Source organism: Pseudarthrobacter arbutini (assembly GCF_054510915.1).
The window spans coordinates 113,745-216,898 of sequence record NZ_JBTNDQ010000008.1 but is presented as its reverse complement, the minus strand read 5'-3'; the positions used below and the strand labels follow the sequence as shown (position 1 = coordinate 216,898).

89 protein-coding genes, 3 tRNA genes and 1 riboswitch (1 of these 93 only partly in view) are annotated in these 103,154 nt (G+C 66.2%); of the genes, 67 read left to right on the top strand and 25 right to left on the bottom strand.

The annotated features are described in order from the left end of the window. The 15 genes from ACX80V_RS11430 to ACX80V_RS11360 all read left to right on the top strand — a co-directional run. Nucleotides 1-5,219: Ig-like domain-containing protein (locus ACX80V_RS11430; protein WP_485843203.1), on the top strand; the 5,219-nt coding region annotated here is incomplete at its 5' end. A 64-nt stretch (nt 5,220-5,283) separates the two neighbouring features. Continuing rightward, nucleotides 5,284-6,255 (top strand): AAA family ATPase, encoded by a 972-nt coding sequence (locus tag ACX80V_RS11425; RefSeq protein WP_056348155.1) that lies wholly within the window; start codon nt 5,284-5,286, stop codon nt 6,253-6,255. Between the two features lie 53 nt (nt 6,256-6,308). After that, nucleotides 6,309-7,640: a DUF58 domain-containing protein gene (locus ACX80V_RS11420; RefSeq protein ID WP_485843202.1), complete on the top strand. Its 1,332-nt coding sequence runs from the start codon at nt 6,309-6,311 to the stop codon at nt 7,638-7,640. After that, nucleotides 7,637-10,243: a transglutaminase-like domain-containing protein gene (locus tag ACX80V_RS11415; RefSeq protein WP_485843201.1), complete on the top strand. Its 2,607-nt coding sequence runs from the start codon at nt 7,637-7,639 to the stop codon at nt 10,241-10,243. Before ACX80V_RS11420 ends, ACX80V_RS11415 begins: the two co-directional genes overlap by 4 nt. Beyond that, nucleotides 10,240-11,706: an RDD family protein gene (locus ACX80V_RS11410; protein ID WP_485843200.1), complete on the top strand. Its 1,467-nt coding sequence runs from the start codon at nt 10,240-10,242 to the stop codon at nt 11,704-11,706. The genes ACX80V_RS11415 and ACX80V_RS11410 overlap by 4 nt, the downstream gene beginning before the upstream one ends. After that, nucleotides 11,703-12,605, top strand: a complete 903-nt coding sequence (locus ACX80V_RS11405; RefSeq protein WP_485843199.1) for a PP2C family protein-serine/threonine phosphatase — start codon at nt 11,703-11,705, stop codon at nt 12,603-12,605. The genes ACX80V_RS11410 and ACX80V_RS11405 overlap by 4 nt, the downstream gene beginning before the upstream one ends. A gap of 1 nt (nt 12,606) precedes the next feature. After that, nucleotides 12,607-14,397, top strand: a complete 1,791-nt coding sequence (locus tag ACX80V_RS11400) for an FHA domain-containing protein (protein ID WP_485843198.1) — start codon at nt 12,607-12,609, stop codon at nt 14,395-14,397. Next, nucleotides 14,394-16,199, top strand: coding sequence for a serine/threonine-protein kinase (locus ACX80V_RS11395; RefSeq protein ID WP_485843197.1), 1,806 nt, complete (start codon nt 14,394-14,396; stop codon nt 16,197-16,199). The genes ACX80V_RS11400 and ACX80V_RS11395 overlap by 4 nt, the downstream gene beginning before the upstream one ends. 61 nt (nt 16,200-16,260) lie before the next feature. Continuing rightward, nucleotides 16,261-16,965, top strand: a complete 705-nt coding sequence (locus tag ACX80V_RS11390; protein ID WP_058929573.1) for a hypothetical protein — start codon at nt 16,261-16,263, stop codon at nt 16,963-16,965. Further along, nucleotides 16,962-21,407, top strand: a complete 4,446-nt coding sequence (locus tag ACX80V_RS11385) for a type VII secretion EssC family protein (protein ID WP_485843196.1) — start codon at nt 16,962-16,964, stop codon at nt 21,405-21,407. Before ACX80V_RS11390 ends, ACX80V_RS11385 begins: the two co-directional genes overlap by 4 nt. Before the next feature lie 123 nt (nt 21,408-21,530). Next, nucleotides 21,531-22,091, top strand: coding sequence for a hypothetical protein (locus ACX80V_RS11380; RefSeq protein ID WP_485843195.1), 561 nt, complete (start codon nt 21,531-21,533; stop codon nt 22,089-22,091). 134 nt (nt 22,092-22,225) lie between these two features. After that, nucleotides 22,226-24,556: an NAD-dependent DNA ligase LigA gene (gene ligA / locus ACX80V_RS11375; RefSeq protein WP_485843194.1), complete on the top strand. Its 2,331-nt coding sequence runs from the start codon at nt 22,226-22,228 to the stop codon at nt 24,554-24,556. Continuing rightward, nucleotides 24,553-25,371 (top strand): inositol monophosphatase family protein, encoded by an 819-nt coding sequence (locus tag ACX80V_RS11370; RefSeq protein WP_485843193.1) that lies wholly within the window; start codon nt 24,553-24,555, stop codon nt 25,369-25,371. The genes ligA and ACX80V_RS11370 overlap by 4 nt, the downstream gene beginning before the upstream one ends. Nucleotides 25,372-25,397: 26 nt before the next feature. Then, the gene (locus ACX80V_RS11365; protein WP_056348181.1) at nt 25,398-25,910 is read left to right on the top strand and encodes a GNAT family N-acetyltransferase; all 513 of its coding nucleotides are present in this window, start codon (nt 25,398-25,400) and stop codon (nt 25,908-25,910) included. 38 nt (nt 25,911-25,948) lie between these two features. Then, the gene (locus ACX80V_RS11360; RefSeq protein WP_485843192.1) at nt 25,949-26,332 is read left to right on the top strand and encodes a RidA family protein; all 384 of its coding nucleotides are present in this window, start codon (nt 25,949-25,951) and stop codon (nt 26,330-26,332) included. Between the two features lie 177 nt (nt 26,333-26,509). On the opposite strand, the gene ACX80V_RS11355 is transcribed toward ACX80V_RS11360, so the two are convergent. Beyond that, nucleotides 26,510-27,172, bottom strand: a complete 663-nt coding sequence (locus ACX80V_RS11355) for a response regulator (protein WP_058932726.1) — start codon at nt 27,170-27,172, stop codon at nt 26,510-26,512. Further along, nucleotides 27,172-28,920 carry a sensor histidine kinase gene (locus tag ACX80V_RS11350; protein WP_485843191.1) on the bottom strand — a complete coding sequence of 583 codons (1,749 nt, stop codon included), beginning with the start codon at nt 28,918-28,920 and terminating at the stop codon, nt 27,172-27,174. The genes ACX80V_RS11355 and ACX80V_RS11350 overlap by 1 nt, the downstream gene beginning before the upstream one ends. A gap of 164 nt (nt 28,921-29,084) precedes the next feature. Between ACX80V_RS11350 and ACX80V_RS11345 the strand changes: the two genes are divergently transcribed. From ACX80V_RS11345 to ACX80V_RS11325, 5 genes are all read left to right on the top strand, one after another. Continuing rightward, complete coding sequence (locus ACX80V_RS11345; protein WP_485843190.1) at nt 29,085-30,587, top strand: CitMHS family transporter; 1,503 nt, start codon at nt 29,085-29,087, stop codon at nt 30,585-30,587. A 145-nt stretch (nt 30,588-30,732) separates the two neighbouring features. Next, the gene (gene gatC / locus ACX80V_RS11340) at nt 30,733-31,029 is read left to right on the top strand and encodes an Asp-tRNA(Asn)/Glu-tRNA(Gln) amidotransferase subunit GatC (protein WP_056348187.1); all 297 of its coding nucleotides are present in this window, start codon (nt 30,733-30,735) and stop codon (nt 31,027-31,029) included. A gap of 3 nt (nt 31,030-31,032) precedes the next feature. After that, nucleotides 31,033-32,592: an Asp-tRNA(Asn)/Glu-tRNA(Gln) amidotransferase subunit GatA gene (gene gatA / locus ACX80V_RS11335; protein ID WP_485843189.1), complete on the top strand. Its 1,560-nt coding sequence runs from the start codon at nt 31,033-31,035 to the stop codon at nt 32,590-32,592. Continuing rightward, nucleotides 32,592-34,100 carry an Asp-tRNA(Asn)/Glu-tRNA(Gln) amidotransferase subunit GatB gene (gatB, locus tag ACX80V_RS11330; RefSeq protein WP_058929563.1) on the top strand — a complete coding sequence of 503 codons (1,509 nt, stop codon included), beginning with the start codon at nt 32,592-32,594 and terminating at the stop codon, nt 34,098-34,100. The genes gatA and gatB overlap by 1 nt, the downstream gene beginning before the upstream one ends. 172 nt (nt 34,101-34,272) lie before the next feature. Next, nucleotides 34,273-34,899: a hypothetical protein gene (locus tag ACX80V_RS11325; protein ID WP_485843188.1), complete on the top strand. Its 627-nt coding sequence runs from the start codon at nt 34,273-34,275 to the stop codon at nt 34,897-34,899. Nucleotides 34,900-34,956: 57 nt separating this feature from the next. On the opposite strand, the gene ACX80V_RS11320 is transcribed toward ACX80V_RS11325, so the two are convergent. Next, on the bottom strand, nt 34,957-35,868 hold the full coding sequence (locus tag ACX80V_RS11320; RefSeq protein WP_485843187.1) for a LysR family transcriptional regulator: 912 nt from the start codon (nt 35,866-35,868) through the stop codon (nt 34,957-34,959). A 135-nt stretch (nt 35,869-36,003) separates the two neighbouring features. On the opposite strand from ACX80V_RS11320, the gene tdh reads away from it, so the two are divergent. The 5 genes from tdh (at nt 36,004) to ACX80V_RS11295 (ending at nt 41,556) form a co-directional block, all read left to right on the top strand. Further along, nucleotides 36,004-37,050 carry an L-threonine 3-dehydrogenase gene (gene tdh, locus ACX80V_RS11315; protein ID WP_485843186.1) on the top strand — a complete coding sequence of 349 codons (1,047 nt, stop codon included), beginning with the start codon at nt 36,004-36,006 and terminating at the stop codon, nt 37,048-37,050. 8 nt (nt 37,051-37,058) lie between these two features. Beyond that, nucleotides 37,059-38,255 carry a glycine C-acetyltransferase gene (locus ACX80V_RS11310; RefSeq protein ID WP_485843185.1) on the top strand — a complete coding sequence of 399 codons (1,197 nt, stop codon included), beginning with the start codon at nt 37,059-37,061 and terminating at the stop codon, nt 38,253-38,255. Between the two features lie 68 nt (nt 38,256-38,323). Beyond that, a complete protein-coding gene (locus ACX80V_RS11305; RefSeq protein WP_485843184.1) occupies nt 38,324-39,445 on the top strand; it encodes an NAD(P)/FAD-dependent oxidoreductase in 1,122 nt (373 codons plus the stop codon). Nucleotides 39,446-39,457: 12 nt separating this feature from the next. Then, entirely contained in the window at nt 39,458-40,669 is a 1,212-nt protein-coding gene (hutI, locus tag ACX80V_RS11300) for an imidazolonepropionase (RefSeq protein WP_485843183.1), read from the top strand. Nucleotides 40,670-40,767: 98 nt separating this feature from the next. Next, a complete protein-coding gene (locus ACX80V_RS11295) occupies nt 40,768-41,556 on the top strand; it encodes a DeoR/GlpR family DNA-binding transcription regulator (protein ID WP_058929556.1) in 789 nt (262 codons plus the stop codon). A 14-nt stretch (nt 41,557-41,570) separates the two neighbouring features. On the opposite strand, the gene ACX80V_RS11290 is transcribed toward ACX80V_RS11295, so the two are convergent. Further along, a complete protein-coding gene (locus ACX80V_RS11290; protein ID WP_485843182.1) occupies nt 41,571-42,251 on the bottom strand; it encodes a histidine phosphatase family protein in 681 nt (226 codons plus the stop codon). Nucleotides 42,252-42,395: 144 nt separating this feature from the next. On the opposite strand from ACX80V_RS11290, the gene ACX80V_RS11285 reads away from it, so the two are divergent. Beyond that, nucleotides 42,396-43,175 carry a CPBP family intramembrane glutamic endopeptidase gene (locus ACX80V_RS11285; RefSeq protein WP_485843181.1) on the top strand — a complete coding sequence of 260 codons (780 nt, stop codon included), beginning with the start codon at nt 42,396-42,398 and terminating at the stop codon, nt 43,173-43,175. Nucleotides 43,176-43,301: 126 nt separating this feature from the next. On the opposite strand, the gene ACX80V_RS11280 is transcribed toward ACX80V_RS11285, so the two are convergent. Then, nucleotides 43,302-43,940, bottom strand: coding sequence for a VOC family protein (locus ACX80V_RS11280; protein WP_056348211.1), 639 nt, complete (start codon nt 43,938-43,940; stop codon nt 43,302-43,304). A 208-nt stretch (nt 43,941-44,148) separates the two neighbouring features. Next, nucleotides 44,149-44,263, top strand: a riboswitch (SAM riboswitch). Between the two features lie 12 nt (nt 44,264-44,275). On the opposite strand from ACX80V_RS11280, the gene metX reads away from it, so the two are divergent. After that, complete coding sequence (gene metX / locus ACX80V_RS11275) at nt 44,276-45,391, top strand: homoserine O-acetyltransferase MetX (RefSeq protein ID WP_485843180.1); 1,116 nt, start codon at nt 44,276-44,278, stop codon at nt 45,389-45,391. A gap of 98 nt (nt 45,392-45,489) precedes the next feature. Here the strand turns inward: metX and ACX80V_RS11270 are convergent, their stop codons facing one another. From ACX80V_RS11270 to ACX80V_RS11260, 3 genes are read right to left on the bottom strand one after another with little or no spacing between them, the layout of a single operon-like run. Then, on the bottom strand, nt 45,490-46,020 hold the full coding sequence (locus ACX80V_RS11270; protein ID WP_485843179.1) for a hypothetical protein: 531 nt from the start codon (nt 46,018-46,020) through the stop codon (nt 45,490-45,492). 13 nt (nt 46,021-46,033) lie between these two features. Further along, the gene (locus tag ACX80V_RS11265) at nt 46,034-47,278 is read right to left on the bottom strand and encodes a winged helix DNA-binding domain-containing protein (RefSeq protein ID WP_485843178.1); all 1,245 of its coding nucleotides are present in this window, start codon (nt 47,276-47,278) and stop codon (nt 46,034-46,036) included. Between the two features lie 30 nt (nt 47,279-47,308). Next, entirely contained in the window at nt 47,309-48,157 is an 849-nt protein-coding gene (locus ACX80V_RS11260) for an SGNH/GDSL hydrolase family protein (RefSeq protein WP_099093423.1), read from the bottom strand. Nucleotides 48,158-48,252: 95 nt separating this feature from the next. Here ACX80V_RS11260 and ACX80V_RS11255 point away from each other — a divergent pair, with 95 nt between their 5' ends. Next, nucleotides 48,253-48,903, top strand: coding sequence for an alpha/beta hydrolase (locus tag ACX80V_RS11255; RefSeq protein ID WP_485843177.1), 651 nt, complete (start codon nt 48,253-48,255; stop codon nt 48,901-48,903). Nucleotides 48,904-48,985: 82 nt separating this feature from the next. On the opposite strand, the gene ACX80V_RS11250 is transcribed toward ACX80V_RS11255, so the two are convergent. Then, on the bottom strand, nt 48,986-49,219 hold the full coding sequence (locus tag ACX80V_RS11250; RefSeq protein WP_056348226.1) for an RNA-binding S4 domain-containing protein: 234 nt from the start codon (nt 49,217-49,219) through the stop codon (nt 48,986-48,988). A 33-nt stretch (nt 49,220-49,252) separates the two neighbouring features. Between ACX80V_RS11250 and ACX80V_RS11245 the strand changes: the two genes are divergently transcribed. The 4 genes from ACX80V_RS11245 (at nt 49,253) to ACX80V_RS11230 (ending at nt 54,450) form a co-directional block, all read left to right on the top strand. Further along, nucleotides 49,253-50,278: a DMT family transporter gene (locus ACX80V_RS11245; RefSeq protein ID WP_485843176.1), complete on the top strand. Its 1,026-nt coding sequence runs from the start codon at nt 49,253-49,255 to the stop codon at nt 50,276-50,278. A 133-nt stretch (nt 50,279-50,411) separates the two neighbouring features. Further along, on the top strand, nt 50,412-51,797 hold the full coding sequence (locus ACX80V_RS11240) for a glycine--tRNA ligase (protein ID WP_058929547.1): 1,386 nt from the start codon (nt 50,412-50,414) through the stop codon (nt 51,795-51,797). A 2-nt stretch (nt 51,798-51,799) separates the two neighbouring features. After that, a complete protein-coding gene (locus ACX80V_RS11235) occupies nt 51,800-52,828 on the top strand; it encodes a GNAT family protein (protein WP_485843175.1) in 1,029 nt (342 codons plus the stop codon). Between the two features lie 248 nt (nt 52,829-53,076). Next, nucleotides 53,077-54,450, top strand: a complete 1,374-nt coding sequence (locus ACX80V_RS11230; protein ID WP_485843174.1) for an FAD-binding oxidoreductase — start codon at nt 53,077-53,079, stop codon at nt 54,448-54,450. A gap of 31 nt (nt 54,451-54,481) precedes the next feature. On the opposite strand, the gene ACX80V_RS11225 is transcribed toward ACX80V_RS11230, so the two are convergent. Together ACX80V_RS11225 and ACX80V_RS11220 are read right to left on the bottom strand one after the other, a co-directional pair. Continuing rightward, complete coding sequence (locus ACX80V_RS11225; RefSeq protein ID WP_485843173.1) at nt 54,482-55,282, bottom strand: DUF1295 domain-containing protein; 801 nt, start codon at nt 55,280-55,282, stop codon at nt 54,482-54,484. Further along, nucleotides 55,279-56,019, bottom strand: coding sequence for an alpha/beta hydrolase (locus ACX80V_RS11220; RefSeq protein WP_485843172.1), 741 nt, complete (start codon nt 56,017-56,019; stop codon nt 55,279-55,281). Before ACX80V_RS11220 ends, ACX80V_RS11225 begins: the two co-directional genes overlap by 4 nt. An 80-nt stretch (nt 56,020-56,099) precedes the next feature. Between ACX80V_RS11220 and ACX80V_RS11215 the strand changes: the two genes are divergently transcribed. From ACX80V_RS11215 to ACX80V_RS11190, 6 genes are all read left to right on the top strand, one after another. After that, complete coding sequence (locus ACX80V_RS11215) at nt 56,100-57,563, top strand: YibE/F family protein (protein ID WP_485843171.1); 1,464 nt, start codon at nt 56,100-56,102, stop codon at nt 57,561-57,563. Nucleotides 57,564-57,640: 77 nt separating this feature from the next. Further along, on the top strand, nt 57,641-58,822 hold the full coding sequence (gene dusB, locus ACX80V_RS11210) for a tRNA dihydrouridine synthase DusB (protein WP_485843170.1): 1,182 nt from the start codon (nt 57,641-57,643) through the stop codon (nt 58,820-58,822). Continuing rightward, entirely contained in the window at nt 58,806-60,104 is a 1,299-nt protein-coding gene (locus tag ACX80V_RS11205; RefSeq protein ID WP_485843169.1) for a deoxyguanosinetriphosphate triphosphohydrolase, read from the top strand. The genes dusB and ACX80V_RS11205 overlap by 17 nt, the downstream gene beginning before the upstream one ends. A gap of 52 nt (nt 60,105-60,156) precedes the next feature. Beyond that, nucleotides 60,157-62,112 carry a DNA primase gene (gene dnaG, locus ACX80V_RS11200; RefSeq protein WP_485843168.1) on the top strand — a complete coding sequence of 652 codons (1,956 nt, stop codon included), beginning with the start codon at nt 60,157-60,159 and terminating at the stop codon, nt 62,110-62,112. Nucleotides 62,113-62,179: 67 nt separating this feature from the next. Continuing rightward, nucleotides 62,180-62,252: transfer RNA gene (locus ACX80V_RS11195), tRNA-Asn, on the top strand. 125 nt (nt 62,253-62,377) lie between these two features. Continuing rightward, nucleotides 62,378-62,450 (top strand) — tRNA-Asn (locus ACX80V_RS11190). A gap of 52 nt (nt 62,451-62,502) precedes the next feature. Here the strand turns inward: ACX80V_RS11190 and ACX80V_RS11185 are convergent. The 3 genes from ACX80V_RS11185 to ACX80V_RS11175 form a co-directional block, all read right to left on the bottom strand. Continuing rightward, the gene (locus ACX80V_RS11185; protein WP_485843167.1) at nt 62,503-62,910 is read right to left on the bottom strand and encodes a hypothetical protein; all 408 of its coding nucleotides are present in this window, start codon (nt 62,908-62,910) and stop codon (nt 62,503-62,505) included. An 87-nt stretch (nt 62,911-62,997) separates the two neighbouring features. After that, nucleotides 62,998-63,177 carry a hypothetical protein gene (locus ACX80V_RS11180; RefSeq protein WP_485843212.1) on the bottom strand — a complete coding sequence of 60 codons (180 nt, stop codon included), beginning with the start codon at nt 63,175-63,177 and terminating at the stop codon, nt 62,998-63,000. A gap of 27 nt (nt 63,178-63,204) precedes the next feature. Beyond that, the gene (locus ACX80V_RS11175; protein WP_485843211.1) at nt 63,205-64,458 is read right to left on the bottom strand and encodes a multidrug effflux MFS transporter; all 1,254 of its coding nucleotides are present in this window, start codon (nt 64,456-64,458) and stop codon (nt 63,205-63,207) included. A 159-nt stretch (nt 64,459-64,617) separates the two neighbouring features. On the opposite strand from ACX80V_RS11175, the gene ACX80V_RS11170 reads away from it, so the two are divergent. The 6 genes from ACX80V_RS11170 (at nt 64,618) to ACX80V_RS11145 (ending at nt 69,981) form a co-directional block, all read left to right on the top strand. Then, a complete protein-coding gene (locus ACX80V_RS11170) occupies nt 64,618-65,472 on the top strand; it encodes a phage holin family protein (RefSeq protein ID WP_485843166.1) in 855 nt (284 codons plus the stop codon). Between the two features lie 60 nt (nt 65,473-65,532). Then, the gene (locus tag ACX80V_RS11165) at nt 65,533-66,156 is read left to right on the top strand and encodes a CDP-alcohol phosphatidyltransferase family protein (protein ID WP_058929539.1); all 624 of its coding nucleotides are present in this window, start codon (nt 65,533-65,535) and stop codon (nt 66,154-66,156) included. Then, a complete protein-coding gene (locus ACX80V_RS11160) occupies nt 66,156-67,064 on the top strand; it encodes a DMT family transporter (protein WP_058929538.1) in 909 nt (302 codons plus the stop codon). Before ACX80V_RS11165 ends, ACX80V_RS11160 begins: the two co-directional genes overlap by 1 nt. Before the next feature lie 125 nt (nt 67,065-67,189). Then, nucleotides 67,190-68,386 carry a glycosyltransferase gene (locus tag ACX80V_RS11155; protein ID WP_485843165.1) on the top strand — a complete coding sequence of 399 codons (1,197 nt, stop codon included), beginning with the start codon at nt 67,190-67,192 and terminating at the stop codon, nt 68,384-68,386. A 141-nt stretch (nt 68,387-68,527) separates the two neighbouring features. Continuing rightward, nucleotides 68,528-68,604 (top strand) — tRNA-Ile (locus ACX80V_RS11150). Nucleotides 68,605-68,790: 186 nt separating this feature from the next. Beyond that, entirely contained in the window at nt 68,791-69,981 is a 1,191-nt protein-coding gene (locus ACX80V_RS11145; protein ID WP_252607870.1) for an acyl-CoA dehydrogenase family protein, read from the top strand. Between the two features lie 40 nt (nt 69,982-70,021). Here the strand turns inward: ACX80V_RS11145 and ACX80V_RS11140 are convergent, their stop codons facing one another. Beyond that, a complete protein-coding gene (locus ACX80V_RS11140; protein ID WP_485843164.1) occupies nt 70,022-70,519 on the bottom strand; it encodes a murein hydrolase activator EnvC family protein in 498 nt (165 codons plus the stop codon). Nucleotides 70,520-70,922: 403 nt separating this feature from the next. Between ACX80V_RS11140 and rpsB the strand changes: the two genes are divergently transcribed. The 6 genes from rpsB (at nt 70,923) to ACX80V_RS11110 (ending at nt 75,947) form a co-directional block, all read left to right on the top strand. Further along, nucleotides 70,923-71,825: a 30S ribosomal protein S2 gene (gene rpsB, locus ACX80V_RS11135; RefSeq protein WP_485843163.1), complete on the top strand. Its 903-nt coding sequence runs from the start codon at nt 70,923-70,925 to the stop codon at nt 71,823-71,825. Between the two features lie 129 nt (nt 71,826-71,954). Beyond that, nucleotides 71,955-72,791: a translation elongation factor Ts gene (gene tsf / locus ACX80V_RS11130; protein ID WP_058929534.1), complete on the top strand. Its 837-nt coding sequence runs from the start codon at nt 71,955-71,957 to the stop codon at nt 72,789-72,791. Between the two features lie 127 nt (nt 72,792-72,918). Continuing rightward, complete coding sequence (gene pyrH / locus ACX80V_RS11125) at nt 72,919-73,656, top strand: UMP kinase (RefSeq protein ID WP_056348271.1); 738 nt, start codon at nt 72,919-72,921, stop codon at nt 73,654-73,656. Between the two features lie 125 nt (nt 73,657-73,781). After that, nucleotides 73,782-74,339 (top strand): ribosome recycling factor, encoded by a 558-nt coding sequence (gene frr / locus ACX80V_RS11120; protein WP_056348274.1) that lies wholly within the window; start codon nt 73,782-73,784, stop codon nt 74,337-74,339. Further along, nucleotides 74,339-75,262 (top strand): phosphatidate cytidylyltransferase, encoded by a 924-nt coding sequence (locus ACX80V_RS11115; RefSeq protein WP_248761834.1) that lies wholly within the window; start codon nt 74,339-74,341, stop codon nt 75,260-75,262. The genes frr and ACX80V_RS11115 overlap by 1 nt, the downstream gene beginning before the upstream one ends. A 100-nt stretch (nt 75,263-75,362) precedes the next feature. After that, nucleotides 75,363-75,947 (top strand): DivIVA domain-containing protein, encoded by a 585-nt coding sequence (locus tag ACX80V_RS11110; RefSeq protein ID WP_485843162.1) that lies wholly within the window; start codon nt 75,363-75,365, stop codon nt 75,945-75,947. 24 nt (nt 75,948-75,971) lie between these two features. Here the strand turns inward: ACX80V_RS11110 and ACX80V_RS11105 are convergent, their stop codons facing one another. Genes ACX80V_RS11105 through ACX80V_RS11090 form a run of 4 tightly spaced genes read right to left on the bottom strand, consistent with a single transcriptional unit; the run spans nt 75,972 to nt 79,752 of the window. Continuing rightward, the gene (locus ACX80V_RS11105) at nt 75,972-77,438 is read right to left on the bottom strand and encodes a sodium/solute symporter (RefSeq protein ID WP_485843161.1); all 1,467 of its coding nucleotides are present in this window, start codon (nt 77,436-77,438) and stop codon (nt 75,972-75,974) included. Nucleotides 77,439-77,445: 7 nt separating this feature from the next. Further along, nucleotides 77,446-77,796 carry a hypothetical protein gene (locus ACX80V_RS11100; RefSeq protein ID WP_058929531.1) on the bottom strand — a complete coding sequence of 117 codons (351 nt, stop codon included), beginning with the start codon at nt 77,794-77,796 and terminating at the stop codon, nt 77,446-77,448. After that, entirely contained in the window at nt 77,793-78,515 is a 723-nt protein-coding gene (locus ACX80V_RS11095) for a LytR/AlgR family response regulator transcription factor (RefSeq protein WP_058929530.1), read from the bottom strand. Before ACX80V_RS11095 ends, ACX80V_RS11100 begins: the two co-directional genes overlap by 4 nt. A gap of 46 nt (nt 78,516-78,561) precedes the next feature. Then, nucleotides 78,562-79,752: a sensor histidine kinase gene (locus ACX80V_RS11090; protein ID WP_485843160.1), complete on the bottom strand. Its 1,191-nt coding sequence runs from the start codon at nt 79,750-79,752 to the stop codon at nt 78,562-78,564. A 178-nt stretch (nt 79,753-79,930) separates the two neighbouring features. On the opposite strand from ACX80V_RS11090, the gene ACX80V_RS11085 reads away from it, so the two are divergent. Then, a complete protein-coding gene (locus ACX80V_RS11085; protein ID WP_104063077.1) occupies nt 79,931-80,311 on the top strand; it encodes a DUF485 domain-containing protein in 381 nt (126 codons plus the stop codon). Further along, nucleotides 80,308-81,924, top strand: coding sequence for a monocarboxylic acid transporter (locus ACX80V_RS11080; protein ID WP_485843159.1), 1,617 nt, complete (start codon nt 80,308-80,310; stop codon nt 81,922-81,924). Before ACX80V_RS11085 ends, ACX80V_RS11080 begins: the two co-directional genes overlap by 4 nt. Nucleotides 81,925-82,083: 159 nt before the next feature. On the opposite strand, the gene ACX80V_RS11075 is transcribed toward ACX80V_RS11080, so the two are convergent. From ACX80V_RS11075 to ACX80V_RS11060, 4 genes are all read right to left on the bottom strand, one after another. Beyond that, nucleotides 82,084-82,671, bottom strand: a complete 588-nt coding sequence (locus ACX80V_RS11075; RefSeq protein WP_485843158.1) for a hypothetical protein — start codon at nt 82,669-82,671, stop codon at nt 82,084-82,086. Nucleotides 82,672-82,677: 6 nt separating this feature from the next. Next, the gene (locus ACX80V_RS11070; protein WP_252613678.1) at nt 82,678-83,082 is read right to left on the bottom strand and encodes a DUF4383 domain-containing protein; all 405 of its coding nucleotides are present in this window, start codon (nt 83,080-83,082) and stop codon (nt 82,678-82,680) included. A 131-nt stretch (nt 83,083-83,213) separates the two neighbouring features. Continuing rightward, the gene (locus ACX80V_RS11065; RefSeq protein WP_485843157.1) at nt 83,214-83,873 is read right to left on the bottom strand and encodes a hypothetical protein; all 660 of its coding nucleotides are present in this window, start codon (nt 83,871-83,873) and stop codon (nt 83,214-83,216) included. Nucleotides 83,874-84,012: 139 nt separating this feature from the next. Further along, complete coding sequence (locus ACX80V_RS11060) at nt 84,013-84,486, bottom strand: Lrp/AsnC family transcriptional regulator (protein WP_058929526.1); 474 nt, start codon at nt 84,484-84,486, stop codon at nt 84,013-84,015. A gap of 195 nt (nt 84,487-84,681) precedes the next feature. On the opposite strand from ACX80V_RS11060, the gene pdhA reads away from it, so the two are divergent. The 3 genes from pdhA to ACX80V_RS11045 are packed head-to-tail and all read left to right on the top strand — an operon-like array spanning nt 84,682 to nt 88,141. Next, on the top strand, nt 84,682-85,791 hold the full coding sequence (gene pdhA / locus ACX80V_RS11055; protein WP_485843156.1) for a pyruvate dehydrogenase (acetyl-transferring) E1 component subunit alpha: 1,110 nt from the start codon (nt 84,682-84,684) through the stop codon (nt 85,789-85,791). Further along, nucleotides 85,791-86,801 (top strand): alpha-ketoacid dehydrogenase subunit beta, encoded by a 1,011-nt coding sequence (locus tag ACX80V_RS11050; protein ID WP_058929524.1) that lies wholly within the window; start codon nt 85,791-85,793, stop codon nt 86,799-86,801. The genes pdhA and ACX80V_RS11050 overlap by 1 nt, the downstream gene beginning before the upstream one ends. Next, complete coding sequence (locus ACX80V_RS11045) at nt 86,798-88,141, top strand: dihydrolipoamide acetyltransferase family protein (protein WP_485843155.1); 1,344 nt, start codon at nt 86,798-86,800, stop codon at nt 88,139-88,141. The genes ACX80V_RS11050 and ACX80V_RS11045 overlap by 4 nt, the downstream gene beginning before the upstream one ends. A 125-nt stretch (nt 88,142-88,266) precedes the next feature. On the opposite strand, the gene ACX80V_RS11040 is transcribed toward ACX80V_RS11045, so the two are convergent. After that, entirely contained in the window at nt 88,267-88,887 is a 621-nt protein-coding gene (locus tag ACX80V_RS11040) for an SACE_7040 family transcriptional regulator (protein ID WP_485843210.1), read from the bottom strand. A 299-nt stretch (nt 88,888-89,186) separates the two neighbouring features. Here ACX80V_RS11040 and ACX80V_RS11035 point away from each other — a divergent pair, with 299 nt between their 5' ends. The 7 genes from ACX80V_RS11035 to ACX80V_RS11005 all read left to right on the top strand — a co-directional run bounded on the left by ACX80V_RS11035 (nt 89,187) and on the right by ACX80V_RS11005 (nt 97,269). After that, entirely contained in the window at nt 89,187-90,794 is a 1,608-nt protein-coding gene (locus tag ACX80V_RS11035) for a carboxyl transferase domain-containing protein (protein ID WP_485843154.1), read from the top strand. Nucleotides 90,795-90,801: 7 nt separating this feature from the next. Further along, on the top strand, nt 90,802-93,024 hold the full coding sequence (locus ACX80V_RS11030; protein WP_485843153.1) for an acetyl/propionyl/methylcrotonyl-CoA carboxylase subunit alpha: 2,223 nt from the start codon (nt 90,802-90,804) through the stop codon (nt 93,022-93,024). 2 nt (nt 93,025-93,026) lie between these two features. Beyond that, entirely contained in the window at nt 93,027-94,190 is a 1,164-nt protein-coding gene (locus ACX80V_RS11025) for an acyl-CoA dehydrogenase family protein (protein WP_058929520.1), read from the top strand. Between the two features lie 64 nt (nt 94,191-94,254). Further along, on the top strand, nt 94,255-95,049 hold the full coding sequence (locus ACX80V_RS11020; RefSeq protein ID WP_485843152.1) for a CoA transferase subunit A: 795 nt from the start codon (nt 94,255-94,257) through the stop codon (nt 95,047-95,049). 2 nt (nt 95,050-95,051) lie between these two features. Further along, nucleotides 95,052-95,819, top strand: a complete 768-nt coding sequence (locus ACX80V_RS11015; RefSeq protein ID WP_485843151.1) for a CoA transferase subunit B — start codon at nt 95,052-95,054, stop codon at nt 95,817-95,819. After that, entirely contained in the window at nt 95,816-96,433 is a 618-nt protein-coding gene (locus ACX80V_RS11010; protein WP_485843150.1) for a MaoC family dehydratase, read from the top strand. Before ACX80V_RS11015 ends, ACX80V_RS11010 begins: the two co-directional genes overlap by 4 nt. Beyond that, nucleotides 96,430-97,269 (top strand): HpcH/HpaI aldolase/citrate lyase family protein, encoded by an 840-nt coding sequence (locus tag ACX80V_RS11005; protein ID WP_485843149.1) that lies wholly within the window; start codon nt 96,430-96,432, stop codon nt 97,267-97,269. The genes ACX80V_RS11010 and ACX80V_RS11005 overlap by 4 nt, the downstream gene beginning before the upstream one ends. Before the next feature lie 16 nt (nt 97,270-97,285). On the opposite strand, the gene ACX80V_RS11000 is transcribed toward ACX80V_RS11005, so the two are convergent. Next, nucleotides 97,286-98,752, bottom strand: coding sequence for a lipase maturation factor family protein (locus tag ACX80V_RS11000; RefSeq protein WP_485843148.1), 1,467 nt, complete (start codon nt 98,750-98,752; stop codon nt 97,286-97,288). Between the two features lie 46 nt (nt 98,753-98,798). Between ACX80V_RS11000 and ACX80V_RS10995 the strand changes: the two genes are divergently transcribed. The 5 genes from ACX80V_RS10995 to ACX80V_RS10975 form a co-directional block, all read left to right on the top strand. Further along, nucleotides 98,799-99,545: a TSUP family transporter gene (locus tag ACX80V_RS10995; protein ID WP_485843147.1), complete on the top strand. Its 747-nt coding sequence runs from the start codon at nt 98,799-98,801 to the stop codon at nt 99,543-99,545. Between the two features lie 46 nt (nt 99,546-99,591). Continuing rightward, nucleotides 99,592-100,776: a 1-deoxy-D-xylulose-5-phosphate reductoisomerase gene (gene dxr / locus ACX80V_RS10990; RefSeq protein WP_485843146.1), complete on the top strand. Its 1,185-nt coding sequence runs from the start codon at nt 99,592-99,594 to the stop codon at nt 100,774-100,776. Nucleotides 100,777-100,794: 18 nt separating this feature from the next. Continuing rightward, entirely contained in the window at nt 100,795-102,126 is a 1,332-nt protein-coding gene (locus tag ACX80V_RS10985; protein WP_485843145.1) for a M50 family metallopeptidase, read from the top strand. A gap of 72 nt (nt 102,127-102,198) precedes the next feature. Then, a complete protein-coding gene (locus ACX80V_RS10980; protein WP_485843144.1) occupies nt 102,199-102,870 on the top strand; it encodes a hypothetical protein in 672 nt (223 codons plus the stop codon). Between the two features lie 87 nt (nt 102,871-102,957). Continuing rightward, nucleotides 102,958-103,154: the beginning of a MarR family transcriptional regulator gene (locus ACX80V_RS10975; RefSeq protein ID WP_485843143.1), read on the top strand. It continues 469 nt past the right edge of the window; only the first 197 of its 666 coding nucleotides appear in the window; the start codon lies at nt 102,958-102,960; the stop codon falls past the right edge of the window.

Here is a 103,154-nt window from a genome sequence, read left to right as displayed (position 1 = left end):
CTGCGTGGTCCGGGGCGAACAAGTACGTCCGTGACTGCACCAATGATGCTGATGATAAGAACGTTGACGTGCCCAAGGCGAGTGCGTCGCCGTCGTACGTTTTCCGGGTAAACCGGGACCTGGTGGTCCTGAACGATGTGAGCTCCGGGAACGTGTGGCTGGTGAACCAGAACATGCAGCTGGTGAACAACTGGGACGACGTCATCCCGCCGAAGAACGAATCCGATGAGCAGGACCAGGAATCGGCGGACAACAACACCATCAACGTCCTGCCGGACCGCACCAAACCAAACCGGCCGCCGGAAACCAAACCGGACACCCTGGGCGTTCGCCCGGGACGGACCACCATCCTCAGCGTCCTGGACAACGATTCAGATCCCGACGGCGATGTCCTGACCGCCGCCGTCGGCGATTCCGGGCCCAAAGCCGGAACGCTGGAAAGCATCTACGGCGGCACCGCCTTCCAGATCTCTGTTCCCGCGGACGCCAGGCCCGGCGCCGAGACGTTCAGCTACAACGCCGCCGACGGCCGCGGACTTTCAGCCGGCGGACAGGTCACGCTCAACGTGGTGGCACCCGATGAAAACAAGCCGCCCGTGTTCAAGCGCGGGGGAGACTCCACCACCATGCTGGTGGAACAGGGCAAGACGGTCAGCCAGAATATCCTCACGGACTGGGTTGATCCCGACGGCGACGACCTCGTCCTGCTGGACGCCAAGGCAGACAACGACCAGGACCAGGTCAAGGTCCGCCGAGACGGCCTGCTGACATTCCAGGACTCCGGAGCCACCTCCGGCAAGAAAAACGTCGAAGTCACCATCTGGGACGGCCGGGCCACGGTCACCGGCAAAGTTGTGGTGAACGTCCAGCCGCCCGGTGCCCTGGCGCCGGTAGTCAACGCCGATCACGTCACTGCCGTGGTGGGCCAGGACCTGGTGATCGCGCCACTGAAAAACGACGTCGATCCCAACGGAGGCGCCCTCCGCCTCGCGCAGGTGGAGGCCAATGGTCCTGCCGAACTGGGCCCTGTCACCGACGGGGGTACCTTCACGTTCCGCAGCACCACTCCCGGTCCCGTCTACCTGACCTACATCGCCAGCAACGGCCCGCAGAGCAGCCAGGGCCTGATCCGTGTTGACGTGGAGTCCGGCAAGGACGCCGGTGACCCGGTGGCCGTGCATGACGTTGCGCTGATGCCCACCGGAGGCAGCGTGCTGCTGGACCCGCTGGCCAATGACTCGGATCCTTCCGGCGGCGTGCTGGTGCTGCAGTCCGTGAAACTCCCGGAGAACACCACGGCCTCGGTCAGCGTGATCGACCACAGCGTCCTGCGCATCACCGATGTCCTGGGCACCAAGGACCCGTTCCTTTTTGAATACACCATGTCCAACGGCAAGAAGTCAGCCACCGGCAGCGTCTCTGTGGTCCCCGTCCCGGCTCCCGCCGTCGTCGAAGCACCCCAGCCGAAGCCCGACGAAGTGAACGTCCGGGTCAACGACGTCGTCACCATCCCGGTGCTGGACAACGACACCCACCCGCAGGGCCTGGAGCTGAGCGTGGACCCCGTCCTGCCGCAAGCCGTGGATGAACTGGACGGCAAGAGCTTCGTCTCGGAAAACACCCTGCGTTTCATCGCCGGGCCGCAGCCTAAAACGGTGCGCGCCATCTACAATGCCGTGGACCCGCAGGGGCAGAAGAGCGCCGCCGCCGTCACCATCCACATCCTTCCGCTGGATGGGGCCGAGAATTCGAGGCCGCAGCCTCAGAATCTCACCGCCCGTGTGGTTGCCGCCGGAACAGTGCGCATTCCCGTTCCCCTGGACGGCATCGATCCCGACGGCGACTCCGTTCAGCTGACCGGTATCGACAGCACCCCGGCCATGGGAACCGCCACCGTGGGCAGCAACTTCATTGACTTCACCGCTGCCGGCGACGGCGCCGGTACGGATACGTTCCGCTACAAGGTGGTGGACCGCCAGGGCGCCGTCAACACCGGAACCGTGACGGTGGGCATCGCCCCCCGTGGCGAAACGAACCAGAACCCCACCCCCGTGGATGACGAAGTGAAGGTCCGGCCGGGACGGCAGATCGCCGTCGACGCCACCGGCAACGACACCGATCCCGACGGCGACATCATCCGCATCCTCACGGACGGTATCGAGGCCGACGACGCCCTCCAGGCCACCGTCAGCAAGACCAGCGGCCGCATCATCCTGACCGCTCCGGGCGCTGCCGGGACGGTCAACGTCCGGTACGCCATCGCCGACGACCGCGACGCCACCGCCCAAGCCACTATCCGCGTGGTGGTGGACAACGAGGTTCCGCTGAAGGCGCCCATTGCCCGCGACGACCGGGTCACCTCGGCCCAGGCGATGGGCAAGACTGCCGTGGACGTGCCGGTCCTCAAGAACGATGAAGACCCCGACGGCGTCGGCGAGAACCTTAAGCTGAGCACCGAGTCCCTCACCGCACGCCCGGGGCCTGACGGCACCATGCTCGTAGACCTGACTGAACAGCCGCAGCTGATCCCGTACACCGTCGAAGACGTGGACGGCCAGAAGTCCACAGCCATCATCTGGGCGCCGGGGCTGGGGCAGCAGGTTCCCACCCTCGCCAAAGACGAGGTCATTGAGGTCATCGCCGGACAATCCGTGAACGTTGACCTCAAGGAATGGGTCAAGGTCCGGGAGGGACGCTCACCGCGCCTGACGCAAACTGACCGGATCAAGCTCATCGGTTCGGACGGCGGCAACCCGGTTTCCGGTGACGGAACGGCGCTGAAGTACACCGCCGGCGTCGATTACGTTGGCCCGGGCTCGCTGAGCTTTGAGGTTACCGACGGCACCGGGCCGGATGATCCTGCAGGGCTGAAATCCACCTTGAGCATCCGCACCAAGGTGCTGCCGGACCCCAACCGCAACAACGCGCCGGAACTCCTGGGCGCGAACGTTGACGTGCCGAAGGGCGAGTCTGCGGACCTGGACCTGAGCCGGTTGACCTCCGACCCGGACAGGGATGGTCTGGACAACATGAAGTACGAACTGGTGGGTGGCAGCCCGGCCAGCTTTAATGCCCGGATAGACGGCAAGATCCTCAAAACATCCGTGGACGGCGCCACCGCCACCGGCACCACCGGTGCGGTCCAGATCAAGGCCAAGGACTCCCGCGGGCTGGAGGCAACGGCCACCTACCAGCTGGCTGTCACTGCCTCCAACCGGCCCAAACCGGTGGCGAACGACGACCTGGAGCCGAACGCGGCCGCCGGGAAGCCGGTCACCGTGAAGGTCCTGGCCAACGACTCGAATCCGTTCCCCGAGACCGCGTTGAAGATTATTTCGGCATCAACCGAGACGGGCCAGGGAGGAGCAGCCGTGTCCGGCGACTCGGTAACGGTGACGCCGTCGTCCGTTTTCGCCGGGACCATGGTGGTCGCCTATACGGTGGCAGACAAGACAGGAGACGATTCCCGCAACGCCACGGCGCGAATCCGGCTTACCGTCAAGGACAAGCCCCTGGCACCGACTACCCCGCAGGCGCAGAGCGTTGGCGACAAGACTGCCCTGCTCAACTGGTCTGCCCCGGCAGACCGCGGTGCGCCCATTACCAAGTACACGGTCTACGGCGAATCGGGCTTCAGGCAGGACTGTCCGGCGAACACCTGCACGTTGACCGGGCTGGTCAACAACACGAAGTACCACTTCGAGGTCACCGCTACTAACGAGTTCGGCGAATCTGAACGTTCCCCGGCATCCGCCGAGGTCCGCCCGGACGTCAAGCCGCACACGCCGCTGGCGCCCACCCTGAAGTTCGGTGATAAGCAGCTTTCCGTGAACTGGGTGGCACCCGCAAGCAAGGGATCACCCGTCAAGACCTACGATCTGGAAATCTCGCCGGCCCCGCCAGGGCAGAACGCCCAGATCCAGAACCTGGCAGCGGTGGGCTATGTCTGGAAGGGACTCCAGAACGGCGTCTCCTACAAGGTCCGCGTCCTGGCCCGCAATGATGCCAAGGATCCGTCCGAGTGGAGCCCATATTCCGCAGCCGAAGTCCCCGCGGGCGTCCCTGCCACCCCGGCCGTCCCGACGGCGGCCCAAGCGGGCCAGGTGGGATCCACAAGCCAACTGAAGGTCAGCTGGACGGCGCCAAACAACAACGGCGACGCCGTCTCCTCCTACACCCTGACCACCCTGCAGGGCGGTCAGGTGGTCGCCACGCAGCCGGTAGCTTCAGGCACCACGCAGAACGTCACCGTGGACAACTCCGAGAGCAACTACACCTTCACCGTTTCGGCCACCAACAAGGCCGGCACCAGCGCCACCAGCAACCCGTCCGCCCAGATCCGGGCAGCCGGCAAGCCAGGCCAGGTAAGCAGCGGAACCGTGGCTGACACCGGTAACAGCGGCCAGCTCCGCGTGACATTTACACCGCTGACCCAGGCCCAGCGGAATGGCTCGACGGACACCGAAATCCAGTACACGTACAACGCAGACGGCAAGTCCGGCAGCATCCAGGCCGGTGGCGGAACCATCGGTGGCCTCACTAACGGCCGGGACATTACGGTCACCATCATCGCGACGTCCACCAAGAACAACGTGTCCGGGGACGCCAAAGCGATCGGTACGGGCAACCCGTACGGTCCGCCGAACGCACCCAGTGTGAACGGCATGACTTCGCCCAAGGGCGATGGCCAGGTGCATTGGTCCTGGAACAACCCCAACACCAACGGCCGACCACTCAACCACTACGAGGTCAGCGTCGACGGTGGCGGCTGGCAGAACGTGGGGCAGGCCAGGAGCTTCGACGCCCCCGGCGGTGGTTGGGGCAACAACCGCACGCTGCGTGTCAAGGCAGTGACTGTTGTGGACGGTGCCATCGGCGGACCCGTCACCTCCACGTCCGGGGCCGATCCCACCCCGCCGGTTACCACCGTGAGGGTCAAGCCCGGCGACAACAACAGCTGCCCGGGCAAGCCCGGAGTCCCGGACCGCTACAGCAATGTGGGCGGGGACGCGCGCTGCGGTTCATCCGACGCCAACTGGGTGTCCACCTCGGACGGCTGGATTCCCAGCGCCTGCTGGATGAACATTTACGGCTCCAGCGAATCGTCCAACCCGGCGTCCTACTACAAGTGGTACCGCATGGACGGGGGCCCCCACTCGGGCTGGTACGTCAAGCTCGCCACTATCGATATCAGCGGTCCGGACGTCGGCAGATGCTGACAGTCCACACAGCCCGTCCACTCCAGCTTCATCAGACCCGCACCACAAGAAAAGGACTCATTTCATGACCATGACCACCGAGCAGGCCGAATGGTTTGCAGGCACTTTCGACAAGCTCGTTGCAAACGTGGGACAGGCGGTGCTCGGCAAGGACCACGTCATCCGGCTCACCTTCACCGCAATGCTGGCTGAGGGCCATGTGCTGTTCGAGGACGCCCCCGGTACCGGCAAGACCATGCTGGCCCGGGCGATGGCCGCCACCGTCCAGGGGTCCAACAACCGCATCCAGTTCACCCCCGACCTCCTGCCCTCGGACGTCACGGGTGTGACCATCTACGACCAGAAGACGCAGAAGTTCGAGTTCCACAAGGGACCGATCTTCAACAACATCGTGCTGGCCGATGAGATCAACCGCGCTTCGCCGAAGACCCAGTCGGCACTGCTGGAGGTCATGGAGGAATCCCGGGTCACCGTGGACGGCGTCACCTACGAGGCCGGCCGGCCGTTTATGGTGATGGCCACGCAGAACCCGATCGAGCAGGCCGGTACGTACCGCCTGCCGGAGGCGCAGCTGGACCGCTTCCTGATCAAGACCTCCATCGGCTATCCGGACCACGCCTCCACGGTCCAGCTGCTCGGCGGCTCGAACCTGAAAGACCGCTCCAAGGAGATCTCCGCCGTTATCACCACGCAGGCCGTGGCGGACATGGCTGACCTCGCTGCCACCGTGCACGTGGACACGGCGGTCCTCGAATACATTTCCCGGCTCTGCGAAGAGACCCGCAACGCACCCGAGACCCGTCTCGGCGTTTCCGTGCGAGGCGCCATCGCCATGGTCCGCGCCGCAAAGGTCTGGGCCGCGGGGCAGGGACGGAACTTCGTCCTGCCTGACGACATCAAGGAACTGGCCGCCGTTGTGTGGACGCACCGGTTTGTGATGGACCCGGAAGCTGAGTTCTCCGGCGCCACCCCCGAGGCCGTCCTGGCCCGGGTCTTGTCCGACATCGCGGCACCGCAGCAGCGCGCCGCCGTCTGACGCTCCTGCGGAGCTCCAGACCACCACTGACCAGCGCGAACAAAGGCACATTTATGTCCAGCAGCACTCCGTTGACCCGGCTTGCTGAACGCCTCCGGCAACCCTTCCACCGGGATGGCCGGCCCACGAGGCTGCATCCGTCGTCCGTCTGGGCGGAAGCCACCAGCACCGCCGCCCTCGCCCTCACCCCGGCGTGGGAGAGGGTCCGTGGCCTTTGGCTGCGCGACGTGTGGCCTGTCCTCTCGGTGGTCAGTGTCCTGGGCTGGTCCGTCCTGGCCGCCTCCATCCTGCTGTGGACGGCCGGCCAGTCCTTCGGCTGGCAGGAGGCCAAGGCGGCGGCCATCGCGGCGTTTGTCCTTTTCGTGATCGCCATCGGGTTCATCCTGGGCCGGTCATCCTACGGCGTGATCCTGGACCTCGCCCGGACCCGTGTGGCCGTCGGGGACAGCGCGGTAGGAAGCATCGCCGTCTCCAACACCTCGGCCAGGCCCCTGTTGCCCGCCGCCCTGGAACTGCCGGTGGGCAACGCCACCGCTGTCTTCCACCTGCCCAGGATGAAGCCCGCGCAGGTGCACGAGGACCTGTTCACCATCCCAACCGCCCGCCGCGCCGTCATCGTGGTGGGACCTGTCCGCTCCGTCCGGGCCGACCCCCTGCACCTCCTTCGCCGGCAGGTGCTGTGGACGGAACCGGAGGACCTGTTCGTGCACCCGAAGACAGTGGCCCTGGCCGGTTCCGCGGCGGGATTCATCCGCGACCTCGAGGGAATGCCCACCACCGACCTGTCCAGTGCGGACGTGTCCTTCCATGCCCTGCGGGACTACGTCCCGGGTGATGACCGGCGGCACATCCACTGGAAGACTACCGCGCGGACCAACAAGCTGATGGTGCGCCAGTTCGAGGAGACCCGGCGCGCCCACCTGGCCATCTCACTGTCGATCAACACGGACGAGTACGCCTCAGAGCAGGAATTCGAAATGGCCATCTCAGCGGCCGCCTCGATCGGCCGGCAGGCCATCCGCGAGCAGCGCGAGCTGAACGTCCTGACGCAAAAGGGGCCGCTGCGCTGTGAAACCGGGCGGAACATGCTGGATGACATGACACGGATCGCCGGGGCACCCATGCGCCGGACCGCCGTCGACCTCGCCCGGACACTGGCCGACACCGTCCCCAACGCGTCGGTGGTCTTTTTTGTGGTGGGCAGCAACGTGACACCCTCCCAGCTCCGATCGGCCGCGGCCTCCGTGCCGCTCGGCGTCAGGAGCCTGGCCGTGCGCCTCCAAATCGGGGCTGCACCGGGCCGCGCCAACATCGCAGACCTGACAGTGCTGACCCTCGGCGACCTCGCTGACCTCGCCATCGTCCTCAGAAAGGCGGCCGCATGAGCTCCGCCCCGGGCCTCCGGCCACGCCCGCAGCAGCGGCAGTACGAATCATCGTTCGCCGACGGCCAGCCGGTCTGGCATTTTGTGCTCGACGCCGCCGCCCTCACCGTCCTGCTGGGGTTGGGCCTGCTGGGCTTCAGCCTCAGCTTCGGCGGAGACCCCTACTATCTGGTCTCGGGCTTCGGCGGCATCCTCCTGGGCCTCGGCATCGCCGCCGCCAACGCGCACCTGCGCCTGGGTCTGCTGATCACTACAGCCCTCGCGCTTGGGGCCTACCTGGTTTTCGGCACGCTCCTCGCAGTCCCGGACGCTGCGATTGCCGGTTTTGTTCCCAGCCTTGACTCCTTGCGGACGCTGCTCCTTGGAGTTGTGTTCGCCTGGAAGGACATGCTCACGGTGGGCGTTCCGGTAGGGTCTGCCGGCGGCGTTCTGATCGTCCCGTTCCTGAGTTCGCTGCTCACCGCCTTGGTTGCCGGCATCCTCACCTGGCGGCTGAAAACCCCGTACTGGCCACTGCTTCCCGTGCTGGGGCTTTTCGTCACGGGCATAGCTTTCAGCACCAACGCTGCCTTCCTCACCGTGGAGCGCGGCATCGGACTCACCGTCATTGCGATTGCCTGGGCCACCTTCCGCCGTGACGCGCTGCGGCGCAGCGACACGCGAAAAGTCTCAGTCAACCGTCCGCAGACCGATGCGGCCACAGCCCAGCGGGCCAAGCTCCGCCGGCTGGGCACGGCCGCTGCCGTGATCGCCGCAAGCGTCGCCATTACCGCGGTGGCGGCGCCCCTGGTCACCGCCAGCGGTGACCGCAAGGTCCTGCGCAATATGGTGGTTCCGCCGTTCGATCCCAAGGACTACATCACGCCCCTGGCAAGCTTCCGGACGTTCGTCAAGGACAAAAAGGACGACACCCTGTTCGTGGTCAAAGGACTGCCCCGGGACGGCCGTGTCCGGCTGGGGGCTTTGGATGCCTTCAACGGCACCAACTACAACATGGATCCCAACGGCTCCGGCAGCTTCAGCAAGGTGGGCGACACCGAGTCCATCAACACCCTGGCCGACACCTCGGGCATCGTCCCCTCGAATGACTACTCCATCGACATCACCATCGAGGATTACCAGGGCTACTTTGTCCCGGGAGGCCGGAAGACCACCGGCCTGAGCTTTGACCAGGGCGCCTCCGCCGCGGCGTCGGGCCTGTACTTCAACGCGGGCACAGACACGGCCGTGACCACGCAGGGCCTGTCCAAGGGCGATTCCTACAGCGTCCAGGTGTCCGATCCCGTGAAGCTCGAACACGGTCAGTTGACACAGTACGACTTCGCGAAGATTACGCTGCCGGACGCCGTCGAGGTCCCGCCGGTGGTGGGGTCACAGGCCAACGACCTCTCGGCCGATGCGCCCACCGCGATTGACCGGGTCCGCCAGATCGAGGCGCATTTCCAAAAGACGGGCGCCTTCAGCAACGGCCTGGTGGCTGACGGCCAGCTGCCCAGCGTTTCCGGCCACAGCTCGTCGCGGATCAGGAACCTGCTGACCGCCAAGCAGATGCTCGGCGACGACGAGCAGTATGCCGTGTCCATGTCGCTGATGCTCCGCCACCTGGGCATCCCGTCACGCGTGGTCATGGGCTTCTACCCCGAGCCGACCAGCCCCGAGAACGGCGCCGGCGAGGTAAAGGTCACGGGCAAGGACGTCCACGCCTGGGTAGAGGTGGCCTTCGACCGGGTGGGCTGGGTCAGCTTCGACCCCACACCGCCCAAGGACAACGTCCCCATCCCGCCGGACCCCGAAAACAAGTCCAAACCCAAGCCCCAGGTGCTGCAGCCGCCGCCCCCGCCGCAGGAACCGGCCGATCTGCCGCCGGATTCCTCGCCGGACGCCCTGGACGCCGACGAGAAGAAAAACAATCCGTGGCTCTTCTGGGGTGCCCTGCTCGGGGCCCTGGGCATTGCCCTGATCCCGCTGTCCATCCTTGCCCTGCCGCTGCTGCTGATCGCGCTCCTTAAATCACGACGCCGGAAGGCCCGCCTCACGGAGGGGCACCCGGCCCAGCGTGTGGGCGGCGGTTGGAACGAGGTGGTGAGCCTCGCCACGGATTTGGGCGCCGGCATCGACACCCGTGCAACCCGGCGCGAAAGCGCAGTGGTGCTTGCTGACTCGTTCCCGGCCACCGGGCAGACCACCACCATGCTGGCGCACCGTGCGGATGCCTCCATCTTCGGCGCCGGCCAGCCCAGCGAGGAGGAGGTCCGGGAATACTGGACCATCGTGGACGGCTCGCTGAAGGAGATGACCGGGACGTTGGGGTTCTGGCGCCGCCAGCAGGCCCGCTTCTCGCCCCGGTCGCTGCTGGCTGATGGCCGCAACGCCCTTAAGCTGCGCGGTACCAGGCTCGGGCTGGGCCCGCTGGTGCGTCCGTCCGGCCAGGGTTCCCCCGGATGGCGGTCCGGCACCGGTAGGGTGGGGACCGGCCCGGACGGTGCCGGAACCCCGAATCCGGCAGTTCAGGACAGCGGATCCGGGACGGCGGCGGCGGCTTCCGAGCCTGATGAGTCCACCGTTATGCGGAACCCTGGCAGGAAGAACCCCACTGACTCATGATGAACGAGGCCGAGCGCTGCCAGCAGTGCCAGCAACTGATCCGGGGCGGCGCCACGTTCTGTCCGGCGTGCGGTGCTCCGCTGCCCAACAGGGCGGCACGCAGCGGACGCAACGTGGACCATGCACAGCGGGCCATGATGGAGCGTGCGGCGGCGCACGCCAGCCAGAATCCCGGTACTATCCCGGTAGTACAAACGGCTCCAGGGGGAGGAACGGGAATGGCAGCCAATCTTGAGCTTGTTCCGGCCACGGCGGGGAAACGGCTCGGCGCAGCAGTGCTCGACTGGCTGGCCCCCGTCGCGGTCCTGGTGGTGACTTTCGCCATCGGATTCGCGGGAATCACCCGCACCCAAAGCGGCGGCTTCATCATCTATGACACCGGTTCGCTGGTCCTGTTCGGCAGCATCGGCCTGGGACTGACGCTGGTCTATCTGGCGGTCCTGGTGGGCATGGAAGGCCGGTCCGGGAAGACCCTCGGCAACCACGTCATGGGCATCCGCAGCGCTGACAAGGACGGTTACGCCCCCGGCGCCGGGGGAGTGTTCCTGCGCGGCCTCATCACCGGCGCGGGCATCATCCTGGCGCTCCTGGCCGCCGTGGCCATCGTCATTTTCAAATGGTTCGATGTGGCTGTCTTTATCCTCGGACCGCTGCTCTTGGTCGGCGCGGTGTGGGCCGTGCTGGTGGTGGTTTCCAACACCTGGGACCGCAACGGCGGGCTCCGCGGCTGGCATGACACCGTGGCCAAAACGCTGGTGTTCGACGTCAAGGACGGCCGGAACCCCATCACCTCCGGCGGCATCCAGGGACCGTACAGTTTCGCGCCTCTGGACCTGCCGCCCGTCCAGCAGGTCGCCTCACCCGTGGCCGGTGCCGCGAAGGCGCCGCAGGTTGTGAACGCCCAGCCGCCGGCCCAACAACCCGTGCAGCCGTACGCCCCGCAGCCGTACACGTCTCAACCGCCATCCGCACGGCCGTCGTTCGCACCCCAGCCGTACGCGCCGCCGTCGTCCGCTCCCTTCCAGCCGCCGCATGTGGCCCTTGCCGTTCCCGCGCCGGGCGGCCAGTTCCATCCCGATGACGACCTCGACCGCACGCAGATGCGCGGCAGCGCAACGAATGCGGCGCCCGTCGCCGTGCTGCGGATAAAGCTCGACGACGGCCGGGACTTCCAGCTCGACCGCAACGTCCTGTTGGGCCGGAACCCCTTGGGCCAGGCGGGGGAGCAGCAGGCCCAGTTGCTGGCCGTCAGCGATCCCGGCCGCTCGATCTCCAAGACGCACCTCCACCTGCTGACCGACGGTGCCGGGGTTTGGGTGACGGACCGGAACTCCACGAACGGCAGCGCCGTTACTACGCCGGACGGCCGGCGCACGCCGCTGCAGCCGGGCGTGCCCGCTTTTGTCAGCCCGGGATCCACTGTCCACTTTGGTGACCGTTCCTTCCACCTAGGACAAGCATGAACTCACAGCCCGCCAGTGACCCAGCTGACGCAGACCACGGAACCGGCCTCAGCCTGAGTTACGGCTACGGAACGGACCGCGGGCTGCGCCGGGAATTGAACGAGGATTCCTTCATCGCCTCCGACCCCGTCTTCGCCGTGGCGGACGGCATGGGCGGACACGAAGCCGGCGAGATTGCCAGCGGCATGTGTGTCCGTGCCCTCGCTGCCATGCCACAGCTCGCCACCGGGGAGCGCAGCGTCACGGCGGCAGTTCTCCAGCAATACCTGCTCCGCGCCGACAGTTCCATCCGGGAAGTGACCGGTGCCCGCGCCGGGACCACGCTCACCGGTGCCGTGGTGGTGGAACAGATGGGCATGCCGTACTGGCTGGTCATGAACATCGGCGATTCCCGCACGTACCGGCTGAGCCAAGGACACTTTGAACAGGTCAGCGTGGACCACTCGGAGGTCCAGGAACTCGTGGATGCCGGTGAAATCACGCCCGAGCAGGCCACCGCCCATCCCCGCCGCCACGTGGTCACCAGGGCGCTGGGCACTGGGGACGAGATCGAAGCTGACTACTGGCTCCTGCCCGTTGAGGAGGGCGACCGGATCATGGTCTGCTCCGACGGACTTAATGGCGAACTCACGGACGAGCACATCTCCCGGATCCTGAGCACCGTGGGCCACCCGCAGGACGCGGTGGATGCCCTGATCCAGGCTGCGCTCCGCAATGGTGGCAGGGACAACGTCACCGTCATTGTGGTGGACGCCAGGAACGTCATGAACGACGGCGGCATCGCCACTACTGCGCCGCGCCCCGCCGCTGATGCTGCGGAGGAGGTCACACTGCCCCGGGGACAGATTGTTGACGCCAGCCGGCCGGCCGGCCAGGACGACGAAAGCGGGGAACGCTGAGATGGCAACCGCAACATACACCGCGGGCACGTGGCTGGGCGTTGTCCGGGCCAACGCGGTGGTCCTCCTGGGACCCGGCACCCCGCCCGCCCTGGTCCAGTCCCTGTGGGAACTGCTGGAGGATGCTCCGGAAGTCCACGAGTTGCTCCACGCCGTCACCAGCAGTTTCGGCGTTTCCCTGGCGCAGATACCGTCGTTCGGGATAGTCGATTCCGGTGACGCGCTCCGGATCTTCCTCCGCGGCGACCTGAACCTGACCGTCCAGCTGCCCGGCGGCCCCGTGGACCTGAATGGGCGGGACGTCACCACCTGGACCGAGCGCCGCCTGGACACCCCCGAGTGGTACCGCCTCACTGTGGCCGGAAACGGCCAGCCCGGGAACGTGTTGCCGCTCAGCGAAGGCGTGGTCCTGCTGGAGTCGCTGACAATGTCGCTCACCGGAATTCCCGTGGACGAGGTGGCGGCTCCGGCTGCCACGCCCGCTGAGGTCGAGGCACCCACCGCTGTCGGCGGCGTCGTCCTCGTAGCGGACGCTGAACCGGTCACTGAAACGGTAGCGGAGCCTGACTCCGAACCGGCGCCGGAAACTGCACCTGAGGCGGCGGCTGAACCAGGGCGGGATGCGGTGAGGGAACATGACCGGGAGGTCTCCGCCGAAACCGTAATGGGGCTCATGGATGATGACGCCAACTTTGCAGCAGAAGCGCCGGAGCCCCAGATGGATCTGGAGCCCGCCCCGGAGCGCACCGCCCATCCTGACCAGGTCCCGGCCCACGAAATGACCGGCAGCTACGACCACCTCTGGGAACGGACTGTTGTCCGCAGCATCGAGGACGCAGCCGTCCGGGACGAACCAGAGGAAGATCACGCCGTCCCCGCGGGACATGTTGGCGCGTCTCCGGCACCGGTCGATGCGGCACAGGCGAACGCTCCAGGACAGCCGGAGGCAGCGGCCAGCCTGGCTCCTGCACACCCCGCCCACGAACCCGCAGGTCCACCTGCCACACCGCCTGCGGCCGCAGCGGCCGCCCGGACGATCGGCGGGCTCATCGACTCGGTCCCGTGGCGGACCGGCGGGAGCACACCTGCTGCCCAGGCCGCGCCGTCGTCCAATCTGCCGGCGTTGATTCTGCCGCCGTCGAACCTGTCCCCGTTGAATCAGCCCCTGTTGAATCAGCCCCCGGCGGACGTCCGGGCAGAAGTGCACGCAGGGCAGCCGGCAGCAGACCCGGACGCCTTCGACGGTGACCACGACGGCCACACGATCATGAAGAGCGACCTCGCCGGAATGGCCGCGCATCCCGCCCCGGTTCCGGAGCCGGGTTCGGCCGCAGGCCCCCTGGTGCTGGCCCGGGTCTGCGGTCGGGGACACGCCAATCCGCCCACCCAGGCGCAGTGCGCTGCCTGCGGCTCGCCGCTGCCCGCCGATGCCGTTCAGGTGGCCCGGCCACGGCTGGGCCGGATGCGGGTCTCGACGGGTGCACTGGTTGACCTTGACCAGTCGCTGGTCATCGGGCGTCAGCCGTCCGTTTCCCGGGTCCAGGGCGGTGTGATGCCGCGGCTGGTCCAGGTGGCCAGCCCCAGCGGCGACATCTCGCGCTCCCACGTGGAAGTGCGGCTCGAAGGCTGGCACGTGATGCTCTGCGACCTGAAGGCCACCAACGGCACGGTCCTGGTCCGCGAGGGCCAGCCGCCCCGCCGCCTGGCCCAGAACGAGATGGCCATCCTGCTCGACGGCGACATCGCCGAATTGGGTGACGACGTCTCACTGCGTTTTGAGGAGATTCTTTGAGTTCCAAACGGCCGGTTGCGCCGCCGCCCCACATTCCGGGGTTTACCTACATCAGCCTGCTCGGCTCCGGCGGGTTCTCGGACGTCTATCTCTACGAACAGGACCGGCCGCGCCGGAAAGTGGCGGTCAAGGTCCTTTTGTCGGATCTGAAGACCGAGGGTGCCCGGCGCAGGTTCGAGTCCGAGGCCAACCTGATGGCCCAGCTCTCCTCCCACCCGTACATTGTGACCATCTTCGAGGCCGAGGTGACCGAGGCCGGTCACTCCTACCTGGCCATGGAGTACTGCTCCAGGCCCAGCCTGGACGTCCGGTACCGCCGTCAGCGCTTCAGCGTTGATGAGGTGCTGGCCGTCGGCATCCAAGTGGCCTCCGCCGTCGAGACCGCCCACCGGGCCGGCATCGCCCACCGGGACATCAAGCCCGCCAACATCCTGGTGACGGACTACAACCGGCCGGCCCTGACGGACTTCGGAATCTCGGGCACCCTGGGCGGCGACGCCGACGAGGACGCCGGGATGTCCATTCCGTGGTCGCCGCCGGAACAGTTCGCGGACGGCCCCGTGGACGGCGTGATGGTGGATGTCTGGGCGCTGGGCGCCACGCTGTACACACTGCTGGCCGGCAGGTCGCCGTTCGTGATGCCCGGGACCGATAATTCCCAGCGCGAACTGATCTCGCGGATCACCAGCGCGGCACTGCCGCGCCTGGGCCGGGCCGACGTTCCGGAGTCACTGGAGCGGGCGCTGTCCACGGCCATGGCCAAATCCGCGGCGTCCCGGTACTCCTCAGCCCACGCGTTTGCCCTCGCCCTGCAGCGGATCCAGGCCGAACTGAACCTTTCGGTCACGCCCTTCGAGGTACTCGAAGAGCAGCAGCTGGAAGAGCACCACCCGGACGACGGCTTCGAGGAAACCCGCGTCCGCAATATCGCGTCCATCGACCCGGAGCGGACCGGCAGCGCCCCTACTTTCCCGGCACGCACCCGGCCGCAACGCCCCGGAACCGGTGCGACGCCGTCGGGCTTTCCGGCTGGCGGCTTCCCCCTTGCGGCAGCGGCCCCGGCAGGACCCCGGCCCCAGGTTCCGGGCAACCTGTTTGCCGGCCAGGAGGACGGTAAGCAGGACGGCGGCACGCAGGCTGGCAGCAACTCCGCAGGCGAGTGGGCCCATGCCACGATGCTCCGAGGCAGTGCAGTCGCCGAGTACGGCTCCGCGCCGGACGCAACCGTCCAGCGTCCCGGGCCCCTTCCCGCCCAGGCCGGCCAGCAGACCGGCCAGCCCGGCCACCGAGCCGGGCGGGCCGATCCGGAGATCGACGCGACGATCAGCCGGCCGGCCCCGGTCGCCGAAACCGCCCCCGAAGCGGCGCCCGACCACGGCAAGCGCAACGTGTGGCTCGCCGCCGCGGGCGGAACGCTGCTGGTCCTCGCCATCATTGTCGGAATCGTGCTGGCGTCATCAGCCCCGGCGCCGAAGGTCGAAGAGACCGGCCAAGTCAGCAAACCCCCCGCGGATGCCCTGGACAACGGGACAGTCCCCGACGTCGCGGATCTGGCAGGGACTGTGGACGCCGCCGGCAAGGCGACGTTCACGTGGACCAATCCGCAGCCAAAGTCGGGCGACGCCTACAAGTGGCGGGTCTACACGTTGGGCAACAACGGCGAATACCAGTCCACTGCCGAGCCAACCGCCCAGGTTGCGTTGAATCCGACGGAACCCACGTGTGTCCAGGTGATGATCGTCAGGAGCGACGGCGCGTTCTCACCCTTGGAAGAAGACTCGATCGCCTGCATCCGCAAGTGACGGCAGAGCAGACCGGAACCGTTAGTGAACGCGGGCAGAGCCCGACGAGGAGGCACGGAAAATGGGGGATCTAGCAATAGATTTCTGTGGTGAATGGTACGAACCGTCCGATGAGGAAATCTTCAACATCGGCCGCGAAGGCGACCTTGAGGTGGACGACAACCCGTACCTTCACCGCCAGTTCCTGCAGGTGGCCCGCTACGACGGGATCTGGTGGCTGAGCAACGTGGGCGGGATGCTGTCCGCCACCGTCGCCGACGGTTCCGGCGGCATGCAGGCCTGGCTGTCGCCGGGTGCGCGCATCCCGCTGGTGTTCAGCCACACGAACGTCATTTTCACCGCCGGGCCCACCACGTATGAGTTCGCCGTCCACCTCAAGACGCCGTCCTTCCGCCAGGAATCACGGGAGGATGACAGCAACGGCGATACCACCATCGGCCCCGTGGTCTTCACCGACTCGCAGAAGGCCCTCATCGTGGCCCTGGCCGAACCCATGCTGCGGCGGGAAGGGACCGGATTCAGCGCCATCCCGTCCTCGGCCGCAGCGGCCAAGACCCTGGGCTGGGCACTCACCCGGTTCAACCGAAAGCTCGATAACGTCTGCGACAAACTTGACCGCGTGGGCGTGGTGGGCCTCCGCGGCGGCGGCGGGAAACTGGCCACCAACCGGCGCGCGAGGCTCGTCGAACACGCCGTCACGTCCCACCTGGTCACCCCCGATGATTTGCACTTACTAGAAAAGATGAGGGGCGTGGACGAAGGATGAGGATCCGGCTGACACTCCGCCGGGACCCGGCGGAAACCAAGGACCTGGCCGTCACCGTCGACGGCCTGGCCACGGTGGCGGATATTGCCACGCAGCTTTGGGCCGCGGACCCCGACCGCAAGGGATCGCCGGCACCGGAAAACCTTTCGCTGCGCATCGACGAGGCCTTTGTGGGCGGCGGCATGCGCGGCAGCGTCCTGACCCGCACGGACAACCTCCTGGAATCGGGCCTGCGGCCGGGATCCGTGGTGTCCCTGACCGAGGTCAGCGAACTCTTCAACGCACCCGGCGCCAACCGCGGACCCGCCGCAGCCACCCTGCGGATCCTTTCCGGGCCCGACGTCGGCCAGGAATTTTCGCTGCCTTCCGGCACCAGCTACATCGGCCGGGACCGGGACGTGGACATCCGGCTCACGGACCCCCTGACCTCCAAACGCCACGCCCGCATCACCGTGGGGGAGAGCGTGGAGATCGTGGATACGAACTCCGCCAACGGCCTCCTGATGGACGGCCTGCCGGTCACCCGGGCCACCCTGAACTCCTCGGACACGGTGACGCTGGGGGAGACCACCGTGACCGTGGTGCCGCTGGGCCGCAACCTGGCGGCAGCCCCGACGTCGCCCCTTGTCGATTTCAACCGCTCCCCGCGGGTGGTTCCCCGCTTTGAGGCGCCCAAGCGCGTGCCACCGGCCGGACCCAAGCGTCCGGACCACCAGCCGTTCCCGTACATCATGCTGATGGCGCCGCTGCTGATGGGCGGCATCATGTTCGCGGTCACGCGGAACATCCTCTCGGTGGTGTTCATGATGATGATGCCGCTGTTCATTGTGGGTCACTACGTGGACCACAAGATGCAGACCAGGCGCCAGCAGAAGGAACAGCTCAAACAGTTCCGGGAGTCCATGGCTGCGTTCCGGCAGGACATCACCGAACTGCAGCACGTGGAACGCGCGGTCCGCCTGCAGGAAGCACCATCGGTCAGCGACACCGTGGATTCCATCTACAAACTCGGTCCGCTGCTGTGGACCCACCGCCCCGAGCACACCGGTTTCCTGGGCCTGCGGTTCGGGCTCGGCACCAGTACATCTCGCATCCTGTTCGAGGAACCCCACAGCAACGACACCGAAGCTGAATTCATGCGCGAGATCCAGGACTGCCTGAAGCAGTTCAGGGACATCGAGGGTGTCCCGGTGGTCTCCCAGCTGCGCACGGCCGGGTCCTTCGGCGTGGCCGGAGCCCGGGGCCTGGTTGACGACGTTGCCCGCGGCATGGTCCTGCAGTTCGTGGGCCTGCACTCGCCGGCCGAGGCCGTGGTGACGGCCATAACGTCGGCGCAATCCCGGCAGCGCTGGGACTGGCTGCAGTGGCTGCCCCACGTGGGCTCCGGCCACAGCCCCCTCAACGGCGACCACCTGGCCGCCGGTTCAGCCAGCGGCTCCTCCCTCGTGGCCAGGCTCGAGGACCTGCTCGACGCACGCGAAGCCATGGCCAAGCGCTCCACCCCCGAACACCGGGGATCCGTGGACCCTGCCAAGGACGAGATCCCGGTCCCGGTGCTGCCGGCGGTCCTGGTCATCGTCGAGGACGACGCTCCGGTGGACCGGGGCAGGCTGACCCGCCTCGCCGAGCGCGGACCGGACTCCGGCGTCCACGTGATGTGGGTGGCCACCGACATCCAGGCACTCCCGGCCGCCTGCCGGGACTTTATGGTGGTTGACGGCGAAAACGGCACCACCACCGGGCAGGTACGGCTGGGACGGCACACGTATCCCGTGAGCTGCGAAAGCCTTGACGCCGACCTGGCGGCGCAGCTGGCCCGGATGCTGGCGCCCGTGGTGGACGTTGGCAAGCCGGTCAGCGACGACTCCGACCTGCCGCGTGCGGTGTCCTACGCCACCCTGATCGGCAAGGACTTCCTGGACAACCCGCAGGCCGTGGCGGAGCGCTGGGTGGAGAACAATTCAGTCCATGCCTCCGCGGTTCCCAACCGGAAGGACAACGGTACCCTCCGGGCCCTGGTGGGTTCCAAGGGCATCGAGCCGCTCTACCTGGACCTGAAGAACGAGGGCCCGCACGCGCTGGTGGGCGGCACCACCGGCGCCGGCAAATCGGAGTTCCTGCAGTCCTGGGTCATGGGCATGGCTGCCGCCTACAGCCCGGACCGCGTGAGCTTCCTGTTTGTGGATTACAAGGGTGGGGCGGCGTTCGCCGATTGCCTCAGCCTGCCCCACACCGTGGGCCTGGTCACCGACCTCTCCCAGCACCTTGTCCGCCGCGCCCTGACCTCCCTCCGTGCGGAGCTGCACTACCGCGAACACCTGCTGAACCGCAAGAAGGCCAAGGACCTGCTCGGGCTCCAGCGCGAAGCCGACCCGGAGGCACCGCCGTACCTGATCATCGTTGTGGACGAATTCGCGGCGCTGGCCACCGAGGTCCCCGAATTTGTGGACGGTGTGGTGGATGTTGCCGCCCGTGGCCGGTCCCTGGGCCTGCACCTGATCCTGGCCACGCAGCGTCCCGCCGGCGTCATCAAGGACAGCCTGCGCGCCAACACCAACCTCCGGGTCGCCCTGCGCATGGCGGATGAGGATGACGCCACCGACATCCTCGGCGTGCCTGATGCGGCCTACTTCGACCCGTCCATCCCGGGCCGCGGCGCCGCCAAGACCGGGCCCGGCCGTATCCAGGGGTTCCAGACCGGCTATGCCGGCGGCTGGACCACGGAGAAGCCCCAGCGTCCGCAGATCGACATCGTGGAAATGGCCTTCGGGTCAGGGCCCAGCTGGGAGGCGCCCGCCCCCGAGAAGCCCGTCAAGGAAGCTCCGGCCGGCCCCAACGACATCGCCAGGATGACCACCAATATCGTCAGGGCCGCGGAATCCCTGGCCATCCGGCCGCCGCGCAAACCGTGGCTGGACGAGCTGGCCAAGACGTACGACTTTTCCAAGCTCCCGAACCCCCGGACGGACGAACGGCTGCTGCTGGGGGTGGCGGATGATCCTGCCCGCCAGGAACAGCCCACGGTGTTCTACGAGCCGGACCAGGACGGCAACATGGCCATCTACGGCACAGGCGGCTCCGGAAAATCCGCTGCCCTGCGCGGCATTGCGATTGCCGCCGCCGTCACGCCCCGGGGCGGGCCCGTGCACATCTACGGGATCGATTGCGGTTCCTCCGGGCTGAAGATGCTCGAAGAGCTGCCGCACGTCGGCGAGATCATCAACGGTGACGACGTCGAACGCGTCGGCCGGCTGCTCCGCCTGCTCCGGGACATCGCCGACGAAAGGTCCGCCCGGTTCGCCGAGGTCAGGGCCTCCACCATCGTGGAATACCGGACCCTGGCCAACCGCCCGGACGAGAAGCGGATCTTCGTGCTGCTGGACGGCATATCGGCGTTCCGCGAAACGTACGAATTCAGCCGCCTGTCCGCACTCTGGGACGTCTTCCTGCAGCTGGCCACCGACGGCCGTCCCCTGGGGATCCACTTGGTGGTCACCGGTGACCGGCCGAACGCCGTACCGGCGACATTGCTGGCTTCCATCCAGCGCCGGCTGGTGCTGCGGCTGACGTCCGAGGACGACTACATGTCCATGGACGTCGCCAAGGACGTCCTCACCAGCTCCTCGCCGCCGGGGCGCGGCATGCTGGGCGGCTACGAGGTCCAGCTGGCCGTCCTGGGCGGCAACTCCAACCTGGCGCTGCAGGCCCGTGAAGTCCACAAGCTCAGCCAGGCGATGCTGCGCCAGGGGCTGGAATCGGCACCAAAAATCCAGCGGCTTCCGGAACAGGTGGACCTGGATGTGCTGCCTTCCGGCAGCCCGGACCTGCCCGTCATCGGCGTCGACGACGAAACCCTGCAGCCGGCCGAGATCATGGCCCAGGGACCGCTGCTTCTGGCGGGTCCGCCAGGGGCGGGCAGGACGGTGGCGCTGGTGACCCTGGCTTACGCGCTGCGCCGGTCCAACCCGGACACGGAGCTGGTGTACATCGGCTCCCGCCGGTCCGCGGTGGCGTCGCTGCCGCTCTGGAACCGTTCCGTGGTGGGTGCCGATGACCTGGCCGAGATCATCGAGGACCTCACGGAGCACTCTTCCGGGAACCCCGGGAAGCTCGCGATCTTCATCGAGGGCCTGACCGAGTTCACGGATACCGTGGCGGAATCGGGCGTTTCGCAGCTCGTGACGGCGTCCATCAAGGCCGATCAGTGGGTCATCGGGGAATCGGAAACATCAACCTGGTCCTCCGCCTGGTCGCTGTCGCAGCCCTTCAAATCCGGACGCCGGGGCCTGCTCATCAACCCGGGCGACATCGAAGGGGACAGCCTGCTCAACACGTCGCTGGGCCGGGTCAGCCCGGAGTTCATACCGGGCCGCGGCTACATCGTGGGCCGCGGCAAAGCACGGAAACTGCAGATTGCGCTGCCGCCGGAAAACAGGGGCTGAGCCGTTGCTTCCCACGGGCCCGTAAATCCATTGGATTTGCGGGCCCGTGCCGCGTTGTAGGAGACTACCGGAAACACTGTTCGCTGCGGCAGGGGGGTGCCGCGCGCTGTCGAAAAGGTAACCATGATCCGATCCTCATCCGTGCTCCGCGACGTGTCCGCTGCTGCGGCCGCTGCGGTGCTGGCGCTCCTGGTTGGCCTTTCTGCGGCGGCCCCCGTGCAGGCCGACGACGGCGAACCGGCACCGGGGTTGTGCATCATTAATTGTGAGCCGGGCAATCAGAAGCCCGGGCCGACGGGCACCCCGACTCCATCCCCGACGCAGACGTCGGCGGCCCCCGTAATCGAGCCCCCGCCGCCCGCGCCCGTAGCGCCAGCCCCGGCGCCGGTTCCCACCCTCGCCCCTGAACCGAGCGTTTCGCCGGCTGAAGAGACGCCGTCGGCCGCGCCCAGCACCACTATCCCCAGCCCGTCGTCGTCCGCAACCCCGTCCACGGAAGCGAACTGGAACAAGCCCATCACGAAATCGGCCAAGCCCACACAGGCCGCCGCCGTTTCCCGCAACGACGGCTCCGGCCTCTTTGGCGGCCCCGGACTGCTGGCCATCATGGGGGGCGTGCTGCTGGTGGGAGTCGCCGGCCTGGCCTTCGCCTGGTGGAGCCGGAACCGCCCCGCTTCACACTGACCTTTGTTATCCGGTGATCGAGCTTGTCCTCAGCCCCGACTTTCCCACCGGGCCCCGCGGCATTTAACGGCAGGGGCACGGCGGCGCAGTGGGCGTTTGGGCGCAATGTCGGGGCGGTAAGGCAAGATAGGTCTGTGAGCACAGCACCGGTCCCCGCAGAGGAAACAGCAAACAGCACTGAGGAACTAACCGAGCCGGACGCCGTCCCCGCTGGGTCAGTGCGCGAAGAATATGAGAATCTGACGGACCTGGTCAGGAAGTACCGGTTTGCGTATTACCAGGAGGACGAACCCCTGGTCTCTGACGCGGAATTCGACGAACTGTTCCGGCGCCTGGAGGAGATCGAGGCCCTGCATCCGGAGCTGGTAGCCAATGATTCGCCTACGCAGGAGGTTGGCGGGGAAGTCTCAGCCGCGTTCGCCGCCGTCGAACATCTGCAGCGGATGTATAGCCTCGAGGACGTCTTTTCCCTGGAGGAGCTGGAGGCCTGGATCACCAAAGCCGAGGCCGGCGTCAGCAAGCTGGGGGACACGGCTCAGCTCGCGTGGCTCACGGAACTGAAGATTGACGGCCTCGCGGTCAACCTGTTGTACCGCGACGGGAAACTGGTCCGGGCGGCCACCAGGGGTGACGGAACCACGGGTGAAGACATCACCCACAACGTCCTGACGATCAAGGAAATCCCGACGGAACTGACGGGCACCGGCTTTCCCCCGGAGGTGGAAATCCGGGGCGAGGTCTTTATCCCTTCCAAGGCTTTTGCGGAATTCAATGAGGCACTGATCGAAGCCGGCAAGGCGCCGCTGGCCAACCCCCGGAATGCCGCCGCCGGTTCGATCAGGCAAAAGGATCCGGCGGAAACCGCCAAGCGTCCGTTGCGGATGTTTGTCCATGGCATTGGTGCGCGCGAAGGGCTGGAAACCCTGAGCCAGTCCCAGACCTACGCCGTGCTGGAACAATGGGGCCTTCCCGTCAGCCCCTACTTCGAGGTTCTCGGGGGCCTGCCGGAGATCCTTGCCTTCATCAAGCGCTATGGCGAACAACGGCACAACCTCATGCATGAAATCGACGGCATTGTGGTCAAGGTTGACGATCTCGCCACCCAGCGTGCCTTGGGCTACACCACCCGGGTGCCGCGGTGGGCCGTGGCCTATAAATACCCGCCGGAGGAAGTCCACACCAAACTTCTGGACATTGCAGTCAACGTCGGACGCACCGGACGCGTCACCCCGTACGGCATCATGACGCCAGTCAAGGTGGCCGGGTCCACCGTGGAGATGGCCACGCTCCACAACCAGGATGTGGTCAAGGCCAAGGGTGTGAAGATCGGCGACATCGTTGTCCTGCGGAAGGCCGGGGACGTCATTCCGGAAATTGTGGGGCCGGTGCTCGCCCTGCGCGACCAGCAGAAACCGCCGGTGCGGGACTTCGTGATGCCCACCGAATGCCCTGCCTGCGGCACACCGCTGGCACCGGCCAAGGAAGGGGACGTGGACATCCGCTGCCCCAACGCCCGCTCCTGCCCGGCGCAGCTTCGGGAGCGCGTCTTCCACCTGGCCGGGCGCGGCGGCTTCGATATCGAGGCCCTGGGCTGGGAGGCAGCCATCGCGCTGACCTCCGGACCGGGTGCGGATCCAGCCACCAACGGCGGAAGGGTGGAACCGTCCGGCGACGGCATCCTGACCAGTGAGTCCGCGCTGTTTGAACTGGCTGCGGATTCCGGACTGGACGAGCTGCGGAACAAACTGGCAGGCGTGTTGGTCTGGCGGGAGAAGCGCGTCAAGGGCGTGGGCACGGGTACGTGGGACCTGGTCCCGTACTTCTGGTCTCGAGGCACCGCCAAGACGCCGTCCAAGCCCACGGCAACCACGAACAAGCTCTTCGACGAACTGACCAAAGCCAAGACGCAGCCCCTGTGGCGGGTGCTCGTTGCCCTGTCCATCCGGCACGTTGGTCCCCGCGCCTCACGGGCCCTTGCCACCGCGTTCGGCACCATGGACGGCATCCGGAACGCCTCCGAGGAAGACCTGGCCCATGTGGACGGCGTCGGCCCAACCATCGCGGCCGCACTGAAGGAGTGGTTCGCCGAGGACTGGCACGTGGAAATCATTGACCGCTGGGCTGCGGCCGGGGTCCGCATGGAGGACGAGCGCGACGAATCCATGCCGCGGACCCTGGAAGGGTTGACCATTGTGGTCACCGGCTCCCTGCCGAACTTCAGCCGGGACGAGGCCAAGGAAGCCATCCTTCTGCGCGGTGGCAAAGCTGCCGGCTCGGTCTCCAAAAACACCAGCTACGTCGTCGCCGGCGAAAGCGCAGGCACCAAACTGGATAAAGCCGAACAGCTCGGAATTCCCGTCCTGGACGAAGAAGGCTTCCGGGAGCTCCTTGCGAACGGCCCGGCCCCCGCTGCCGAAGCCACGCCCATACCAACGCCCACAGAATCAGAAGAGGCAGCCGAATGAGCCACCCGGACCTCAACACCGAACTGCTTTCGGTGGCCCGGCAAGCAGCCGCCGCCGGCGCCGCCGTGCTGGCTTCCCGCAATGGCGAGACGCTGGACGTAAGCAACAAAGGCGACGCCGGCGACTGGGTTACGGCCTTTGATGTCGCCGCGGAGAATGCCGTCCGGGATGCCATCACGGCTGCCCGTCCACAGGACACCATCACGGGGGAGGAGCACGGCACCACCCGGCCCGCTGCCCCCACCGGTTATCGTTGGTCCATCGACCCGCTGGACGGTACCACCAACTTCATCCGGAACATCGTCTACTACGCCACCTCCGTGGCAGTGGCGGATGCCGACGGCGTCTGGCTGGCCGGCGTCGTCAACGCCCCGGCGCTGGGCCGTGTCTACTACGCTGCCCGCGGCCACGGTGCGTGGCTCGAAGAAGGCGGCCGGGTGACGCAGCTCCAGGGCCCGGCGCCGGACCGCGCCGGGCAGATCCTCGCCACCGGCTTCAGTTACGACCCCGGCATCCGTGCCGAGCAGGCTGCACTGCTGGGCAGTCTCATGGATGGATTCGCCGACGTCCGGCGGCTGGGCTCCGCGGCGCTGGACCTCTGCATGGTCGCTGACGGGACCCACGACGCCTACGGCGAACGCGGGCTCAACGAACATGACTTCTCCGCCGGTGCGCTGATTGCCGAGGAAGCCGGTTGCTGGGTCCGGCGTCCCCGGCTGGCCAGTCCGCTGGACGGCGGACCCGCCGACGAGGACAGGCTGGCCGCCTGGACCTGCGCCGGGACCTTGGCGCTGTCCGGCAAGTTTCCGCTGTGACGGTGCTGCGCCACTAACATTGTCAGGTGCAATCGCAAATAACCATCCGACCGGCCGTTGAGGCAGACTTCCAGGCCATCGCCAGGATCACCGTGGACTCGTACCTGGCAGCAGGGTATTTCGACAGCGCGGACCATCCCTATATGCAGCAGATCCAGGATGTTGCCGCCCGTGCCGCGAAGGCCACGATCTGGGTTGCCGAGCGGGACCGGCAGGTGGTGGGTTCCGTGACGCTGGCACTGGCAGGTGAACCGTTCGCCGACATCGCCCTGCCGGACGAGCTGGAGTTCCGGATGCTGGTGGTGGATCCCGCGGTGCAGCGCAGCGGCGCAGGCAAGGCCATGGTGGAAGCCATCATTGCGCATGCGAAATCGCTGGAGGGGATCACGGGCGTCGCCCTCACCACCGGCGGGACCTGGGAGAGCGCCCATGGCCTCTACCGGAAGACAGGCTTCAAACGCGTCCCGGAGCGTGACTGGCTGATTCCGGGCACCGACATAAAGCTGCTGGTTTACCGGCTTGACGTCCAGCCAACCTAAAGTGGTGCCGACTCGTTTTCGGCACTGAAAGGCCCACCATGCGCAAAACATTCGGCACCGGCTCCGTCTGGGAGCAGACCCTCGGCTACTCCCGCGCCGTCCAGGTGGACAACACGCTCTACATTTCCGCCACGGCCGCCAGCGGCGAGGACGGCATTGTGGGCGAGGACTTCTACACGCAGACCCAGTACATCCTGCAGAAGCTCGGCGTGGTCCTGGCCGATGCCGGCTTCAGCTTCGAAGACGTGGTCCAGTCCAAGCTGTACCTGACGGACATCAGCAAGTGGGAAGAGGCCGGCCGCGCCCACGGCGAAGTCTTCGGCGAGATCCGCCCCACGCTGGCCCTCGTGCACGTCCTGCCGTTCCTTGACCCGAAGATGCTCGTCGAAATCGAGCTCGTGGCGCAGAAGAGCGCCAACTAGGAGGCCTCTCGCGGGACAGACATCCTCCGCGTGCTCGCTCGTTCCTCCCCACCGCCACCCTCTCCTCGCAAGCTCGGACAGGGAACCCTGGCGGCGTGGGCCCCCTTAGACGCACGCTTCCGGATGCCTGTCCCGCGTTCGGACGCTTCGCAGTGGCGGGCTCCGGTCGAGTGTGTGTTAACTGGCCGGGAGGCTGTAGCGGTGTTCCGGGCGTCCGGTGGTTCCGTAGCGCAGTTGGATGTCGACGGCGCCGTCGTCGGCCAGCGAGGACAGGTACCTTTGCGCCGTGGCCCGCGAAACCCCCACGCGGGTGGCGACTTCCACCGCCGAATACTGTTCGCCGGCAACCAGCGATTCCAACACCGCGGCCTCGGTGGCGGAGCGGGGTTTGGCCGCCGGCGTCACGTCCCCTGGGATCAATGCCCGTTTGGCCCGCTCCACGGAGCCCTGGTCCAGGGCCCCGGGCTGGCCCAGCAGCCTGCGGTACCGGGCATACGAACGTAGCTGCTGCGAGAGCGACTCGGCGGTAAAGGGCTTCAACAGGTACCCGAGGGCGCCGCGGCGGAACGCCTTCCGTAGCGACTCGGCGTCCGATGCGGCACTGAGGATCATGGTGTCCACGTCCAGCTGCTGCAGCAGGTCGAGACCTGAGGCGTCCGGCAGGTAGACATCCAGCAGCACCAGGTCCGGGCGGAGGCTGTGGATCGCCTGCAGCGCCAGGGATGCCGACCCCACCGGCGCCAGCGCCAGGAATCCCGCCACCGAATCCACATACGTTGCGTGCAGCTTGGCCACGTGGAAATCGTCGTCCACAATCAGCACCCTGAAATCCTCAGGCATCATTTGTCCTTTCCAGCTAAATCCTGGGTCCCCGCAGGTGTCCCGGCGGTGGTCCCGGCCGTTGTGCGTGGCAGGGAAGCCATAAACACGGCACCGGGTCCGCCCGGTGTCCCCGGTTCCAGCAAGCGGACGTCCCCGCCGCGGCGCCGGGCCAGCTTCCGGGCCAGGGCCAGGCCCAGCCCCTGCCCGCCACTCCGTCCACCGGCAGCCGCCGGAGCCGGCACTACGGGGCCAGCCGCTGTCGTAAATCCCTCGGCGAAGACCGCTTCCGCGTCCGTCCCGGCGGCCAGCCCGTCGCCGGAATCGGCGACGACGATGTGCAGCGTCCCGCCGTCGTCGTGCGGTTCATCCAGCACCTCCAGCTCCACCCAGCGGTCCGGGGCGGAGCCCGAGACGGCGGCGTTCACGGCGTTGTCGATCAGGTTGCCCAGTACGGTGGTCACGTCCTGCGGCTCGGTGACCTGGCCGCGGACCAGGGTTTCGGGGCCGATCCGCAGCGTCACGCCGCGCTCGTCGGCCTCCACGCCTTTGGCGCCCACAAAGGCCTGCAGGTAGGGGTCCTGCAAAAGTTCCGCCTGGTCCACCGGGAACTTCAGCGGCCCCGTGGCGGCCAGCCCGGCCAAGTACTCGCGGGCCTGCTGGTGCTGCCCGATGCTCATCAGGCCCGCGATGGTGTGCAGCTGGTTGGCGAATTCGTGGCGCTGGGCACGCAGGGCCGTTGACATGGTGCCCACGGCGTCGAGCTGCCGGGTGAGCTGCTGGAGTTCGGTGCGGTCCCGGAGCATCACCACCCAGCCCAGGTCCTCGCTTCGATGCAGGGCCTTGCGCGCGCTGGCCACCAGGACACTGCCGCCGGCTACCAGCTCAATCGCGTCCGCCTCCGCAGCGTCCGGCCGGGTCAGCGCCCTGAGCTGCTCGGGCACCGGAGCGCCGGCCCACGGCGTCCCGGAAAGGTCCGGCTGCTCCAGAAGGCGCTGCGCCGCTGCGTTGAACACGCTGATCCTGCCGTCGGCCGAAACGCCGATGACGCCGTCGTCTACCCCCTGCAAAACGGCCACCTGGTCGTGCACCAGTGTGCTGATTTCCTCGGGCTCCAGGCCCAGCGTTAGACGCTGGAGCCGGCGCCGCAGCAGGAACGAGGCCAGCACGCCCGCCAACAGCGCACCTGCGGCGGTCAGCCCCACCGGGCCGATGTCGCGCGCAACGCTTTGGCCCACGCTCTCCATGGAGTACCCAACGCTGACCTCGCCCACAACCGTGCCAGTGCCGGGTGCGTAAACAGGAACCTTGGCGCCGGCAGAGGGGCCCAGTGTCCCGGTGTTCCTGGTGGTGACCTCCTGGCCGGCGAGGGCCTCCGACGGATCGGTGCTGACCTTCTCGCCCAGCCGGTCCGGATCCGGGTGCGCCAGGCGCAGGCCGGTTTCGTCGGTGATCACCACAAACAGTGCCCCGGTCCGGGTCCGGATCGCCTCGGCGGCTGCCATCAGCGGCCCGGCGCGGAGCACGGCAGCCGGGGGAGTGCCCGCGCCCGCGCTGATGGCCAGCACGTCAGCCTGCACGGAAGGATCCGCGGCGACGGCGCGGGCCAGCGTCAGGGCCTGGGTTTCCGCCTCGCGGCCCACCCGGTCGTAGGTCAGCCAGGCGTGGACGGCGGCGCTGAGCAGCACCACCAGCAGGACCACGCCCAGCTGAAGGAGGAGGGTCTGCGTGGAGAACCGCAAAGGCGGCGTGCGTGCGGAACGCGGCATGGTTCTCCCTTCCTCAGGCATTGGCGTGAGCACAATGCGCAAAATGCTCCGAATAAGCAGTATGCCAATCAATTGAGCCAAAGGCACGGCCGTGACCTCCGCCACCCTAATGTCTGTAGCACGCGTCACACTGCGGTGGCGTTGTTCACAAGAAGGAGCCGGCCGTGCTGGTATTACTTGGATTCGCAATGATCGCGGTATTCATGGTGCTGATCATGACGAAGAAGTTGACGCCAGTACTGGCGCTGATCATCGTCCCCACCGTTTTTGGCCTCTTCGCAGGCGCCGGACTGGGCATCGGGGACATGGTCCTGGAGTCAATGAAGTCCATGACGTCCACGGCCGCGCTCCTGATGTTCGCCATCATCTACTTCGGCCTGATGATCGACGTCGGGCTGTTCGATCCGCTGGTGAAGTTCATCCTCCGCAAGCTCGGCAATGACCCCGCAAAGGTGGTGCTCGGCACCGCGATCCTGGCGGCCGCGGTCTCCCTGGACGGCGACGGCTCCACCACCTTCATCCTCACCACCGCTGCCATGCTGCCCGTCTATCTGCGCCTGAAGATGAGCCCGGTTGTCCTCACGTGCGTGGCCGGCCTGGCCAACGGCACCATGAACATCCTGCCGTGGGGCGGTCCCACGGCCCGCGCCGCCACTGCGCTCCACCTCGACGTCAACGACGTTTTTGTCCCGATGATCCCGTCCCTCATCGCCGGCCTGGTCGTGGTCTTCGCCTTCGCCTGGCTGCTGGGCCTGCAGGAACGTAACCGACTCCGCGCCACCTCACCGGAAATCTGGGGAACGCCGGACACGGCAGAGCCGTTCACTGCTGAAAAGTTTGACGGCGGCCCTTCCGAAGGCGGCACCGCCGCTTCCTCCGCCGGTACCGGCCGCAGTGGGTCACGTAACCCCGGAACCGGAAGTCCCGCCGTCGGCGGCTACTCTCCGGAAGGTTCGTCAGTGGCTGTCCTGGAACGCACCGAAACGCTGGTGGAAGAACAGGACGGCGGTCTTGCCGATACCGCCCTGGACCCCAACCGCTCCACGCTCCGCCCGAAACTGTTCTGGTTCAACCTTGGCCTGACGGTCGCCGTGATGGTGATGCTCGTGGCCGATCTCGTCCCGCTGCCGTTCGTCTTTATGGTCGGGTCGGCCATCGCGCTTGTAGTGAACTTCCCCAACGTCAAGGAACAGGGCGCTCAGCTGGTGGCCCACTCCTCGTCCATCGTGGCCGTGGTGAGCATGGTGATGGCAGCCGCAGTCCTGACCGGTGTCCTGACCGGCACCGGAATGGTGGAGGCCATGTCCGCGTGGCTGGTCCAGATCATCCCGACCGAAATGGGTCCCTTCCTGGCCGTCATCACCGGCGTCCTCAGCATCCCCATGACGTTCTTCATGAGCAACGACGCCTTCTACTTCGGCGTCCTGCCCGTGCTCAGCGAGACCGCCGCACACTACGGAATCAGCGCCGCGGAGATGGCGCGTGCCTCCATCACCGGCCAGCCGTTCCACCTGCAGAGCCCGCTGGTTCCGGCCATCCTGCTGCTGGTTTCGCTGGCCAAGGTGGACCTCGGCGACCACCACAAAAAGGTCCTGTGGCGCACCGCAGTGGTTTCCCTCGTCATGTTGGCTGTGGGAATGCTGACGGGAGCCATCGGGATCGGTTAGTCTGTAGCTGCCTGTGGCCGGTCCCCGTGACCGGGACCACGGCACCGAGGTGCCCGTCTGACGCCCGCTGGGGGTCGTCAGACGGGCACTGACGTTTCCCCACTAGACTGGTTCGGAAAACAATCCGAACTTGCAGGGGAGATCCATGGCTGCGATCAACCGTGACGATGTTGCGCACCTCGCGCAGCTCGCTCACATCGAGATGAGTGCTGAAGAGCTGGACAGGATGGCCGGCGAACTCGCCGTCATCGTTGATTCAGTGAAGTCCGTGAGTGAAGCCGCCGGTGATGACGTCCCGGCAACCTCCCACCCGATCCCGCTGACCAACGTGTTCCGCGAGGACGTTGTGGGCCACACTTTCACCGCGGAGCAGGCACTCTCGGGGGCTCCGGATTCCGATGAGAACCGTTTCAAGGTCCCGGCAATCCTGGATGAGGCATAACCAATGACTGACACCAACGAACTCATCCGCCTGTCCGCCGCGCAGCTGGCCGGCATGCTCGCCGCGGGCGAGGTCACCTCCGTCGAGGTCACGCAGGCTTACCTGGACCGGATCGCAGCTGTCGACGGCGGCGAACGCGGCGTGAACGCGTTCCTGCACGTCAACACGGAGGAAGCGCTCGCCGTCGCCGCCGAGGTGGACGCCATCCGCGCCGCCGGCGGTGCCGCGGCCGAGGAACTCCACGTACTCGCCGGCGTGCCGATCGCGGTCAAGGACCTCATCGTCACCATCGGCCAGCCCACCACGGCAGGCTCCAAGATCCTCGAAGGCTGGCACAGCCCCTACGACGCCACGGTGGTCAAGCGTCTCCGTGCCGCCAAAATGCCCATCCTGGGCAAGACCAACTTGGACGAATTCGCCATGGGTTCCTCCACCGAGCACTCCGCGTACGGCCCCACCCGCAACCCGTGGGACCTGGACCGGATTCCGGGCGGTTCCGGCGGCGGTTCGGCTGCGGCCGTTGCCGCTTTTGAGGCCCCGCTGGCCCTCGGCACGGACACCGGCGGGTCCATCCGCCAGCCCGGCGCCGTCACCGGCACCGTGGGAGTCAAGCCCACCTACGGCGGTGTTTCCCGCTACGGGGCCATCGCGATGGCTTCCTCGCTGGACCAGATCGGCCCGGTTTCCCGCACCGTCCTGGACTCGGCGCTGCTGCACCAGGTCATCGGCGGGCATGACCCCTTTGACTCCACATCCCTGCCCGACCCCCTGGCAGACCTCGTCGCCGCTGCCCGCGTGGGCAACGTTGAAGGCATGCGGATCGGCATCATCAAGGAACTTCACGGCGAGGGCTACCAGGCCGGCGTCGAGAACCGCTTCAACGAATCCCTGGAACTGCTCAAGCAGGCCGGTGCGGAAATCGTCGAGGTGTCCTGCCCCAACTTCCAGTACGCCCTCGGCGCCTACTACCTGATCATGCCGTCGGAGGCCTCCTCCAACCTGGCCAAGTTCGACGGCGTCCGGTACGGCCTGCGCGTCCTGCCCGAGGACGGACCCATGACGATCGAACGCGTTATGGGCGCCACCCGCGCCGCCGGCTTCGGTGACGAAGTCAAGCGCCGCATCATCCTGGGCACCTATGCCCTGAGCGCCGGTTACTACGACGCGTACTACGGTTCGGCCCAGAAGGTCCGCACCCTGGTCCAGCGCGACTTCGAGGCCGCGTTCGCGCAGGCCGACGTCCTGATCTCTCCCACGGCGCCCACCACGGCGTTCAAGCTCGGGGAGAAACTGAATGATCCGCTGGCGATGTACCTCAACGACGTCGCCACCATCCCCGCCAACCTGGCAGGCGTGCCCGGGCTGACCCTGCCCGGCGGCCTGGCGGACGAGGACGGCCTTCCCGTCGGCATCCAGCTGCTGGCTCCGGCCCGCGAGGATGCCCGGCTCTACCGGGTGGGTGCTGTCCTGGAATCCCTCCTGGAGGCACAATGGGGCGGCCCGCTCCTGGACCAGGCGCCGCCGTTGGTTGAGACCCTTGTTGACGCCAAGGAGGCAAAATAATGAGCACGGACGCAACCCTGAGCTTCGAAGAGGCCATGGAGAAGTACGATCCGGTCCTGGGTTTTGAGGTCCACGTGGAGCTCAACACCAAGTCCAAGATGTTCTCCTCCGCGCCCAACGTCTTCGGCGATGAGCCGAACACCAACGTTAACGAGGTGGACCTGGGCATGCCCGGTGTGCTGCCGGTAGTGAACAGGGTCGCGATCGAGTCCTCGATCAAGATCGGCCTTGCCCTGAACTGCAAGATCGCTGAATCCTGCACGTTCGCCCGGAAGCAGTACTTCTATCCGGACACTCCCAAAAACTTCCAGACGTCGCAGTACGAGGACCCCATCGCGTACGACGGCTACCTGGACATCGAACTGTCGGACGGGACCATCTTCCGCGTGGAGATCGAGCGCGCCCACATGGAAGAGGACGCCGGAAAGCTGACGCACATGGGCGGGGCCGCCGGCCGCATCCAGGGTGCCGACTTCTCGCTGGTGGACTACAACCGTTCCGGCGTTCCGCTGGTGGAGATTGTCACCAAGCCCATCGAGGGTGCGGGTTCCCGAGCCCCGGAGCTGGCCAAGGCCTACGTGGCCGCCGTCCGGGAGATTGTCAAGAACCTTGGTGTGTCGGACGCGAAGATGGAACGCGGCAACGTGCGCTGCGACGCGAACGTTTCGCTGCGCCCGCACGGCCGCGAACGCTTCGGCATCCGCTCCGAAACGAAGAACGTCAACTCGCTGCGGGCCGTCGAACACGCCGTCCGCTACGAGATCCAGCGGCACGCAGCCGTCCTGGATGCCGGCAACCCGATCATCCAGGAAACCCGCCACTGGCACGAGGACACGCGCACCACCACCTCGGGCCGGCCAAAGTCAGACGCCGATGACTACCGCTACTTCCCGGAGCCCGACCTCGTTCCGATCGTTGCGTCCCGCGAATGGGTGGAGGAGCTCCGCGCCACCCTGCCCGAGCCGCCGGCGGCCCGCCGCAAGCGGCTGCAGTCGGACTGGGGCTACTCGGACCTGGAATTCCGCGACGTTGTCAACGCCGGCGTTATGGATGAGATCGAGGAAACCATCGCCGCAGGAGCTTCTGCCTCTGTCGCCCGTAAGTGGTGGATGGGCGAGATCGTTGGCCGTGCCAAGAACGCCGACGTCGATCCCGGCCAGCTGGGCGTCCAGCCCGCCACCATCGTGGAGCTGAACCGGATGGTCGAGGACGGCAAGATCAACAACAAGATGGCCACCGAAGTCCTGGACGGCGTGCTCGCCGGCGAAGGCACCCCGGCGGAGATCGTGGAGAAGCGCGGCCTCGCCGTTGTTTCCGACGACGGCCCGCTCCTGGAAGCCATCGACGCCGCGCTCGCCGCGCAGCCCGACGTCGCGGACAAGATCCGCGCCGGCAAACTCCAGGCGATCGGCGCGATCGTCGGCGGCGTTATGAAGGCGACCCGCGGGCAGGCCGACGCCGGCCGCGTCAAGGAGCTGATCCTCGCGAAGCTTGGAGTTGAGGGCTGAGCCCAGGGCAAGCTACCTGTATAAACCCAACTGGGTCGCAGCTACTGCGACCCAGTTTGGCTTTAAGTACTCACTTCCCGCCCGCAAAGTACGCGTATTCAGCGGGGCCTGCCGGTTCTAGACTGAAGATCCAGGGCGCCGGAGCCCTGCCCGTGCTGTGGGAGGAATGGCCATGTCGGTCCAAGAACCGTTGAGATTCCGCAAGGTTTTGCTGGCTGGCGTCATAGCGCTGGCGCTGACCGGCACGGGTGTCGCCATCGCCTGGTCCGCCACAGATACGCCGTCGCCGTCGCCGTCGGCCTCCGCGCCGGGGAAATCGGACAAGGCTAAGGGCCAGGAGAAGCCGGCCAAGGCCCAGCGCCCGCAGCACCTGCACAGTGAAAGCGTGGTGAAGAAGGCGGACGGGACGTTCGAAACCTTGCTGACCCAGCAGGGCGCCGTGGAGGCCGTCAGCGAAACCTCGCTCACCGTCAAGAGCGAGGACGGTTTCACCCAGACCTACGCCGTCAACGCGGAGACCAGGATCATCAAGTTCCCTGCCCCGGCCGCGGACGGTTCGCCGGCAACGGGCGACGACGGCAAACGGCTGAAGCGGTCAGAGGTCACCATCGCGGAAATCGCCACGGGCGAGGCCGTCAGGGTCTCCGGCGTCAAGAACGGTGACAACGCCACCGCCCGGCAGATCGTGGAGGGCGCCGGCACGGGTCCGGGCCTGGGCCTCGGAAAAGGAATGGGCAAGGGACACGGTCACGGGCTGGGCAAGGGCCTCGGCCACGCCAAGCGGCTTGCCCCCAAGTAGGTGGCGCCAACTGTCGTTCTGAGCCCTGAAAACGACGGGTAGTGCTGCTCAGTTGGGTTAGCCCTGCTCCACCAGCCCGGTCATGATCGCCTGCAGCGCCTCGCACACAATCATCACCGAGCGGCGCTTCAGGTTCTCCGGCCGGGCCAGGATGTCGATCCGCCGCCGGGTGCTGATCCCCTCCAGCGGCCGCAGCACAATGCCCGGGTTGAGCACGGGCCGCGCCGTATGCCGCGGCAGCAGGCCCACCACACCGCCCGCCGCCACCAGCGCGGCCACGGTGGAGTAGTCGTTGATCCGGTGGACGATGTTCAGTTCCTTGCTGGAGACGGCCGCGACGGCGGACAGGACGTCGGCGGGGGAGTATCCGGTGTGGCTGGTCACCCAAGGTTCGCCCACGACGTCGGCCGCGGTGAGAGTGCCCTGGCGGGCCAAGCGATGGTCAGCCGGCAACGCAACATCCAGCGGCTCATGCGCCAGCGGGATCACCGCCACACGCTCCTCCGGCCAACGCGGGCTGTGATCCATGCGGTGCGCCAGCACCAGGTCATACCGCGCGGTCAGCGCCGGGAAGTCCTGCTGCGCCACATCCTCATCGGAGAGCAGGATCCGCGGCTGGCCGGGCGCGTCCAGCATGCGCGCAAGCGGGGCGAACAGTGCCTGCCCCGCGCTGTGGAAGCCGCTGACCGTCACGGGGCCAACGGGCGAGCCGTGATAGGCCCCGATTGCCGTCCGGGCATCCGCCATGGCACTGACGACGGCGGCACCGGCGTCGGCGAGCACCTGGCCGGCCTCGGTCAGCACCAGGTTGCGGCCCTCCTTCCGGGTCAGCGGAACCTCAACATTGCGCTGCAGCAGTGCCAGTTGCTGGGACACCGCGGAGGGCGTGACCATCAGCGTCTCCGCCACCGCTTTTACGCTGCCCAGGGCTCCGAGTTCGCGGAGGATTTCCAGCTGGTGAATTTCCATCCGCCCAGTCTATGCATTAGTGAACACTTCATCGTCGATTGAGAGAATTCTGCTTGTGCTAATGCTTCGAAATGGCTCTAATGAAGGGAGACCATACCCGCAGGCCGCGGGTCGCTGCCAACAGTCAGGAAGCCAATGAAGGCACTCTACAAGTCCGGTGCACACGCCGGGTTCGAGCTGGTTGACCGGCCCGAGCCCGAGGCCAGCCCCAGCGACGTCAAGATCCGGGTCATGACCACCGGGATCTGCGGCACGGACCTGCACATCCAGTCCTGGGACGCCTGGGCGCAGGGCATGATCGAGGCACCCCTCATCGCCGGCCATGAGTTCTACGGTGAAGTAGTGGAAATCGGCGACGGCGTCCGCGACGTCAAAGTGGGGGACCGCGTATCCGGCGAAGGCCACGTGGTCTGCGGGATCTGCCGGAACTGCCGCGCAGGCCGCCGCCACATGTGCATCCACACCGTCAGCGTCGGTGTACAGAGGGACGGCGCCTTCGCCGAGTACGTGGTCATCCCCGAGACCAACGTCTGGGTTCACCATGACCCCTCCATCACACCGGAACTCGGCGCGATTTTCGATCCGTTCGGCAACGCCGTGCACACCGCCCTCAGCTTCCCGCTGGTGGGCGAGGACGTGCTCATCACCGGGGCAGGACCCATCGGCCTGATGGCCATCGCCGTGGCCCGCCACGCCGGGGCGCGCAAGATCGCCATCACCGATGTCTCCCAGCCACGGCTCGAGCTTGCACGCCAGCTCGGCGTGGACCTCACCATCGACGTCTCCACCACGCGCGTCAATGATGCCCAGCGTGAACTCGGCATGCGCGAAGGCTTCGACATCGGCATGGAAATGTCCGGCCACCCCACCGCCCTGCCTGAGATGATCAACAACATGAACCACGGCGGCCGCATTGCCATGCTCGGCCTGCCCAGCCAGGACATCACCATCGACTGGGGCAAAGTGGTCACGCACATGCTGACGCTGAAGGGCATCTACGGCCGGGAAATGTATGAGACGTGGTACGCCATGAGCGCCATGCTCTCCTCCAACCCCGTGCTGCACGCCGGCATCTCAGCGGTAGTGACGGACAAGCTGCCCGCCGCAGAATGGGAAAAAGGCTTCGCCACCGCCCGCGCCGGCGTCGGCGGAAAAGTTGTCCTCGACTGGACCGAACTCTAAGGAGCACCATGTACACCTCCATCAAGGACCAGCTGCAGGCTGAGCTGGACGACATCCGTACCGCCGGGCTCTTCAAAACCGAACGCAGCATCAACTCCCCGCAGTCCAGCCACATCACGGCAGGGCAGATCGGCCAGCCCGGCGCCACCGTCCTGAACTTCTGCGCCAACAACTACCTGGGCCTCGCGGACCACCCGGACATCATCGCCGCGGCCAAAGAGGCCATGGACTCACGGGGCTTCGGCATGGCCAGCGTCCGCTTCATCTGCGGCACCCAGGATCTTCACCTGGAACTGGAAGCCAGGGTCTCCAGATTCCTCGGCACGGAGGACACTATCCTGTTCTCCAGCTGCTTCGATGCCAACGGCGGCGTCTTCGAATCCCTCTTCGGCCCTGAGGACGCCATCATCTCCGATGCCCTCAACCATGCCTCCATCATCGACGGCATCCGGCTCTGCAAGGCCCAGCGGTTCCGCTACGCCAACCAGGACATGGCGGACCTCGAGGCCAAGCTCGTTGAAGCGAAGGATGCGCGGCGCAAGATCATCGTCACCGACGGCGTGTTCTCCATGGACGGCTACCTGGCACCGCTGGAGGCCATCTGCGACCTCGCCGAGAAGCACGACGCCCTGGTGATGGTGGACGATTCCCACGCCGTCGGCTTTATGGGTGCCACCGGTGCCGGAACCCCCGAGCACGCAGGCGTGTCCCAGCGCGTGGACATCTACACCGGAACGTTCGGCAAGGCCCTGGGCGGCGCGTCCGGCGGTTACGTGTCCGGCCGCAGTGAAGTGGTGGCCATGCTCCGCCAGAAAGCGCGCCCGTACCTGTTCTCCAATTCCCTGGCCCCCGCGATCGTCGCCGCCACAATCAAGGCCCTTGACCTGGTGGAGAATTCCGGTGACCTGCGGACCCGGCTGTTCGAGAACGCCGGGCTGTTCCGCCGGCGGATGACCGAAGAGGGTTTTGAACTCCTCGACGGCGAACACGCGATTGTTCCCGTGATGTTCGGGGACGCCGTAATGGCCGCCAAGGTGGCTGACCAGATGCTCCAGCACGGCGTCTTCGTCACCGCCTTCAGCTTCCCGGTGGTCCCGCGCGGCGCCGCCCGGATCCGCGTGCAGCTTTCAGCGTCGCACTCAGCGGACGACGTCGAAGCGTGCGTGCGTGCGTTCGTCGCCAGCCGTGCCGCAGTAGGGGGTTAACCCAGCCGGGCTAAACCTTACAGAGCAGGACCGGCGCGGCCGCACGGCAACTCTGCAAGGATGGAGCCATGGCAGCACACTACGACGTCCTCATTGTGGGTGGCGGCATCGCCGGCCTGTCCCTGGCGTCCGCGCTCGCGGGCAGCTGCAGCGTGGCGCTGGTCGAGGCGGAGCAGGAGCTGGGGTACCACACGTCCTCCCGTTCCGCCCGCCAGCTCATTCCCAGCTACGGCCCGGACGTGGTCCGGGAGCTCACGGTCCGGACCCTTGAACTGATCGCGGCCCGGGACGCCCAACTGCCTGAACCTGTCCTGACGCCGCGAAGCTTTATGCTTATCGGCACAGAGGAATCCGTCCGCGCCGAGGGCAGCGGCCACATGAATGCCATCACGCATGAACGGGCACTGGAGCTGTGCCCTGCACTGGTGCCCGGAGCTTTCTCCGCCGCAGGCCTGGACACCGGATCCTTCGGCTGCAACGCCCCGCTGCTGATGGCCGACCACCGCCTGCGGGCGGAGGCTGCCGGCGCCGACATCATCACCGGCGCCCGCGTACATTCCGCCCAGCGGCTGGGCTCGGGCTGGGAGGTCGGCGCCGGGCAGGAAGCCTTCGAAGCCGGTGTGCTGGTCAATGCGGCCGGCGCCTGGGCCGATGAAATCGCCGTGATCAGCGGCGTGGAGAAGCTCGGGCTGCAGCCGTACCGGCGCACTGCGGCGATTGTCGACGTCGAACATCCACTGCCAGGGCACAGCCCCATGGTGGCGGCAGCGGACCACACGTTCTATTTCCGCCGGGAGGGCACCGACGTGCTGATCTCGCCGTCGGAAACGGTGCCCAGCGGACCCGAGGACGCCCGGCCGCGGCCCGGCGATGTCGAGCGGCTGATCGTGAAGCTGAACGAGCTGACAACATTGGGAATCCGCGGAGTTCGGAGCGCGTGGACGGGGCTCCGGACCGAGGCAGCCGACGGCGTCCCGGTAGCCGGTTTCGACGCCGAAGCCCCCGGGTTCTACTGGCTGGCCGGTCAGGGCGGTTACGGTTTCCAGACGTCATCGGCCATGGCTGAGCTCGCCGCCGCGCAGATCCTTGCCGGACAGGGCACCGGGCACCGGGCGGCCGCTCCGGCCCACGATCCGGCATCCCGGACAGCGGAGGCGCTGGCCGCCACGCGCTGGTCCGTCCGGCGCTGAACAATGGAACCCATGAGCACCCTGATCACCAACATCGCCGAGCTGATGACCCAGGACCTGGAACACCGCGTCCTTAAGAATGCCGCCGTGGTGGTCGAGGGCGAACGGATCTCCTGGCTCGGTTCCGCCGCGGATGCGCCGGCGGCCGACGACGCCGTGGACGCCGGCGGCCGGGCCGTGTTGCCGGGCTGGGTGGATTCGCACACACACCTGGTCTTCGCCGGCGACCGCACGGCGGAGTTCGAAGCGCGGATGGCGGGGGAGTCCTATTCGGCCGGGGGCATCGCCGTCACCATGGACGCCACCCGCCGCGCGTCCGATTTCGACCTCACCCGGCTGGCGATGGCGCGCGTGTCCGAGGCCGTGTCGCAGGGCACCACCTACCTCGAAACCAAGACAGGCTACGGGCTGGATATTGAGCACGAGGCCCGGAGTGCCCGGATCGCCTCCACGGTCGTAGACGAAGTCACCTACCTGGGTGCCCACCTTGTCCCCGCGGGCACCGATGCGGATGCCTACACCGATCTCGTCTGCGGGCCCATGCTTGACGCCGTCCGGCCGTACGTCCGGTGGGCGGACGTCTTCTGCGAGGAAGGCGCCTTCACTGCGGAGCAGTCCCGCCGTGTGCTGGAGGCGTGCCGGGCCGCCGGACTGGGGATCCGCGTCCACGGGAACCAGCTCGGCGAGGGTCCGGGCGTGCAGCTGGCGGTGGAACTCGGGGCAGCCAGCGTGGACCACGTGAACTACCTGTCGGCCCGTGATGTGGCGGTCCTGGCGGAAAGCTGGTCCGGCTGGAACCCGGGAACCGGCACTGGCGCTCGAGGCACCGTGGCAACCTGCCTCCCCGCGTGCGATCTCTCCACCCGGCAGCCGCTGGCCCCGGGGCGTGAACTGCTGGACGCCGGCGTGCAGGTGGCGCTGGCCTCCAATTGCAATCCGGGTACCTCGTACACCAGTTCCATGGCGTTCAACGTGGCTACGGCCGTGCTGCAGATGCGCCTGAGCGTCCATGAAGCGGTGCGCGCCGCCACGTATGGGGGTGCGCTGGCGCTGCACCGGGAGGCAGGGCACGACGCCGACGGCGAACGGGCGGTAGGTTCGCTCGCCGTCGGGCATCGTGCGGACCTGCACATGCTGAACGCCCCCTCAGCAACGCATCTCGCTTACCGCCCGGGCATGCCGCTCACGTACGCTGTGTGGCGGGCCGGTGTACGGGCACGCTAAGCAGGGGCCACACTTTGTGATTGCGATGTGATCATTTGTGCCTGTTATGATCAGATAACGTCATATTTTGGTGACTGTTTGATCGCTGAGAGGCCCCCATGACCCGCACTGACCGCCTGACGGCCATCCTGGACATTCTTGCCAAGACCGGCCAGGTGGAGGTGGAGGAGATTGTCTCCCAGCTCGCGGTCTCGCCGGCCACGGCACGGCGGGACCTGGACAGCCTGGCCAAGCGGCGGCTGCTGACCCGCACCCGGGGCGGGGCCACCACCGGCGCCCTGGCCTACGACCTCCCCGGGCGGTACAACCGTGACGACCACGCCGAAGCCAAGGAGCAGATCGCCCAGGCCGCCTCGGCTCTGATTTTTCCCGGCGCTGTGATCGGTCTCTGCGGCGGCACCACCAGCACGGCCCTGGCTCAGATCCTGGCCACGCGCGAGGACCTCAACGCTCCCGGCCACCAGTCCACCCTGACTGTGGTCACCAACGCCATCAACATCGCTGCGCAGTTGGCTGTCCGCCCCAACATCAAAGTCATGGTGACCGGCGGCATCCTGAACCCCCGCTCGTACGAACTCGTGGGCCCGTACACCGACATCATCATGCAGAAGGTGGTCATGGACATCGCCTTCATCGGCGTGAACGGCATCGACCCCGAAGTCGGTCCCACCAACACGGGGGAGGGCGAAGCCTCCGTGAATGCCCTGCTGGCCAGCCGGGCCCGGATCTCCTACGTGCTGGCCGACTCCTCCAAGGTGGGCGTCAGAGCCTTCGCCACCATGGACGGCTACGCGTTCACCCGCCTGATCACTGACTCCGGGATCTCCGCCGAGGACAAGGCCGCATTCGAAGCCAATGGCACCGAAGTGATCGTGGCCCCGCACTAAGGGAGCATTAACCCCTAAAAGATCATCGGCGGCGCATCCAGTACGGTCTCGTCCACCCGGCGGTCCACCCATTGGCTGAACGGAATGTCGAGTTCGTACTTGCCCAGGTCGGTGCGCAGGAGGGTCCGCACTGCGGCGTTGTCCGGGTTGTTGAGGGATTCGAAATACTCCACCGACCAGTGGAACCAGCGCATGCAGAACAGGCGCATGGTGAGCCCGTGGGTCACCAGCAGGGTGTTGGGGGCGTAGTCCGGTTTGGACCAGTGGCGGTACAGCGTCTCCATAAAGGATGAGATCCGGTCGTAGACGTCGGAGCCGGATTCGCCCTCCCGGAACCGGTAGAAGAAATGGCCGTAGGCGTTGCGGAGTTCCTTCTGGTCCTCGATGTCGCCGGTGATCTGGAAATTGGCCCAGTCCTGCTCGCGGAGGCGCGGCTCTTCGATCACCCGTTCCGTGAGATTGCCGAGGTTGAGTGCCTTCAGGGTCTGGTGCGCCCGCAGGTACGGCGACACATAAACGCAGACCTGGCGGCCGTCCAGCTCGCGGCGGATCCGTTCCCCGGCCGCCGTGGCCTGCGCCAGGCCCAGGGGAGTCAATGGAATCCGGTAGTCCGGGACCCTGTTGTAGATGGACGTATCGACATTGGCCGCGGACTGGCCGTGCCGGATCATGAAGATTTTCCCAGGCGCGCTCATAAGCCCCAAGCATAGGTGCCGCCGCATGGACGCTCTCTCACTTTCGGTGGGTTTTTGGCGGACGCTCTCTCACTTTGGTCAGCCCCGGCGAGCTGGCCACCCCCCAATCAGCGAAGAACCAGAAACTACAGGCAAGATGGAACCATGTTGGTTCCCTCCCGCCGTCGGCTGCGGACTGAAGTCTGGATTGTGCTGGGCCTTTCCCTGGGGCAGTCCGCCGTCTACTCGGTGGTGCAGCTGCTGGACAAGATGACGCGTGCACCGCTGGCCGAAGGCACGTCCACGCTGAACCGGTCACAGAGCCCCCGCGAGTACTTCGACCTCACCTACCAGCTGCTGGACATCATTTTCGCCCTCGTGCCCGTGCTGCTGGTCATCTACTTCCTCACGGACCAGCGGCAATCCGGTTCCGGCTTGAGCGCCCAGGGCGGGTCCGCCTTCCGGAAGCTGGGGTTCAACTTCGCCAGGCCGGGCCGTGACCTGCTGCAGGGCTTTGGCCTCGCGGCGCTGATCGGAATTCCTTCGCTGGGCCTCTACGCAGCGGGACGTGCCCTGGGGATCACCACCGCCATCATCCCCAGCGCACTCGACTCGTACTGGTGGACAGTTCCCGTCCTGATCCTGTCCGCGCTGCGGCACGCCGTCGTGGAAGAAGTCATTGTGGTGGGCTACCTCCTGGACCGCTTCGGCAAGTTCGGCTGGAGCATGCCCCTGTCCATCTTCACCAGCTCGATGCTCCGCGGCAGCTACCACCTATACCAAGGCTTCGGGCCGTTCATCGGCAACGCAGTGATGGGTGTGGTCTTCGCCTGGCTCTACACGAAAACCAAGCGGATTATGCCGCTGGTCATCGCGCATGCGCTGCTGGACATCGTTGCCTTCGTTGGCTTCAGCCTCTTTGGCCGGGCTGTGGGCCTCGGGTAAGACGGCCGTGGTTCCCGTGCCGCACAGGTGAACTGAAACGGGTCCGGCCTTAAAAGGATTCGGCCGCCATCGGTGGGTGGCATCATTGGCACCCGCTGATGGCGGCCGAAGCTATTGAACGTGCAATCAGATGGTGACTGCTCCGGTAGCGGTTTCGAAGGTTACGGACAGGATGCCCGGGGTTCCATGCGGAGCCACCCAGTCAACGGCCACATCCTCCAGCGGCTTCTCGACGGGTTCGCCCAGCCATTCCGTCACGCGTTCGGCGGAACCGGCTATGGTCAGGCAGCTCATCTTGACGTTGCTCTCATAGGCGTTGGACGGGTGCAGGGCGGGGTCGCCCTCCCACTTGAGCATGTACGGGACCTGGGGGTCCGCGATCAGGCCCAGGATGCCGATCTGCTTCCAGACCAGCTCGCGGCCGTCCGGGAACTTGCGGTTGCCGTTGACGGCGGCACGGCCCAGGCGGTCTTCGAACGGAGCGAGGTCGTCCACTTCGACGCACCAGCCCATCCAGCCGCCGCCGGCTTCGGACCGGGCCCGGACAGCCTGCCCGAAGGGAGCCTTGTCCGATGCCGGGTGGTTCAGGACCTCCACGACTTCCAGGTATTTGTGGCCCGCGAGGGGAATAATCATGTTCCGGGTTCCAAACCGGGGGTGCACGCCACCCTTCACGGCTTCAACGCCGAGGGCGGACGAAATTCGTTCGGTGGTGGCAACGAGGCCATCTTGTTCACAGGCGTAAGAGACGTGATCCATGCGCATGCCATCATCTTGGCACTTTGTGATCCGGCTCTCAGCTAAGGGTAGCCTTACCGGAATCCTGATGCGTCACGAGTGGACATTTCCGGGCGGCCAAGGGCGCGGCGGACCCTGGCAAGGACGCGGCCGGCCAGCCGCAGTAGGGCTCCCGCGAAGTCATAACCAGTCACACGCTTAGCAATAGACCGGGGCTGTTCGTACACTCGAAGCAGGTCATGAGTGCCAGCGACAGCCCCGGCTTGCTGGCCGGCAACCCTCTTTTGCGGTGGGGTGCCCCGGGTGAGGACCTGGCCTGCCGGTCAATTGACGGTGGGCAAGCGCATAGAAAAGGTCCTTCCATGACGATTACGATTTCCCGTACTGCAGCACCCGGAAACGGGGTGGTCCGGTACGCCAGCATCGGCGGACTCGAGCTCGAAGCCGGCGGCTACCTCCCGGAAGTCACCCTCGGCTATGAAACGTGGGGAACCCTCAACGCGGACGGCTCCAACGCCGTCCTGATTGAGCACGCCCTGACCGGAAGCACACACGTGACGCGCGGCGACAGCGACGAGCCCGGCTGGTGGGAACAGCTGGCCGGGCCCGGTGCGCCGGTGGACACGGACCGGTTCTTTGTGGTCTCCATCAACATCGTGGGCGGCTGCTACGGCTCCACCGGGCCGTCCTCGGTTGCCCCGGACGGCAAGCCGTGGGGGTCCCGCTTTCCGTTGGTAACGCTGCGGGACACCACCGCGGCCGAGGCCAGGCTGGCTGACCAGCTGGGAATCCCGAGCTGGTACGCCGTGCTGGGCGGTTCCATGGGCGGCGCGCGGGCCCTGGAATGGGCGGTCACCTACCCGGAACGGGTTCAGCGGTGCGCCGTTATCTCGATCGGTGCCGCCAGCACGGCCGAACAGATCGCGTTCGCCCAGGCGCAGACGCTCGCCATCCGCCAGGACAGCAATTTTAACGACGGCGACTACTACGGCGGTCCGCTGCCGGAGGACGGCCTGGCCCTGGCACGGCGCATCGCCCACATCACCTACCGCTCCGCCGAGGAATTCCATGGCCGCTTCGGACGGTCGGCCCAGCACCCGGAGTCGCCGTTCCAGGCGGCAGCGCTGGGAGAGCGGGGCCGCTACCAGGTGGAAAGCTACCTTGACCACCAGGGCAAAAAGCTGGTGCGGCGCTTTGATGCCAACAGCTACATCGCCATCACCGACGCCCTGATGAGCCACGACGTCTGCCGCGGGCGGGGCTCGCTGAACGAGGCCTTGGGCCGTGCCACCGCCAGGTTCTTCGTGGCTGCGGTGGACAGCGACCGGCTGTACTTCCCGTCCCAGTCCCGTGAACTGGCTGACGCGCTCCCGGGCGACGTGGACGTGCACGTTATTGAGGCCCCGATCGGCCACGACGGCTTCCTGACCGAGATCGGCCAGCTCGGCGTCCAACTCCGAGACACGTTCCTCATCTAAGCGCCAGGGGACACCCGAGCCCCTGCTCTTAAACGCGAGAGGACACTTGAGGCCCCTGGAATCAGGGCCTCAAATGTCCTCTCGCGCTGACTAAGCGATCAGCCGTTCATGATGTCGGAGCGGCGCTTCATGTAGTCCTCCATGGCCAGCTCGCCGTTGCTGTACTGCTGGTCGAGTTCGGCCAGCTTCCGGGCACGGTATCCCTGCGGGCCCGACGGCGGCAGGGGAATAGCGGGGGCGGCAGGCTGCTGCGGTGCTTCCGCGCGCTGCTCCGGCACCGGCTGGCCGTTGGGTTGCGGCTGACCGTACGGCGGGAACTGCTGATCCGCAGAAGGAATCGGCTGCATGGGCGGCAACGGCTGGCTCGGCGGCAGGGGCTGCGGGCTCATGATCTGCCGGAAGCCGCCACTCATGTAATCCTGCTGCGTGTAGCCGTCACGGGGCTGCTTGTTCTGCGGCCCCGGGTACTGATCGCTGCCCGGGTACTGCCCGCCGCCTGGAAACTGCTCGGGGTAGCGCCCGGAAAAGCTCTGCTCCTGGTTCCGTTTGTTCACGGATTTCCGGTACATCCGCATCGCCATCGGTATCACGAACGCCAGAATGATGATCCAGAAAAACAAGCTGTTCACGGTGTAGCGCCTCTCATATGTGTCCTTCCAGCTTAACCCCGGAGCCCACACGCGTGGCCGGGATCCCCAGGAAGGCCCCGTACCGGTCCACGGCGTCCTGCACCGCGTCTTCCACAGCGGGGCCCGCGGCAGCGAACAAGCGGATATCCAGCTCACAGCGGCCGGAGAACATGGTGTGCCGCCAGCAGCCGGCCATCCGCCCGTCCAGCAGCACCACATGCATCGGATCCCCGGCGACCGGGAACGTCGGAGCGCTGCCGCCCAGATAGTGCCGCGTTGCGGAATAACCCATCACGTATTCGTCATAGCACTGGATCAGATCGATCCGCGGTCCGGCCGCGGCCGTGGCATTGCCGGCCTCCGAACCGCCGTCCGCGCCGGCGTCGAAATAATGCTCGACGCCGTCAATCACCGACGTTGCCAGCGTTTCGGGAGCAGCCGCCAGGGACGGTTGGAGGCCCAGCCGCACGTCGGTCATGGTGAGCCCGGACCAATCGGCGCAGTCTTTGACCGTGGCCGGCCCGCGGCTGGTGAAGTAGCGCCGGACGAGCTCGCTGAGCGCTTCGGCCCGGGTGGGCGGCATGGCCGGGCCGGCAGGTACACGCTCGTCAAAAAGGGCGTAGGTCTGCTTCAGGGCCCCGCCCCGACTCCGCACTGGCGACCCGCTGGTCAGGATCCCGCTGATCTCGGCGTGCATGATCAGGTAGGCCAGCCCGAAGCCGGTGGCCGCGAACCCTTCGTCCTGCAGCCGCGCGGCCAACTGTTCGCGGGTCAGGTGTGGCCCGCCCCGGACGGCTTCGGCCAGGACCTGTCCGCTCCGGTCAGCGGTGGCGGCATCAATCCCGGTCTGCCGGTACATGCCCGCGTTGCCCTGGTGAAGCCGCGGCGCGGACAAGGCCGTTAGCCAGCGAAGATCCTCGCGGTGCACAAAATGCCAGGTGGGCCGCAGGATATGGGTGCGCAGGATGAGCCCGTCGGACACCGCCTCCTCCACCTCCGCGGCGGTGGCCACTGCAGCCTCCGCAGCCTCCGCAGCAACCCGATGAGACGGGGCCCCGACGGCAGCTCCAAGACTGCCGGTCCTTTGCGCCAGGCTCCAGCGGGCGTACGGAAACTCCTGCGCCTGGACAGCCAGCAGGTGCCGGACGGCGTCCTCCGCGGCGTTCAGGCCGGGCCCCCGCAGCCGTTGGGCGTGAAGCCGGCGCCGCACCACCTCATCCGGATCCATGCCTGTCCGGGGGAGCCGTCCCTGGGTCACGCCGAGCCGCCGCTCATGCCGGGGCCGCCGCTAGCGCCGGGCGTCGGTGGTGCCCAGCGGCCCCTCGCCGGAACCCAACGGAACGCCCGGGCCGAACACAGGGCCCGGCGTCGGGCGTTTTGCGGTGATTCCGTCGCCGGAAGAGCGGTGGCGCAGCCGCCGCACCACCCACGGGACAAAGTACTCTCGGGCCCACACCAGGTCCTCGGAGCGGGCTGTCCGCCACGTGCGGGCGGGCAGGGGCTTGGGCCGGAGAGGCTCGAGCGTGTGGTCCACGTTGAGCGATTCCAGCACCATGGCGGCGATGGTGTGGTGTCCCAGCGGCGAAAAATGCAGGCGGTCCTCGTCCCACATCTGCGGATCGTTCAGCTGCTTGAGCGACCACATGTCGGCGATGATGGCGTCATGGCGGGCGGCCACTGTGCGGAGGTTCTCGTTGTAGATGGCCACCTTGCTGCGGATCCGTCCCAGGACCGAGGAGCCGGTATCCGGACCGTTGAACAGCACCACCGTGGCGCCGCCCATGGCCAGGATCTGGACCACTGAATCAAGTTTTTCGGCGAGGGCGTCGGGGTCGCCGCCCGGCCTGATGAGATCGTTGCCGCCCGCGGAAAGGGTTATCAGGTCCGGCTTAAGCGCCAGGCACGGAGCGAGCTGCTGGTCCACGATCTGCTGCAGCAGCCGGCCGCGGACGGCCAGGTTGGCATAGGCGAAGTCCGCCTGGCCCCTGCCCAGTTCCTCGGCCACGCGGTCCGCCCAGCCGCGGAAGCCGCCGGGGCTTGTGGGGTCCGGGTCGCCGATGCCCTCGGTGAACGAATCTCCCATCGCCACATAGCGGCTCCAGGGGTGGGCTTCCGTGGCCCTGGGCGGGCTCTGCATGGCTTTTGCTTCATTCACGGTCCTATCCTGCCTCCTTGCTCACAAGCTACGCCACCGTAGGTAGTTACCGCCGGGTAACTGTAAGAATGGAAACCATGACTGACGCCCAAGTATTTCCCGCCCCCGTTGTTCTGTGGTCCCGGCCGGAGGACCAGCGCACCGGAAAGCCGCTGCTGGTGCTGCTCCACGGCTACGGCGCCAACGAACAGGACCTGCTGAGCCTGGCGGATATGCTTCCCGAAGACTTTGTAGTAGCTTCGCTCCGGGCGCCCCTGGCCACGGGCCCCGGGTTTATGTGGTTCCCCCTGACGGCCTCCATCGAATACACGCTCGACGCTGTCAAGGCCGCAGCCGTGTACGTGCAGGACTGGATCGACACCGTCAAGGCCGACCACCCGACGGTGACGCTGCTCGGCTTTTCCATGGGAATGGCCATGGCCACCACGATGCTCCGGCAGCGCCCCGCTGACTATGCCGCCGTCGTCGGGCTTTCCGGTTTTGTGGTCAACGCGGACGGGGACCCATCCTTCAAGGACGGCGAGCTGGACGGCACAGTGCCGCTCTTCTGGGGCCGCGACCAGCAGGACCCCGTGATCACCCCCGACAAGATCGACTACACCATGGGCTGGGTGCGCGGGCACGTCAAGCTCACCAAGGTCCTCTACACGGGCATGTGGCACGGCATCAACCAGCAGGAAATCGGGCACGTCTCCGAGTTCCTGACGCACGAGGTGCTGAACAAATAAACGTACGACGGCGGCCGGCGGCACAGTGCCGCCGGCCGCTTACGCAGTCCTCGCCGACTGAGGCTGAGCCAGGCCCGCTAAATCAGGCTTCGGGGGCCACAACCTGCACGGTCTGCCCGTTGACGGTGACGGTGTCGCCGTTGTGCAGCTGGCGTCCGCGGCGGTCGTCGATCTCGCCGTTGACCTTGACGAGTCCGTTCTTGATCAGCTCAGCGGCTTCCACGCCGTCCTCCACCAGGCTGGCGAGCTTCAGGAGCTGGCCAAGACGGATCATGCTGTCGCGGATGGGGATCTCTTGAATGTCCTGGTTGCTCATACAAGCAATAATGCCTGACGTAAGGTGAATCCAATGACCCACACCCCACGGCTGCCGCGCTTCGCGGGGCTCCCGCTGGCCGTCGGCGCGGGACTGGCCATTCCCGTCCAGGGCCGGATCAACGGTGCCCTCGGGGTCCGGCTCAACGACGGCATCGCCGCGGCCGTGGTGGGTTTCAGCACAGGCCTGGTGGTGATGATCCTGATCTCCCTGATCCTGCCCAGCGGCCGCGCCGGTCTGGCCAGGATCCTGCCGGCGGTCCGGACCCGGGCTTTCCCGCCCGTGTACGTGCTGGCCGGCGGCATCGGCGCCCTATTTGTCTTCGCGCAGTCCTTCACCGTGGGCATCCTGGGCGTGGCACTGTTTACCGTCGCCGCCGTGACCGGGCAGACCCTGAGCGGGCTGCTGGTGGACCGGCTGGGCATCGGACCGGCCGGCAAGAGGGCCGTGACTCCCATGCGGATCATCGGCTGCGTGCTGACGGTCGCCGCCGTGGCGTGGGCGGTTTCGCCGCGGCTGGCCGGCTCGCCGGGCGCCCCGGGCGCCCCTGCCGACGGAGCAGGCGGGCTGGAAACGTTGGTTCTGCCGTTGATCCTCCCTGTCCTGGCCGGTTTCCTGATGAGCTTCCAACAGGCGATGAACGGGACGGCCACGGTCCACTACGGTTCGCCCGTCGCCGCCACGCTGGTGAATTTCGTGGCCGGCTCCGTGTTCCTGTGGATTGCCTTGGCCGTCAAGGTGGCTGTATTTGGGCCGGGCAATCCGTTGCCGGCCGAGTGGTGGTACTACCTGGGCGGGCCCATGGGCTGCGTCTTCATCGGCCTGGGTGCGCTGCTGGTCCGCAGCCTGGGCGTGCTGGTGACCGGGCTCGGCATGATCGCCGGACAGCTCCTTGGCTCCCTGGGGCTGGACCTCCTGGTGCCGGCCCCCGGGAGCGTCGTGGCCCCGGCAACCGTCCTGGGCACACTGCTGACGCTGGCCGCCATCATCCTGGCCACACTGCCGTGGCCGCGGGGCGCCTTCCGGAGGCAGGCAGCTTCCAGAGGCAGCGGCCGGTAGGCTAGGACACGCAGTTCTCTGCATCTCGTTCCTTCGCCCGCCCCGCCCGCACCCAGCGGTGATGCACCCACGTGCAGCGGGGCCAGATACCCGCGGACCGCACCCAGCGGCCCTGTAGAAATTGGAGTCCACCATGGCAGCAAAATCCGTACTCGACCAGGTCATTTCCCTTTCCAAGCGACGGGGTTTTGTGTTCCAGGCCGGTGAAATCTACGGAGGCTCGCGCTCTGCCTGGGACTACGGACCCCTCGGCGCCGAGCTGAAGGAAAACATCAAGCGCCAGTGGTGGCAGTCCATGGTCCGCGGCCGCGAGGACGTGGTGGGCCTGGATTCCTCCGTCATCCTGCCCCGCCAGGTATGGGAAGCCTCCGGCCACGTTGATGTCTTCTCGGACCCGCTCGTGGAGTGCCTCTCCTGCCACAAGCGCTACCGTGCCGACCACCTCGAGGAAGAGTACGAAGAAAAGAAGGGCCGCCCCGCCGAAAACGGCCTGAAGGACATTGCCTGCGTCAACTGCGGCACGCGCGGCGAATGGACCGAACCCCAGGAGTTCTCCGGCCTGCTCAAGACCTTCCTCGGCCCGGTGGCCAGCGACGAAGGCATGCACTACCTGCGCCCCGAAACGGCCCAGGGCATATTCGTGAACTTCAGCAACGTCCTGACCACCTCCCGCAAGAAGCCGCCTTTCGGCATCGGCCAGATCGGCAAGTCCTTCCGGAACGAGATCACACCGGGCAACTTCATCTTCCGCACCCGTGAGTTCGAGCAGATGGAAATGGAGTTCTTCGTCGAGCCCGGCACGGACGAAGAGTGGCACCAGTACTGGATGAAAGAGCGCATGTCCTGGTACACCGGCCTGGGCATCCGGGAAGAGAACCTGCGCTTCTTCGAGCACCCGCTGGACAAGCTCAGCCACTACTCCAAGGGCACCACGGACATCGAATACCGCTTCGGCTTCCAGGGCTCGGAATGGGGCGAGCTCGAAGGCATCGCCAACCGCACCGACTTCGACCTCTCCACGCACTCCAAGGCTTCCGGCCAGGACCTGAGCTACTTCAACCAGGCCACCAACGAGCGCTACACCCCGTACGTGATCGAGCCGGCCGCAGGCCTGACCCGTTCCTTCATGGCGTTCCTGGTGGACGCGTACACCGAGGACGAGGCACCCAACGCCAAGGGCGGCGTTGACGTCCGTACCGTCCTGCGCCTTGACCCGCGACTGGCCCCCGTCAAGGCTGCGGTGCTGCCGCTGAGTCGCAACGAGGACCTCTCGCCGAAGGCCAAGGACCTGGGGGCGCAGCTGCGCAAGAACTGGAACATCGACTTCGACGACGCCGGCGCGATCGGCCGCCGCTACCGCCGCCAGGATGAGATCGGCACCCCGTTCTGCATCACCGTGGACTTCGACACCCTCGAGGACCAGGCCGTGACCATCCGTGAACGCGACTCCATGAGCCAGGAACGCGTCTCGCTGGACAAGGTGGAAGGCTACCTGGCCGCCCGCCTGATCGGCGCCTGAGCATGGCCATCGAATACCGCGAATGGCGTGAGGGCGATGACCTGACGCTGCTGGAAATCTGGGGCGGCCCGGAGACCGAGCAGGCCCGGCAGTTCCGCGGTGCCCTGACCGTCTCCTCGGCCGGCACGGACGGCACCCCGTGGCGCCGCTGCATCGTGGCCGAGGACGTCATTGACGGCGTCGGCATTCCGGTGGCGGCGGGCGTGGTTTACGAGGCCTCACTGCACCCGGAACGGTTGTGGACCTACATCGAAGTGGCGCGCGATCACCGCCGCGCCGGCATCGGTGCCACGCTCCTGACCATGCTGCGGCGCGAAGCCGGGCAGGCGCCGTCGGGCGTTACCCGGCTGCGCGCGAAGGTGCAGCCGGGCACTCCGGGGGCCGCGTTCGCCGAGGTGTTCGGGCTCGCGCCCATCCAGCGTTCCCGGCTGGTGGTGGTGGAGCCGGGCGCCCTGAAGCTGCCCGTGTTCCCTGCGAAGAACGACGGCGGCGGGCTGGCCAACGACGAAAACGCCGGTTCCGACGTCGTAATGGATCTCGCTACCGGTTCCGTTGAGCTGACCGACGTCGTGGGGCGGTATTACACGTCGATCCACGGCTGGGATTCGCCGGGCGTGCTGTCGGTGGGGCAGGTGCAGAAGCTGTTCCTGGATGATCTCACCGGCGCCCATGGTGCGCTTGTGCTGCGCGCCGAGCCGGGATCCGCCTTTGGCGCCGGGGTTTCCCCCAGCAAGAAGGGCCGGATCCGCGCCTTTGCGGTGAGCTACGCGGAGGCAGCCCAGGACCCGACGGCGGATGCTTCGGCCCAAGGTGCGAAGGCCACGGATGTGTTTGTGGGCCACGAGCCCGCGCTTGAGGCAGACGACGCCGCAGCCGCCGTCCGTGACCTGCTCTCGCTCCTCGCGTACCAGCACTCGGTCATGCTGGAACTGGACGATTCGATGACAGCGCTGCGCGCCGCCGTCGAGCCCTTGCTGGAAACCGGCAAGGCGCGCCAGGCCGGTGCCGAAACGCTGATCGTCTCGGACTGACCCCCGTACCCAACTGACTCGCAGTTAACGCTCTCAAAACGCGAAATGGCAAAATGGCGTAATGGCGACGTTAACTGCGAGTCAGTTGGGGGATTACCGGCGTTTGGGCGGCCACGTCCGGCAGTCCTTGACGGCGCACACGCCAAGGAGTAGTCCTTACTAAGGTAAGAGCCCGGCGAGCCAAGCCGGCTGGGGCTGAAAACGGCTGTCCGGAACCGGTCTCGACGAGAGAATCGGCGGTGGAACAAATGAACGGAATCGCACTCGATGGGCTGCGCGAACAGCTGCGAGGACAGCTTGTCACCCCGGAAGATCCGGACTATGATGACGCCCGGGCGGTCTTCAACGGGATGATCGACAAACGCCCGGCCGGCATAGTCCGGGTTGCGCAAGTGGCCGACGTCATCGCAAGCGTCAATTTTGCCCGCGACAACTCCATGCCACTGGCCATCCGGGGCGGCGGGCACAGCGCGCCCGGCTTTGGCACCTGGGACGACGCCTTGGTGATCGACTTCGTCAACCGCACCGGCGTGCGGGTTGACCCCGACGCCCGGACAGCCCGCGCGGAGGCCGGCGCCACGTGGGCCGACTTCAACCACGCCACGCACGCATTCGGCCTGGCCACCACCGGCGGCATCGTGGGTTCCACTGGCGTGGCCGGACTCACCTTGGGTGGCGGCATCGGCTACCTCGCCCGGAAGTATGGGCTCTCCTGCGACAACCTGGTCTCGGCCGACGTGGTCACTGCCGACGGCAAGTTCCTGACAGCCAGCAAGGACCGGAACGAAGACCTGTTCTGGGCCTTGCGGGGAGGCGGCGGGAACTTCGGCGTGGTGACCTCGCTGGAATACAAGCTTCACCCAGTGGACATGGTCCATGTGGGCATCGTCATTTTCGGCGCCGAGCACACGGAAACCGTGGCGAGGTTTTACCGCGACTACATGGACTCTGCTCCGGAGGAATTCGGCGCCTTCCTTGGTTTCCACCAAGGTCCGCCGGTCCCGTTCCTGCCGGAAGAATGGCACGGCAAGCCCGTATGCGTAGTGGTGGGCATGTGGACAGGAGACATGGCTGAGGGTGCATCACGGTGGCAGCCGTTCCTGGATATCGCGCCCGTAGCAGGATCGCTCGTCACGCCGATGCCGTATCCGGCCCTGAACGTGGCCTTCGATGGGCTTAATCCGAAGGGCATGCAGGGCTATTGGAAGGCCAACTTCCTGCGGGAGCTCAACGATGGCGCCATCGGGGCGCACGCCGAGTTCGGCGCAACGGTCACCAGCGTCAACACTGCCGTGCACGTCTACCCGATTGATGGCGCCGTGGCCCGCGTAGGAGCGGCGGAGACTGCCTTCGCGAACCGTGGCATGAAGTACTCGCCCGTCATCGCCGCACAATGGATGGACCCGGCCGACAACGAAGCCAACATTGCCTGGGCCCGCGGCTACGCCGAGGCGCTCCGTCCTTATTCGGCGGTCGGCGGCTACGTCAACTTCATGGATGCGGAGGACCAGGGCCGCGTGGCTGAGAACTACGGTGCCAACTACGAGCGGCTGGTGGCAGTGAAGGGCAAATACGATCCGGGCAACTTGTTCCATGTCAACCAGAACATCAAGCCTGCCTGAACAAGAGGACGCCTCAACCCTGCGGGGGAGGTTACCGGCGTTTGGGCGGCCACGGGATGAAGCCGCTGGTTGCCTCAACGTATTGCCGGTAGCCGGGGCGGCCGGACATCGCTTTTTCCGTCAAGGGCTTTCCGGTTTTCCCGGCGAGCGTCCACACCATCAGTGCCGGTGACAGGACCGTCAGGATGCCCGGCCAGGAGTCTGCGGCAATAAGGAACAGCCCCGTCCAGATGGCCGCATCGCCGAAATAGTTGGGATGCCGGGTGTACCGCCACAACCCGGCATCCAGCACCGTGCCGCGGCGGGACGGATCTTTCTTGAACCGGGCCAACTGCCAGTCGCCCACGGTCTCGAATACTAACCCCGTCACCCACAGCAGGACGCCGAGCGCGGCGACCCATCCCACAGCGCCGGTGGCGAACATCCCCACCTGCAGCGTCAGGGACACAAAGAACATGACAACGCCTTGCGGGAGGTAGACACGGCGGAGTGCATAGGCGTTCCTGGATCCGGGCGCAGGGTCCAGCAAGGCCTTGTAGCGCGGGTCTTCGTGTCCGTCGCGCGCCCGCCAGCCAATGTGGACTCCGAGCCGCAACCCCCAAACGGCCGTCAGGAGAAGCAGCGCCAGGCGGCGGGTGTCATCGCCCGATCCGGCCGACAGGAACCAGGACACTACGGCCACCGCGACGAAGCCGGGGCCCCACGCGACGTCCATCACCGAGTGCCGGCCCTGCCGCACGGCCGCACCAAACGTCAGCGCCAGGACCGCCAGGACCGCCAGTACTGTCCAGGGCAACGACGCCGCGAACGCCGGCCAGGGAAAAGGGCTCACAAGGCCACCTCAGCGGCGGACCCGGGCACCAGTTCAGCCAGCTTGCTCGAGGCCTGGTGTGTGAACCGCGTGCGCTCGGCGAAAGCCTTCATCACAAAACCGGTGGCCAGCGTGTGCCACAGCCGGCCGCGGCGCACCATAAAATGCCCGGCACCGTGCAGCGAAACATACTGCATGGAAGCTGCTGTCCCGGTGGCTCGGCGCGCAAACGCCAAGGACTGGGACGGGCTGGTCATATGGTCTCCCGTGCCGTGGACAATCAGGACCCTGCGTCCGGTGAGCGGGGTGGCGGGCGTCTCCGGGCTGAGCCACGGGGCCAGCGCCACCACGGCGTCCACCTGCGGATCGTCCGCGGCACTCACGGCGGTGAGGCCGCCCATGGAGTGCCCCACCAGATACACGGGAACTCCAGGGTGCTGCGCACTGATTTGCTGGAGGGCCCAGCGGGCATCCTGAAGCGCGGACCTGTCCGGCCCGTTCCAGCCACGCACGCTGTTCCGCAGGGACCACACCGCCAGCCCGTGGTCCTTGCCGGCGTGGTGCAGGTGACGAGCGAACGTGACCATGCGCAGCGGGCTCAGGTGGCGGGCCTCCACCGGCTCATAGCTGTGTGCCTTGCCCCCGTGCAGGACCAGTGCCACGCCCCGCGTTGTTCCGGAGGCCGCCAGCACAATGAGTGCCGCCTCCCGCCTCGCGGCAGGTTCGTTGGTGTGGAATTCAGTCCTGCGGTCCGTCACGCGTGGTTCCTCCCGGTTCCTGCCATTTACCAACCTTAAGGCGCCGGACGTAGAGTTCAAGGTATGAGGTTCAACTGCTGATGGGCTCCGGTCACACCCACGTTTCAACAGATCATTCGGAGCCGACGGCCCAGGCGATTGCTGCCCGCCGGAAGGCAAACCGCATCCTGGCCGCCGTGCTGGTGCCGCTGACGCTTCTGACCCTGGCGGGCATGGCCATGCTGTGGCCGTCCGGGTCCAAGGACGGCATCTCCCTTGCCAGCCCCTATTCGGCGGCGCCCGGCGTCACGTTCGATACGGGCAAGATCCAGAGCGTCGTGGAAGAAAGCTGCATGCAGGGCTCCACCGCCCCTGGCCAATCCTCGGACACCAGCGGCCAGCCCGCCCCCGCCGGCTCCGACTGCATGTTTGCCTTTACTGAACCGGACCAGGGCGGCAGCCCCGTCAAAGTGGTGATCAGTCCGGATGTGGCGAAATCACACGGCGTAAAACCGGGTGACCAGATCAGGTACCTGAACCTTTCCAACGCCCAGGGCGCCTCGGCGTCGCAGGGGTCCCCGAGCTACATCTTTGTTGACTTCGTCCGGACCCTGCCCATCGTGATACTGGCGCTCCTCTATGCCCTGGTGGTCATCGCGGTGGCGCGCTGGCGTGGATTCCGGGCACTCCTGGGGCTGGTGGGCGCGTATTTCGTCCTTGCCGGCTTTATGCTGCCCGGGCTGGTGGAGGGCAAACCTCCGCTGCTGCTGGCCCTGGTGGGATCAACGGTGATCATGATCGGGGTCCTGTATTTTGCCCACGGCTTCTCCGCGCGGACATCCACGGCGCTGCTGGGCACCATGTTCGGCCTGGCCATCACGGCGCTTCTCGCGGCCTGGGCCACCGACGCCGCCAACCTCGCCGGAGTTGGCAGCCATGACGCCACCACCCTGATCAATACCTCGGCCAACATCTCCATTTCCGGGGTGATCCTGTGCGGCCTCATCATCTCCGGACTCGGTGTCCTGAACGATGTCACCATCACGCAGTCCTCCGCCGTTTGGGAACTCTACGAGTTGGCCCCCGGCACCAGCGCCCGCAAACTCTTCACCTCGGCCATGCGGATCGGCCGGGACCATATCGCCTCCACGGTGTACACCATCGCGTTCGCCTACGCCGGCGCAGCCCTGCCCATCCTGATCATCGTGATGCTGTACAACCGGCCGCTGGGGGACACCCTGACCAGCGCCGAGCTTTCCGAGGAAGTCATCCGCACCCTCGTCGGCTCCATAGGCCTGGTCCTCGCCATCCCCGTGACCACCCTCATCGCTGTGCTGGTGGTCAAGGCCACCGGCGTCCGGACGGCCGGACAGTCCGCCATCGGCGTCCCGGACGAAGACCGCCGCCCCGACGGCACCTCGGGCGCCGCCGCCATCAACGCGGACGACGTCGACGATACCGGTGCGCTCGCGGCGGCTGCGTTCGAGAGGCGGTCACGGCAGTCCACGGAAGATTCCGCCGATCCTGCCACCACCCGGAGGGGGCGCCGGGCAGACCGCGGCTGAACGGGCAGCTGACCGACGCCAGGAGACCCCAAATGGGCCCGGCGCGCCGATTTGCCCGCCTTTGCGACAATGGACAAGTGACTGTTACCGCAACGCCTCCCGCCCCCAAGCTGGAACTCCCGCCCCTGAAGCTGGGCCCCATCACGGTGGACACCCCCGTGATCCTGGCACCGATGGCGGGCATCACCAACTCCGCTTTTCGTCGCTTGTGCCGTGAATACGGCGGCGGCCTGTACGTGGCGGAGATGGTCACCTCGCGCGCCCTCGTTGAACGCACGCCCGAATCATTGCGCATCATCTCCCACGACGACGACGAAAAAGTCCGCTCCGTCCAGCTGTACGGCGTGGACCCCGTTACGGTGGGCCAGGCAGTGCGCATGCTGGTTGAAGAGGACCGTGCGGACCACATCGACCTGAACTTCGGCTGCCCCGTTCCCAAGGTGACCCGGCGCGGCGGCGGCTCCGCCCTGCCCTGGAAGACCGACCTCTTCACGTTGATCGTCCAGACCGCGGTCAAGGAAGCGTCCAAGGGCAATGTCCCGCTCACCATCAAGATGCGCAAGGGCATCGACGATGACCACCTGACGTACCTCGACGCCGGCCGGATCGCCCGCGATGCCGGGGTCGCCGCCGTCGCTCTTCACGGCCGCACCGCTGCGCAGTTCTACTCCGGCCAGGCCGACTGGACCGCAATCGCCCGCCTGCGCGAGGCGCTGCCGGATATTCCCGTCCTGGGTAACGGCGATATCTGGTCTGCGGAAGATGCCGTCCGGATGGTCCGCGAAACCGGCGTCGACGGCGTGGTGGTGGGCCGTGGCTGCCAGGGCCGCCCGTGGCTGTTCGGCGACCTGATGGCGGCCTTCGAGGGAAGCGACGCGCGGCACAAGCCGGCCCTGCGCCAGGTCGCGGAAGGGGTGTACCGCCATGCTGAGCTGATGGTCGAGACCTTCGGCAACGATGAAGGCAAAGCGCTCCGGGAGATCCGCAAGCACATGGCCTGGTATTTCAAGGGCTATGTGGTGGGCAGTGAACTGCGGACCAAACTGGCCATGGTGACCAGCCTGGAGGTGCTGCGCGACACGCTGGACCAGCTGGACCTGGGCTCGCCGTACCCCGGCGTGGATGCCGAAGGCCCGCGCGGCCGGGCAGGATCGCCCAAAAAGCCGGCGCTGCCCAAGGACTGGCTGGAATCCCGTGCGCTGAACGCCGCTCAGTCCCAGGACATCTCCGCCGCGGAGCTGGATGTTTCCGGTGGCTGAGACGCGCACCACGGCACAGGCCCTGCCGGGCTACGAGGCCCACGATTCCGCCCGCTGGGTGGAGGAACCGCCCAAAAACAACTACCGCTCCGACTTTGAGCGGGACCGCGCCCGTGTGCTGCACTCTTCCGCCCTGCGCCGCCTCGGCGCGAAAACGCAGGTAGTTGCCCCGGACACCGACGACTTCGTCCGCACCCGCCTGACCCACAGCCTCGAGGTTGCCCAGGTGGGACGGGAACTGGGCCGCGCCCTGGGCTGCGACCCGGACGTGGTGGACACCGCCTGCCTGAGCCATGACCTGGGGCACCCGCCCTTCGGGCACAACGGCGAGTCCGCCCTGAACGAGGTGGCCCATGCCATCGGCGGCTTCGAAGGCAACGCCCAGACCCTCCGGCTCCTCACCCGGCTGGAGCCCAAGGTCCTGGCCACCGACGGGCGCCCGGCCGGCCTGAATCTCACGAGGGCCAGCCTGGATGCGGCGGCGAAATACCCTTGGTCCGCGCTGAACGCGCCGGTCATCCACGGCCAGCGCACCAGCAAGTTCGGCGCCTACGAGGACGATCTGCCCATCTTCAACTGGATCAGGGAGGGTGCGCCGGAACGCCGCTCGTGCCTGGAAGCGCAGGTTATGGACCTGGCCGACGACATTTCCTATTCCGTGCACGACGTCGAGGACGCGATCGTGGCCGGGCACTTCCAGCTGCGCTGGATGGACAACCCGGACCACCGGGCCCGTGTGGTGGGCTACGCCAAGCAGTGGTACCTCCCGCACAACGACCCCGCCGCCATCGATGCCGCCCTGGCCCGGTTGGAAGCCACCGACGTCTGGGTCCGCGAGGCCGACGGCAGCCGCAAGTCCATGGCCGCCCTGAAGGACATGACCAGCCAGTTGATCGGCCGGTTCTGCCAGAGCGCCCTGGAGGCCACGCGTGCCGTCTACGGCCCGGCAAACCTCACCCGGTACAGCGCTGAGCTGATGGTCCCGGACGAGACGGTCATGGAGATCGCGGTGATGAAGGGCCTGGCCACCACGTTTGTGATGACCACCGAACACCGCCAGCCCATCTACGAGCGCCAGCGCGAGGTGCTGCACGCCCTGGTCACCGCCCTGAACGCTACGGGCGACCGCCACCTGGAGCCAATGTTCGCGGCCGACTGGCGGGACGCGCCCGACGACGGCGCACGGCTCAGGGTGGTCATCGACCAGGTGGCGTCGCTGACAGACGGCTCGGCGCTGGCTATGTACGAACGGCTCGTGGGGAGCCTGCCGTCGCTGTGGTGACAGACGCCATAGGGCGGCCTTCACTGTCGTGCCCCGGGACTAGGATGGCTCTGTGGCTGGCCTGATCAAACGTGAAGACATAGACGAAGTACGCCAGCGCACGGACATCAAGGAAGTGGTTGACGGCTACGTCACGCTCAAGGGTGCCGGGCTGGGGACCTACAAGGGCCTGTGCCCCTTCCACGACGAGCGGTCGCCGTCGTTCACCGTGCGCCCCCAGGTGGGCAGGTACCACTGCTTCGGGTGCGGCGAAGACGGGGACGTCATCGCCTTTGTGCAGAAACAGGACCACACCTCATTCCACGAGGCAGTGGAAAAGCTGGCTGCCCGCATCGGGTACGAACTGCGCTACGAAGACGGCGGCACCGGCCCCAACCGTGAGGAAGTGGGCAAGCGCCAGCGCCTCCTGGATGCCCACAAAATCGCCGATGAGTTCTTCCGCGCCCAGCTGCTGACGCCCGGAGCCGCCGAAGGCCGGAACTTCCTGTTCGGCCGTGGCTTCGACCGCGCCGCCTCGGAGCAGTTCGGCGTGGGCTACGCACCGCAGGGCTGGGACGCGCTGCTGAAACACCTCCGCGGCCGCGGCTTCACGGACCAGGAGCTGAAGCTGACGGGGATGTTCTCCGAAGGCAACCGGGGCATCTACGACCGGTTCCGTGGCAGGCTCATCTGGCCCATCCGCGACATCGCCGGCGACACCATCGGCTTCGGCGCCCGCAAGCTGTATGAGGACGACCAGGGCCCCAAATACCTCAATACCCCCGAAACCACGCTCTACAAGAAGTCCCAGGTGCTCTACGGGATCGACCTCGCCAAGCGCAGCATCGCCAAAGACCGCCAGCTCGTGGTGGTGGAGGGATACACCGACGTGATGGCCTGCCACCTGGCGGGAATTCCGACGGCGGTGGCCACCTGCGGCACGGCATTCGGCACCGAGCACATCAAGATCGCCCGCCGCCTGCTGTCCGACGACGGCACCGGGGGAGAGGTCATCTTCACTTTTGACGGTGACGCCGCCGGGCAGAAGGCGGCACTGCGCGCCTTCGAGGAAGACCAGCGCTTTACCGCCCAGACCTATGTGGCGGTGGAGCCCACCGGCGCCGACCCCTGCGACCTGCGCCAAAGCAGGGGCGACGCCGCCGTGCGGGACCTGATCGCCACCCGCCGGCCGCTGTTCGAGTTTGCCATCAAAGCCACGCTCAGGCGCCACAACCTGGACACCGTGGAGGGCCGGGTGGCCGCGCTGCGGGAATCCGCTCCGGTGGTGGCCCAGATCCGCGACGCAGCCATCAGGCCCGAGTATGCCCGGGAACTGGCCGGCTGGCTCGGCATCTCGGTTGAAGACGTCAGCCGGGCTGTGGGCGTCGCCATGAAGCGTGCCGCCCCGGGCGGGCCGGCTGCACCGGGGACGCTCGCCGGTGCCCCGGGCCAGATGGCGTCCGCCCAGTCGGGGGCCGTGCAGTCGGGTTCCGCTCAGGCGGGCGGGCCCGGCGTGGCTGCCGGGCCGACGTCGGGCGCTGTCCCTTCCTACCAGCGGCCCGACCCGCGGGACCCCGTGGCCTCCATGGAGCGTCAGGCGCTGGAAGTGGCGCTGCAGGAGTCCGCCCTCCTGGGCGGCGGCATCTGGGAGCGCTTCGCGGCCGCACGCTTCGTCACGCCGGCGTTCCAGGTTGTCCATGACGCCATGCGCGCCTCCGGTCCCGGATTGATCGGTGAGCCCCTGCGCTGGGTGGAACAAGTGATGCACGAAGTCCCGGAACCCCTCCGGCCGCTCGTGTCCGAGCTTTCTGTGGTGCCGCTTCCCGCGAGCACCGCGGAAGCCGTCCAGAAGTACTGCAAGGACATTCTGTCCCGGCTGTTCGAGCTCCAGATCACGCGGGTCAAGGCGGACAAGATGGGCCAGCTGCAACGGCTGGATCCGGCAGCGAACCCGGAGGATTTCCAGCGGCTCAACAGGGAACTGATGATGCTCGAAATGGAACGCCGGGCACTGCGCTCGGACGCCTGAAACGCGCCGATTTCACTCCTGATTTCGCTTCCAGCCGGTGTCTTTGTTAGGCTGGTACCCGCTTCATTCCTCCTTAGCTCAATTGGCAGAGCATTCGACTGTTAATCGAAGGGTTGCTGGTTCAAGTCCAGCAGGAGGAGCGCACAATCCCCGTTCCGGGTCTCCGGAACGGGGATTTTTTTATACCCAGGGAGGGTATTTCGTGGTGCACCGCCGCCGATTTCCCATTCCCGGGAAACCTTTGCTAAGGTCATACCTGCTTCATTCCTCCTTAGCTCAATTGGCAGAGCATTCGACTGTTAATCGAAGGGTTGCTGGTTCAAGTCCAGCAGGAGGAGCAAACAAACAAAAGATCCCCGTCCTCTCAGTGAGGGCGGGGATCTTTTGCATTCACACAAAGTCCATTTCCACCTGCAGGAACCGCTCAGCCTCGGCGATGGCCGCGTGGAAGGCGTCCTGCTCGGTGGGGAACTTGCGGGGCTCCCGCGGATGCCATTCATGGGGTGCTGAGTACACCCGGACGAAGCCGGAGGCCGGCGGTGCGTAGAAGATGCCGAAGCGCTGCACAGGCCACTCAGGCGAGGTCTCCGGGGCCACCAGGAGGGCGGCGTTGAAGGCCGCGTTGAACCACTGCGCGATCGGCCGCCGTCGGTCGTCCGTGAAAAGTCCGGCAGCATAGAGGGCTGCGGACTGCTGGCCGGTTTGGGCGCACAGCCGGTCCCACCACATGGGCAATATGCCTGAGTCGCAACGTTGCCATGTGGCCGGAAGCGGCGAGGAGAACTGCCAGCTGGGCACGGATTCATTTTATCGTGGGAAAGCTCCCGGGCGGCAGGGGAGGGCCCCCTCGTCGGTGACGCGAAGTTTGGCGTCAGGTCCCTGCAGCTACGGGCGGTTCCAGGGGCCCGGGTTGACCCGGTACAACAGGGCAGCACCTACCAGCGCGCCGAGGATGATGCCGATGGCGCCACTGCCGAACACGCGCCCAAGGAAGTAACCGGCGACGGCGCCCAGCACCGCCCCGAGGAACAGTCCCCGGGGGTTGCGGTGCGGTTTGCGTTTTATGCGTTTCATCATTTGGATCGACGGGGTTCAGTGGATCGACGGCACGGTGCGTGGCCTGACGACCAGCCAGAGGCCCGCTATCGCCAGCAGTATGCACGCGGCCTGCACGGCGCCCATGGGAGTGGAGCTGGTGATGCCCAGCCACCCCACGACCGGTGAAACCAGGCCGGCCATCAGGAAGGTCGCGGCACCCAGGAGGGACGCGGCCGTCCCGGCCTGTGCCCCGTGGCTGCTCAGCGCCAGCACCTGCACGCAGGGGAACGTAAAGCCTGTGCCCATGATGTAGAACCAGAGCGGAACCATCACGCCCCAGAGCCCCAAGCCGGCCTGGTCAAAGACCACGATCAGCAGGGCCATAAGGAACATCCAGGCTGTGGAACAGGCAAGGATCCATTGCGGCGGGACAGTACGGATAAGCCTGGAGCTGATCTGGACGCCCGCCACAATGCCCAGGGAATTGATGCCGAACAGCAGGCCATATTCCTGCGGCGAGAACCCGAAAATGTCCTGGAACAGGAATGGCGACGCGGACAGGTAGGTGAAGAGGCCGGCGAAGTTCATGCCGCCCACCACCAGCAGGCCCACGAAGATCCGGTCCGTGAAAAGAACCTTGTAGCGCTGGCCGGCGGTCATGCCGGTCAGGCCGCGCTTCTCGGGTGGCAATGTTTCGCGGACCAGGAAGAGCGATGCGATGATCACCACGGTGCCGTAGCCGGCAAGGAACACGAAGATACCCGGCCAGGGCATCACCAGGAGCAGCTGCGATCCGATCACCGGGGCCATGATCGGTGCCAGCCCGTTCACCAGGGCCATGCGCGAGAACATCCGGACCATGTTATAGCCGGAGAACAGGTCCCGCACCATTGCCATGGCCACCACACCACCGCCTGCAGCCCCCACGCCCATGAGGACGCGGAAGAGGCCCAGCGTGGAAATATCGGTGGACAGGGCTGCTCCCACGGAGGAGGCGATGTGCAGGGCGGTGGCCAGGATCAGCGGGAGCCGCCGGCCGAACTTGTCGCTGAAGGGGCCCACCACCAGCTGGCCGAGGGCAAAGCCCACGGTGGTGCCGGCCAGGGTCAGCTGGACCTGGGCCTCGGTGACCCCAAGGCTCGCTTCCAGTGCCGGAAACGCAGGCAGGTACAGGTCGATCGTGAACGGACCCAACGCGGTGAGGGCGCCGAGGAGGAGGATGTACAACAGTTTCCGGCGGCGGGTCAGCGAATCGCCCGGATTCGAATGAATGGTCACGGAGATCAATCCTAGGCCCGGAAGTTCCATCTTTCCGGGGTTGCAGGCGCGCCGTGCGGCCAACCCGGAAGTTTGCCCTGAACCTGAATGATAGTTTTGGGGGCGGGACCGTGCTGCCGCGGGCTCCCACAGCACACGGATGCCGAACCGACCAGGCAGCAGACTACGCAACAAGTTAGGCGGGAACCGATGAGCGGACGTCACACCGGGCGCACCAGCCAGGGATTGCGGATCACCGCGCTGCCCAGGACGCTGAAACTTCTTTTCCGTCTGGCCCCTCGCCAACTCAACGATGAAATCGCCTTCGCCAAGATCGAGCTCAAGCGCAAGGGCATCCAGGTAGGTGTCGCCGCCGCCTTCTTCGCCGTTGCGCTTATTTTTGTGGCTTTCCTGGTGGTTGGCCTGATCGTGGCCGCAATTATGGGCCTGGCCAACATCATGCCGGCGTGGCTCGCCGCGCTGCTCGTCTGCGCCCTGTTTCTGGTTATTGCCCTCATCGGCGGCCTGATCGGCGTCCGCAAATTCAAGCAGGCCATGCCCCTGGTCCCGGCCGAGACCATCCGCGGCATCAAACACGATCTCGGCATCGTCAAGGAAGGCTCGGACTTCAACCCCGCGCTGCTCGATCCGGCCAGCCCGGAGTCCAAGGCCGCCAAGGCTGCCAAGGACGAAGCTGCCGCGAAGGCCAAGGCCGAGAAGGAAGCCAAGGCCGAGGCGCACAAAAAAGAGTTCCCGCAGGCGTCCGAGCCCGAGCTTCACCGCCGCCTGGAACAGCGCCGGCGTCACCTGGCCCAGGTCCGCGACGAACTGGATACCGAGCTCGACATCAAGCCGCAGGCCATGTTCCTGCTGGGCGCTGCCAAGGAAAAACTGGGGGAGGGCAAGGCTGCCGTTGAACATGGCGCTGCCAAGGCCAGCCAAAAGTACGCTGACTTCTCCGGATCCCCGGACGGCGCCGGCCTCCGCTGGAAGCCCCTTGCCGCACTTGCAGCCTCCGCAACGATCTTTGTGGTGCTCCTGCGCAGGCTGCTGCGGAACCCCTAACAACACAACACGTCACACTGGGCTCTGAAGTCACACTGGGCTCTAAGGAAGGGGGACGGATTGAGGTTCATCGGCGCTGGTGCGCGGCCCGGCCGCCCCCAGGTTGACCACGACCGCGTCTTCACCATCCCCAACGCCCTCACAGTGCTGCGCTTTATGGGCGTACCACTTTTTGTCTGGCTCGTGCTGGCCCAGAAGGAATATGGGACCGCCGTTGTGGTCCTGGTGGTCATGGCGGGAACCGACTGGATTGATGGCTACGTGGCCCGCCGCTTCGACCAGGCGTCCAAGCTCGGCCGCGTCATGGATCCGCTGGCTGACCGGCTTGCCCTGATCGCGGTGGCGGTCACCCTGGTGATTGCCGGCGTCGTCCATTGGCTGTACCTGGCCGCACTCCTGGTGCCTGACGCCGTGCTCCTGGTGCTGACGCTCTCCTACTTCCGGGGCCATCCGGACCTGCCAGTGAGCCGTGTGGGCAAAGTCCGCACCGGACTCCTGCTCCTGGGCACACCCCTGCTCGTCCTGTCGCGATTGGACACCCCGTTTGCCGGGCCGCTGTACATTGCAGCCTGGATCGTGCTGGGACTTGGGCTCACCGGCCACTGGATTGCCGCGTACAACTATTTCTGGGCCATACTGCGGAAGGGCCGTCAGCAGTCCCATCACGACGGCGGCACCGCCTGATGGTGTGGGTGGCGGTCCTGCTGGCGGTGCTTGGGGCATTCTGCCTTGCCCTGGGTGCGCAGAAGCAGGGGAGTGCCGTCAAAGCCGACACCGGCGGGCTGGCGCTGAGTTCAAACGGCTTCCTCCGCCTGCTCCGCAATCCGCGGTGGGTGCTGGGACTTCTCCTGCTGTGCCTCGGGATGGGAATGAACGCGGTGGCCCTGGTCTCCGCGCCGCTGACGGTGGTGCAGCCGATCGGCGCCATCGCGCTGGTCATTACCACCGTGGTGAACGCCCGCGACCAGGACATCACCATCAACCGGGCAACCATGGTGTCCATCGCCGCCTGCGTGACCGGCTCCGCACTCTTTGTCCTGCTCGCCGTCAACGTGACGCAGGAGAACCACCATGTGAGCCAGGAGGACGAGCTCACCATTGTGCTGCTCCTGGCACTGGCGGTCGGCGTGTTCGGCACCCTGGCGGTCATGTTCCGGCACCGGATGAGCGCGTTTGTCTACATCCTCGGCGCCGGTGTCCTGTTCGGCTTTGTCGCGGTGCTGACGCGCATCATAGGCAAACACCTGCTGGACCCGAATGGGCTGGCGCTGCTTAATGTCCAGTGGTATTCGGTGGTGGCCATCGCGGCGGCCGGCGGCCTGGGTTCCTGGTTTGTGCAGAGCGCCTACTCGGGCGGTCCGCCGGACCTTGTCATCGCCGGGCTGACAGTCATCGACCCGATCGTGGGCATCGCCATCGGCATCGTGATCCTGGGCGAGCTGCGCCCGGACGTCCACGCCGTGATGGCGATTGCCATGGCTACGGCTGCTTCCCTTGCTATCGTGGGGGTGATCGCCCTTTCCAGGCACCATCCCGAGGTCACCAAGCGCAGGAAAGATGCGCGGAAGGCGGCGGGCAGGGCGTCCCACTAGCTTGTTACCCAACTCGCGCACTTTCATGACCAGCCGATTCCAAGAGGCCCCGCGCTACCGTGCCGGCGGCCAACCGGTGCGGCCAGCGACAGCTGCCCGTGCCGTGACCTTCAGGAGCTCTTCACGTGACAACGCCCTCTGACCAGCCTCCCCTGACCATCCTGATTGCCGCTGATACGTACCCGCCCCACATCAACGGGGCCGCGCAGTTCAGCTACCGTCTGGCCAACGGCATGAGCGGACGCGGCCACAACGTGCATGTGCTGGCTTGCCGTGCGGACGACGGCGCGAGCTTCACCGAGTTCCGCTCCGAGGCCACCGTGCACCGGCTCCGTTCCCACGGGGTCTTCACCCACGATTACTTCCGTATCTGCTTCCCCTGGGAAATCAAGAAGGAGATCGGCCTCCTTTTCGATCGGATCAAGCCCGATGTGGTGCACATCCAAAGCCACTACATGATCGGCGAGCACGTCCTCTACGAAGCGGCGAAGCGGGGCATCAGGATCGTGGCCACCAACCACTTCATGCCGGAGAACCTGAACCCGTTCCTGCCGTTCCCGCAGTGGTTCAAGGACATCATCGGCAAGATCTCCTGGAAGGACATGGGCAAGGTCATGGGCCAGGCCGACGTCGTCACCACGCCCACACCCCTGGCCGCCAAGGCCATGCACCAGCACGCTTTCCTGCACAAGGTACTGCCACTCTCCAACGGCATTGACTCCGCAGCCTATGAGCTGCAGCCCGGCGAAGTGATCGAACCAAACGCCCACCCAACAGTGGTGTTTGTGGGGCGCCTGGCCGAGGAAAAGCACGTGGACGTGCTCATCAATGCCGTGTCCAAGACGCCCGCAGAGCTCAACGTCCACCTGGAAATTGTGGGCGGCGGCGAAGTCCGCGCGGCTCTTGAAGCGCATGCGGAACGGCTCGGACTGGGGGAGCGGGTGAAATTCCTGGGACTGGCCAGCGATGAGGACCTCCGGGAGGCCTACATCAAGGCGGATCTTTTCTGCATGCCAGGGACCGCCGAGCTTCAGTCCCTGGTGACCCTGGAGGCGATGTCTGCCTCCACGCCCGTCCTGTTGGCGGATGCCATGGCCCTGCCGCACCTGGTGCGCGACGGCGAGAACGGCTATCTGTTCACACCCAACGACAGCGACGACCTCGCAGCCAAGATCACGCGGATCCTCCAGCTGCCAGCCGAGGAACGGGCGGCAATGGGCCAGGCAAGCCGGCGGATGGTGGAACCGCACAGCATCGAGGGCACACTGCAGACCTTCGAGGACCTCTACCGGGGTGCAAGCTACGACGACAAAGCCCTCTGACACTGGTCTCGCAGTGGCCCGCTCCAGCCTGCCCGGACCCCGGCGCCCTAACTGCGTGGTCCTGATGCCCGCCACTGTTTGCTAGAGTGTTTTTGCCCTGATGAAGCCGAAGTCCTCCGCGGACCACGCCGGCAAGGGCAGGGGGCTATAGCTCAGCTGGTTAGAGCGCGGGACTCATAATCCTAAGGTCCTCGGTTCAAGTCCGAGTAGCCCTACCAAGCACAACACCGCAGGAACCAAACAATCGTGGAACCGCGGCTGACGAGAGATCGTCGGCCGCGGTTTCTTTCGTTTTCCCGCAATCTGCGATATGTTACTGACCAGTAACTTACCGTGCCGCTGAGTCCCGGCCTGTCCTGCCATGGCTGGCCTGTCCGCGCTGCTGATCTTTGCGAGGGAACCAAATGTCCAAAGCCTCTGTTGACATCAACAACCTTCCGTACGCCGACGGCGACTTCTTCGCCTTCGAGCAGCTTCTCACCGCCAAGGAGCAGGACCGGCTCGCCGAGATCCGGGGCTTCCTCGCCCGCGAAGTCCGGCCCATTGCCGTGGACTGCTGGAACCGCGGCGAGTTCCCCATGGAGCTCATTCCCAAGCTGGCCGAAATCGACCTGGTGAGTCCGGTCAGGCGCCAGGGCTACTCCAACCTGTTTGCCGGCCTGGTCCATGCCGAGGCCACGCGCGCCGATACCTCCATCGCCACCTTCATGGGCGTGCACGACGGACTGTTTACCGGCTCCATCGAAGCACTGGCCTCCCAGGAACAGCAGGACGCCTGGCTCCCGGATATCTATTCGCTGAAGAAGATCGGCGCGTTCGGTCTTACGGAGCCGCTGGGAGGTTCCGACGTAGCCGGCGGCACGCGCACCACAGCACAGCGAAACGGCGACACGTGGATCCTCAATGGCGCCAAGCGCTGGATCGGCAACGCTACTTTCTCGGATTGGGTGGTCGTCTACGCCCGGGACCTCGCCGACAACCAGGTCAAGGGTTTCCTCGTGGATACGGCGCTGCCCGGCTTCAGCGCCACCAAGATTGAAAACAAGATCTCCCTTCGGACCGTCCAGAACGCAGACATCGTCCTGGAGAACGTGGTGGTTCCGGACTTCTTCAAGCTGGCGGGCGCCAACAGCTTCCGCGACACCAACAAGGTCTTGAAGGTCACGCGGCTGTCCGTCGGCTGGCAGGCAGTCGGACAGCAGCTGGCAGCCTTTGACGTGGCCCGCCGCTATGCCGTGGAACGCCACCAGTTCGGCCGCCCGCTCGCGTCGTTCCAGCTCGTCCAAAGCCAGCTGGTGCAGATCCTCGGGAACGCCGTGAGCTCCATGGGCATGATGGTCCGGCTCTCCCAGTTGGAGGATGCCGGCCAGGCCAAGGATGAACAGTCCGCCCTGGCCAAGGCATTTACCACCGCCCGGATGCGCGAGAGCGTGGCGATCGGCCGTAGTCTCCTGGGCGGCAACGGCATCGTGACCGACTTCGAGATGGCCAAGATCTTTGCCGACGCTGAAGCCATCTACTCGTATGAGGGAACCCACGAGATTAACACCCTCGTGACCGGCCGAGCCATCACCGGGATCTCGGCGATCGTCTAGAGCCGTCAGCCGTCAGCCGTCAGCCGTCAGCGCTCGGCGGTCAGCCAGTGTCCAGCCCAAGGGGCAGCAGGATGGACGGGCGGAGGTCGGTGACGAATTCCAGCGGATTGACGTAGGTGTCCCCCTGCCTGACGCCCCAATGGACGCAGGCAAGAGCGCCGCAGTGCCCGGGTTGCAGCGTTCCGATCATCTCGCCCTTCGCCACCACGGCCCCGGCCGTGAGCGGGCTTTCGACTGGCTCAAAACTGCTGCGGAGACCGCCCCCGTGATCGATGGTGATCACGGGGCGGTCCACCACTACTCCCACGAAACTGACGGTGCCGGACTCCGGCGAGGTGACCGGGACGCCGTCGTGCGTTGCCTCAAGGTCCACGCCACGGTGCCCGCTCATCCACGGTTTGTCCGGCGGGTCAAAGGCGCGCAGCACCGCGGGCCTGGGGGAGAGCGGCCACTCCCAGGAAGCGCGCGGCGCTGTATCCGCTGGAGCCGCCGCGGCCGGCAGTAAGAGCACTGCCGCGAGGGCAACTATTGCTTTCATAAACCCAGCTTTGCGTGCCGGATCCCTCAGCGGGAGTGCGCACTTTGGCCATGTGGAAAACGCCAGTCGAAGGCCCTCGGGTTGTTCTTCGGCTATTGGCTCCTGTTGTACACTTGGTGGAGCAGTTTGCTGTGCCCTCAACGCTTGCGTCGGCACGCCTCATTCAGGAATGCGGGGGAGCAGCAACTGACTACGCGTATCCAGCCCTCCAAATCTGAAGCCCCGGCTTTGTATGAGGAGGATTGTGTCTCTTGCGGTCAGGGCCTCGCGGTCCTGATGAGAGTCGCAATGGATGCCAGGAGCACGGCCCGCCTTGGGCCACGCTAATTAACCGTCAACTATTGGCAGGGTAAGAGGGCCTGAAAGGCTCTCTCATGAATGACCTGCCGGAAGGAGCGCCGGCATGCCCGTCGTAACTATGCGCCAGCTGCTTGACAGCGGCGTCCACTTTGGACACCAGACCCGCCGTTGGAACCCGAAGATGAAGCGATTCATCTTCACGGAGCGCAACGGCATCTACATCATTGACCTTCAGCAGTCGCTGTCCTACATCGACCGTGCTTACGAGTTCGTAAAGGCCACCGTTGCACACGGCGGCACCGTACTCTTCGTCGGCACCAAGAAGCAGGCCCAGGAATCCATCGCTGAGCAGGCTACCCGTGTTGGACAGCCTTACGTGAACCAGCGCTGGCTCGGCGGTATGCTGACCAACTTCCAGACCGTTTCCAAGCGCATCCAGCGCATGAAGGAACTGGAAGAGATCGACTTCGACGACGTCGCCGGTTCCGCGTACACCAAGAAGGAACTGCTGCTCCTTCGCCGTGAACTCACCAAGCTGGAAACCAACCTCGGCGGTATCCGCAACCTCACCAAGGCACCTTCCGTGCTCTGGATCGTGGACACCAAGAAGGAACACCTGGCCGTTGACGAAGCCAAGAAGCTGAACATCCCGGTTGTGGCCATCCTGGACACCAACTGCGATCCTGACGAAGTCGACTTCCCGATCCCGGGCAACGACGACGCCATCCGCTCCGTGAACCTGCTGACCCGTGTTGTCGCCGACGCCGTTGCTGAGGGCCTCATCGCCCGCCACAACCGCGCCACGGGCACCACGGAAGCTCCGGAAGAGCCGCTGGCTGAGTGGGAGCGCGAACTCCTCGAAGGCAGCAAGACTGAAGAAGCACCTGCCGCTGAGGCTGCTCCGGCTGCTGAAGAAGCTGCCGCTCCGGCAGCCGAAGAAGCTGCTCCGGTTGCCGAGGAAGCTCCGGCTGCTGCCGAGGCTCCCGCCGCCGACGCTGACAACTAACACTAGCAAATCCGGATTCTCGGGCGCTGCCTGCAGCGCCGGAGCACCTGACAGGATGGCGGCTCACCCGGTGAGCCGCTGTCCTGTCGGTCCGTACACCACATACATTTTCTAGACAGAGGGGTTCACATGGCGAACTACACTGCCGCTGATATCAAGGCTCTGCGCGAGCGCACCGGCGCCGGCATGATGGATGTCAAGAAGGCTCTTGACGAAGCCAACGGTGACGCCGAAAAGGCCATCGAGATCATCCGCATCAAGGGCCTCAAGGGCGCTACCAAGCGCGAAGGCCGCTCCACCGCTGAAGGCCTGGTGGCCGCAAAGGTCAGCAACGGCGTCGGCGTGATGATCGAGGTCAACTGCGAGACCGACTTTGTCGCCAAGGCTGACAAGTTCATCCAGCTGGCCGACAAGGTCCTGGCCGTGGCTGTGGAGTCCGGCGCCGCCGACCTCGACACCCTCCTGGCCATCGAAGTTGACGGCAAGCCGCTGTCCGAGGTTGTCGTCGAAGAAGGCGCAATCCTCGGCGAAAAGGTTGTTGTCCGCAAGCTGTCCCGCATTGAGGGCGGCACTGTTGACGCTTACCTGCACAAGACGTCCAAGGATCTCCCGGCCCAGGTCGGCGTCCTGTTCGCTGTTGACGGTGAAGGCGAAGCCGCTGCCACCGCCGCACACGACGTTGCAGTGCACATCGCAGCGATGTCCCCGAACTACCTGACCCGCGAAGACGTTCCGTCCGACCTGGTCGAGTCCGAGCGTCGCATTGCCGAAGAGACCGCCAAGGCTGAAGGCAAGCCCGAGGCTGCAATGTCCAAGATTGTGGAAGGCCGCGTTACGGGCTTCTACAAGGGTGAGGTCCTGGTTGACCAGGCTTTCGCCAAGGACGCCAAGAAGTCTGTGGCGCAGGTCCTCGAAGAGGCCGGCGTCAAGGGCACGTCCTTCGCACGTTTCCGCGTCGGCTCCTAGTCGAATCCGCAAAGGGGTGGCCACTTCGGTGGCCGCCCCTTTTGCATGCAATGGCTAAACGTCCGATGAGACCTTTGGCCACCGGGCACGATAACCTTTTTCAGAGTTCACCAACGGGAAGGCACCCATGGAAGCCGTCAATTCTTCAAGCCAGCCAGAGAAAAGCAGGCGCCGCGTCCTCCTGAAGTTGTCGGGCGAGGTCTTCGGCGGCGGCAAGCTGGGCGTTGATCCCGACACCGTGCGCGACGTCGCCAAGCAGATCGCCGCAGCGGTCCCGGAAGTGGAAGTTGCCATCGTCGTCGGCGGCGGCAACTTCTTCCGCGGCGCGGAACTGTCCCAGAGCGGCATGGACCGCTCGCGCGCCGACTACATGGGCATGCTCGGCACCGTCATGAACTGCCTGGCACTGCAGGACTTCCTGGAGCAGGCCGGCGTTGAAACCCGCGTCCAGAGCGCCATCACCATGGGGCAAGTCGCCGAGGCGTACATTCCCCGCCGGGCCATCCGCCACATGGAAAAGGGCCGCGTGGTCATCTTCGGCGCCGGAGCCGGCCTGCCGTACTTCTCCACGGACACAGTGGCCGCCCAGCGCGCCCTGGAGGTCCACGCGGACGTCGTCCTGATGGCCAAGAGCGGCGTGGACGCCGTCTACACTGCGGATCCCAAGAAGGACCCCACTGCCGAGAAGCTGGACACGCTGAGCTACGACGACGCCCTGCGCCGCGACATCAGGGTCATGGACCAGACCGCAATGACCATGTGCAAGGACAACAACCTGTCCATGGTGGTTTTCGGGATGGAAGGCGAAGGGAACGTCACCCGCGCCATCCTGGGCGAAAAGCTCGGTACCCTGGTGACCCCGTAGCTGCAGCTAGGATGATCTGAGCACGGTTCCATGCCCGCAACCGGGCAACAATGGAACCAGGAACCATGAACCAAGATTGTGCAGGGAACCGGTACCCGGACTGCACTGATTTCTGAGGAGAGACAGTGATCGAAGAAACCTTGCTCGAAGCCGAAGAGAAGATGGACAAGGCGGTAGAGGTAGCCAAGGAAGACTTCGCCTCGATCCGCACCGGACGGGCTAACCCGGGCCTTTACAACAAGGTCCTGGTGGACTACTACGGTTCGCCCACCCCGCTGCAGCAGCTTGCCTCCTTCGCCATTCCGGACGCGCGCACCATCCTCATCACGCCGTTCGATAAGACCGCACTGCGCGACATCGAGCGGGCCCTGAGTGATTCCGAGGTGGGCGCCAACCCCTCCAACGACGGCAACGTCATCAGGATCACCATCCCGGACCTGACCCAGGAACGCCGCAAGGAATACGTCAAGATCGTCAAGACCAAGGGCGAGGACGCGAAGATCTCCATCCGCAACATCCGGCGCAAGGCCAAGGAAACGCTGGACAAGCTCGTCAAGGACGGCGAAGCCGGCGAGGACGAGGGCAGCCGCGCCGAAAAGGAACTGGATGGCCTGACCAAATCGCACGTGGACGGCATCGACGAGCTGCTCAAGCGCAAGGAAGCAGAGCTGCTCGAAGTCTGATGAGCCAGGCAGAGCAGGCCCCCACCCAAAGGGCGCGCACCAGGGGGAAACAGTTGCGGAGCAATCCGACGCCCAAGGCCGGCCGGAATCTTCCGGCAGCCATTGTGGTGGGCCTGGCCATGCTGATCGGCGTGCTGGGCGGCCTGGTTTTCCTTCCGCTCGGATTCGTGGCTGTTACCACCGGGTTCGCGGTCTTCGGAGTCTGGGAGATCTTCCGTGCCCTGGAGGCGAACGGGACCAGGATGCCCATCGTCCCGGTCATGGTGGGTACAGTCGCCATGCCGTTCGCCGCCTATCTCGGCGGTCTTGAGAGCCTGCTTTTCGCCATGCTCCTGAGCTGCGTGGCCGTCCTCCTCTGGCGTTCAGTGGAGAACCCCGCCGGATCAGCGAACAGCATCTTTGCCGGCGTGTTCACGCTGGGCTGGGTCCCGTTCTTCATCAGTTTCGCCACGTTGCCGCTGCACGCCGTCGGCGTCGCCACCCCGGTCGGTCTCTGGCCTGGCGGAACCGTGCCGCCCGGGGCCTGGCAGGTGGCCGTGATGCTGCTGCTGGTGGTCTCGAACGACACGTTCGGCTACCTCGTGGGCGCATCGCTGGGCAAACACCCCATGGCCCCGAAGATCAGCCCCAAGAAATCATGGGAAGGCTTCGCCGGCTCCATTGCCGGGGCCATGCTGATCGGCGTCCTTGCCAGCATTTTCCTGCTGGGCAAACCCTGGTGGGTGGGTGTGATCCTCGCCGTTGGCGTCGTTGCAGCGTCCACCGCAGGAGACCTGGCCGAGTCGATGGTCAAGCGTGAACTCGGGGTCAAGGACATGAGCAGCATCCTGCCCGGACATGGGGGCGTTATGGACCGCCTGGACTCCATTGTCTTCGCATGTCCCGTTGCATTTGTGCTGTTCGCACTGGTTGCGGGCGTCTAACGCGACCCTCTCGGACCATCTCCGCCGGACCGCCGGCAGTGCCAATAGACTGGTGCGTAACCTCGTAACCTGACCCAGCTGAAGCAACAAAGGAACAACAGTGGCATTGGACTTTCAACGGAAAATCCCCGCGTCGTTTGAGCGCGTGCGGGGCAACGAATTCGGGTACAACGCCAAACAGGTGGACCAGTTCCTCCAGCGGGCCAGGGTGGCACTCGAGACGCCGAAGGCCGCCATCCACGCCGTCACCAGCGCCGATGTCCGGAGCGTCTCCTTTGACCCGGTCAAGGGAGGCTACGCTGCCGCCGTCGTCGACGCAGCGCTGGACCGGCTCGAAGACGCCTTCGCCCGCCGCGAACGGGACGAACTGATCGCCGCCAAGGGCGAGGATGCCTGGCTGCGGGAGATCGGCAGCCTCTCCGGGATCCTCCGGGGCCGCCTCCACCGGCCTGACGGTGAGCGCTTCCGGCGCCCGTCAAAAAAGAAGGCCCGGAGTTACAACATCCTGGACGTGGATAATCTTTGCTACGACCTGATCGGCTACCTCGAAGAGGACAAACCGCTCAGCGTGGACAATGTCCGCCGGATGGTCTTCCGTCCCGCCGTGGGCAAGGACGGTTACGAAGAGACCCAGGTTGATGCCTTCCTGGACCGCGTGGTTGAACTCATGGCGGCCATCGACTGACTGCCCGTTAGCTGATCACGGGACTCAGCGTTCGGTCACCAACGGCCGTTCGGGAGTGTGCAGCCGGGTCATGACGCGGCTCGTGGTCCGCGGAATCCGGTGTTTTGTCCCCCGGGAGACGAGAACCATCACGGCGAAGGCGGCGGGAACCGTCCACGCCGCCGGCTGGGCCAGCCAGAAGGGCGTGCCGGAAGCGCCCAGGACCGTTCCCCACACCATGGCGCCGCCGCAGAGGACGCCGCCGGTCACCATTCCGGCAATGGCACCGGCATCGGTAAGTCCCCGCCACCAGATGCCCAGCAGGAGCACCGGGCACACAGTGGAGGCGGTAAACGCGAACACCAGGCCCACGCTGCCGGCCAGAGCCAGGGAATCAGTCATCACGGCAAATCCCAGCGGGACCACAGCGGAGACGACGGCGGCGAGCCGGAATCCCCGCACGCTGCCGCCCAGGACGTCCTGGCTGATCACGCCAGCCAGCGAGACCACCAAGCCGGAGGTGGTGGACAGGAACGCGGCGAAGGCCCCGGCCACCACCAACGCTGATAGCAGGTCGCCCGCGGTTCCACCGATCAGCTGCCCAGGCAGCAGGAGAACCACCGCGTCCGCCTGCCCTGACCGGGCGAGTTCGGGCGCGAACATTCGCCCCACCAGCCCGTAGGCGGTGGGAAACAGGTAAAAAACGGAGAGCAGCCCGAGCACGATCAGCGTGGTCCGCCGTGCCGAGTGTCCGTCCGGATTCGTGTAGAAGCGGACCAGGACGTGGGGGAGCCCCAGCGTGCCGAACAGCAGCGCCACCAGCAGCGAGATGTTCTGGTACGGCCCGGCCGGGGCCAGCCCGGTGGGATTCACGACGGCGGGGGCCACGGCGGCACTCCCGTCACCGGCGAGCGTGAACACGATGAACAGGACGGGCACGGCAAGGGCGGTGAGCTTCAGCCAGAACTGGAAGGCCTGCACAAAGGTAATGGAGCGCATGCCGCCGGCCACAACAGTCAGGCACACCACAACCACCACGGCCACGGAGCCTACCCAGGCCGGCAGCCCGGTGGTGATCCGGATGGTTAAGGCCGCGCCGTGGAGCTGAGGCACAATGTACAGCCAGCCCACCACAACCACCACCACGCTGGTCACACGGCGGACTGCGCGCGAATCCAGCCTCGCCTCGGTGAAGTCCGGGATCGTGTAGGCGCCGGACCGGCGCAGCGGTGCGGCAACAAAGAGCAGCAGCATCAGGTAGCCGGCGGTGTAGCCCACGGGAAACCACAGGGCGTCGGTACCGGACAGCAGGATCAGCCCGGCCACGCCCAGGAAACTCGCTGCCGAGAGGTACTCCCCGCCGATGGCCGAGGCGTTCCACCATGGCCTGACGGTCCGGGAAGCCACATAGAAATCGCCGGTGGTCCGGGAAATCCGCAGACCGTAGAACCCGATGGCGGCCGTTGCCAGCGAAACAACAACAAGCGCCACCACACCAACCGCGGGATTCATAGGGCCATCACTCGTCCCCGGCGAGGTCCCGGTAGCGGGCCTCGTTCCGTGTGGCGGTCCGGATATACAACCAGGCGCTGAGGCCGATGACGGGGTAGATGCCTGCACCGAGCAGGATCCAGTCGAACGGGATCCCCGCGATCCGTGTCTCGGCGAGTCCCGGTAGGGCTGCCAGCAGCAACGGGAACGCAGACAGGATCAGCATAAAGCCGATGGCCACCACCAGGGCCAGCCGCAGCTGGGAACGGATCAGGGAGCGGACGAAGACCTGCCCCACCTCGGATTCCTCCGCCGCCTCGCGCGACTCCCGGGCCGGCCGGGGTGCCGAGCGCGGAGCAGTGACACGGACGCGGGTCATGCCTGCGGCCGGATGCGGGTGGCTTCCAGCTTTTCCCTGACCGTGGGAAGGTGGCGGCGGCTGATGGGCAGGCCGGCACCGGCCACCGAGACACTGGGTTTGTCCGCCGTCAGCTTCATGGACTGCACATGCTTCAGCGCCACGAGGTAGGACCGGTGCGTCCGGATAAACCCGGCCTCGGCCCACTGCTGCTCCAGGTCTGCCAGCGGAACCCGGATGAGATAGCTGGCATCCGCGGTGTGCAGCCGGGCGTAGTCGCCCTGTGCCTGGACGTACGTGACGTCGTCGCGCCTGATCATCCTGGTGGTGCCGCCCTGGTCAACGGTGATCATCTCGGGGGCGGGCCCGCCGCCGTCGCGCAGTAGCTCGCTGATCCGTCCCACCGTCCGGGACAGCCGCTCGGCCCGGACGGGCTTAAGGAGGTAGTCCACGGCGGCAAGCTCGAACGCCTCCAGGGCGCAGTCCTCGTCCGCGGTGACAAACACCACCACCGGCGGTTTGCTGCTGCGCGCGATGGCGCGGGCAACATCAAGGCCGGACACGGCGGGCATGTGAATATCCAGGAAGACGGCGTCAACCGTTGCGGTGTTCAGGGCCCGCAATGCTTCTGTGCCCGAAATGGCCCGGTGGATGACCCCGATCCGGTCATCCTTGCCAAGGAGATAGGCCAACTCCTCCACGGCGGGTAGCTCGTCGTCGGCGACGAGGACATTAATCATGGTCCTACATTAGCCGCCGGAGGCGGCTGGGATCAGGCCGCCAGGTTCAGGCGTCGTGGCCGGGCTGGGACTTGGGCACGCGCATGGTGATCAGCGTTCCCTCGCCCGGGGCTGTCTCGATCACCAGGCCGTGCTGGTCCCCGTAAACCTGTCGGAGCCGGGCGTCCACGTTGCGCAGCCCCACGTGGTCGCCGTCGTGGTGCCCGGCCAGCATCGACTGGAGCTCGGCAGGGTCCATCCCCACGCCGTCGTCCTCTATGGTCACTTCCGCATAGGCGCCCGAATCATTGGCCGTGATGGTGATGTGGCCCGCCCCTTCCTTGGCCTCCAGGCCGTGCCTGACGGCGTTCTCCACCAGAGGCTGCAGGCTCAGGAACGGGATGACGGTGCTCAGGACTTCAGGCGCGATCCGCAGGCTGACCTGGACGCGGTCACCGAAGCGGGCGCGCTCCAGCAGCAGGTACCGGTCGATGCAGCGCAGTTCCTCCGCCAGCGTGGTGAAGTCACCGTGGCGCCGGAACGAGTACCTCGTAAAATCAGCGAACTCCACCACCAGCTCGCGCGCCCGCTCCGGATCCGTGTTGATGAACGACGCGATGGCGTTCAGCGAGTTGTAGATGAAATGCGGACTGATCTGGGCACGCAGCGCCCGCACCTCGGCTTCCATCAGCAGCGTCCGGGACGCGTCCAGCTCAGCCAACTCCACCTGGACGGCCACCCAGTCCGCCACTTCGCTGGTGGCACGGACCAGGCCCGCGCCCGCCGCCGGGGCAAACGCCGCCACGACGCCCACCACCCGTGAGCCCGCACGGACCGGAGCGATGACGGCGGCGAAGCTTCCGGAGGCAGGCCCTGCGCCCAGGTCCCGCGGCTGGAGCACCGCGGTCCGGCCGCCGAGCAGGACGTCGGCAGCCAGGTCCATCAACCGGGGCTTCAGTTCCTCCGCGGCACCGTCCCAGGCGAGCACCCCGGCCGTATCGGTGATGGCCAGCGCATCGCAGCCCAGCAGGTTCCTTAGCTGCCGGCTCGCCTTGGCGGCGCCTGCCGGATTGAGGCCCGTACGCAGATGCTGCCCGGCACTCGATGCAGTGTGGAGGGTGTTGTACGTCGCGCGCTCGGCGTCGGTGCCCAGCTCACGGAAGGATCGGAGCAGCTTGATGCCAACGCCGACGACGACGGCGATCGCCAGCACAATCACCGCAACTGCGGCGGCGGTCAGGAGCGGGGAGTCCGGCATGGTGCCCAGCGTAGCGGCGGGTGCCGTTAGTCGCAGCATCGTAACCGTTGAGCGACCGTTCCGGCCATGGTTCTGGAATAGGCGACTACCGCAGCGCAGAGTGATTGCAGTCACATTGTCCGCATCCTGTCCGCAGGCCGGTCCGTGTGAACCAGGCAAGTCTCAATGAGGAGGAACGATGGGTAACGATGCCCACACTCCGGACGCAGCGGCGTCCGTGGACTTCGAACAGGTCCAGTCGACAGAGCGGTTCCAGGAACTGCGCAAACGTCACCGCAGCTTTGTGTTCCCCATGGCCGTGGCATTCCTGCTGTGGTACTTCGCGTATGTCCTGCTGGCTGACTACGCCGTCGAGTTTATGTCCACCAAAGTGTGGGGCAACATCAACGTCGGCCTGATCCTGGGCCTGCTGCAGTTCGTCTCCACGTTCGCCATCACCGGCTGGTACGTCAGCTACTCCAACCGGAAGCTGGACCCCATCGCGGCGGAGATCCGCAACGAAATCGAAGGCCATGAGTTTGATAAGGACGGCAACATCCTGAGTGGAGTGACCAAATGATCGGGATTGCCACGGCCGTAGACGTTGCCGACCTGAAAGAAACCACGCTGCTCAACATGGGCATCTTCGGGCTGTTCGTCGCCGTCACCATGGTGATTGTGCTGCGGGCCAGCCGGAACAACAAAACCGCGGCGGACTACTACGCTGCCGGCCGCTCGTTCACGGGTTCCCAGAACGGAACGGCCATTGCCGGTGATTACCTGTCCGCCGCATCCTTCCTGGGGATCACCGGCGCCATCGCCATCAACGGCTATGACGGCTTTATGTACTCCATCGGGTTCCTGGTGGCCTGGCTGGTGGCGCTCCTGCTTGTGGCCGAACTCCTCCGGAACACCGGAAAGTTCACCATGGCCGATGTCCTTTCCTTCCGGCTTAAGCAGCGGCCGGTCCGCATCGCGGCGGCCATCTCCACCCTCGCCGTCTGCTTCTTCTACCTGCTCGCGCAGATGGCCGGAGCCGGCAGCCTCATTTCGCTGCTGCTGGGCATCAGCGACTGGGGCGGACAGGCACTGGTGATTATCGTCGTCGGCGCCCTGATGATCATGTACGTCCTGATCGGCGGGATGAAGGGCACCACCTGGGTCCAGATCATCAAGGCGATCCTGCTGATTGCGGGCGCGGCAGTCATGACCTTCTGGGTCCTGGCCATCTACGGCTTCAACGTCTCCAGCCTTCTTGGTGCGGCGGTTGATACCGCCGGCAACCCGGCTGTACTGAACCCCGGCCTGCAGTACGGCAAGACCGAGACCTCCAAGCTGGACTTTATGTCCCTGGGCCTCGCCCTGGTCCTGGGAACGGCTGCCCTGCCCCACGTCCTGATGCGCTTCTACACCGTGCCCACGGCCAAGGAAGCCCGGAAGTCCGTGGTGTGGTCCATCTGGCTGATTGGCCTCTTCTACCTGTTCACCCTGGTGCTGGGCTACGGAGCCGCTGCACTGGTTGGCGCCGAAACCATCAAGTCAGCCCCCGGCGGCGTCAACTCCGCCGCACCCCTGCTGGCCTTCCACCTGGGCGGGCCGCTGCTGCTGGGCTTTATCTCCGCCGTAGCCTTCGCCACCATCCTGGCTGTGGTGGCCGGGTTGACCATCACCGCCGCAGCCTCCTTTGCCCACGACATCTACGCCAGCGTCATCTCCAAGGGCAAGGCCGACGCCGACACCGAGGTCAAGGTGGCGCGGCGCACCGTGGTGGTCATCGGCGTGATGGCCATCCTGGGCGGTATCTTCGCCAACGGCCAGAACGTGGCCTTCCTCGTAGCGCTCGCCTTTGCCGTCGCGGCGTCGGCGAACCTCCCGACCATCATCTACTCGCTGTTCTGGCGCCGGTTCACCACCCAGGGTGCGGTCTGGAGCATGTACGGCGGCCTGGGCTCGGCCATTGTCCTGATCGCCTTCTCGCCGGTGGTTTCCGGCCTGAAGACCTCCATGATCCCGGGGGCCAACTTCGCCTTCTTCCCCTTGAGCAACCCCGGCATTGTGTCCATCCCGCTGGCGTTCCTGCTCGGCTGGCTGGGTACGGTGCTGGACAAGAAGCGCGAGGACTCGGCCAAGCAGGCCGAGATGGAAGTACGCTCCCTGACCGGTGTGGGTGCGGAGAAAGCCGTGGACCACTGATTGATGACTGAGTACCGAACAAGCCGACAGTCCGGAGCAAACCGGGACTTCGGAACCGGCTGACAGTCAGAGAGCCCCTGTGCCGCAAGGCACAGGGGCTCTCTGACGTTCCAACTGCAGGCGACGCTCAGCTGGGGGCGACGTTCAAAGGCGGGGGCGTCAGCGCTGATGGTGGCCCGCCGGCACGGCCGGACCGCCGTGCTGACCATGCGGCACCGCAAACTGGCCCGCTGTGGAAGCGGCGAGTCCCGGCGTCGCGATTCCGGCCACCAGCACGGCACCGGCGAAAGCGGTGAGCAGCAGGATGCCCGGCCTGGCAGCGGCGGGCGCCATGCCGTCGTCGTCCATTCCCCGGAGCCGGCGCCCCTTCAGCCAGGCGGCCGACGCGACAATCATGAGCGTCAGCAGCAGCGCTGCGAGGTGGCTGAGGTGAAGGCTGGACGTGTCGCTGCTGAAGGCAAGGGCCGCCACGTGCGCCCCGGATGCCGTCAGCAGGAACGCCACGGTCCGCCCGGACCCGACAATCCGTCCGCGGTGCAAGGCCAGGACGGTCCAGAGGATCAGGGCCGCTCCCCAGCCGCCGGAGACGACCGCCAGGGCTGGCTGCCAGACGGAGCCGGACACTCCCGGCTCCGCGAGGAGGCTTGAGGAAACGGCGAGGTTCACTGAGCCGGCCCCGAATCCTGCGAAGCCGCCGAAGAGCCGGACGGCCGGGACGGCCCATCCCTCTCCTGGCTCGGCAGCCATGGCCGGCTACGCCCGGACGGCTGTTGCGGACTTGTCCATGGACAGACCCACGCCCAGCAGCAGGACTGCGCTGGCCAAGTGGAGGACGTTGTCGGCACCGTTGAGCGCGATGATGTTCAGTGGCGAGGTCAGCAGGAACAGCCCAAGCACACCGACCAGGAGATAGACGGCACCCACGCCGGTGTTGACCGTACGGGCCATGGCCGTGCTTTTCAGGCCCGCGTACAGAAGTGCGCCGCCGATCGCGAGGTGGATGACATTGTGCAGGGGATTCACCTCAAAAATGATGAGGTTGGCGCCCTCCGTGGCGAAGAAGCCGATGCCGGAGGTCACCACGAAACCCAGGAGACCGACAAGAAGATAAACGGCACCGAAGACGGTGGCGACAAGGCGGTTCGGAGAAGTGTGCATGGCCCGAATCCTTCCGGTAAGGCGGGGACGGTTTGTCCCGGCCAGACTGCGGGATCCCGAATGGGATCCTCGTAGAAGCAATTCGGACCATGTCCCCGTGCGGATGGGGTGCTGGCTTGGGTTGTGTGGCGCTAGGCCTGGGGCTTGAGCTTGATGTTGATCATTTTCAGCTCGTCGGTGCCTTCGAAGCGGTAGACGAGGTCGATCTTCTTGTCGCCGTCGCAGGTGATGAGGCCGGCAACGTCGGCCGCCTTGGTGCCGTTCTCGGTGCTGGCCGTGACTTCGTTGTAGGCAGTCTTGCAGGTGCTGTCCATCTCCAGGGTCTTGATACCGGCGATGAAGTCCTCCTTGGTCAGCTGCTCATGGAGGGCGGGGTCAAGATAGTCGTCGTAGGCCTTGGAACTGTCGCCGGCAATCACCAGCTTGGTGAAGCTGTCAGCCAGGCCCCGGGCATGGTTGGTGGCTCCGTTGACAATGTTGACCAGGATGAGGACACCGACGACCGCCAGCAGCAGGACACCGCCTACAACGCCGAGGATGGTCCACAGCTTCCGGCGGCTTTGCGCCGGGGGCTCTTGTCCGGGCAGGCCGAATGGCCCCTCGGACGAGTATTGCCCTGGTGCGCCGTATTGCCCCGGCTCACCGTGCTGTGGCGGGTTGCCGGGCAGCGGTGGCGCGCCATGCTCCCCGGGGTTGCCGGGTTGCCCCGATGGTTGCGCGGGCTGCCCCGTTGGTGGCGCGGGCCAGGCCGCCGGCTGGACCGGCTGGTACGGTCCCTGAGGATTGCTCACGATGGAGCCTTTCCGGCAACGCACTGGCACTGCCTTATTGTTGGGACCCGCTGAACGGCACCCATGGATTCACCTTGGAACAGCCTATAACCCAGCCCGCCGGGGCTGGGTATCGGGGCGGTAATAAGGGCTGCTGGCCCTAAGCGTCTCCGGATCCCCGCTCGAGCAGCGGCTGGATGCGGAACGGGATGAGTTCGCTCATGGCCAGTGCGGTGTCCGTCCTGTCCACTCCATCGCACGCCAGGATTTTCCCGTTGATCCGGAAGAGGTCCTCGGCGTCCAGGGCCACTACCCGGAGCAGGAGGTCAGCGGAGCCGGTGAGGCCGTAGCCTTCCAGGATTTCCGGAATGCCGGCGAGGTCATGGGCCAGCTGTCCCAGTTTCTGCTGCTGGACGTGGACGGAAATGAACGCCATGAGCGGATAGCCCAGGGACGCCGGGTTGATACGCCGTTCGAAGGACAGGAAGACGTGCTTCTTTTCCAGCTGGGCCATGCGCGCCTGCACGGTGTTCCGGGACAGCCCCAGCTTCTGGGCCAACGCCACCACGGTCCGCCGGGGGTCACGGGCCAGTGCCGAGAGCAGCCGCGTGTCCGTGCCATCCAAAGCTTGCATAATGCGCAACGTTAGCACGGTCAGGGCAGTGCAAACAGGGCACTATGCGCAATATCCGCCGCGGTGGTTGTACCCATTGAGCATTGTGAGTAGGGTCACAAATATCCGGGGCAACGGCGCCCGGGCGGCCGGCGGCGGGCGGGACCACAAGTCCCCAGGCTCCGGTCAAACGACGTGAGAAGGTTGCGTGCCATCGTGTCTACAGACAGGAACCTGATCCAGCTGGTTACCCCGGCAGGGGAGCGGATCAGCCACCCGGAGTTTGACCCCTGGGTGAAGGACATCGGGGATGAGCAGTTGTGTTCCCTCTACGAGGACCTGACGGTCATCCGGCGGATCGATGTTGAGGCCACCGCCCTCCAGCGTCAGGGCGAGCTCGGTCTTTGGCCCCCGTTGCTGGGGCAGGAGGCGGCGCAAGTCGGTTCCGGCAGGGCCCTGCGCGAGGACGACTTTGTCTTCTCCAGCTACCGGGAAAACGGCGTGGCGTACTGCCGCGGCGTGGACCTGACGGACATTACGCGGGTGTGGCGTGGCACGGCCTCCTCCGGGTGGGATCCGTACTCCGTGAATATGGCCACCCCGCAGATCATCATCGGCGCGCAGACCCTGCATGCCACCGGTTACGCCATGGGCATCCAGAACGACGGCGCGGACTCGGTGGCGGTGACATACTTCGGCGACGGTGCCACCAGCGAAGGCGACGTCAACGAGGCCATGGTCTTTGCCGCCAGCTTCCAGGCACCCGTGGTCTTCTTCTGCTCGAACAACCACTGGGCAATTTCGGAGCCTGTGCGGTTGCAGTCCCACATCCAGATCGCGGACCGGGCCGCCGGATTCGGCATTCCGAGCCTCCGGGTGGACGGCAATGATGTGCTGGCCGTGATGGCAGCCACGCGCGTGGCATTGGACCGTGCCCGGCACGGTGGCGGACCTACCTTCATCGAAGCGGTCACCTACCGCATGGGACCGCACACCACCGCCGACGATCCCACCCGCTACCGTGACGCCAATGAACTGGAGGACTGGGCTGCAAAGGACCCCATCCTACGGATCAAGGCACTGCTGGAACGCAAAGGACTCCTCACGGAGCAGGTCCAGCAGCACGTCCACGACAAGGCAGAGTCAGTCGCCCGCGAAATCCGTTCAGGCTGCATCGGCATGCCGGATCCGGAGCCGATGGACATCTTCAAGAACGTGTACAGCGAGCCCAACTCGTGGCTGGACCGGCAGCAGGACCACTACGCCCGTTACCTGGCTTCCTTCGGCGATCCCGCGGGAGCCACCTCAGAAGAAGGTGCACGCTGATGACCCAGATGACCTTTGCCCGCGCCATCAATTCCGGCCTGCGCAAATCCCTCGAAAACGATCCAAAAGTCATCCTCATGGGCGAGGACATCGGTACCCTCGGCGGTGTTTTCCGGGTGACCGACGGCCTGCAGAAGGATTTCGGCACCCACCGTGTGGTGGACACCCCGCTGGCCGAGTCGGCCATCATGGGCACCGCCGTCGGCCTCGCCTACCGCGGGTACCGCCCGGTGGTGGAGATCCAGTTCGACGGCTTTATCTACCCTGCCTTCGACCAGATCGTGAGCCAGGTGGCAAAGCTGCACTACCGCACCCAGGGGGCCGTGAAGATGCCCATCACCATCCGCGTCCCGTTCGGAGGCGGCATCGGCTCACCCGAGCACCACTCCGAGTCTCCCGAGGCGTACTTCACGCATACCTCGGGGCTTCGCGTGGTCAGCGTCTCCAACCCGCAGGATGCACACACCGTGATCCAGCAGGCCATCCTGTCCGATGACCCGGTACTGTACTTCGAACCCAAGCGCCGCTACCACGACAAGGGTGAAGTGGATGAGGGCATCGATCCGCGCACCGCGCTGCCCATGGACTCCGCCCGCGTTGTCACCGAGGGCACGGACGTGACGCTCGTGGCCTACGGGCCGTTGGTGAAGACGGCCAAGGACGCAGCAACCGCGGCCGCCGACGAAGGCATCTCCATCGAGGTCATCGACCTGCGCTCGCTGGCACCCGTGGACTACGCCACCGTTGAAGCATCCGTCCGGAAAACGGGCAGGCTGGTGGTCACCCATGAAGCCGGCCAGTCCGGTGGCCTGGGCGCCGAAGTTGCGGCCAGCATTACCGAGCGGTGCTTCTACCACCTCGAAACCGCCCCCGTCCGTATCACCGGGTTCGATATTCCCTACCCGTACTCCAAGCTCGAAATGCACCATCTGCCCGGCCTGGACCGGATCCTCGACGGCGTGGACCGCGCCCTCGGACGCCCGAACTCCCTCAGCGGGTTGGAAGGATGAGCGCCACCATGATCAAGGAATTCAGGCTCCCGGACCTCGGCGAAGGCCTCACGGAATCAGAAATCCTCAGCTGGAAAGTGGCAGTGGGGGACACGGTGACGCTGAACCAGGTCATCGCCGAGGTGGAAACCGCCAAGGCCGTAGTGGAGCTGCCGTCACCTTTCGCGGGCGTGATCACTGCGCTCCATGAAGAGCCGGGAACAATCGTGGAGGTGGGCAAGCCGATCGTCTCCTTCGAAGTAGCGGACGACGGCGGCGCCTCACCTTCAGGGGCTGCGCCCACCGGGGCGGCCACTGCTGCAGCGGGGACGGCGAAACGCGAGCCGAACCTGGTTGGTTACGGCGCCGTCGTCGAAAGCTCAGGCCGTCCCGCCCGCCGGGCGCGGAACTTCGCAGCGCCGGCGGTTGAGCCTGTCGAAACCGACGCCGCGGAGCGTCCACGCTCCACCCCGCCGGTCCGGAAACTGGCCAAGGACCTCGGCGTCGAGCTAGCCGCGGTCGCGGGCACCGGAGCCGGCGGCCTGATCACGCGGGAGGATGTCCAGAATTTTGTTGGCGGCGGCGAATTGTCGGCACCGGTACGCCATCTTTCCGCCGTATCCGATTCGGTTTCCCCCGCCGGACTGGCGCCACAGGGTGGGCGGGAAGTTCGGACTCCGATCAAGGGTGTCCGCAAGTTCACGGCCGCCGCGATGGTGGCAAGTGCGTTCACGGCTCCCCACGCGACGGAATTCCTCACGGTGGATGTCACGCCCACCATGGACCTGCTGGCCAAGCTGAAGACGAGCCGGGCCTTTTCCGGCTACAAGCTCACACCGCTGACGCTGGTGGCGAAGGCTGTGCTGATCGCGCTGCGGCGGAACCCGTCGCTGAATTCGCGGTGGGAGGAAGCCAGCCAGGAGATCGTGCAGTTCAACTACGTGAACCTGGGCATCGCCGCCGCAACTCCGCGCGGGCTCACCGTGCCGAATATCAAGGACGCGGATACCCTGTCGCTGCTGGAACTCTCCGCAGCCCTGACCGGGCTGACCGAGACGGCACGGGCCGGCAAGACCGCGCCGGCTGACCTGTCCGGCGGCACTATCTCCATCACGAATATCGGGGTCTTTGGCATCGACGCGGGTACTCCCATCCTGAACCCCGGCGAGGCTGCCATCCTGGCCATGGGGGCCGTGCGGAAAATGCCGTGGGAATTCCAGGATGAGGTGGCCCTGCGCCAGGTCATGACACTGAGCCTGTCCTTTGACCATCGCCTGGTGGACGGGGAGCAGGGTTCGAGGTTCCTCGCCGACGTTGGCGCCATCCTGGCCGAACCCGGCATGGTGCTCACGATGGTCTAACCCACGAGTTTTTGTCCAGATAATCCGGGTTTCGGGTGGTCTAACTCGGTTTATCTGGACAAAAACTCCAGGGCCATTCTGTGGCCCGGAGCCTCTGAGGGCCCGCTCTTGAAATCGTTTCCTGGTCAGGGGGCCGGGGGAACGTTCACCGTGAGTGCCGCCAGCGCCATGCTTTCGAGCAGCGGCCGGGCCGTTTTGGGCGCAATCTTGCGTCCGTGGTTCCGCACCGAGTGTGGCGTGGAGTTGATCAGGCCGAACGTAGCGTGCGCCCGCATCCGCAGTTCGACGGCGTCGGTGCCCGGATGCAGCAGCGCCAGGACCTCCACCCAAATCTCCACGTAGTTCCGCTGCAGTGTCCGGACCTCGGACTGGTCCTTCTGGCTGAGGTTGCTGAAATCGCGGTCCTGCACGCGGATCACGTCGGGCTTGCCCAGTGCGAACTCCACCTGGAATCCCACCAGCCTTCGGAGCGCTGCCATGGGGTCCTTGGTTTCGGCAATGACGCGCAGGCCGCCGTCGAGCAGCTCGCGGCTGACGGTGAGCAGCAGGTCTCCCAACACCGCCTGCTTGCCCTGGAAGTGGCGATAGACGGCCGGGCCGCTGACACCCGCTGCGGCGCCCAGGTCTTCCAGCGATACCCGGTTGAATCCGTGCAGGGCGAAGAGCGCCGCGGCGGCGGCAAGCAGCGCCTGGCGGCGGCTCTCCTTCGCCTGGCTGCGGGGCGTTCCGGGAGCTGCGTGGGCTATCGCGGCCGCGGGTCTTCCTGGAGCTGCCGGCGTCGCCGCAGCGGCCTGCGCTGCCGAAACGGGTCGTGTTGCCGAGTTCGGATGCTCAGACTGGGCCGGTGCGGACGGCTTGACCGGTCGGGTGGTGGGCACGCTTTTCCTCCTAGGAACAGCCGATTCTAGCAATGTCCTGTTGTGTTGGACATCACAGTTAATAAAGACTAACCTGAATTCCAGTTATAAAGCATTAACCGAGCTGGCTTTTCCGGCTCTCGCCGGAGCCATGGTGGCTTTCAAAAGATGAGGAACGGACACAGTCGATGGAGACCCTCGCCAGCCGGCTTGATGCCGCAAGTGAAGTGTTTGCGGCAAACAACGCTGCGCAGCTCGCGCTGGCCGCCGAGCTCCGGACCAGGCTGGCTGAGGCCGCGTTGGGCGGGCCGGAGAAGTCGCGGGAGCGCCATGTGGGGCGCGGGAAGCTGCTGCCCCGAGAGCGCATTGACCGGCTGCTGGATGATGGCAGCCCGTTCCTGGAGATCGCGCCGCTGGCAGCCAACGGCATGTACAACAACGACTCGCCGGGAGCCGGGGTTATTGCCGGTATCGGCCTGGTCCACGGCCGCCAGGTGCTGGTGATCTCCAACGACGCCACCGTCAAGGGCGGCACCTACTACCCGATGACCGTGAAGAAGCACCTCCGCGCCCAGGAGATAGCGCTGGAGAACCGGCTGCCGTGCATCTATCTGGTGGATTCGGGCGGGGCGTTCCTCCCGAAGCAGGACGAAGTTTTTCCTGACAAGGAGCATTTCGGCCGGATCTTCTTCAACCAGGCGAAGATGTCTGCCGCGAAGATCCCGCAGATCGCCTCGGTGATGGGTTCCTGCACGGCAGGCGGCGCTTATGTTCCGGCGATGAGCGATGAGACGGTGATCGTGCGGAACCAGGGCACTATCTTCCTGGGCGGTCCGCCGCTGGTGAAGGCTGCCATCGGGGAGATCGTCACGGCGGAGGAACTGGGCGGCGGTGACGTGCACTCGAAAATCTCCGGCGTCACCGACCACCTGGCGGAGAACGATGAGCATGCCCTGCAGATCGTCCGGGACATCGTCTCCACGCTGCCGAGGCCGGCTGCCCCTGGCTGGGATGTGGACACCGTCGTCGAGCCCCTCGCGGATCCGGCGGAGTTGTACGGCGCCGTCCCCACGGACGTCAACGCGCAGTACGACGTCCACGAGGTTATTGCCCGGCTGGTGGACGGCAGCAGGTTCCACGAGTTCAAGAAGGAGTACGGCACCACCCTGGTCACAGGTTTTGCCAGGCTGCACGGGCACCCGGTGGGGATCGTGGCCAACAGCGGCGTGCTCTTCAGCGAGTCCTCGCTCAAGGGCGCGCACTTCATCGAACTCTGCGACCAGCGCGGCATTCCGCTTATTTTCCTGCAGAACATTTCCGGGTTTATGGTGGGCAGGGATTCCGAGCAGGGTGGCATTGCCAAAAACGGCGCCAAGATGGTCACCGCCGTCGCCACCGCCCGGGTGCCCAAGCTGACCGTCGTCATCGGCGGGTCCTTCGGCGCCGGCAACTACTCCATGTGCGGGCGGGCGTACTCGCCGCGCTTCCTGTGGATGTGGCCGGCAAGCCGCATCTCGGTGATGGGAGGGAACCAAGCCTCCGGCGTTCTCGCAACCGTCAAGCGTGACCAATACGAGGCCCGTGGCGAGGAATGGTCCGCAGAGGACGAGGAAGCCTTCAAGGCCCCGATCAAACAGCAGTACGAGGACCAGGGCAGCCCGTACTATTCCACCGCCCGCCTCTGGGACGACGGCGTGATCGACCCCGCGGATACCCGCACCGTCCTGGGACTGGCGCTCGACGTCGTCTCCCGCACCCCCCTGCCGGAGACCTCCTTCGGCCTTTTCCGGATGTGAGCCAGCCATGACCGTTTCCATGCCCGCCGTTCCTTCCGCAATCCGGCAGAAGCCGCTGTTCAGCACCGTGCTCGTCGCCAACCGCGGGGAGATCGCCTGCCGCGTCATCCGCACACTGCGCGCCCTGGGCATCCGCTCCGTAGCCGTCTACAGCGACGCCGACGCCGGGGCCCGCCACGTTCGCGAGGCTGACACCGCCGTGCGGATTGGCCCTGCCGCCGCAGGAGAAAGCTACCTGAAGATCGAGGCGATCCTCCAGGCCTGCCGCGACACCGGCGCCGAGGCAGTGCACCCCGGCTACGGCTTCCTCAGCGAGAACGTCGATTTTGCCCGCGCCCTCGAAGCCGCCGGCATCACCTTCATCGGCCCCGGCGTTGAGTCCCTGAACGTCATGGGCGACAAGATCCGGTCCAAGAACCACGTGGCCGGCTACGGAGTCCCCGTAGTGCCGGGCATCGCCGAACCGGGCATGACTGACGCGCAACTCATGGAGGCCGCGCCCGCCGTCGGGTTCCCGCTGCTCATCAAACCGTCAGCGGGCGGCGGCGGCAAGGGCATGCACATCGTGGAGCGCCACGAGGACCTCGAAGCCACGCTGGCCACCGCCCGCCGCGTCGCCGCGAGCGCCTTCGGCGATGACACGCTCTTCCTTGAACGGCTGGTCCGCACGCCGCGGCACATCGAGGTCCAGGTCCTGGCGGACAACCACGGCAACGTGATCCATCTGGGGGAGCGGGAGTGCTCGCTGCAGCGCCGCCACCAAAAGGTGATTGAGGAAGCGCCGTCGCCGCTGCTGGAGTCATTGCACGACGGCGGGGCCACCCGGGCCCGGATCGGCGAGGCCGCCTGCCAGGCGGCCCGCAGTGTCCACTACAGCGGCGCGGGAACTGTGGAATTCCTGGTCTCCGACGAGGCCCCTGACGAGTTCTTCTTTATGGAGATGAATACCCGTCTCCAGGTGGAGCACCCGGTGACCGAAATGGTCACCGGCGTGGACCTGGTCGAATGGCAGGTCCGCATCGCCGCCGGTGAGGAACTGACCGTCCGCCAGGCCGATGTCGAACTTAACGGGCACGCCGCCGAAGCCCGCGTCTACGCGGAAATCCCGGAGCGGAACTTCATGCCGTCCACCGGGACCGTGCTCCTGCTGGACGAAATGCCCGATCACGGAGCCGGAATGATCCGGGTGGATTCGGCCCTGCTCGAGGGGCTCGAGATCTCCTCCAGCTACGATCCGATGATCTCCAAAGTCATCGCGTGGGGCCCGGACCGCACCGTTGCCCTGGATACCCTGGACGCGGCACTCGCCGGCTACACAGCCCTTGGCATCGATACGAATGTTGAGTACCTGAGGCTGCTGATCAACGACGACGACGTCCGCGCCGGGCATCTCGACACCGGCCTGATCGAGCGCAAGATGCCAGACTTCGCCTTCCGGCGGATTGACGACGCCGAACTGGTCGCGGCCGCCTTGTACGCCGTTGTGAGCGGGGAACAGGACATCACGGGGACGCCACCGGGTCCGTGGCAGGCCAGCAACGGCTGGCGGATCGGCGCGCCGGCGCCCCGGCGGATCAGCCTGGGAACGCCCGACGGCGGCATCGCAACAGTGAGTGTCACAGGCCGCGTGGCTGCCGGCCCGGTCCAGGTCTGTGTCGGTGACGGGCCATGGCGGACGGCCTCGCTGCGACTGCCGGGCCGCGGGAGCCTGGTCCTTACCCTGGACGGCGAAACCACGGACTACTCGCTGGCGCCGGCGGACGCGGGCCCGGTCAACCTCACCCCGGACAACCTGCCCTCAGGAGTTCCCGCGGAACTGTTCCTCGGCAACGGAGGCTGGTCCTGCCGGCTGGAGGCGCTGACGCGTGAGTCACGGCTTGTCCGGGTTCTCGCCGCCGTCGAGCGCGAGGAAGGCACCGCGGACCCGGAGGTGCGCTCGCCCATGCCCGGCACGGTGGTATCCGTTGCGGTCAGCAACGGCGACACCGTGGCAGCCGGCCAGGTCCTTCTCTCCGTGGAAGCCATGAAGATGGAACACCAGCTCGTGGCAGAGGTGGCCGGCACGGTCCACATCAGCATCAAGGCCGGCCAGCCGGTCAAAGCAGACCAGGTGCTGGCCACCATCCACCCTTCAACCACCGCTTCAGACGCAGATTCACTTCAGGATTCCAACACGGAGTCGAACAAGGATTCCAACAAGGACTCCAACAACACAGGCAAGGGAGCCTAGCCATGGCAGATTTTGAGCTCAGCGAGGAATACCAGGACCTCAGCGACACCGTCCGGGATTTCGCGGACAACGTGGTGGCGCCGGTCTCGGCCAAGCACGATGAGGAGCACAGCTTCCCGTATGAGGTGGTGTCCCAGATGGCGGACATGGGCCTGTTCGGGCTGCCGTTCCCGGAAGAGCACGGTGGGATGGGCGGGGACTACTTCGCTTTGGCACTCGCACTCGAACAGCTTGGCCGGGTGGACCAGTCCGTGGCCATCACGCTGGAAGCAGGCGTCTCCCTCGGCGCAATGCCGGTGTACCGGTTCGGTACCGAGGCCCAGAAAGAGGAGTGGCTCCCGCTGCTGGCCTCGGGCAAGGCGCTCGCCGGCTTCGGACTCACGGAGCCGGAAGCAGGCTCTGACGCCGGCGGGACCAAAACCCACGCCCATCGTGAGAACGGCGACTGGGTGATCAACGGCAACAAGGAATTCATCACCAACTCCGGGACCGACATCACGCGCCTGGTCACGGTCACCGCGGTGACGGGTCAGAAGGAACGCAAGGATGGCAGCCTCAAGAAGCAGATTTCCACCATCCTGGTGCCCACCAACACTGCGGGTTTCAGGGCGGAGAAGGCCTACAACAAAGTGGGCTGGAACGCCTCGGACACGCACCCGCTGACGCTCAAGGACGTCCGGGTGCCGGAAGCGAACCTGCTCGGTGCGGAGGGGCGGGGTTACGCGAATTTCCTTTCCATCCTGGACGAGGGCCGGATCGCCATCGCGGCTTTGGCGACGGGGGCGGCGCAGGGCTGTGTTGACCTGTCGGTGAAGTACGCCAAGGAACGCAGCGCGTTTGGTCATCACATCGGCAAGTACCAGGCCATCTCGTTCAAGATCGCCCGCATGCAGGCCCGGGCCCATACGGCCCGCTTGGCGTACTATGACGCCGCGTCGAGGATGCTGGCGGGGAAGCCGTTCAAGACGCAGGCGGCCATCGCTAAGATGGTCGCAGGCGAGGCGGCCATGGACAACGCGCGGGATGCCACCCAGGTATTCGGCGGCTATGGCTTCATCAACGAATTCACCGTGGCACGCCACTACCGCGACTCCAAGATCCTTGAAGTCGGTGAGGGCACCACGGAGGTCCAGCTGATGTTGATCGCCCGCGAACTCGGACTGTAACAAGCCCGCTGGTCGAGCTGTAAAACGGTGGTCGAGCCTGTCGAGACCCTTGAAAGGACCCACGATGATCAACAAGGTTGTTGCCAGCGCCGAGGAAGCCATTGCGGACATTCCCGACGGCGCGTCGCTCGCTGTGGGAGGGTTCGGCCTCTGCGGAATCCCGGTGGCCTTGATCGATGCCCTGCACCGGCACGGCACCAAGGACCTCGAGACCGTGAGCAACAACTGCGGCGTGGACGACTGGGGGCTGGGCGTCCTGCTCCGTGACGGCAGGATCCGGCGGACCGTCAGTTCCTACGTCGGCGAGAACAAGGAGTTCGCGCGCCAGTACCTGTCCGGTGAGCTTGAGGTGGTCCTCACCCCGCAGGGGACGCTGGCGGAAAAGCTCCGGGCAGGCGGCGCCGGGATCCCCGCTTTCTACACCAAGGCGGGGGTCGGCACCCAGGTGTCCGACGGCGGCCTGCCGCAGAAGTACGACGCCGACGGCGGCATCGCCATCGCCTCTTCCCCCAAGGAAGTGCGGACTTTCCACGATGTGGACTACGTCCTGGAGGAATCCCTGACACCCGACTTCGGACTGGTCCACGCCTGGAAGGGTGACCGCCACGGCAACCTGGTTTTCCACGCCACCGCCATGAACTTCAACCCGCTCTGCGCCATGGCGGGAAAAATCACCATCGCCGAGGTGGAGGAGCTGGTGGAACCGGGGGAGCTGGACCCCGAACACGTCCACACTCCCGGCATCTTTGTCCAGCGGGTGGTGGTTGTGCCCGCCGGTGAGAAGCGGATCGAGAAGCGGACCGTCGCCCTTGCCCGGGCCGCCGGAACCGAAAGCGCCACCGAACAGGCAGGAGCGTAGCCATGGAGTCCAACAGCACGCAGGGAGCGCCTCCCCGCCCCGAAGCCGTACGGCCCGAATACCGGCGTGCCACCGTCGGCCATCCGGAAGGCACCAATCCGGAGGCCAAAGGGTGGACGCGCAACGAACTGGCCGCCCGGGTGGCCCGGGAGCTCAGCAACGGGCAGTACGTCAACCTCGGCATCGGCATGCCCACGCTCATTCCCAACTACATCCCGGCGGGCGTCGAGGTGGTGCTCCACTCCGAGAACGGGATCCTGGGCGTGGGACCGTACCCCAGCGAGGACGCGGTGGATCCGGACCTCATCAACGCCGGCAAGGAAACCGTCACCGTTAACAGGGGGGCCGCGTTCTTCGACTCCGCCTCGTCGTTCGGCATGATCCGCGGCGGGCACGTGGACGTGGCAGTGCTCGGCGCGATGGAGGTGGCGCAGAACGGCGACCTGGCCAACTGGATGATCCCGGGCAAGATGGTCAAAGGCATGGGCGGGGCCATGGACCTGGTCTTCGGCGCCAAGAAGGTGATCGTGATGATGGAACACGTGGACCGCAACGGCAACCCCAAGATCGTGGAGCACTGCTCGCTGCCGCTGACCGGCAAGGCCTGCGTGGACCGGATCATCACCGACCTCGCCGTGATCGACGTCGTCACCGAAGGCGGGCGTTCCCGGTTGGTTCTCCGCGAGCTGGCCCCCAACGTCTCCGTGGAAGATGTGGCGGCGGCCACCGGCGCCGAGCTGTTCGAAGAGGACCAGGAGCTCACCGTATGAGCGGGGCTTCGGCAGGCTCAACCCCCGACAGTCCGGGCGCAACCACCGCCGCCCCCCGGGTCATCGAGCAGCGCGGCCTGTACTTTGACGAACTCGAAGAAGGCGTTGTCTACGCGCACCGGCCCGGCCGCACCGTAACCGAGGCGGACAACGTCCTGTTCACCACGCTCACCATGAACACCCAGGCATTGCACCTGGATGCCGCCTGGAGCGCAGGGCAGCCGTTCGGCCAGCGGCTGGTGAACTCCATGTTCACGCTGTCCACCCTGGTGGGGCAGTCCGTCTCCCAGCTCACCCAGGGCACCATCATCGCGCAGCTGGGCCTGACGGACGTCTCCTTCCCGCACCCGCTTTACCACGGGGACACGCTCTACACCGAGACGGTGATCACCGGCAAGCGGCTCTCGGGATCGCGTCCCGGCCAGGGGATTGTGACCATGCAGCACACAGGTCGGAACCAGGACGGCACCGTGGTGGCGCTGGCCACACGGAGCTGCCTTATGTGGACCCGGGCCGCCCATGTGGCGCAGTCTTCTGGACAACAGGTGCAGCCTGCGGCCGGAGCTGAAAAGGGGAGCGTGCCGGGCCCCGAAAAGAGGACAATGTCCGTATGACATTTGTGATGGGTCCCGCCCTGCTCTTCTGCCCCGCCGACCGTCCGGAGCGCTTCCCCAAGGCCGCCCAACGCGCCGACGCTGTCATCGTGGACCTCGAGGACGCCGTGGCACCTGCGGACAAGCAGCGGGCGCGCGGCGCCATCCTGGCCCAGCTGGGCGCTGCCGGGGACGGGCCCGAACTTGATCCCAGCCGCACCATCATCAGGATCAACCCGGCGGGCACCGACGAGTTCGAGAAGGACCTGCACTGCCTGGCCCACACGCCGTACCGCACGGTGATGCTGGCCAAGGCTGAGAGTGCGGCCCAGCTCGAAGCCCTGGCGGACTACCACGTCATCGCCCTGTGCGAGACCGCCGTCGGGGTCCTGAACGCGCCCGCCATCGCGGCGGCCCCCAACGTGGTGGCACTGATGTGGGGCGCCGAGGACCTCCTGGCCTCCCTTAGCGGTACGTCCAGCAGAGCGGACGACGGCGGCTACCGCGCCGTGGCGCTGCATGCCCGGTCCGCGGTGCTGCTCGCCGCCCGGGCTTTCGGGAAAGAAGCCGTGGACGCCGTGTACGTCAACATCCCGGACCTTGACGGGCTGGCTCTGGAGGCCGCGGATGCCGCAGCGTCAGGATTCGGCTCCAAAGCCTGCATCCATCCCACGCAGGCGGCCGTTGTACGGGGCGCCTACGCCCCGTCCGAGGCCGACGTCGCCGCCGCCACAGAACTGCTTCAGGTCGCGGCTGTTGCCGGATCCGGCGTGTTCCAGCACGGCGGCAAAATGATCGACGGCCCCATCCTCAAGCACGCGGAGGCCACCATCCGCCGGGCAGGCATCCACTCCTAGGGCTGCGGGCACTGAATCACCGCCGCCGCCTCCGGGAACCGCCGAGCGAAAGCGGCGGGATGGCCTCATAGAGCGGCATCCTGACCCAGCGCTCGCCCGTCTCCCGGAACTCAGCCCTGGTGGCGAAACGGTACAGGTAGCTGGTGACACGCACCCAGCGCGGCGGATCGCCGTCGAACGGGTCGGCGCGGAGTAGCCGCAGCGTCCGCTGGTCCGCCTCCAGCAGTTTCGTGAGGAACGCGTAAAACCACTCCTCGTGGACGGTGCGCAACGGCAGGAACCACATCAGCCAGTCCAGCCGCAGGTGGTAGGGCGCCCACTGGCGGGGCAGCCGGCGGAGATCTCCGGGTTTGCCCTTAAACGCATATTCGCGCCAGTCTGCTGAGTCCTCAGGTTCTTCATCCAGGGTGCCCTCCACGACGATCTCGACGCGGTGCTTGGTCACGGTGCCAAACGCGCCGTACGTGTTGACCAGCTGCCAGCGGTTGAAGCTGGCATTCATCAGCTGCCCCTTGGAGAGCAGGTTGCGCACGGGCCAGTAGCTGAGGACTACCAGCAGCATTGTGGCCACCAGGGTGATGGCAAGCCAGTACGGGGGATTGCCGCGGCTGCCTTCCTCAGGATCCCCGTCCAGCGGCAGGAACGGCAATACGGCGTGGGCCACGGGGTCGCTGACCGCGGCGAAGGCCAGCACAATGGCCATCCAGTTCAGCCACGCGAAGTTGCCGCTGGCCACCAGCCACAGCTGGGTGGAGATGATGATTCCGGCGGCGGCGCTTGCCACGGGCTGCGGTGCGAAGAGGAAGAACGGCACCACGAGCTGGGCGAAATGGTTCCCCAGGACCTCCAGCCGGTGGAAGGGTTTGGGCAGGAGATGAGCCTGGCGGCTCAGCGGCCCCGGCATCGGCTGCGTTTCATGGTGATAGTAGAGGGCAGTCAGGTCACGCCACTCCCGGCCGCCGCGGATCTTGATCATCCCGGCGCCGAATTCCAGCCGGAACACCAGCCAGGCCAACAGGATCAGGATGGTGCGCGGCGGCTCCGTCTGGTCCGAGCCGAGGAAGGCCACCGTGAACCCGGCCTCCAGCAGCAGCATTTCCCAGCCGAAGCCATAAAACGTCTGCCCCACGTTGACGATCGACATGTAAAGCAGCCACAGGGCCAGAAATGCGATCAGCGGAACCCACGGCGGCCCAAGCTGGGGGATGCCGGCCACCAGGAGGGCGGAAATTGCCAGTCCGGTGAGGCAGACACCACGCAGCAGCCGGTCCGAATAGCGCCAACGGAACAGCGTGGGCCGCCGGCGCGCGCTGAACCCTTCCAGATAGTCCGGAACCGGCAGCAGGCCACGTCCGCCCAGCAGCGCAGGGAACTGGTTCAGGGAGGACAGGAACGCAACGAAGAACAGTGCCGCCACACCTCGCTGCAGCACTTGCCGGGCGAATCCGTACTCCGGCGCATCGAACCAGGAAACCCAGTCCACGCAATCCACGTTACGCCCGGCGTCGCTGTCCGCCCACTAGGATCGGATGGTGTTTGCATTGGTGCTCATTGCCGTTATTGCAGGGGCACTGGCCCAGCGGCTGGCCGGCCTCGGATTCGGCCTTCTCGTCTCTCCCGTCCTGGTGGTGCTGCTCGGCCCCTTCGACGGCGTCATGATCATCAACCTGTGCGGCGCAGCCTCATCCCTCCTGATCCTTTCCAGGGTCTGGCGGCATGTGGAGTGGAAGCGCTACGTCGGACTGGCGCTCGCGGCCCTCGCAGGGGTATTGCCGGGTGCCTGGTTGGCCAGCAACGTGGCCGAAGCGCCGCTGGAGATCTGCATCGGCATCCTCCTCATCATCGCCCTGCTGGCTTCGCAACGGCTGACCCGCAGCTCATGGCGTGCCAGTGGCCCCGTTCCCATGGTCTCCCTCGGCTTCACCAGCGGACTGATGAACGCGGCAGCGGGCGTCGGCGGGCCGGCCATCACCGCGTACGCCATTGCGACCCGGTGGGAGCAGAAGAGTTTCGGCGCCACCCTCCAGCCCTATTTCGTGACCACCGGACTGTCTTCCCTGGTGATCAAGTACGTACTATCCGGTGGACATGTTCCCGGCCTGGATGGCTGGCAATGGCTCAGTATCCTGGCCGCCATGGTGGCGGGAATCATCGCGGGCGATCTGCTGTCCGGCAAGGTCAAGCCGGCCGCCGTGCGGCGGATCGTTGTGGCCATCGCCTACATCGGAGCCGTGTCCACGCTGGCCAAGGGTTTCATCGAGGTGGCGGCGGGCTGACGGGACCGCGGGCCAGGTGCGGGCCGGGGTGCGGGATACTTAACCAATGCAGCCTCGCAGAATCGTCATCCTCGGATCCACCGGTTCCATCGGCACCCAGGCGATTGACGTCGTCGACGGCGCCCCGCACCTTTTTGAGGTGGTGGCGCTCAGCGCCGGCGGAAGGAACCTGCAGCTCCTGGCCCGCCAGGCCGTCCACACCGGTGCCGCCGCTGTGGGCATCGCCGCGGGGGATCCGCGGCAGCTGCGGGACCTGATCTCCGAGGCCGCCCGCCTCGCCGGGCGGCAGGACTACCGCCCCGAAATCATCGCCGGCCCCGACGCCTCGGCCCGCATCGCCGCGGTAGAAGCGGACGTGGTGCTCAACGGCATTACCGGCTCCATCGGGCTCGCCCCGACCCTCGCCGCCCTGAAGTCAGGTGCAACGCTGGCGCTGGCCAACAAGGAATCGCTGATCGTCGGCGGAGCGCTCGTCAAGGCTGCCGCCCGCGAGGGGCAGATCGTGCCTGTGGATTCCGAGCACTCAGCGATAGCGCAGTGCCTGCGCTCAGGCTCCGCGGCCGAGGTTGAGAAGCTCATCCTGACGGCGTCCGGAGGTCCGTTCCGCGGCCGGACAAGGGAACAGCTCCACGACGTGACGCCGAAAGAGGCCCTGGAGCACCCCACGTGGGACATGGGGCTGATGGTCACCACCAACTCGGCCACGCTCGTCAACAAGGGCCTTGAGCTCATCGAGGCCCATCTGCTGTTCGACGTGCCGCTGGACCGGATCGACGTTGTGGTCCACCCGCAGTCGGTGGTCCACTCCATGGTCCAGTTCATCGACGGGTCCGTCATCGCCCAGGCGTCCCCGCCGGACATGCGCCTGCCCATTGCCTTAGGGCTGGGCTGGCCGGACAGGGTCCCCAAAGCGGCCTCCCCGTGTGACTGGACCAAAGCCACCAGCTGGACGTTCGAACCGCTGGACACCGCAGCTTTCCCGGCCGTGGACCTGGCCAAGGACGCCGCCAAGCAGGGGAGCACTTTTCCCGCCGTCTTTAACGCGGCAAACGAGGAAGCAGTCATGGCGTTCCACTCGGGACGCATCCGCTTCACCGAAATCGTGGACACCATCGATGCTGTCCTCAGCGAACATTCAGGATCCTCCGTGCTGACGCTGGAGTCGGTACTGGATGCTGAAGACTGGGCACGCACGCGTGCCCACGAACGTTTAGCAGTCAGCAGTCTCTAGGAAGCAGCAGATCCACGCATGAGCCCCGTCCTCCTCTTTATCCTCGGCGTCGTCTTTGTGGCGATCGGCATTGCCGCGTCCATTGCGCTGCACGAAGTGGGGCACCTGGTGCCCGCCAAGCTGTTCAAGGTGCGTGTCACCAAGTACATGATCGGCTTCGGCCCCACCCTGTGGTCCAAGCGGAAGGGCGAAACTGAATACGGCGTGAAAGCGATCCCGCTGGGTGGCTACGTGTCCATGATCGGCATGTATCCGCCCAACAAAGACGACGGAACCGTCCGCCCTTCCAGCACCGGCATGTTCCAGACACTGGCCACGGAAGCCCGGTCCATGGCACACGAGGAAGTGGGCCCGGAGGACGCAAACCGCGTGTTCTACCGGCTGCCGGTGTGGAAGAAAATCATCGTGATGCTGGGCGGGCCGGCCATGAACCTGCTGATCGGCGTGGTCCTGACCGCCGTCCTGCTGATGGGCTTCGGCATGGCCACGGCCACCACCACCATCGCCGACGTCTCCAAATGCCAGGTGGCGGCCGGCCAAACCGTTGATCCCGATTCCCCGGACTGCCAGCTGACCCCCGCGGCCGCTGCCGGGCTCCTGCCCAACGACGTAGTCACCTCCTTTGACGGGAAAGCTGTCACCGGCTGGGACGAGCTGACCGACTGGATCCGGGCCTCCGCGGGCAGGGAAGTCAGCATCACTGTGGAGCGCGACGGCGCGCCCGTCACCACCACGGTGACGCCGGTGCTCTCCGCCCGCCCCGTCGTCGGCGTGGACGGACGACAGGCAAAGGACGACGCCGGCACCCTCCTGTACCAGGACGTCGGCTTCCTGGGCATCGGCGCGCAGACCGAACTGGTTCCCCAGCCGGCGTCGTCCGTCCTGCCCATGGCGGGCGAAAACATCAAGCAAGTGGCCGGCGTCGTCTTCAATCTGCCCGCCCGGGTGGTGGGCGTTGCCAAGGCGGCCTTCAGCGAGGAAGAGCGCGACCCCAACGGCCCCATCAGCGTGGTGGGCGTGGGGCGCGTGGCCGGTGAAGTGGCGGCCATGGAGGAAGTGCCGCTGCAGTCCAGGATTGGGGCACTGGTAGGGCTGCTCGCCGGCTTGAACTTTGCGCTTGCGGTCTTCAACCTGATCCCGCTGCTTCCGCTCGACGGCGGCCATGTGGCCGGAGCGCTGTACGAGGGGGCGCGGCGACGGGTGGCCAAGCTGTTCGGCAAACCGGATCCGGGCGCTTTCGACATCGCCAAACTGCTTCCCGTGACTTACGTGGTGGCCACGTTGCTGATGGGCATGAGTTTGCTGCTGATCTATGCCGACATCGTGAAGCCGGTGAACCTGTTCGGCTGACTCCTGCGGACGCCTGGCTGGACGGATGTCCCGGATCTACCATGAAATATGGGCACGTTCGCCGTCCAATCAATGAGCATCAGCCGCTGGATCCGGGCCGGGTTGTGGGCGCTGCCTGTCTCATGGCTTGTCACTTCCTGGTCCACGCTGGACCCGCAGCCGGACCAGGCGAAGGACCCGGAGGCCTGGGCCCGTTTTGTCAGCTCCGATGCGTACCAGTTCAGCCATCTTTTCGGCAGTACCGCAGGCACCATCCTGGCCCTGTTCGGTCTCTTTGCTTTGGGCTGTTCCATGGCCAACAGCAGGACGGGGAGCCTGGCAATGGCCTCGATGGTCACAGCTGTTGCCGGCACGGCTTTGCTGCTTGTGCCAGCCGTGATTTCCACGTTTGCCACCCCCGCCATCGGAAAGGCATACCTGGGCGGAAACCAGGACGTGATGCAGCTGGAATTCCCGGCGTCCATGACCGGGGCGTTCCTGCTGGGCCTGCTGCTCGCATTCGTTGGCACGGTGCTGCTGGGGATCGCGGTATGGCGTTCCCACGTGCTGCCGCGCTGGGCCGGGGCCCTCTGGGCGGCCGGCGCTGTGGTGTTCTACGTCCTGGGCGTTGTCCTGGGGCAGGCAACTGCGGGAAGCAGCCTGCCGTTCCAGGCCGCCGGGGCCGTACTGATGGCAGGCGCCGGTGGGTGGATCGCCTGGAGCGGATCCCGGCAGGCCACGACAGCGCCTGATCGGATCGGGTGATTCTCGCTAATCAGCCTTTATTGGCTGATATTTAATAATCAGCTATTTTTGATTGATTATGAGTGATCACCTGCGTACGGTTAGGGCATGTACGTACTGACCATCGACCAGCGAGGCAGCACTGCCGACGTCGACCGTGTTCCCGATCTGATCGCCGCACTGCGCAGCCTCACACCGGCGCCCTTCGAACGGTCCGTGGGTGATGAACTCCAGGGTGTGGTGGAACATGCCGAGGACGTAGTGGAGATCGCCTTGTACGCACTCCGGAGCGGGCACTGGTACGT

Excerpts from the sequence above, each read along its gene's own strand:
- ACX80V_RS11350 (WP_485843191.1), bottom strand. The coding sequence starts at position 28,920 with ATGCCGCGTTCCGCACGCACGCCGCCTTTGCGGTTCTCCACGCAGACC.
- ACX80V_RS11010 (WP_485843150.1), top strand. The coding sequence starts at position 95,816 with ATGAGCGGGGCTTCGGCAGGCTCAACCCCCGACAGTCCGGGCGCAACC.
- ACX80V_RS11215 (WP_485843171.1), top strand. The coding sequence starts at position 56,100 with ATGGGCTCCGGTCACACCCACGTTTCAACAGATCATTCGGAGCCGACG.
- ACX80V_RS11105 (WP_485843161.1), bottom strand. The coding sequence starts at position 77,438 with ATGAATCCCGCGGTTGGTGTGGTGGCGCTTGTTGTTGTTTCGCTGGCA.
- gatB (WP_058929563.1), top strand. The coding sequence starts at position 32,592 with ATGAGCACGGACGCAACCCTGAGCTTCGAAGAGGCCATGGAGAAGTAC.
- ACX80V_RS11170 (WP_485843166.1), top strand. The coding sequence starts at position 64,618 with ATGAGCGGACGTCACACCGGGCGCACCAGCCAGGGATTGCGGATCACC.
- ACX80V_RS11390 (WP_058929573.1), top strand. The coding sequence starts at position 16,261 with ATGGGGGATCTAGCAATAGATTTCTGTGGTGAATGGTACGAACCGTCC.
- ACX80V_RS11080 (WP_485843159.1), top strand. The coding sequence starts at position 80,308 with ATGATCGGGATTGCCACGGCCGTAGACGTTGCCGACCTGAAAGAAACC.
- ACX80V_RS11305 (WP_485843184.1), top strand. The coding sequence starts at position 38,324 with ATGGCAGCACACTACGACGTCCTCATTGTGGGTGGCGGCATCGCCGGC.
- ACX80V_RS11255 (WP_485843177.1), top strand. The coding sequence starts at position 48,253 with ATGACTGACGCCCAAGTATTTCCCGCCCCCGTTGTTCTGTGGTCCCGG.
- ACX80V_RS11175 (WP_485843211.1), bottom strand. The coding sequence starts at position 64,458 with ATGGAACTTCCGGGCCTAGGATTGATCTCCGTGACCATTCATTCGAAT.
- ACX80V_RS11095 (WP_058929530.1), bottom strand. The coding sequence starts at position 78,515 with ATGATTAATGTCCTCGTCGCCGACGACGAGCTACCCGCCGTGGAGGAG.
- ACX80V_RS11380 (WP_485843195.1), top strand. The coding sequence starts at position 21,531 with ATGATCCGATCCTCATCCGTGCTCCGCGACGTGTCCGCTGCTGCGGCC.
- ACX80V_RS11060 (WP_058929526.1), bottom strand. The coding sequence starts at position 84,486 with ATGCAAGCTTTGGATGGCACGGACACGCGGCTGCTCTCGGCACTGGCC.
- ACX80V_RS11260 (WP_099093423.1), bottom strand. The coding sequence starts at position 48,157 with ATGCAGAGCCCGCCCAGGGCCACGGAAGCCCACCCCTGGAGCCGCTAT.
- pyrH (WP_056348271.1), top strand. The coding sequence starts at position 72,919 with ATGGAAGCCGTCAATTCTTCAAGCCAGCCAGAGAAAAGCAGGCGCCGC.
- ACX80V_RS11370 (WP_485843193.1), top strand. The coding sequence starts at position 24,553 with ATGAGCCACCCGGACCTCAACACCGAACTGCTTTCGGTGGCCCGGCAA.
- ACX80V_RS11140 (WP_485843164.1), bottom strand. The coding sequence starts at position 70,519 with ATGAAAGCAATAGTTGCCCTCGCGGCAGTGCTCTTACTGCCGGCCGCG.
- ACX80V_RS11285 (WP_485843181.1), top strand. The coding sequence starts at position 42,396 with ATGTTGGTTCCCTCCCGCCGTCGGCTGCGGACTGAAGTCTGGATTGTG.
- ACX80V_RS11325 (WP_485843188.1), top strand. The coding sequence starts at position 34,273 with ATGTCGGTCCAAGAACCGTTGAGATTCCGCAAGGTTTTGCTGGCTGGC.
- tsf (WP_058929534.1), top strand. The coding sequence starts at position 71,955 with ATGGCGAACTACACTGCCGCTGATATCAAGGCTCTGCGCGAGCGCACC.
- ACX80V_RS11425 (WP_056348155.1), top strand. The coding sequence starts at position 5,284 with ATGACCATGACCACCGAGCAGGCCGAATGGTTTGCAGGCACTTTCGAC.
- ACX80V_RS11240 (WP_058929547.1), top strand. The coding sequence starts at position 50,412 with ATGGCAGCAAAATCCGTACTCGACCAGGTCATTTCCCTTTCCAAGCGA.
- ACX80V_RS11250 (WP_056348226.1), bottom strand. The coding sequence starts at position 49,219 with ATGAGCAACCAGGACATTCAAGAGATCCCCATCCGCGACAGCATGATC.
- ACX80V_RS11310 (WP_485843185.1), top strand. The coding sequence starts at position 37,059 with ATGTACACCTCCATCAAGGACCAGCTGCAGGCTGAGCTGGACGACATC.
- ACX80V_RS11360 (WP_485843192.1), top strand. The coding sequence starts at position 25,949 with ATGCGCAAAACATTCGGCACCGGCTCCGTCTGGGAGCAGACCCTCGGC.
- ACX80V_RS11205 (WP_485843169.1), top strand. The coding sequence starts at position 58,806 with ATGTTTCCGGTGGCTGAGACGCGCACCACGGCACAGGCCCTGCCGGGC.
- ACX80V_RS11035 (WP_485843154.1), top strand. The coding sequence starts at position 89,187 with ATGGAGACCCTCGCCAGCCGGCTTGATGCCGCAAGTGAAGTGTTTGCG.
- gatC (WP_056348187.1), top strand. The coding sequence starts at position 30,733 with ATGGCTGCGATCAACCGTGACGATGTTGCGCACCTCGCGCAGCTCGCT.
- ACX80V_RS11280 (WP_056348211.1), bottom strand. The coding sequence starts at position 43,940 with ATGCGCATGGATCACGTCTCTTACGCCTGTGAACAAGATGGCCTCGTT.
- ACX80V_RS11405 (WP_485843199.1), top strand. The coding sequence starts at position 11,703 with ATGAACTCACAGCCCGCCAGTGACCCAGCTGACGCAGACCACGGAACC.
- ACX80V_RS10995 (WP_485843147.1), top strand. The coding sequence starts at position 98,799 with ATGGTGTTTGCATTGGTGCTCATTGCCGTTATTGCAGGGGCACTGGCC.
- metX (WP_485843180.1), top strand. The coding sequence starts at position 44,276 with ATGACGATTACGATTTCCCGTACTGCAGCACCCGGAAACGGGGTGGTC.
- ACX80V_RS11420 (WP_485843202.1), top strand. The coding sequence starts at position 6,309 with ATGTCCAGCAGCACTCCGTTGACCCGGCTTGCTGAACGCCTCCGGCAA.
- ACX80V_RS11090 (WP_485843160.1), bottom strand. The coding sequence starts at position 79,752 with ATGCCGGACTCCCCGCTCCTGACCGCCGCCGCAGTTGCGGTGATTGTG.
- ACX80V_RS11415 (WP_485843201.1), top strand. The coding sequence starts at position 7,637 with ATGAGCTCCGCCCCGGGCCTCCGGCCACGCCCGCAGCAGCGGCAGTAC.
- ACX80V_RS11160 (WP_058929538.1), top strand. The coding sequence starts at position 66,156 with ATGGTGTGGGTGGCGGTCCTGCTGGCGGTGCTTGGGGCATTCTGCCTT.
- ACX80V_RS11085 (WP_104063077.1), top strand. The coding sequence starts at position 79,931 with ATGGGTAACGATGCCCACACTCCGGACGCAGCGGCGTCCGTGGACTTC.
- ACX80V_RS11050 (WP_058929524.1), top strand. The coding sequence starts at position 85,791 with ATGACCCAGATGACCTTTGCCCGCGCCATCAATTCCGGCCTGCGCAAA.
- ACX80V_RS11400 (WP_485843198.1), top strand. The coding sequence starts at position 12,607 with ATGGCAACCGCAACATACACCGCGGGCACGTGGCTGGGCGTTGTCCGG.
- ACX80V_RS11145 (WP_252607870.1), top strand. The coding sequence starts at position 68,791 with ATGTCCAAAGCCTCTGTTGACATCAACAACCTTCCGTACGCCGACGGC.
- gatA (WP_485843189.1), top strand. The coding sequence starts at position 31,033 with ATGACTGACACCAACGAACTCATCCGCCTGTCCGCCGCGCAGCTGGCC.
- ACX80V_RS10985 (WP_485843145.1), top strand. The coding sequence starts at position 100,795 with ATGAGCCCCGTCCTCCTCTTTATCCTCGGCGTCGTCTTTGTGGCGATC.
- ACX80V_RS11015 (WP_485843151.1), top strand. The coding sequence starts at position 95,052 with ATGGAGTCCAACAGCACGCAGGGAGCGCCTCCCCGCCCCGAAGCCGTA.
- ACX80V_RS11235 (WP_485843175.1), top strand. The coding sequence starts at position 51,800 with ATGGCCATCGAATACCGCGAATGGCGTGAGGGCGATGACCTGACGCTG.
- ACX80V_RS10980 (WP_485843144.1), top strand. The coding sequence starts at position 102,199 with ATGAGCATCAGCCGCTGGATCCGGGCCGGGTTGTGGGCGCTGCCTGTC.
- ACX80V_RS11030 (WP_485843153.1), top strand. The coding sequence starts at position 90,802 with ATGACCGTTTCCATGCCCGCCGTTCCTTCCGCAATCCGGCAGAAGCCG.
- ACX80V_RS11115 (WP_248761834.1), top strand. The coding sequence starts at position 74,339 with ATGAGCCAGGCAGAGCAGGCCCCCACCCAAAGGGCGCGCACCAGGGGG.
- ACX80V_RS11320 (WP_485843187.1), bottom strand. The coding sequence starts at position 35,868 with ATGGAAATTCACCAGCTGGAAATCCTCCGCGAACTCGGAGCCCTGGGC.
- ACX80V_RS11020 (WP_485843152.1), top strand. The coding sequence starts at position 94,255 with ATGATCAACAAGGTTGTTGCCAGCGCCGAGGAAGCCATTGCGGACATT.
- ACX80V_RS11245 (WP_485843176.1), top strand. The coding sequence starts at position 49,253 with ATGACCCACACCCCACGGCTGCCGCGCTTCGCGGGGCTCCCGCTGGCC.
- ACX80V_RS11230 (WP_485843174.1), top strand. The coding sequence starts at position 53,077 with ATGAACGGAATCGCACTCGATGGGCTGCGCGAACAGCTGCGAGGACAG.
- ACX80V_RS11385 (WP_485843196.1), top strand. The coding sequence starts at position 16,962 with ATGAGGATCCGGCTGACACTCCGCCGGGACCCGGCGGAAACCAAGGAC.
- ACX80V_RS11075 (WP_485843158.1), bottom strand. The coding sequence starts at position 82,671 with ATGGCTGCCGAGCCAGGAGAGGGATGGGCCGTCCCGGCCGTCCGGCTC.
- ACX80V_RS11025 (WP_058929520.1), top strand. The coding sequence starts at position 93,027 with ATGGCAGATTTTGAGCTCAGCGAGGAATACCAGGACCTCAGCGACACC.
- ACX80V_RS11410 (WP_485843200.1), top strand. The coding sequence starts at position 10,240 with ATGATGAACGAGGCCGAGCGCTGCCAGCAGTGCCAGCAACTGATCCGG.
- ACX80V_RS11355 (WP_058932726.1), bottom strand. The coding sequence starts at position 27,172 with ATGCCTGAGGATTTCAGGGTGCTGATTGTGGACGACGATTTCCACGTG.
- ACX80V_RS11100 (WP_058929531.1), bottom strand. The coding sequence starts at position 77,796 with ATGACCCGCGTCCGTGTCACTGCTCCGCGCTCGGCACCCCGGCCGGCC.
- ACX80V_RS11295 (WP_058929556.1), top strand. The coding sequence starts at position 40,768 with ATGACCCGCACTGACCGCCTGACGGCCATCCTGGACATTCTTGCCAAG.
- ACX80V_RS11005 (WP_485843149.1), top strand. The coding sequence starts at position 96,430 with ATGACATTTGTGATGGGTCCCGCCCTGCTCTTCTGCCCCGCCGACCGT.
- ACX80V_RS11070 (WP_252613678.1), bottom strand. The coding sequence starts at position 83,082 with ATGCACACTTCTCCGAACCGCCTTGTCGCCACCGTCTTCGGTGCCGTT.
- ACX80V_RS11045 (WP_485843155.1), top strand. The coding sequence starts at position 86,798 with ATGAGCGCCACCATGATCAAGGAATTCAGGCTCCCGGACCTCGGCGAA.
- dxr (WP_485843146.1), top strand. The coding sequence starts at position 99,592 with ATGCAGCCTCGCAGAATCGTCATCCTCGGATCCACCGGTTCCATCGGC.
- tdh (WP_485843186.1), top strand. The coding sequence starts at position 36,004 with ATGAAGGCACTCTACAAGTCCGGTGCACACGCCGGGTTCGAGCTGGTT.
- hutI (WP_485843183.1), top strand. The coding sequence starts at position 39,458 with ATGAGCACCCTGATCACCAACATCGCCGAGCTGATGACCCAGGACCTG.
- ACX80V_RS11290 (WP_485843182.1), bottom strand. The coding sequence starts at position 42,251 with ATGAGCGCGCCTGGGAAAATCTTCATGATCCGGCACGGCCAGTCCGCG.
- rpsB (WP_485843163.1), top strand. The coding sequence starts at position 70,923 with ATGCCCGTCGTAACTATGCGCCAGCTGCTTGACAGCGGCGTCCACTTT.